This window comes from Bradyrhizobium glycinis (assembly GCF_016031655.1).
Taxonomy (GTDB): Bacteria; Pseudomonadota; Alphaproteobacteria; order Rhizobiales; family Xanthobacteraceae; genus Bradyrhizobium; species Bradyrhizobium glycinis.
Genome location: NZ_JACCHQ010000005.1, coordinates 56,779 through 169,951, shown reverse-complemented (window position 1 = coordinate 169,951; position 113,173 = coordinate 56,779). Strand labels below are relative to the sequence as shown.

Annotated in this window: 103 protein-coding genes and 2 pseudogenes (2 of these 105 running past the window's edge); 52 read left to right on the top strand and 53 right to left on the bottom strand. The window is 64.9% G+C overall.

What is annotated here, in order from left to right; genetic code table 11:
• Together HZZ16_RS10905 and HZZ16_RS10900 are read right to left on the bottom strand one after the other, a co-directional pair.
• Positions 1-852, bottom strand: partial view of an amidase family protein gene (locus HZZ16_RS10905; protein ID WP_197948457.1) — the 5' portion only. 549 nt of this gene lie to the left of the window's left edge; the window shows 852 of its 1,401 coding nt (coding positions 1-852); its start codon is at positions 850-852; its stop codon lies beyond the left edge, outside the window.
• 199 nt (positions 853-1,051) lie between these two features.
• Positions 1,052-1,309, bottom strand: coding sequence for a DUF6894 family protein (locus HZZ16_RS10900; protein ID WP_036007354.1), 258 nt, complete (start codon positions 1,307-1,309; stop codon positions 1,052-1,054).
• 264 nt (positions 1,310-1,573) lie between these two features.
• Between HZZ16_RS10900 and pqqA the strand changes: the two genes are divergently transcribed.
• The 7 genes from pqqA to HZZ16_RS10865 all read left to right on the top strand — a co-directional run bounded on the left by pqqA (position 1,574) and on the right by HZZ16_RS10865 (position 6,658).
• Positions 1,574-1,654, top strand: a complete 81-nt coding sequence (gene pqqA / locus HZZ16_RS10895; protein WP_007595659.1) for a pyrroloquinoline quinone precursor peptide PqqA — start codon at positions 1,574-1,576, stop codon at positions 1,652-1,654.
• A 130-nt stretch (positions 1,655-1,784) separates the two neighbouring features.
• The gene (gene pqqB, locus HZZ16_RS10890) at positions 1,785-2,714 is read left to right on the top strand and encodes a pyrroloquinoline quinone biosynthesis protein PqqB (protein ID WP_197948456.1); all 930 of its coding nucleotides are present in this window, start codon (positions 1,785-1,787) and stop codon (positions 2,712-2,714) included.
• 20 nt (positions 2,715-2,734) lie between these two features.
• The gene (gene pqqC / locus HZZ16_RS10885) at positions 2,735-3,490 is read left to right on the top strand and encodes a pyrroloquinoline-quinone synthase PqqC (protein WP_210342431.1); all 756 of its coding nucleotides are present in this window, start codon (positions 2,735-2,737) and stop codon (positions 3,488-3,490) included.
• 11 nt (positions 3,491-3,501) lie between these two features.
• Positions 3,502-3,813: a pyrroloquinoline quinone biosynthesis peptide chaperone PqqD gene (gene pqqD / locus HZZ16_RS10880; protein ID WP_197948454.1), complete on the top strand. Its 312-nt coding sequence runs from the start codon at positions 3,502-3,504 to the stop codon at positions 3,811-3,813.
• Entirely contained in the window at positions 3,810-4,991 is a 1,182-nt protein-coding gene (pqqE, locus tag HZZ16_RS10875; protein ID WP_197948453.1) for a pyrroloquinoline quinone biosynthesis protein PqqE, read from the top strand. Before pqqD ends, pqqE begins: the two co-directional genes overlap by 4 nt.
• Positions 4,981-5,967, top strand: a complete 987-nt coding sequence (gene pip / locus HZZ16_RS10870; RefSeq protein ID WP_197948452.1) for a prolyl aminopeptidase — start codon at positions 4,981-4,983, stop codon at positions 5,965-5,967. The genes pqqE and pip overlap by 11 nt, the downstream gene beginning before the upstream one ends.
• A gap of 13 nt (positions 5,968-5,980) precedes the next feature.
• The gene (locus tag HZZ16_RS10865; RefSeq protein WP_197948451.1) at positions 5,981-6,658 is read left to right on the top strand and encodes a DUF4286 family protein; all 678 of its coding nucleotides are present in this window, start codon (positions 5,981-5,983) and stop codon (positions 6,656-6,658) included.
• Positions 6,659-6,684: 26 nt separating this feature from the next.
• Here the strand turns inward: HZZ16_RS10865 and HZZ16_RS10860 are convergent, their stop codons facing one another.
• On the bottom strand, positions 6,685-7,083 hold the full coding sequence (locus tag HZZ16_RS10860; protein ID WP_197948450.1) for a hypothetical protein: 399 nt from the start codon (positions 7,081-7,083) through the stop codon (positions 6,685-6,687).
• Between the two features lie 377 nt (positions 7,084-7,460).
• On the opposite strand from HZZ16_RS10860, the gene HZZ16_RS10855 reads away from it, so the two are divergent.
• The 3 genes from HZZ16_RS10855 (at position 7,461) to HZZ16_RS10845 (ending at position 12,328) form a co-directional block, all read left to right on the top strand.
• The gene (locus HZZ16_RS10855; RefSeq protein ID WP_197948449.1) at positions 7,461-9,260 is read left to right on the top strand and encodes an FAD-dependent oxidoreductase; all 1,800 of its coding nucleotides are present in this window, start codon (positions 7,461-7,463) and stop codon (positions 9,258-9,260) included.
• Complete coding sequence (locus tag HZZ16_RS10850; protein ID WP_197948448.1) at positions 9,230-11,077, top strand: 2-oxoacid:acceptor oxidoreductase subunit alpha; 1,848 nt, start codon at positions 9,230-9,232, stop codon at positions 11,075-11,077. Before HZZ16_RS10855 ends, HZZ16_RS10850 begins: the two co-directional genes overlap by 31 nt.
• A gap of 195 nt (positions 11,078-11,272) precedes the next feature.
• Complete coding sequence (locus HZZ16_RS10845) at positions 11,273-12,328, top strand: 2-oxoacid:ferredoxin oxidoreductase subunit beta (RefSeq protein ID WP_197948447.1); 1,056 nt, start codon at positions 11,273-11,275, stop codon at positions 12,326-12,328.
• On the opposite strand, the gene HZZ16_RS10840 is transcribed toward HZZ16_RS10845, so the two are convergent.
• Positions 12,329-12,775 carry a DUF4399 domain-containing protein gene (locus HZZ16_RS10840; RefSeq protein WP_197948446.1) on the bottom strand — a complete coding sequence of 149 codons (447 nt, stop codon included), beginning with the start codon at positions 12,773-12,775 and terminating at the stop codon, positions 12,329-12,331.
• 17 nt (positions 12,776-12,792) lie between these two features.
• A complete protein-coding gene (locus HZZ16_RS10835) occupies positions 12,793-14,319 on the bottom strand; it encodes an SUMF1/EgtB/PvdO family nonheme iron enzyme (protein WP_197948445.1) in 1,527 nt (508 codons plus the stop codon).
• A 304-nt stretch (positions 14,320-14,623) separates the two neighbouring features.
• Between HZZ16_RS10835 and HZZ16_RS10830 the strand changes: the two genes are divergently transcribed.
• The 6 genes from HZZ16_RS10830 to HZZ16_RS10805 all read left to right on the top strand — a co-directional run bounded on the left by HZZ16_RS10830 (position 14,624) and on the right by HZZ16_RS10805 (position 17,409).
• Entirely contained in the window at positions 14,624-15,256 is a 633-nt protein-coding gene (locus HZZ16_RS10830; RefSeq protein WP_197948444.1) for a hypothetical protein, read from the top strand.
• Positions 15,257-15,297: 41 nt separating this feature from the next.
• On the top strand, positions 15,298-15,747 hold the full coding sequence (locus HZZ16_RS10825) for a DsrE family protein (RefSeq protein ID WP_197948443.1): 450 nt from the start codon (positions 15,298-15,300) through the stop codon (positions 15,745-15,747).
• 219 nt (positions 15,748-15,966) lie between these two features.
• The gene (locus tag HZZ16_RS10820) at positions 15,967-16,290 is read left to right on the top strand and encodes an ArsR/SmtB family transcription factor (protein WP_172786872.1); all 324 of its coding nucleotides are present in this window, start codon (positions 15,967-15,969) and stop codon (positions 16,288-16,290) included.
• Positions 16,287-16,760 carry an SRPBCC family protein gene (locus HZZ16_RS10815; protein WP_197948442.1) on the top strand — a complete coding sequence of 158 codons (474 nt, stop codon included), beginning with the start codon at positions 16,287-16,289 and terminating at the stop codon, positions 16,758-16,760. The genes HZZ16_RS10820 and HZZ16_RS10815 overlap by 4 nt, the downstream gene beginning before the upstream one ends.
• Complete coding sequence (locus tag HZZ16_RS10810) at positions 16,757-16,960, top strand: hypothetical protein (protein WP_197948441.1); 204 nt, start codon at positions 16,757-16,759, stop codon at positions 16,958-16,960. The genes HZZ16_RS10815 and HZZ16_RS10810 overlap by 4 nt, the downstream gene beginning before the upstream one ends.
• An 11-nt stretch (positions 16,961-16,971) precedes the next feature.
• Entirely contained in the window at positions 16,972-17,409 is a 438-nt protein-coding gene (locus HZZ16_RS10805; RefSeq protein ID WP_197948579.1) for a DUF1801 domain-containing protein, read from the top strand.
• A gap of 252 nt (positions 17,410-17,661) precedes the next feature.
• Here HZZ16_RS10805 and HZZ16_RS10800 read toward each other — a convergent pair whose 3' ends face one another.
• The 4 genes and pseudogenes from HZZ16_RS10800 to HZZ16_RS10785 form a co-directional block, all read right to left on the bottom strand.
• Positions 17,662-19,200 (bottom strand): SpoVR family protein, encoded by a 1,539-nt coding sequence (locus HZZ16_RS10800; RefSeq protein ID WP_197948440.1) that lies wholly within the window; start codon positions 19,198-19,200, stop codon positions 17,662-17,664.
• Complete coding sequence (locus HZZ16_RS10795; RefSeq protein ID WP_197948578.1) at positions 19,197-20,474, bottom strand: YeaH/YhbH family protein; 1,278 nt, start codon at positions 20,472-20,474, stop codon at positions 19,197-19,199. Before HZZ16_RS10795 ends, HZZ16_RS10800 begins: the two co-directional genes overlap by 4 nt.
• A gap of 30 nt (positions 20,475-20,504) precedes the next feature.
• Complete coding sequence (locus HZZ16_RS10790; protein ID WP_197948439.1) at positions 20,505-22,448, bottom strand: PrkA family serine protein kinase; 1,944 nt, start codon at positions 22,446-22,448, stop codon at positions 20,505-20,507.
• Between the two features lie 297 nt (positions 22,449-22,745).
• Positions 22,746-23,053: pseudogene (locus HZZ16_RS10785) on the bottom strand (hypothetical protein); the annotation flags it as partial.
• Between the two features lie 296 nt (positions 23,054-23,349).
• Between HZZ16_RS10785 and HZZ16_RS10780 the strand changes: the two are divergent.
• Genes HZZ16_RS10780 through HZZ16_RS37135 form a run of 8 tightly spaced genes read left to right on the top strand, consistent with a single transcriptional unit; the run spans position 23,350 to position 31,541 of the window.
• The gene (locus tag HZZ16_RS10780; protein ID WP_197948438.1) at positions 23,350-26,199 is read left to right on the top strand and encodes a bifunctional transaldolase/phosoglucose isomerase; all 2,850 of its coding nucleotides are present in this window, start codon (positions 23,350-23,352) and stop codon (positions 26,197-26,199) included.
• 13 nt (positions 26,200-26,212) lie between these two features.
• Positions 26,213-27,211: a phosphogluconate dehydrogenase (NAD(+)-dependent, decarboxylating) gene (gnd, locus tag HZZ16_RS10775; protein WP_197948437.1), complete on the top strand. Its 999-nt coding sequence runs from the start codon at positions 26,213-26,215 to the stop codon at positions 27,209-27,211.
• 29 nt (positions 27,212-27,240) lie between these two features.
• Positions 27,241-28,752, top strand: coding sequence for a glucose-6-phosphate dehydrogenase (gene zwf / locus HZZ16_RS10770; RefSeq protein WP_197948436.1), 1,512 nt, complete (start codon positions 27,241-27,243; stop codon positions 28,750-28,752).
• On the top strand, positions 28,752-29,501 hold the full coding sequence (gene pgl, locus HZZ16_RS10765; protein WP_197948577.1) for a 6-phosphogluconolactonase: 750 nt from the start codon (positions 28,752-28,754) through the stop codon (positions 29,499-29,501). Before zwf ends, pgl begins: the two co-directional genes overlap by 1 nt.
• Positions 29,488-30,030, top strand: a complete 543-nt coding sequence (locus tag HZZ16_RS10760) for a gluconokinase (protein WP_197948435.1) — start codon at positions 29,488-29,490, stop codon at positions 30,028-30,030. The genes pgl and HZZ16_RS10760 overlap by 14 nt, the downstream gene beginning before the upstream one ends.
• Positions 30,027-30,839 (top strand): HAD family hydrolase, encoded by an 813-nt coding sequence (locus tag HZZ16_RS10755; protein ID WP_197948434.1) that lies wholly within the window; start codon positions 30,027-30,029, stop codon positions 30,837-30,839. Before HZZ16_RS10760 ends, HZZ16_RS10755 begins: the two co-directional genes overlap by 4 nt.
• Positions 30,840-30,863: 24 nt before the next feature.
• Complete coding sequence (locus tag HZZ16_RS37140; protein WP_246510068.1) at positions 30,864-31,250, top strand: phytanoyl-CoA dioxygenase family protein; 387 nt, start codon at positions 30,864-30,866, stop codon at positions 31,248-31,250.
• A 6-nt stretch (positions 31,251-31,256) separates the two neighbouring features.
• Positions 31,257-31,541, top strand: a complete 285-nt coding sequence (locus HZZ16_RS37135; RefSeq protein WP_311974110.1) for a phytanoyl-CoA dioxygenase family protein — start codon at positions 31,257-31,259, stop codon at positions 31,539-31,541.
• A gap of 17 nt (positions 31,542-31,558) precedes the next feature.
• Here HZZ16_RS37135 and HZZ16_RS10745 read toward each other — a convergent pair whose 3' ends face one another.
• Together HZZ16_RS10745 and malQ are read right to left on the bottom strand one after the other, a co-directional pair.
• On the bottom strand, positions 31,559-33,358 hold the full coding sequence (locus HZZ16_RS10745) for a glycoside hydrolase family 15 protein (RefSeq protein ID WP_197948433.1): 1,800 nt from the start codon (positions 33,356-33,358) through the stop codon (positions 31,559-31,561).
• Between the two features lie 30 nt (positions 33,359-33,388).
• Positions 33,389-35,350 (bottom strand): 4-alpha-glucanotransferase, encoded by a 1,962-nt coding sequence (gene malQ / locus HZZ16_RS10740; protein WP_197948432.1) that lies wholly within the window; start codon positions 35,348-35,350, stop codon positions 33,389-33,391.
• A 204-nt stretch (positions 35,351-35,554) separates the two neighbouring features.
• On the opposite strand from malQ, the gene HZZ16_RS10735 reads away from it, so the two are divergent.
• From HZZ16_RS10735 to treY, 6 genes are read left to right on the top strand one after another with little or no spacing between them, the layout of a single operon-like run.
• A complete protein-coding gene (locus HZZ16_RS10735) occupies positions 35,555-37,501 on the top strand; it encodes a maltotransferase domain-containing protein (RefSeq protein ID WP_197948431.1) in 1,947 nt (648 codons plus the stop codon).
• 11 nt (positions 37,502-37,512) lie between these two features.
• A complete protein-coding gene (gene treS, locus HZZ16_RS10730) occupies positions 37,513-40,806 on the top strand; it encodes a maltose alpha-D-glucosyltransferase (protein ID WP_197948430.1) in 3,294 nt (1,097 codons plus the stop codon).
• Positions 40,799-42,937 (top strand): 1,4-alpha-glucan branching protein GlgB, encoded by a 2,139-nt coding sequence (glgB, locus tag HZZ16_RS10725; protein WP_197948429.1) that lies wholly within the window; start codon positions 40,799-40,801, stop codon positions 42,935-42,937. The genes treS and glgB overlap by 8 nt, the downstream gene beginning before the upstream one ends.
• Positions 42,938-42,940: 3 nt before the next feature.
• Positions 42,941-45,019: a glycogen debranching protein GlgX gene (gene glgX / locus HZZ16_RS10720; protein ID WP_197948428.1), complete on the top strand. Its 2,079-nt coding sequence runs from the start codon at positions 42,941-42,943 to the stop codon at positions 45,017-45,019.
• Entirely contained in the window at positions 45,016-46,767 is a 1,752-nt protein-coding gene (gene treZ / locus HZZ16_RS10715; RefSeq protein ID WP_197948427.1) for a malto-oligosyltrehalose trehalohydrolase, read from the top strand. The genes glgX and treZ overlap by 4 nt, the downstream gene beginning before the upstream one ends.
• Position 46,768: 1 nt before the next feature.
• A complete protein-coding gene (gene treY / locus HZZ16_RS10710) occupies positions 46,769-49,570 on the top strand; it encodes a malto-oligosyltrehalose synthase (protein WP_197948426.1) in 2,802 nt (933 codons plus the stop codon).
• 2 nt (positions 49,571-49,572) lie between these two features.
• On the opposite strand, the gene HZZ16_RS10705 is transcribed toward treY, so the two are convergent.
• Entirely contained in the window at positions 49,573-49,890 is a 318-nt protein-coding gene (locus HZZ16_RS10705; protein WP_197948425.1) for a polyhydroxyalkanoic acid system family protein, read from the bottom strand.
• A 180-nt stretch (positions 49,891-50,070) separates the two neighbouring features.
• Between HZZ16_RS10705 and HZZ16_RS10700 the strand changes: the two genes are divergently transcribed.
• Entirely contained in the window at positions 50,071-50,235 is a 165-nt protein-coding gene (locus HZZ16_RS10700; RefSeq protein WP_008560028.1) for a DUF3309 family protein, read from the top strand.
• Between the two features lie 126 nt (positions 50,236-50,361).
• Here HZZ16_RS10700 and ligD read toward each other — a convergent pair whose 3' ends face one another.
• Positions 50,362-53,037: a DNA ligase D gene (ligD, locus tag HZZ16_RS10695; protein WP_197948424.1), complete on the bottom strand. Its 2,676-nt coding sequence runs from the start codon at positions 53,035-53,037 to the stop codon at positions 50,362-50,364.
• A gap of 118 nt (positions 53,038-53,155) precedes the next feature.
• Here ligD and ku point away from each other — a divergent pair, with 118 nt between their 5' ends.
• A complete protein-coding gene (gene ku / locus HZZ16_RS10690; RefSeq protein ID WP_197948423.1) occupies positions 53,156-54,043 on the top strand; it encodes a non-homologous end joining protein Ku in 888 nt (295 codons plus the stop codon).
• Between the two features lie 132 nt (positions 54,044-54,175).
• Here ku and HZZ16_RS10685 read toward each other — a convergent pair whose 3' ends face one another.
• The 6 genes from HZZ16_RS10685 to HZZ16_RS10660 form a co-directional block, all read right to left on the bottom strand.
• Positions 54,176-54,865 carry a response regulator transcription factor gene (locus HZZ16_RS10685; protein WP_197948422.1) on the bottom strand — a complete coding sequence of 230 codons (690 nt, stop codon included), beginning with the start codon at positions 54,863-54,865 and terminating at the stop codon, positions 54,176-54,178.
• On the bottom strand, positions 54,862-57,585 hold the full coding sequence (locus tag HZZ16_RS10680) for a DUF4118 domain-containing protein (protein ID WP_197948421.1): 2,724 nt from the start codon (positions 57,583-57,585) through the stop codon (positions 54,862-54,864). The genes HZZ16_RS10685 and HZZ16_RS10680 overlap by 4 nt, the downstream gene beginning before the upstream one ends.
• A 40-nt stretch (positions 57,586-57,625) precedes the next feature.
• On the bottom strand, positions 57,626-58,231 hold the full coding sequence (locus HZZ16_RS10675; protein WP_197948420.1) for a K(+)-transporting ATPase subunit C: 606 nt from the start codon (positions 58,229-58,231) through the stop codon (positions 57,626-57,628).
• A gap of 112 nt (positions 58,232-58,343) precedes the next feature.
• Positions 58,344-60,461 carry a potassium-transporting ATPase subunit KdpB gene (kdpB, locus tag HZZ16_RS10670; protein WP_197948419.1) on the bottom strand — a complete coding sequence of 706 codons (2,118 nt, stop codon included), beginning with the start codon at positions 60,459-60,461 and terminating at the stop codon, positions 58,344-58,346.
• A gap of 24 nt (positions 60,462-60,485) precedes the next feature.
• On the bottom strand, positions 60,486-62,189 hold the full coding sequence (gene kdpA, locus HZZ16_RS10665; RefSeq protein ID WP_197948418.1) for a potassium-transporting ATPase subunit KdpA: 1,704 nt from the start codon (positions 62,187-62,189) through the stop codon (positions 60,486-60,488).
• Positions 62,190-62,301: 112 nt separating this feature from the next.
• Positions 62,302-62,391 (bottom strand): K(+)-transporting ATPase subunit F, encoded by a 90-nt coding sequence (locus HZZ16_RS10660; protein ID WP_035698142.1) that lies wholly within the window; start codon positions 62,389-62,391, stop codon positions 62,302-62,304.
• A gap of 502 nt (positions 62,392-62,893) precedes the next feature.
• Between HZZ16_RS10660 and HZZ16_RS10655 the strand changes: the two genes are divergently transcribed.
• Together HZZ16_RS10655 and HZZ16_RS10650 are read left to right on the top strand one after the other, a co-directional pair.
• Complete coding sequence (locus tag HZZ16_RS10655) at positions 62,894-63,355, top strand: hypothetical protein (RefSeq protein WP_197948417.1); 462 nt, start codon at positions 62,894-62,896, stop codon at positions 63,353-63,355.
• A 23-nt stretch (positions 63,356-63,378) separates the two neighbouring features.
• Positions 63,379-63,564 carry a hypothetical protein gene (locus HZZ16_RS10650; protein WP_197948416.1) on the top strand — a complete coding sequence of 62 codons (186 nt, stop codon included), beginning with the start codon at positions 63,379-63,381 and terminating at the stop codon, positions 63,562-63,564.
• 94 nt (positions 63,565-63,658) lie between these two features.
• Here the strand turns inward: HZZ16_RS10650 and HZZ16_RS10645 are convergent, their stop codons facing one another.
• Positions 63,659-64,240 carry a TetR/AcrR family transcriptional regulator gene (locus HZZ16_RS10645; protein WP_197948415.1) on the bottom strand — a complete coding sequence of 194 codons (582 nt, stop codon included), beginning with the start codon at positions 64,238-64,240 and terminating at the stop codon, positions 63,659-63,661.
• Positions 64,241-64,327: 87 nt separating this feature from the next.
• Here HZZ16_RS10645 and HZZ16_RS10640 point away from each other — a divergent pair, with 87 nt between their 5' ends.
• The 3 genes from HZZ16_RS10640 (at position 64,328) to HZZ16_RS10630 (ending at position 67,381) form a co-directional block, all read left to right on the top strand.
• Positions 64,328-65,068 (top strand): crotonase/enoyl-CoA hydratase family protein, encoded by a 741-nt coding sequence (locus tag HZZ16_RS10640; protein ID WP_197948414.1) that lies wholly within the window; start codon positions 64,328-64,330, stop codon positions 65,066-65,068.
• A gap of 69 nt (positions 65,069-65,137) precedes the next feature.
• On the top strand, positions 65,138-65,773 hold the full coding sequence (upp, locus tag HZZ16_RS10635; RefSeq protein WP_197948413.1) for a uracil phosphoribosyltransferase: 636 nt from the start codon (positions 65,138-65,140) through the stop codon (positions 65,771-65,773).
• Positions 65,774-65,806: 33 nt separating this feature from the next.
• The gene (locus HZZ16_RS10630) at positions 65,807-67,381 is read left to right on the top strand and encodes an AMP-binding protein (RefSeq protein ID WP_197948576.1); all 1,575 of its coding nucleotides are present in this window, start codon (positions 65,807-65,809) and stop codon (positions 67,379-67,381) included.
• A 20-nt stretch (positions 67,382-67,401) separates the two neighbouring features.
• On the opposite strand, the gene HZZ16_RS10625 is transcribed toward HZZ16_RS10630, so the two are convergent.
• The gene (locus HZZ16_RS10625; RefSeq protein ID WP_197948412.1) at positions 67,402-68,568 is read right to left on the bottom strand and encodes an acyl-CoA dehydrogenase family protein; all 1,167 of its coding nucleotides are present in this window, start codon (positions 68,566-68,568) and stop codon (positions 67,402-67,404) included.
• Positions 68,569-68,664: 96 nt separating this feature from the next.
• Between HZZ16_RS10625 and HZZ16_RS10620 the strand changes: the two genes are divergently transcribed.
• Both HZZ16_RS10620 and HZZ16_RS10615 read left to right on the top strand, forming a co-directional pair.
• Positions 68,665-69,168 (top strand): MaoC family dehydratase, encoded by a 504-nt coding sequence (locus HZZ16_RS10620; RefSeq protein ID WP_376707560.1) that lies wholly within the window; start codon positions 68,665-68,667, stop codon positions 69,166-69,168.
• Positions 69,168-70,019: an HpcH/HpaI aldolase/citrate lyase family protein gene (locus HZZ16_RS10615; RefSeq protein WP_197948410.1), complete on the top strand. Its 852-nt coding sequence runs from the start codon at positions 69,168-69,170 to the stop codon at positions 70,017-70,019. Before HZZ16_RS10620 ends, HZZ16_RS10615 begins: the two co-directional genes overlap by 1 nt.
• A gap of 36 nt (positions 70,020-70,055) precedes the next feature.
• On the opposite strand, the gene HZZ16_RS10610 is transcribed toward HZZ16_RS10615, so the two are convergent.
• Both HZZ16_RS10610 and HZZ16_RS10605 read right to left on the bottom strand, forming a co-directional pair.
• Positions 70,056-70,457, bottom strand: coding sequence for a hypothetical protein (locus HZZ16_RS10610; protein ID WP_197948409.1), 402 nt, complete (start codon positions 70,455-70,457; stop codon positions 70,056-70,058).
• A 141-nt stretch (positions 70,458-70,598) separates the two neighbouring features.
• A pseudogene (locus HZZ16_RS10605) lies at positions 70,599-71,397 on the bottom strand (fumarylacetoacetate hydrolase family protein).
• A 211-nt stretch (positions 71,398-71,608) separates the two neighbouring features.
• Here HZZ16_RS10605 and HZZ16_RS10600 point away from each other — a divergent pair.
• Positions 71,609-71,827: a hypothetical protein gene (locus tag HZZ16_RS10600; protein ID WP_197948408.1), complete on the top strand. Its 219-nt coding sequence runs from the start codon at positions 71,609-71,611 to the stop codon at positions 71,825-71,827.
• Positions 71,824-72,000, top strand: coding sequence for a hypothetical protein (locus HZZ16_RS10595; RefSeq protein ID WP_197948407.1), 177 nt, complete (start codon positions 71,824-71,826; stop codon positions 71,998-72,000). Before HZZ16_RS10600 ends, HZZ16_RS10595 begins: the two co-directional genes overlap by 4 nt.
• Positions 72,001-72,075: 75 nt before the next feature.
• On the opposite strand, the gene HZZ16_RS10590 is transcribed toward HZZ16_RS10595, so the two are convergent.
• The 4 genes from HZZ16_RS10590 to HZZ16_RS10575 all read right to left on the bottom strand — a co-directional run bounded on the left by HZZ16_RS10590 (position 72,076) and on the right by HZZ16_RS10575 (position 74,798).
• On the bottom strand, positions 72,076-73,182 hold the full coding sequence (locus HZZ16_RS10590; RefSeq protein WP_197948406.1) for a trypsin-like peptidase domain-containing protein: 1,107 nt from the start codon (positions 73,180-73,182) through the stop codon (positions 72,076-72,078).
• A gap of 163 nt (positions 73,183-73,345) precedes the next feature.
• Positions 73,346-73,681, bottom strand: a complete 336-nt coding sequence (locus tag HZZ16_RS10585) for a hypothetical protein (protein WP_197948405.1) — start codon at positions 73,679-73,681, stop codon at positions 73,346-73,348.
• Positions 73,682-73,768: 87 nt separating this feature from the next.
• Entirely contained in the window at positions 73,769-74,260 is a 492-nt protein-coding gene (locus tag HZZ16_RS10580; RefSeq protein ID WP_197948404.1) for an Hsp20/alpha crystallin family protein, read from the bottom strand.
• Between the two features lie 76 nt (positions 74,261-74,336).
• Complete coding sequence (locus HZZ16_RS10575; protein WP_197948403.1) at positions 74,337-74,798, bottom strand: Hsp20 family protein; 462 nt, start codon at positions 74,796-74,798, stop codon at positions 74,337-74,339.
• Between the two features lie 306 nt (positions 74,799-75,104).
• Between HZZ16_RS10575 and HZZ16_RS10570 the strand changes: the two genes are divergently transcribed.
• Positions 75,105-76,667: a glycosyl hydrolase family 79 N-terminal domain-containing protein gene (locus HZZ16_RS10570; RefSeq protein ID WP_197948402.1), complete on the top strand. Its 1,563-nt coding sequence runs from the start codon at positions 75,105-75,107 to the stop codon at positions 76,665-76,667.
• On the opposite strand, the gene HZZ16_RS10565 is transcribed toward HZZ16_RS10570, so the two are convergent.
• Positions 76,656-77,957 (bottom strand): MFS transporter, encoded by a 1,302-nt coding sequence (locus HZZ16_RS10565; protein ID WP_197948401.1) that lies wholly within the window; start codon positions 77,955-77,957, stop codon positions 76,656-76,658. The two genes, HZZ16_RS10570 and HZZ16_RS10565, sit on opposite strands and share 12 nt — an antisense overlap.
• Before the next feature lie 330 nt (positions 77,958-78,287).
• Between HZZ16_RS10565 and HZZ16_RS10560 the strand changes: the two genes are divergently transcribed.
• The 3 genes from HZZ16_RS10560 (at position 78,288) to HZZ16_RS10550 (ending at position 82,116) form a co-directional block, all read left to right on the top strand.
• Entirely contained in the window at positions 78,288-79,502 is a 1,215-nt protein-coding gene (locus HZZ16_RS10560; RefSeq protein WP_197948400.1) for an ABC transporter substrate-binding protein, read from the top strand.
• Between the two features lie 8 nt (positions 79,503-79,510).
• The gene (locus HZZ16_RS10555) at positions 79,511-81,244 is read left to right on the top strand and encodes an FAD-dependent oxidoreductase (RefSeq protein ID WP_197948399.1); all 1,734 of its coding nucleotides are present in this window, start codon (positions 79,511-79,513) and stop codon (positions 81,242-81,244) included.
• Between the two features lie 77 nt (positions 81,245-81,321).
• Positions 81,322-82,116 carry an IclR family transcriptional regulator gene (locus HZZ16_RS10550; RefSeq protein WP_197948398.1) on the top strand — a complete coding sequence of 265 codons (795 nt, stop codon included), beginning with the start codon at positions 81,322-81,324 and terminating at the stop codon, positions 82,114-82,116.
• Between the two features lie 9 nt (positions 82,117-82,125).
• Here the strand turns inward: HZZ16_RS10550 and HZZ16_RS10545 are convergent, their stop codons facing one another.
• From HZZ16_RS10545 to HZZ16_RS10530, 4 genes are all read right to left on the bottom strand, one after another.
• Entirely contained in the window at positions 82,126-82,902 is a 777-nt protein-coding gene (locus HZZ16_RS10545) for an SDR family NAD(P)-dependent oxidoreductase (RefSeq protein ID WP_197948397.1), read from the bottom strand.
• A gap of 140 nt (positions 82,903-83,042) precedes the next feature.
• Entirely contained in the window at positions 83,043-83,786 is a 744-nt protein-coding gene (locus HZZ16_RS10540) for an aspartate/glutamate racemase family protein (RefSeq protein WP_197948396.1), read from the bottom strand.
• Between the two features lie 9 nt (positions 83,787-83,795).
• Positions 83,796-85,061, bottom strand: a complete 1,266-nt coding sequence (locus HZZ16_RS10535; protein ID WP_197948395.1) for an NAD(P)/FAD-dependent oxidoreductase — start codon at positions 85,059-85,061, stop codon at positions 83,796-83,798.
• 4 nt (positions 85,062-85,065) lie between these two features.
• Positions 85,066-86,727 (bottom strand): thiamine pyrophosphate-binding protein, encoded by a 1,662-nt coding sequence (locus HZZ16_RS10530; protein ID WP_197948394.1) that lies wholly within the window; start codon positions 86,725-86,727, stop codon positions 85,066-85,068.
• 214 nt (positions 86,728-86,941) lie between these two features.
• Here HZZ16_RS10530 and HZZ16_RS10525 point away from each other — a divergent pair, with 214 nt between their 5' ends.
• Positions 86,942-87,631 carry an aspartate/glutamate racemase family protein gene (locus HZZ16_RS10525; protein ID WP_197948393.1) on the top strand — a complete coding sequence of 230 codons (690 nt, stop codon included), beginning with the start codon at positions 86,942-86,944 and terminating at the stop codon, positions 87,629-87,631.
• 161 nt (positions 87,632-87,792) lie between these two features.
• Here HZZ16_RS10525 and HZZ16_RS10520 read toward each other — a convergent pair whose 3' ends face one another.
• The 6 genes from HZZ16_RS10520 to HZZ16_RS10495 form a co-directional block, all read right to left on the bottom strand.
• A complete protein-coding gene (locus HZZ16_RS10520) occupies positions 87,793-88,578 on the bottom strand; it encodes an ABC transporter permease (protein WP_197948392.1) in 786 nt (261 codons plus the stop codon).
• The gene (locus tag HZZ16_RS10515) at positions 88,575-89,447 is read right to left on the bottom strand and encodes an ABC transporter permease (protein ID WP_246510066.1); all 873 of its coding nucleotides are present in this window, start codon (positions 89,445-89,447) and stop codon (positions 88,575-88,577) included. The genes HZZ16_RS10520 and HZZ16_RS10515 overlap by 4 nt, the downstream gene beginning before the upstream one ends.
• 194 nt (positions 89,448-89,641) lie before the next feature.
• Complete coding sequence (locus tag HZZ16_RS10510) at positions 89,642-90,688, bottom strand: ABC transporter substrate-binding protein (protein ID WP_197948391.1); 1,047 nt, start codon at positions 90,686-90,688, stop codon at positions 89,642-89,644.
• 22 nt (positions 90,689-90,710) lie between these two features.
• Positions 90,711-92,018, bottom strand: coding sequence for an NAD(P)/FAD-dependent oxidoreductase (locus tag HZZ16_RS10505; protein ID WP_246510065.1), 1,308 nt, complete (start codon positions 92,016-92,018; stop codon positions 90,711-90,713).
• Between the two features lie 15 nt (positions 92,019-92,033).
• The gene (locus tag HZZ16_RS10500; protein ID WP_197948389.1) at positions 92,034-92,750 is read right to left on the bottom strand and encodes an HAD family hydrolase; all 717 of its coding nucleotides are present in this window, start codon (positions 92,748-92,750) and stop codon (positions 92,034-92,036) included.
• Positions 92,751-92,786: 36 nt separating this feature from the next.
• Positions 92,787-93,869, bottom strand: coding sequence for an ABC transporter ATP-binding protein (locus HZZ16_RS10495; protein ID WP_197948388.1), 1,083 nt, complete (start codon positions 93,867-93,869; stop codon positions 92,787-92,789).
• Positions 93,870-94,079: 210 nt separating this feature from the next.
• Between HZZ16_RS10495 and HZZ16_RS10490 the strand changes: the two genes are divergently transcribed.
• On the top strand, positions 94,080-95,018 hold the full coding sequence (locus HZZ16_RS10490; RefSeq protein ID WP_197948387.1) for a LysR family transcriptional regulator: 939 nt from the start codon (positions 94,080-94,082) through the stop codon (positions 95,016-95,018).
• Between the two features lie 176 nt (positions 95,019-95,194).
• Here the strand turns inward: HZZ16_RS10490 and uxuA are convergent, their stop codons facing one another.
• The 6 genes from uxuA to HZZ16_RS10460 form a co-directional block, all read right to left on the bottom strand.
• Positions 95,195-96,385, bottom strand: coding sequence for a mannonate dehydratase (gene uxuA, locus HZZ16_RS10485; RefSeq protein ID WP_197948386.1), 1,191 nt, complete (start codon positions 96,383-96,385; stop codon positions 95,195-95,197).
• Between the two features lie 13 nt (positions 96,386-96,398).
• On the bottom strand, positions 96,399-97,448 hold the full coding sequence (locus HZZ16_RS10480; protein WP_197948385.1) for an L-idonate 5-dehydrogenase: 1,050 nt from the start codon (positions 97,446-97,448) through the stop codon (positions 96,399-96,401).
• On the bottom strand, positions 97,445-98,851 hold the full coding sequence (locus HZZ16_RS10475) for a TRAP transporter large permease (protein WP_197948384.1): 1,407 nt from the start codon (positions 98,849-98,851) through the stop codon (positions 97,445-97,447). Before HZZ16_RS10475 ends, HZZ16_RS10480 begins: the two co-directional genes overlap by 4 nt.
• A gap of 4 nt (positions 98,852-98,855) precedes the next feature.
• A complete protein-coding gene (locus HZZ16_RS10470; protein ID WP_197948383.1) occupies positions 98,856-99,434 on the bottom strand; it encodes a TRAP transporter small permease in 579 nt (192 codons plus the stop codon).
• 107 nt (positions 99,435-99,541) lie between these two features.
• Positions 99,542-100,507, bottom strand: a complete 966-nt coding sequence (locus HZZ16_RS10465) for a sialic acid TRAP transporter substrate-binding protein SiaP (protein WP_376707562.1) — start codon at positions 100,505-100,507, stop codon at positions 99,542-99,544.
• An 82-nt stretch (positions 100,508-100,589) separates the two neighbouring features.
• Complete coding sequence (locus HZZ16_RS10460; RefSeq protein ID WP_197948381.1) at positions 100,590-101,438, bottom strand: FadR/GntR family transcriptional regulator; 849 nt, start codon at positions 101,436-101,438, stop codon at positions 100,590-100,592.
• A gap of 159 nt (positions 101,439-101,597) precedes the next feature.
• Here HZZ16_RS10460 and HZZ16_RS10455 point away from each other — a divergent pair, with 159 nt between their 5' ends.
• Together HZZ16_RS10455 and HZZ16_RS10450 are read left to right on the top strand one after the other, a co-directional pair.
• Positions 101,598-103,082, top strand: a complete 1,485-nt coding sequence (locus tag HZZ16_RS10455) for a mannitol dehydrogenase family protein (RefSeq protein WP_197948574.1) — start codon at positions 101,598-101,600, stop codon at positions 103,080-103,082.
• 94 nt (positions 103,083-103,176) lie between these two features.
• A complete protein-coding gene (locus HZZ16_RS10450; RefSeq protein ID WP_197948380.1) occupies positions 103,177-103,584 on the top strand; it encodes a nuclear transport factor 2 family protein in 408 nt (135 codons plus the stop codon).
• Between the two features lie 46 nt (positions 103,585-103,630).
• On the opposite strand, the gene HZZ16_RS10445 is transcribed toward HZZ16_RS10450, so the two are convergent.
• Entirely contained in the window at positions 103,631-104,365 is a 735-nt protein-coding gene (locus tag HZZ16_RS10445) for an HAD family hydrolase (RefSeq protein ID WP_197948379.1), read from the bottom strand.
• Between the two features lie 153 nt (positions 104,366-104,518).
• Here HZZ16_RS10445 and HZZ16_RS10440 point away from each other — a divergent pair, with 153 nt between their 5' ends.
• Positions 104,519-105,367 carry an SDR family oxidoreductase gene (locus HZZ16_RS10440; RefSeq protein WP_197948378.1) on the top strand — a complete coding sequence of 283 codons (849 nt, stop codon included), beginning with the start codon at positions 104,519-104,521 and terminating at the stop codon, positions 105,365-105,367.
• Positions 105,368-105,482: 115 nt separating this feature from the next.
• On the opposite strand, the gene HZZ16_RS10435 is transcribed toward HZZ16_RS10440, so the two are convergent.
• Positions 105,483-106,370: a dienelactone hydrolase family protein gene (locus HZZ16_RS10435; RefSeq protein ID WP_197948377.1), complete on the bottom strand. Its 888-nt coding sequence runs from the start codon at positions 106,368-106,370 to the stop codon at positions 105,483-105,485.
• A 615-nt stretch (positions 106,371-106,985) separates the two neighbouring features.
• On the opposite strand from HZZ16_RS10435, the gene HZZ16_RS10430 reads away from it, so the two are divergent.
• Positions 106,986-107,564, top strand: coding sequence for a MarR family winged helix-turn-helix transcriptional regulator (locus HZZ16_RS10430; protein WP_197948376.1), 579 nt, complete (start codon positions 106,986-106,988; stop codon positions 107,562-107,564).
• 12 nt (positions 107,565-107,576) lie between these two features.
• Here HZZ16_RS10430 and HZZ16_RS10425 read toward each other — a convergent pair whose 3' ends face one another.
• Entirely contained in the window at positions 107,577-108,539 is a 963-nt protein-coding gene (locus HZZ16_RS10425; protein ID WP_197948375.1) for a hypothetical protein, read from the bottom strand.
• 819 nt (positions 108,540-109,358) lie between these two features.
• Here HZZ16_RS10425 and HZZ16_RS10420 point away from each other — a divergent pair.
• Positions 109,359-110,129, top strand: coding sequence for a response regulator transcription factor (locus tag HZZ16_RS10420; RefSeq protein ID WP_192893304.1), 771 nt, complete (start codon positions 109,359-109,361; stop codon positions 110,127-110,129).
• 234 nt (positions 110,130-110,363) lie between these two features.
• On the opposite strand, the gene HZZ16_RS10415 is transcribed toward HZZ16_RS10420, so the two are convergent.
• The 6 genes in view from HZZ16_RS10415 to flhA are tightly spaced (at most 39 nt apart) and all read right to left on the bottom strand, a layout consistent with a single transcriptional unit that may run on beyond the window.
• The gene (locus HZZ16_RS10415) at positions 110,364-110,822 is read right to left on the bottom strand and encodes a hypothetical protein (protein WP_036007081.1); all 459 of its coding nucleotides are present in this window, start codon (positions 110,820-110,822) and stop codon (positions 110,364-110,366) included.
• Positions 110,819-111,331: a flagellar biosynthesis protein FlgN gene (locus tag HZZ16_RS10410; RefSeq protein ID WP_197948374.1), complete on the bottom strand. Its 513-nt coding sequence runs from the start codon at positions 111,329-111,331 to the stop codon at positions 110,819-110,821. Before HZZ16_RS10410 ends, HZZ16_RS10415 begins: the two co-directional genes overlap by 4 nt.
• Positions 111,332-111,370: 39 nt before the next feature.
• Positions 111,371-111,850 carry a rod-binding protein gene (locus tag HZZ16_RS10405; RefSeq protein ID WP_197948373.1) on the bottom strand — a complete coding sequence of 160 codons (480 nt, stop codon included), beginning with the start codon at positions 111,848-111,850 and terminating at the stop codon, positions 111,371-111,373.
• A complete protein-coding gene (locus HZZ16_RS10400) occupies positions 111,847-112,266 on the bottom strand; it encodes a hypothetical protein (RefSeq protein ID WP_197948372.1) in 420 nt (139 codons plus the stop codon). Before HZZ16_RS10400 ends, HZZ16_RS10405 begins: the two co-directional genes overlap by 4 nt.
• Before the next feature lie 7 nt (positions 112,267-112,273).
• Entirely contained in the window at positions 112,274-113,026 is a 753-nt protein-coding gene (gene fliR, locus HZZ16_RS10395; RefSeq protein ID WP_197948371.1) for a flagellar biosynthesis protein FliR, read from the bottom strand.
• On the bottom strand, positions 113,023-113,173 hold the 3' portion of the coding sequence (gene flhA, locus HZZ16_RS10390) for a flagellar biosynthesis protein FlhA (RefSeq protein WP_197948370.1). 1,931 nt of this gene lie beyond the right edge of the window; 151 of the gene's 2,082 nt are visible here — the last part of the coding sequence; the start codon falls outside the window, past its right edge; it ends in the stop codon at positions 113,023-113,025. The genes fliR and flhA overlap by 4 nt, the downstream gene beginning before the upstream one ends.

Below are 113,173 nucleotides of genomic sequence, written 5' to 3'. Positions count from 1 at the left end.
CTTGCCGGCATCGCTCACCGCGGCCTTCACCTCCGGCGCGGTGGCAAGGCCGCCCGGATTGAGGCAGAGCGCGGCGCGCTTGTCCCGGGTCGGTCCCTGCAGCGGCACCGGCGCGAACCAAGGATCGCGGATGTCGCGGGCCGACATGGCCTCGAGCGAAATTCTGAGATCATTCACCGTGCGCGCCAGCGGGCCCGAGACCGCCATGATTTGCGGCCCGATCGGTCGCTCCGGCAGCGCCGGATTGAAGGCGGGAATGCGGCCGAGCGTCGGGCGCAGACCGTGCACGCCGCAAGCATAGGCGGGATAACGGATCGAGCCGGCGATGTCGGTGCCGTGGGCGATGTGGCCGATGCCTGCCGCGACCGCCGAGCCGGCGCCGCCGGAGGAGCCGCCCGGGGTCAGCGAAGCGTCGCGGGGGTTCTTGGTGTCGCCGTGGATGAGATTGGTGGTGAACCAGCGATAGGAGAAGGCCGGGCAATTGGTGCGGCCGAGCAGGATGGCGCCCGATTTACGGAAATTGGCGACGACCGGATTGTCCTCGCGGGCGATCAGGTCGCGCTGCAGCTTCAGGCCGTTGGTGGTGGCAAAGCCTTCCTGGTCGACATTGGCCTTGATGGTCACGGGCACGCCGGCGAGGACGCCGGGGTCCTCACCCCGGCTAATTGCGGCATCGACGGCATCGGCCTGCTTGAGCACGTCCTCCGGCCGGTGGTCGATCACCGCGTTGAGCTGGGGATTGACGGCGTCGAGCCGCGCGAGACCGGCCTTGGCGGCCTCGCTGGCGGACACCTTTTTGGACCTGACGAGGGTGGCGAGGTCGGCGGCCGACAGGCGCCAGAGATCTTGCATGGCTTGCTCCGTATGACCGGCGTCTTTTAGCGCCGGGAACGCGGCAAAGCCATGCGGATTTCGCGGGGGTACCTCCGTCATTGCGAGCGCAGCGAAGCAATCCAGACTGCCGCCGCGGAAAGATCCTGGATTGCTTCGTCGCAAGGGCTCCTCGCAATGACGTGGAGGGAGTTGCGCGCCCCCTCACCCGCCGCCGCGGCTAATGCCTTGTCGCGGACTGATCCGGCATGTCGAGCAGCGCCTCGGTGAAGGGAAACTCCAGCACGATCTCGCCGTCGGCATCGGTGACCTCGATGACGGCCTCCAGCAGCGCCGGCTGGGTTCCTTCCGACTTCACGACCTCGAGGATCATCTGCCGCGCGACCTCCCAGGCGCGATCGGGGTTGCGCAGGTCCTCGCCGTCAGGATCCACGATCAATTCGTCGCCGATGCGGGTGTTGAAGAAATATCTGGGCATGCCTGATCCAATGGGGTCGTCTGTCGCCGATGAGACGCCGATACATACTCACAACTGGTTTATCCCGACAGGGATCACGACCTATCGGCAATTTTGCGTATCTGATCCGCTCATCTTTGCGGCCGCAATACGCCATCTTTGCAGTGCAACAATTTCCTGCAGCCTACTACCTAGGTCGGGAAAATTTCACTGGCGAACTTTGCCGGCCGCACTAATTTGTCTGGCGGGCGGATGCGTCCGAATTCGCGAAAAATGGAGAGCCAAATGGCCTGGAAAGCCCCGAAGATCGTCGAAGTGCCCTGCGGCATGGAAATCAACATGTATGTGAGCGCCACCCGCAAGTAAGCGGCTGGTGAGATCGCGTTCTGCGCAGGTGGCTCTTTCGGTCACGACAGGTTTCCGGCAGACAGAAACCTCGTCCGAAACTGTCTCGGCCTGAGATCCACCTCGCCAATTCGCCTCCAGGAGACGGATCATGCTTCGCGTCGTCGTCCTGGGCGCCGGGGCCGGCGGCGGAGTTCCGCAGTGGAATTGCGGCTGCGAAGGCTGCCGCGCGGCTCGTGCGAATGGACATGAGCTTCATCGAACCCAAGCCTCGGTCGCTTTCAGCGGCGACGGCGAGCACTGGTTCCTGATCAACGCCTCGCCCGATCTTCGCCAGCAATTGAATGCCACGCCGCAGCTGCACCCCAAGGCGGGCGCGCTGCGCCACACGCCGATTGCGGGCGTGATCTTGACCAACAGCGAAGTCGATGCCATCGCCGGCCTGCTGTCGATGCGCGAAGGCTCGCCCTTCACGGTCTATGCGCACGAGAAGGTGCTGGCGATCCTTGCCAGCAACAGCATCTTCAACGTGCTGAACGAGAAGAACGTGCGACGCCAGCCGATCGCGATCCGCGAGCCGTTCGAGCCGCGGCTGCCGGATGGCACGCGCTCAGGGCTCGAGGTGCTGCCCTTTGCCGTGCCGGGCAAGTCGGCCTGGTATCTCGAAGGCAAGGTGCATCCGTGCGGCGAGAGCGGCGACGGCGACACGCTGGGCCTGAAGATCACCGACAAGGCCACCGGCAAGTTCTTCTATTTCATCGCCGCCTGCGCCGAAGTGACCGACGCGCTCAAGGCCGAGATCGACGGCGCTTCACTGGTGTTCTTCGACGGCACGGTCTGGCGCGACGACGAGATGATCAGGGCCGGCCTTGGCCACAAGACCGGCAAGAGCATGGGCCACGTGGCGATGTCCGGCGAGGACGGCGCCATCGCACGGCTGGCCGACCTCAATATCGATAGGAAGCTGTTTCTGCATATCAATAACTCGAATCCGACGCTGCTGCCCGGCTCGCCCGAACGCAAGATCACTGAGGAGGCGGGCTGGCAGATACCCGCGGATGGAACGGAGATCGTGCTGTGAACGCCGCATCACTGACTGGAATGACCGCACTCTCGATCGGCAGGGACATCCGGCTCAACTCGGCTGAGGAGCTGGAGGCGGCGCTGCGCCACATTGGCGCCACGCGCTATCACAGCCTGCATCCGTTCCATAAGTTGCTGCATGGCGGTAAGCTGAACAAGGGCCAAGTGCAGGCCTGGGCGCTCAACCGCTACTATTACCAGAGCACGATTCCGATCAAGGACGCGGTGGTGATCTCGCGCTTCCGCGACCGCGCCACGCGGCAGGAATGGCGCCATCGCATCGAAGACCATGACGGCGATGTCGGCAGCGAGGGCGGCATCGAGCGCTGGCTCAAGCTGACCGAAGGCCTCGGGCTCGAGACCGCTTACGTGGAATCCACCGAAGGCATCTTGCCGGCGACGCGCTTTGCGGTGGAGGCTTACGTGCACTATTGCCGCGAAAAAAGCCCGCTGGAGGCGATCGCCTCCTCGCTGACCGAGCTGTTCGCGCCCAACCTGCATGAAGAGCGCATCGCCGGCATGCTGGAGCACTACGACTTCGTCAACCCCGACATCATGAGCTACTTCAAGCGCCGCCTGACCCAGGCGCCGCGCGATGCCAATTTCGCGCTGGACTATGTCAAGAGGCACGCCACGACGCCGGAGCAGCGCGCGCAGGTCTGCAATGCGCTGATCTTCAAGACCAACGTGCTATGGGTGCAGCTGGATGCGCTGCAGCACGCCTATGTCGAGGGCCACATTCCGCCGGGCGCGTTCGTGCCCACCGCGAGTTAAGAGGAACAGCTATGGCCGGGCCGCGTCACATCAGCGTCAGCGAGGCGAGCCGCCCCGTGCTGCCGCGGCATGCCAAGCTGAGATATGACGAAACCCGCGAGGTCTGGGTGATCCTGGCGCCGGAGCGCGTGTTGGCGCCGGACGAGATCGCGGTGGAGGTCTTGCAACTCTGCAACGGCGAGCGCAATGTCGGCGATATCGCCGATCAACTGGCCGCGAAATACGCAGCCCCGCGCGAGGCGATCCTGGCCGATGTCATCGCCATGCTGCAGGATCTCGCCGACAAGGGCTTTCTCACCGAGATCAGGGAGAAGACGTCATGAGCGACGTGACCATCCCGCCCAGCGACAGCCTCGCGGTGCTGGAGAAGCAGCGCTCGACGGCCGAGACGTTCGGCATTCCGCTCGCGGTGCTGCTCGAGATCACCCATCGCTGCCCGCTGCAATGTCCCTATTGCTCCAACCCGGTCGAGCTCGACCGTTCGGGCAAGGAGCTGACGACGGACGAGTGGAAGAAAGTGCTGAGCGAGCTTGCCGAGATCGGCGTGCTCCAGGTGCATTTTTCCGGCGGGGAGCCGACCGCGCGGAAAGATCTCGTCGAGCTGGTCAAGCATGCCAGCGACGCCGGGCTCTATACCAATCTCATCACGTCGGCCGTACTGCTGACGCGCGAGAGGCTCAGCGATCTCGCAGACGCCGGGCTCTGCCATGTGCAGATATCCTTCCAGGGCATCGAGGAAGGCCTCGCCGATCGCGTTGCCGGCTACAAGGGCGGCCACCGCAAGAAGCTCGAGGTCGCGAAATGGACGCGCGAGCTCGACCTGCCGCTCACCGTGAACGCGGTGATGCACCGGCAGAACCTGCACCAGCTGCCCGACATCATCCAGATGGCGCTCGATCTCGATGCCGACCGGCTCGAGGTCGCCAATGTCCAGTACTACGGCTGGGCGCTGAAGAACCGCGCCGCCTTGATGCCGACCGTGGCGCAACTCGACGAATGCACGCGCCTTGTCGAGGAGGCGCGGGAGCGGCTGAAGGGGCGGCTGACGATCGACTATGTCGTCCCTGATTATTACGCGCTGCGGCCAAAGAAATGCATGGGCGGCTGGGGCCGGCAGTTCTTCAACATCTCGCCCGCCGGCAAGGTGCTGCCCTGCCATGCCGCCGAGAGCATCACCGGGCTCGATTTCGAGTCGGTGCGCTCCAACCATTCGATCGCCTGGATCTGGCAGAACTCGGACGCCTTCAACCGCTATCGCGGCACCGGCTGGATGAAGGAGCCGTGCAAGTCTTGCGAATTCCGCGAGATCGATTTCGGCGGCTGCCGCTGCCAGGCCTTCGCGCTGACCGGGGACGCCGCCAACACCGACCCGGCCTGCGCGCTGTCGCCGCTGCACGAGACCATCTTCAAGCAGGCGGAAGCCGAGGCCGAGGGCGAGACCAGCCGCTTCCTCTATCGCAACTTCGCCGGCGGCACCCTGGAATCCGAGAATGGGACCTGACGCCGACGCTGCCGCTTCCGTCAAACGCGCCGATCCCTTTGCGCCGCTGACCTCCGACATGCTCGATGTCGGCGACGGCCACGAGCTCTATGTCGAGAGCGTCGGCCGCGCCGACGGGATCCCTGCGGTCTATCTGCACGGCGGGCCCGGCAGCGGCTGCCAGCCCGACCATCGCCGGCTGTTCGATCCCGACCGCTTCTGCGCCGTGCTGTTCGACCAGCGCGGCTGCGGCCGCAGCAGGCCGAAGGGATCGCGCGAGCACAACACCATTGCGCACCTGATCGCGGACATGGAGACGATCCGCGAAAATTTCGGCTTCGAGCGTTGGATGGTGGTCGGCGGCTCCTGGGGCGCGACGCTGGCGCTGGCCTATGCCGAGGCGCATCCCGGGCGCGTGTCGGGGATTGCGCTGCGCGCGACGTTTCTCGGCACGCGGGCCGAGGTCGAGACGGCCTTCACCTCGCGCCTGTCGCAATTCCATCCGGCGCTGTACGAGGATTTCCTCAGCGTGCTTCCTCCCGAGGAGCGCGAGCGGCCGGTGGACGCCTATTGGCGCCGCATCCTCGATGCCGACCCCGCCGTGCATGGCCCGGCCGCGAAGGCCTGGCACGACACCGAGCGCGCCTTGTCCGAGCACAAGCCGGCCAGGACACGCCTCGACCTCGCCGCACTGAACGTCTGGCGCACATTGCCGGCGACGCCGTTCATGGAAGCGCATTATTTCATCAACGACAGCTTCATGGCCGCTGACCAGCTGCTGCAGAATGCGGGGAGACTCGCCGGCATTCCCGGCATTATCGTGCAGGGTCGCTATGATCTCCTGTGCCCTCCCGCGACGTCCCAGGCTCTTGCGAAAGTCTGGCCCGGTTCCGAGCTTCGCATCGTGGAAGAAGCCGGGCATTCGCTCTATGATGGCGGCGTGAGGGACGCGGTCATGAAGTCGATCGCGGACCTTGCGTCGAAGATCGGGCGATGAGAGGACAAGAACAATGCCGCTCGCCGGAAAGGGCATGCTGCTGACGTCGATGAACATCGACGCTTCGGACGAGGCCGATTTCAACCGCTGGTACGATCGCGAGCATCTGGAAGAGCGCGTCGCGATCGACGGATTTCTCGAAGCGCGGCGCTATGTCGCGCATGCCGCCAATCCCAAATATCTGTGCCTGTATTCGACCGCGACCTTGGACGTGCTCGACAGTCCCGCCTACAAGGCGCGGCTCGCGAACCCGACCGACTGGTCGCGGCAAACCATGGCGCGCTTCAAGGACATGCTCCGCGTCGTCGCACGCATCACCGTCAGCAACGGCACCGGACGCGGGGCTGCGCTCGGCATGGTGCGGCTGCGGCCGACGCCTGATAATGCCGCATCCTGGCGTGATGCACTGCAAGACAGACTGATGCCGGAGACGCCCGACAGCATCATCTCCATGCATCTGCTTGAGAGCGAGCCGGAACTGTCGGGTGCAACGGCAGGAATTCCGGCGACAGCTAACGAAGGCGCGCGCGACTGGTTCGTGCTGATAGACGGCACGCATATCGGCGCAGTCTCGGCCGTGATCGCCGAGCGCTTCACGGGACCTGCCGCGTCGCCCTTGCCGCCTCCCGTCTCCGTCGGCACCTACTGCCTGATGTGGGATCTCGCGAAGAGTGATATCGCGAGTAACTAACCTCGCGGAATCGTGCCTAAGTCCAACTAGTTTAGGCGTTTGGGATCGCCTCGCTCGATTTCATTCACGTACTTTCGAGCTAGCTGCCTAATCTTCTGGCTCGCCCATTTTGAATCTCTGACGTCTGAAAGCAGGTCTTTCAAGGTCGCTTTTTCTGCTGCCGCAAGGAACGGGATCCAAACCATCGCAAGATCAGTCCATTGGCGTGATTTGGCTCCTAGTGCAGACCCGATGAGTTTGGCGAACGGAAAAGGCGTCACTGCGCTTGCACTGCGAGCTATCTGGTCGAGCGCAGCCTTTACCTCGGAGAAGGGTCGCTCGAGCAACAGCCAAGCTCGATAAAAATCGTTGATTTCCTCGAGACGAAACTCTCTACCGTCGGCCCTTATTACCCAAGCGCCCGCTTCGGTCAGGGCGATGCTCATTCCAATATTAATCTCAAACTCAGCTGACACAGATCGATCCATCACGCGCCCTCGCGAGGAGAGACAATTGAGTACCTGGATTGCATCATCCGGCACCTTGGCTTCGCAGAGATACAGTAACGCGGCACTCATTCGCAGGCGCAACATATTGCACCGCACGCATCTCGTTCGCGGCGTTAATGCTGTGCGCGCGTAGCTCCCATGAAAGCCGTGCCGCGCGCAAATTTGCCGTTGTACTTCGGAACGGTTCTAATAAGCTAACCCAATGACGTCATTCAGAAACCAGATCGAAGCGCGTTAAGCGCTCGCCAAGCTAAACAAAACAAGCTCAACAAAAAAGGCCGCGGGGTCTTTGAGCCTGCGCGGACAGGGTAGGAATGAAACCGACCGATATCGCGGCCCCCGACTACTTTCACAAAGTGGTCGATTGCCAATGGGCCTGTCCTGCGCACACCCCGGTTCCCGAATACATCCGACTGATCGCCCAAGGCCGCTACAGCGACGCCTACATGATCAATTGGAAGTCGAACGTGTTTCCCGGAATTCTGGGACGCACCTGCGATCGTCCGTGCGAGCCGGCGTGCCGGCGCGGACGCGTCGAGGAAAACCCTGTTGCGATCTGCCGCCTCAAGCGCGTTGCCGCCGATTTCAAGGACGACATCAGGCAGCGCCTGCCGAAGCCCGGCCCGAAGAACGGCAAGCGCGTTGCGCTGGTCGGCGGCGGTCCCGCTTCGCTGACGGTGGCGCGCGATCTCGCGCCGCTCGGCTATCACTGCACCGTGTTCGATGCCGATCCGGAAGCCGGCGGCATGATGCGCACGCAGATCCCGAAATTCCGCCTACCCAATTCAGTGATCGACGAGGAGACCGGCTACATCCTGAACCTCGGCGTCGAGTTTAGGGGCGGTCACCGCATCGACAGCATGAAGGCGCTGCTCGCCGAGAAATACGACGCGATCTTCGTCGGCTCCGGCGCGCCGCGCGGCCGCGAGCTCGACATTCCCGGCCGGAAGGAGGCCGCCGCCAACATCCACATCGGCATCGAATGGCTGGCCAACGTGTCGTTCGGCCATACCGACAAAATCGGCAAGCGCGTGATCGTGCTCGGCGGCGGCAACACCGCGATGGATTGCTGCCGCACCGCACGCCGGCTCGGCGGCGAGAAAGTCACGGTGATCGTGCGTTCCGGCTTCGACGAGATGAAGGCCTCGCCCTGGGAGAAGGAGGACGCGATCCACGAGGATATTCCGATCCTCAACTACTTGGTCCCGGTGGCATTCAAGCACGTCGCCGGCAAGCTGATCGGCGTCACCTTCCAGCACGTCAAAGCCGAATACGACGCCAAGGGCCGCCGCAATCTGGTGCCTTCGGGCGATCCCGATCAGACCATTCCCTGCGACGACGTGCTGGTCGCGGTCGGCCAGGAGAATGCCTTCCCCTGGATCGAAGAGGATTGCGGCATCGAGTTCGACAAATGGCACATGCCCAAGGTCGATCCGAAGACCTTCGCCTCGACCAATCCAAAAGTGTTCTTCGGCGGCGATGCCGCGTTCGGCCCGAAGAACATCATCTGGGCGGTCGCGCACGGCCATGACGCCGCGTTGTCGATCCACAAGATGCTCTCGGGCGAGGCGATCGACGAACGGCCGCTGCCGGAGGTGCAAATCTCCTCGCAGAAGATGGGCATCCACGAATGGAGCTATGACAACGACATCTCGCCCGATAAGCGCTACAAGGTGCCGCATCGCGACAAGGTCGTTGCGCTGAAGGACATCCGCGCCGAGGTCGAGCTCGGCTATGACGTCAAGCTGGCGCTCGGCGAAGCGCACCGCTGCCTGAACTGCGACGTGCAGACCGTGTTCTCGACCTCGCTCTGCATCGAGTGCGACGCCTGCGCCGACATCTGCCCGATGGACTGCATCACCTTCACCAGTAACGGCGAGGAAAGCGATCTGCGCCAGCGCCTGAAGGCGCCCTCCGCTCATCCAGACCAGGACCTCTACGTCTCCTCGGATCTGAAGACCGGACGCGTGATGGTGAAGGACGAGGACGTCTGTCTGCATTGCGGGCTGTGCGCCGAGCGCTGCCCCACCGGCGCCTGGGACATGCAGAAATATTTCATCGAGATGACTCACGCAGGTTCGACATGTCCGACAAAAAGCCGATCAGCAGCGTAAACGACTTCGTCGTCCGCTTCGCCAACGTCAACGGCTCGGGCTCGGCCAGCGCCAACGAGATGTTCGCGCGCGCGATCCTGCGCCACGGCGTGCCGGTGTCGCCGCGCAATATCTTCCCCTCCAACATCCAGGGCCTGCCGACCTGGTACGAGGTGCGCGTGACGGAAGCCGGCCATCTCGGCGCCCGCGGCGGCGTCGACATGATGGTGGCGATGAACCCGCAGACCTGGGACAAGGACGTCGCCGGCATCGAGCCCGGCGGCTATCTGTTCTACGATTCCACCAAGCCGATGCCGTCGACCAAATTCCGCGACGACATCACCGTGATCGGCGTGCCGCTGACCGCGATCACCAACTCGACCTATACCGATCCGCGGCAGCGCCAGCTGTTCAAGAACATCATCTATCTCGGCGCGCTCTCGGCACTGCTCGACATGGACCCCAAGCTGATCGAGCAGCTGATCGGCGAGCAGTACAAGGGCAAGGAGAAGCTGCTCTCCTCCAACGTCCATGCGCTGCATCTCGGCCGCGACTGGGCGCTCTCGAACCTGAAATGCCCGATCGGACTTCGGGTGAAGAAATCCGACAAGGTCGGCGACCGCATCTTCATCGAGGGCAACAGTGCCGCCGCGCTCGGCGCGGTCTATGGCGGCGCCACCGTGTGCGCGTGGTATCCGATCACGCCATCATCCTCGGTGGCGGAGGCCTTCACCGCCCACTGCAAGAAGTACCGGCACGACCCTGAAACCGGCAAGGCGAAATACGCGATCGTGCAGGGCGAGGACGAGCTGGCCTCGATCGGCATCGTCATCGGCGCCTCCTGGAACGGCGCGCGCGCCTTCACCGCGACATCCGGACCAGGCATTTCGCTGATGACCGAGTTCATTGGCCTCTCGTACTTTGCCGAGATTCCGGCCGTGATCATGAACATCCAGCGCGCCGGCCCCTCCACGGGCATGCCGACCCGCACCCAGCAATGCGACATCATCGCCTGCGCCTATGCTTCGCACGGCGACACCAAGCACGTGCTGCTGTTCCCCGAGGACCCGGCCGAAGCGTTCGAGTTCGCGGCGGCCGCCTTCGATCTCGCCGAGCGGCTGCAGACCACGATCTTCCTGATGCTCGACCTCGACATCGGCATGAACCACCGGCTCTGCCGTCCGCTGAAGTGGGACGATGCAAGGCAATATGACCGCGGCAAGATCATGACCGCGGAGATGCTGGAAGAGGGCCGTGACTTCGGCCGCTATCTCGACGTCGACGGCGACGGCATTCCCTACCGCACCTATCCCGGCACGCATCCGACCAAGGGCTCCTACTTCACTCGCGGCACCTCGCGCGACCGCTATGCGCGCTATTCGGAGGAAGGCACGGTCTACGCCGACAACATGCAGCGCCTGGTGCGCAAGTTCGAGACCGCACAGGACCTAGTGCCGCGACCGCTGCAGGCCAATGCGGAACGGCCGACCAAATATGGCGTGATCTATTTCGGCTCGACATCGCCGGCCATGGACGAAGCGATCGGTCTATTGGAGGCGCGCGGGCATCAGCTCGACCGCCTGCGCATCCGCGCCTTCCCGTTCCACTCCAGCGTGGCCAGCTTCCTCGCCGAGCACGACTTCGTCTACGTGGTCGAGCAGAACCGCGACAGCCAGCTGCGCCAGCTCATCGTCAACGAGAACGGGATCGATCCCGTCCGGCTCGTGCCGATCGTGCATTACGACGGCACACCGATCACCGCCCGCTTCATCGCCAAGGCCATTGGCGACCACCAGGACCACCTCAAGGTGACCCCGCTCCGCAAGGCCGTGTCATGATGGCAGAGCGCATCCACATCGTCATTGCGAGCGCAGCGAAGCAATCCAGAGTCGTTCCGCGGAGGCAGTCTGGATTGCTTCGTCGCAAGGGCTCCTCGCAATGACGATGTGGATGCAGCGAGGGCCCATTTTATCGCTCTCGCCGGAGGGCGAGCCGTACGGCGTCGAGGGCAGAGGGAATAAAGAAAGTCTGTCATGACCTACATTGCAAAACCGAAATTCCATCATCCGGGGCTGAAGAAGAATGCGCTCGGCTACACGCATCGCGATTACGAGGGCAAGATCTCGACGCTGTGCGCGGGCTGCGGCCACGATTCGATCACGGCCTCGATCATCGAGGCCTGCTACGAGCTCTCGATCGAGCCGCATCGGGTAGCAAAAATCTCCGGCATCGGCTGCTCGTCGAAGACGCCGGACTATTTCCTCGGCAATTCGCACGGCTTCAATTCCGTGCACGGCCGCATGCCATCCGTGCTGACAGGCGCCAATCTCGCCAATCGCGACCTGATCTATCTCGGCGTCTCGGGCGATGGCGATTCCGCCTCGATCGGCTTCGGCCAGTTCGCGCATTCGATCCGGCGCGGCGTCAACATGACCTATATCGTCGAGAACAACGGCGTCTACGGCCTGACCAAGGGCCAGTTCTCGGCCACCGCCGACCGCGGATCCAAGAGCAAGAAGGGCGTCACCAACACCGACAATGCGATCGACCTCGTCGCCATCGCGCTGCAACTCGGCGCAACCTTCGTCGCGCGCTCGTTCTCCGGCGACAAGAGCCAGCTGGTGCCGCTGATCGCAGCCGCGATCGGCCACAAGGGCGCCTCCTTCATCGACGTCATCAGCCCCTGCATCGCCTTCAACAATCACGCCGGCTCGACCAAGAGTTTCGACTATGTGCGCGAGCACAACGACGCCGTGAACCGGCTCGACGTGCTGGTCGGCCGCGATCCCATTGCAGTGGACTATGCGCCCGGCACGGTGCAGGTGGTCGAGCAGCACGACGGCAGCAAGATCGCGCTGCGCAAGATCGAAGCGGACTACGATCCGCACGACCGGCTGGGCGCCCAGACCTTCCTCGCAAGGCACGCGGCCAAGGGCCAGATCGTCACCGGCCTGCTCTATGTCGATCCCGAGGCGGAAGATTTGCACGAGCACCTCAACACGGTCGAGACGCCGCTCAACGCGCTGGAAGCGGATGCGCTCTGCCCGGGCTCCGCGGTGCTGGACAAGATCAACGCCAGCCTGCGGTGATCATCTTCGCGCTGACGCCGCCGGCCTGACGCGTATCGTGATTTTCTCCGACACGACGGGTGGTTCGAACGGATAGTGCTTGGCGTCGCCAAGCACCAGTTGCAGCGTGTGTGTACCCGGCGGCAGCTCGAGGAACGTTTCGGTTTGCCCTGCCCCGAAATGCAGATGGGACTTGTCCTGCGGAATCGGCTCCTTGGCGTCGATGGGGTCTTTCACATCGACCAACAGATGATGGTGGCCGGCATTGTGGTAGTCGTCACCGGCATGCGTCACGCCCATGTTGCGCAGGCCGAAACGGACCCAAAACCCACCACGGATCTTCTGGCCGTCATATGGCGAGATGAAATAGAGCTTGGCGTCCTTTGGCGCAGTTTTGCCTTGTGGACAGGCCGCGCCCGGGAGCAATGCGATGGCGGCCGCCAGCGCGATGCAGGAAATGATCTTCATCAAATTGACTCCAGTACCTACGGACTGAGCGCGATCCGGAATCCATGCGTGGGGTAACGAACACCGGTGTCGTATCCACCGCGGTTTGACGGCCGCACATATCTCGAATCGTTCTTCCAGGAGCCTGAGCGCAGGACATGAGAGCTGCAGTCCGCGCTGGTCCATGCCGAGCCGTCGCTGGGCGCACCCTGATAATTCTTGTGCCAGCAATCCTCGACCCACTGATCGATGCCGCCGCCCATGTCGTAAAGCCCGAATGGATTGGGCTTGAAACTGCCGGCCTTGGCCGGCTGCTCGGCCGCAAGTTCACCGCAATCCTTGCAGCCCGCCATGCCCGGCTGGAGCTTGTCGCCCCACCAATATTTGGTCTGTGTCCCGCCGCGTGCCGCATACTCCCATTCCGCTTCGCTCGGAAGCCGGTAGGGCTTCTTCGTCGCTTGCGCGAGCCAGGCGACATATTGCTGCGCATCGGTCCAGCTCACATTGCTGACCGGGGCATCATCCTTGCCGGTGGCCGTGAATCCGCACGCCTTGGCGGCGGCGCATTCGTTCCACTCCTGCACCGTCACCGGATATTTTCCGATCGAGAACGGCTTGATCGTGACCTGGTGGACGGGTCGTTCGGTCGGATCGTCATTGCTTCCCATCGCGAAGGTGCCGCCGCGAATGGCGATCATCTCGGGCTCGCGAAGCGGCGTTGCCGATGGGCTGGGGGCCGGAGCCGGGGGCGAAGGCGACGAAGCCAATGACGGAGAGGGTTGCGGCGTGTGGGTCGCCGCCTCGCTCGGCACGGCTTGTGGAATCGGCGATGCAGCCGGAGCGGCGGGCGGCGCGGCAGCCTGCTCGCCCACCCTGCCGGGCTGCGCCAGCAAATACCAAAGCACGCCCGCTGCCATCATCAGCACTGTAATGGCCAGCAGAAAGATCAGCGCGTTCTCGCGCCGGCTTCTGGTCCGGCCGACGGCATCTGCATCCGGCAGCACGCGATAGACGCGCACGGGATCGGTGATGTTCTTGACCTTGCGGTCGCCGAGCGACTCATAACCGCACACGATCTTGTGCTTGATCTGCTCGTAGATCGCGCCGGATATGTAGACCTGCCCCGGCTCCGCGATGCCTTCGATACGTGTGGCGATGTTGACGCCGTCACCATAGATGTCGTCCGGCTCCACGATGACGTCACCGAGATTGACGCCAATCCGATATTCGAGCCGGGAATGCTTGGGAATCGAGGCGTTGCGGCCGACGAGATTCTGCTGGATGACGATGCTGCATCGAACGGCTTCCACGGGACTGTCGAAAATGGCGATGAAGCCGTCGCCGGTCGTCTTCACCAGACTTCCATGGTGCTCGATAATGCTGGGCTGGATGATGTCGCGCTCGATCCGCTTGACGCGGGCGTGCGTGCCTTCCTCGTCGGCCTGCATCAACCGGCTGTAGGAGGCGATGTCACCGACGATGATCGCGGCGAGACGACGAGGCATTCCACTGTGCGGCGGCGGCTCATCGTGATTTCCGGATCTGAAGTTGCGAATTTCGCCCATGCGGGGACTCCACAAACTTGCAAGTCGGCCCCAGCCTACGACAGCCAAAGGCGGTCGGTCTGTGAAGGCTACCACATTGACGAACCGAGACAATGTCGCAGCATCCACCGGCGCCGGGTTCCCAGGAATCAGGTCGTCGCATCCATTGAACCTTCTTGATCGCAGTGGTGACTAAGGCCCGGCGTGGCCTCTGCCCGACCTCGCGCGACGTGCGACGGTTGAACGCGCTCCACTTCGCCTGCGACCAATCGCCAGAACGGCCCGCGCATGGCGGGCCAATGCCCATCAGGCGCTCGGTGCGATCATGAAGCTTGCCCTTGTCCTTCCGCTTGCCCTTCCCCTTGCCCTGGCTGCATTGATCGGCACTGCCCGGGCCGAGGAAGGCGATGATATTCGCGAGGCCAGCAAGACCGAGGCCGAGACCTTCAATACGCGGATGTATGCGGGGCCTCCCGGCGACAAGGCCTATGCCTGCTTTGTCCGCCGCTACGATGCCGACCATCTGGCGCGGCATCCGAAGCAGAAGGTTGCCGCGATGAAGCTGCTGATCTCCGCGGAGTTCGATAAGGAGGACAAGGAGCTCCACAACTCCTTCCGCCTCGGCTTCAGATACCGTCACCGCAGCGGCGATTTCGACTCCAGCGGCTCGTGCAATCACGCCGTGTTCACCAAGAGCGGCAACGAGGTGCGCCTCGGCTGCGGCGTCGACTGCGAGGGCGGCGGCATCGGCGTTGCGCTCTCCAAGGACGCCAAATCGGCGATCGTCCGGCTCGAACGGGTGCGCGTCTGGCAGAACAACAAGCCGGACGACGATGCCGAGCATTCGCTGACGGCCGGCGCGGACGACAAGATCTTCCGCCTCGACCGCACCGACAATAGCGAGTGCGCTTCGCTGGTGACCGACCGCAAGGAACTCGCGGCGCTGCGCCACAAGTGATATGCCTTCGGCAAATTCGGGGCTTCGTCGAGGAGATCGCCATGAACCGCCGGAACATCTTGTGGAGCGCCGTCTCGGCACTCGGTGCAGCCTTCGGCGCCTCGCGTGCACAAGCCGCGACCGAAACCGCGCCGTCGAACAAGCTCAAGGTGGTCTATCACCTCAGCGATGCCGAGAAGGTCAACTTCGTGCTCGGCAATATCCAGAACCACATCGACGGCGTCGGCGGCCCCGAGCACGTGACGATCGCGCTGGTGATCCACGGCCCGGCGCTGAAGGCGTTTCACTCGGCGCAGGCCAACCCCGACGTCAGCAAGCGCGTCGGCGATTTCTCCAAGGACGGCGTCGAGCTGGCCGCCTGCGGCAACACGATGAAGGCGCAGAACGTGACGCTCAACGAGCTGCTGCCGGGCTTCGTCAACGCCGAGAAGGGCGGCGTGGTCCGGCTGGCCGAGCTGCAATCGCAGGGGTATCTGTATTTGCGGCCGTAGGTTGGCACGGCGGTGGCTGGCGTAGCTCTTTCCGCGTCATTGCGAGGAGCCCTTGCGACGAAGCAATCCAGACAGCCTCCGCGGAAAGATTCTGGATTGCTTCGCTGCGCTCGCAATGACGGGGGAGTGCGGCGGCGCCGCAGCCTCCCCGTCGCACTTGACTTATCCATAACTCCATAGTTATGAGTTGATCCATAACTTCGCAGTTATGGATCCTTGATGCCCTCCACCCCCGACCTCCTGTTCAGGACGCTCGCCGATCCCACCCGGCGGGCGATCTTCGAGCGGCTGTGCCGCGAGGGGGAGCAGACGGTCGGGGCGCTGACGGCGCGATCCGGCGTGTCCCAGCCGGCGGTGTCAAAGCATCTCGGCGCCCTGAAGCAGGCGGGCCTGGTGCGCGACCGGCACGAAGGACGGCAGACCCATTACAGCGCGCAACCCGGTGCGCTCAATCCGCTGATCGACTGGACCGGCCAGATGGCCGGGTTCTGGCAGAAAAGGCTCGACGCCCTCGACGATCTCCTGAAGAGGATGGACCAATGAACCAACCCGCCGAGACGCGCTCCGTCGTGATCGAGCGCGAGTTTGCCGCGCCCGTGGAGCGGCTCTGGCGCGCGCTGACGCAGCCGCATCTGATCGAGGAATGGCTGATGAAGAATGACTTCAAGCCGGTCGTCGGCCATCGATTCAACCTGCGGGGCGAATGGGGCGGCGTGCTGGATTGCGAGGTGCTCACCATCGAGCCGCAGAAGACGCTGGCCTATACCTGGAATTTCACGCACGAGGACGCCGCCTTCGATCTGAAGAGCATCGTCACCTTCACGCTGACGCCGACGAGCGCGGGCACGCATCTGCGCGTCGAGCAGGCGGGCTTCCGCCCGACGCAGAAACAGGCGTTCGGCGGCGCGCATGCCGGCTGGAAGCAGTTCCTGGCCAAGCTGGACGAATTGCTGGCGGGCCAGCTAGCTTCGCCGGCGTCCCATTTCGATCGATCCAACGGGAGATCCCAATGAGCACGCAGATGTGGATTCGGCAAATTCATCGCTGGCTGTCGATGGCTTTCACGCTCGCCGTCATTGCCAACATCGTGGCGATGACGATACAGGTCCAGGCGATGTGGATCGGCTTCCTGGCGCTCGTGCCGCTCATTCCGCTGCTCGCGACCGGGCTCTATCTGTTCGCGCTGCCTTATCTCGGCCGCAGCAAGGCGTGAAGGAAGCCATGATGAAGAAGCCGGTGATGGCGAAGACGAGCAGCGCGAAGGACGCAGGCACCGCTTCGCCATCGAAGCTGATCGATGGCCGGATCAAGGAGCTCGGCGACTGGCGCGGCGAGATGCTCGCGCGAATCCGCGGCCTGATCAGGGAAGCCGATCCTGACGTCGTCGAGGAATGGAAATGGCGCGGCGTTCCCGTGTGGGAGCACGACGGCGTCATCTGTACCGGTGAGACCTACAAGGAAGTCGTGAAGCTGACTTTCGCCAAGGGCGCGGCGCTGGCGGATCCCGCAGGTCTCTTCAACTCCAGCCTCGACGGCAATTTGCGCCGCGCGATCGATCTTCGTGAGGGCGAAAAGGTCAACGAAAAGGCGTTGAAGGCACTGTTCCGCGCGGCTGTGGAGCTGAATGCGAGGAAGAAGAAGCTAGGGAAGCGTTCAGCCTAGGGCGCGATCTGTCCACGTAATCTGATCTGTCCACGTAATCTCATGAGGCGCCGCGGACTCCACCTCTCCCGCTTGCGGGAGAGGTCGGCGCGTTCGCGGCGATGCGAAGCATCGTCCGCGCGCCGGGAGAGGGCTCTCTCCTCTGGGGGAGTCCCACCGCGGAGACACCCTCTCCCCAGCCCTCCCCCGCAAGCGGGGGAGGGAGCTCACCGTCTTCGGCGCGCGAGCTTCACTAAAGAAGAGGAGATAGCCTCACGCCACCGCGGCGGGAATCGGGCGCGGGCTGACCACGTATTCGCGCAGGACCTTGTCGTTGGCGTCGACCTCGATCAGCGCGACGTCGTAGGTCCAGAGATCGGCGAGATGCTGCAGCACGCGCTTGGCGTCGGTCTCGTTGAGCTGCGAGCCCTTGATGACGTGGTGATGCAGGATCAGGCGGCGGTCGCCGGAGAGGTCGACGTCGACCACCTCGATATTGGCGTCGATGAAGCCGACATCGTGCTGCCGCGCCAGCTCGCGGCGGACGCGGCGGAAGCCGCGCTCGTCGTGGATGGCATCGACGCGGATGCCGGCGCGCTCCTCGGGATCGTCGTGCAGGTGGAACATGCGGAAGTGCCGCATCAATCTGGGGCTCAGGAATTGGCCGATGAAGCTTTCGTCGCGGTAATTGGCCCAGACATCGCGCAGCACGCCCATGACGTCGCCCTTGCCGGCGATGTCGGGGAACCACTCGCGGTCCTCGTCTTCCGGATTGGCGACGATGCGCTCGATGTCCTGCATCACCGCGAAGCCGAGCGCGTAAGGGTTGAAGCCGGAGAAGCGCGGGTCGTCGAATTCGGGCTGGAACACCACGTTGGTGTGCGACCCCAGAAATTCAAGGAAGTTGCCGTCGCTGATGCGGCCCTGCTCGTGCAGCCTGGTCATGATGCGATAATGGACGTAGGTCGCCGTCCCCTCGTTCATGACCTTGGTCTGGCTTTGCGGATAGAAATATTGCGCGATGTGGCGGACGATACGGAGCAGCTCGCGCTGCCAGGGCGCCAGCCGCGGCGCGCTCTTCTCCAGGAAATAGAGCAAATTCTCCTGCGGCAGGCCGAGCAGCTTGCGGCGGCGCTCGATGCTGAGCGTGGAGCGGCTCTTGGCGGCGCCCTTCGGCACGGTGCGCCAGAGATCGTTGAAGACCTCCTCCTCGTGCTGGCGGCGGCGCCCTGCCCGCTTTTCCTCGGCGCGCAGATCAAGCTTCTTCTTGCCGGGATAACGGTCGATGCCGTGCGACATCAGCGCGTGCGCGGCATCGAGCGTGCGCTCGACCTCGATGCGGCCGTAGCGATCCTCGCACTGCATGACGTAGTTCTTGGCGAAGTCGAGATAATCCAGGATGCCGTCGGCATCGGTCCACTGCTTGAACAGATAATTGTTCTTGAAAAAATGATTGTGGCCGAAGGCGGCGTGCGCGATCACCAGCGTCTGCATCGTCGCCGTGTTCTCCTCCATCAGATAGGAGATGCAGGGCGAGGAGTTGATAACGATCTCGTAGGCGAGCCCCATCAAGCCCTTGCGGTAGGACGCCTCATGGAACGCGAAGTGCTTGCCGAACGACCAGTGCTTGTAGAACAAGGGCATGCCGACCGACGAATAGGCATCCAGCATCTGCTCGGCGGTGATGACCTCGATCTGGTTCGGATAGACGTCGAGGCCGAGATCCTTCAACGCCACCTCCTCGCAGGCATCGGTGATGCGCTGCAAGGTGTGGAAGTCCCAATCGGCGCCTTCGAACAAACGTTCCTTCATGGAGCGGCCTTCTCCTGGGCAGTGTCGCGGCGCTGGAACAGATCGTGGAATACCGGAAAGATCTCGCTGCGCTCCGACACTTTGCGCATCGAGAGCGGTGCGCCGCTGTTGCGCAGGCGTTCGTAGAGGCTCCAGAGCGAGGAGTCAGAGAGATCGAAGGCGCTGCCGCCGGCCTCGCCGACCTCGAGATAGGCGAAGAACTGGCAGACCGGCAGGATCTTCTCGGTCAAGAGGAGCCCCGTGAGCTCGCCGTCGGAATAGGAATTGTCGCCGTCGGAAGCCTGCGCGGCGTAGATGTTCCAGTCCGACGGGTTGAAGCGCTCGCGCACGATCTCGTGCATCGCCTGCAGCGCGCTGGAGACCAGCGTGCCGCCCGAGGCCGGACCGTAGAAGAAGGTCTGCTCGTCGACTTCCTCGGCGCGGTCGGTGTGGCGGATGAAGACGATCTCGACGTGCTTGTAGCGCCGCTTCAGGAAGACGTAGAGCAGCATGTAGAAGCGCTTCGCCAGGTCCTTCATGTGCTCGGACATCGAGCCGGAGACGTCCATCAGGCAGAACATCACGGCCTGCGCGACGGGCTTGGGCACCGTCTCGAAGCGCCGATAGCGGATGTCGAGCGGATCGATGAAGGGGATGCGCTTCGCCTTCGCCTTCAGAGCTTCGAGCCGGGCCACGAGAGCCGCACGCTCGTCCTCGTCCGTGCAGGCTTCGATCGCGGTTTCCAGCTCTTCGATCTCGTCCTTGCGCGGACGCTTGAGCGCGATGCGGCGGGCGAGCGCCAGCTTCACCGTCCGGCTCACCGAGATGTTGGCGGGCGAGCCGGTCATGGTGTAGCCGGCGCGCTGGATGCCTTCGCTCTCGGTCTGCGCGATCTTGCGCTTGGCGAGATCCGGAAGCTCGAGGTCGTCGAGGAAGAGATCGACAAACTCGTCGCGGCTCAGCACGAAGCGGAAGGCGTCCTCGCTGTCGCCTTCGCCGGGACCCGAATCCTTGGCGCTGCCCTGGCCGGAGCGCTGGAGATAGTCGCCTTCGATGAACTTCTTGTTGCCGGGCAGCACCATGTCGCGCGTCCCGCCTTCACGGCGGAAGCGCGGCTCGTGCATGCCGTCGAGCGGAATCGTGACCTCACCACCCTCCAGGACGTCCTTGATGTCGCGTTCCTGCGAGGTCTTCTTGACGGCGCCCTGCACCAGGGATTTGGCCCGACGCAAGAACCGCTGGCGGTTCTCAAGACTCTTGCCGCCTGGATTCAGGCGCCTGTCAATAATGTGAATGGGCACTTTACCATTCGCCTCCCATCCGCCTCAACCGGCCTGCTTCACGCGCATGTACCATTCGACGAGGCGGCGAACCTGACGTTCGGTATAGCCGCGCTCCACCATGCGTGCGACGAACTCGCCGTGCTTCTTCTCCGTCTCGCCGTCCTTCTTCGACCCGAAGGAGATGACCGGAAGCAGGTCCTCGACCTGGGAGAATATCCGCTTTTCGATCACATCGCGAATCTTCTCGTAGGAGGTCCAGGTCGGGTTTTTGCCGCCGTTCTGGGCCCGCGACCGTAACGAGAATTTGACGACCTCGTTGCGGAAATCCTTGGGGTTGGCGATGCCCGCCGGCTTCTCGATTTTCGTCAGCTCCTGGTTCAAAAGCTCGCGATCGAGCAGCTGGCCGGTGTCGGGATCCTTGAAGTCCTGGTCTTCGATCCAGGCGTCGGCATAGTCGACGTAGCGATCGAACAGGTTCTGCCCGTAATCCGAGTAGGATTCGAGATAAGCCTTCTGGATCTCGTTGCCGATGAACTCGGCGTAGCGCGGTGCCAGCTCCGCCTTGATGAATTCGAGATAGCGTTTCTCGGTTTCCTCCGGAAGCTGCTCGCGGCGGATCGCCTGTTCCAGCGCGTACATCAGGTGCACGGCGTCGGCGGCGACCTCCTGCGGATCGTGGTTGAAGGTCGCAGCCAGGACCTTGAAGGCGAAACGGGTGGAGGCACCGTCCATGCCCTCGTCGACGCCGGCGGCATCGCGATATTCCTGGACGCTGCGCGCCTTCGGATCGGATTCCTTCAGGCTCTCGCCGTCGTAGACCCGCATCTTGGCGAACAGGGTGGAGTTCTCGTGCTTGCGCAGGCGCGACATCACCGAGAACCGGGCCAGCGTCTCCAGCGTTGACGGCGCACAAGGAGCCGAGGCGAGTTCGGAGCCCTGGATCAGCTTCTCGTAGATCTTCTGCTCCTCGGTGACCCTGAGGCAGTAGGGCACCTTGATGACGCAGATACGGTCGATGAAGGCTTCGTTGTTCTTGTTGGCCTTGAAGCTCGCCCACTCGGCTTCGTTGGAGTGCGCCAGGATGATGCCGGTGAACGGGATCGCGCCGATGTTCTCGGTGCCGATATAGTTGCCTTCCTGGGTTGCGGTCAGCAACGGGTGCAGCATCTTGATCGGCGCCTTGAACATCTCGACGAACTCGAGCACGCCCTGATTGGCGCGGTTGAGGCCGCCGGAATAGCTGTAGGCGTCGGGATCGTTCTGGGCGTAGGTCTCGAGCTTGCGGATGTCGACCTTGCCGACCAGCGAGGAGATGTCCTGGTTGTTCTCGTCACCGGGCTCGGTCTTGGCGATCGCGATCTGGCGCAGCCGCGACGGCTGGATCTTGGCGACCCGGAACTGGGAAATGTCGCCGCCGAAGGCTTCGAGCCGCTTGTAGCACCACGGGCTCATCAGGCCGGTGAGGCGACGGCGCGGAATGCCGTACTTCTCCTCCAGCATCGGACCGAGCTGATCGGGATCGAACAGGCTGAGCGGGCTCTCGAACACGGGCGAGAGCTCGTCGCCGGCCTTGAGCACGTAGATCGGCTGCACTTCCATCAGCGACTTGAGCCGCTCGGCGAGCGAGGACTTGCCGCCCCCGACCGGGCCGAGCAGGTAGAGGATCTGCTTGCGCTCTTCGAGACCTTGCGCCGCATGGCGGAAGAAACCGACGATGCGCTCGATGGTTTCTTCCATGCCGTAGAAGCCGGCGAAGGCCGGATAGGTGCGGATGGTGCGGTTCAAAAAAATACGGCCAAGGCGAGGGTCCTTGGCCGTGTCAATCGTCTGAGGCTCACCGATCGCCGCTAGCAGTCGTTCGGCCGCGTTCGCGTATTTCATGGGATCGCTTCGACACGATTCCAGATATTCCGCCATCGACATGTCGTGCTGGCTTCTCGCCTCGAACGACCGAGCGAAAGCGTTGAATAGAGAATCGTTGTACATGATCCCTCTCCGCGTGAGTTCCGCTACAAGCTGAAACGAAAGCAGTTACCGGACCGTTCCTCAGGCCGTTTCGAATCAGCGTGAGCACATGACGATCATTGGACACCCGGGTGCCGACTCGACGCAACGCACAACGTAGGCACTCTGTGAGTTACGAACAGGCACCTGCCTGTAATTTGTGCGAATCTTTGTCTATTCTGGCTCATTTCCAGAAAATGTCACTCGGTCGCCACATCCGGGCGTTCCCGGGGATGGCCTCATCCGGCGATGCAGCATAGCGGTCCGGGAGCGGCGATCTTATGACGCTTGTGCGGCGAAGCCTTGCGGCCCCCGTTCATCTTCCTGCTGCAATGCGGTGCGCGCCCTGTGCCAGCGTGGAAGCCGCGACGAGCCCGCAGTAAGGGCGTGAGCACGATCGCCTTGCGGCCGCGGCTTTCTTCAGCCGAAATCTCCGGGATCGACTCCCAGAGAAAAAATTCATTACCGATGCGAAGAGCGCGGATGCCGCAGGGCGCGACGAGCACCACCGCTCCGCGTTGGGCGGGAAGCATCCAGATCAGCCAGGCGGTCACCAAGCCAAACACAACGACGCCGGCACAACCGACGATACTGACCGGTACAACGGATGGCTGGCTGTCGGCGACGCTGACGAGGCGCAACGGCTGACATTACGCAAGGAGACTTCGGCCAGGTCCTCCGGGCAACGCGTTTTATCCCATCGTCCCTTTAGCGCAACACAGCCCTGCCCGCCTGGATCGCCATGATCGCGACGGAGTTACACTGGAGGGTAGGACTCCCACACCCTTGATTGGTTCCCTCCCGGGTGCATGTAAGCTAGAGGATAGCGCGTCAGGACCTTCGCGAAAACCCTCGTCCGCAGGCTTGGAGATAAATAGGCATCATGAATCCCGTCAAAGAACTGGAAAAGCACGGACAGGCGGTCTGGCTCGACTTCCTGGCCCGCGGCTTCATCGCCAAGGGCGACCTGAAGCGGCTGATCGACACCGACGGCGTCAAGGGCGTCACCTCCAATCCGTCGATTTTCGAGAAGGCGATCGGCAGCTCGGACGAATACGACGCCTCGATCGGCAAGGCGCTGAAGCGCGGCGACCGCACCGTGGCCGATCTGTTCGAGGCCGTCGCGATCGAGGACATCCAGAACGCCGCCGACGTGCTGCGCCCGGTCTATGACCGCCTCAAGGGCGGCGACGGCTATGTCAGCCTGGAGGTCTCGCCCTATCTCGCCATGGACACATCAGGCACGATCGCGGAGGCGCGGCGGCTCTGGAAGGACGTCGGTCGCAAGAACCTGATGGTGAAGGTGCCGGCGACGCCGGAGGGCCTGCCGGCGATCGAGCAGCTGATCAGCGAGGGCATCAGCATCAACATCACGCTGCTGTTCTCCAAGGCCGTCTATCTCGAAGTGGCCGAGGCCTACATCGCCGGTCTCGAAACATACGTCGCCGGCGGCGGCGATCCGTCGCACGTGGCCAGCGTCGCCAGCTTCTTCGTCAGCCGGATCGATTCGATGGTCGACAAGCAGCTGGACGAGAAGATCGCCCGTGCCAACGATCCGTCCGAGAAGGAACGTCTCGCCGCGCTCAAGGGCAAGGTCGCGATCGCCAATGCCAAGCTCGCCTACCAGGACTACAAGCGCCTGTTCGCCGGCCCCCGCTGGGAGAAGCTCGCCGCGAAGGGCGCTAAGGCGCAGCGCATGCTGTGGGCCTCCACCGGCACCAAGAACAAGGACTACAGCGACGTCCTCTATGTCGAGGAGCTGATCGGCCCCGACACCATCAACACCGTGCCGCCGGCAACGCTGGATGCGTTCCGAGACCACGGCAAGCCGCGTGACAGCCTGGAGGAGAATGTCGACGACGCAAGGCGCGTGCTGGAGGAACTGGAGCGCTCCGGCATCTCGCTCGATGCGATCACCGAGGAGCTGGTCAAGGACGGCGTCAAGCTGTTTGCGGATGCTGCCGACAAGCTCTACGGCGCCGTCGCCCACAAGCGCGCGGTCGTGCTCGGGCCCGCACTCGACCGCCAGCAGCTCTCGCTGGGCGACGGGCTCGGCAACGCGCTGGCCAAGACCACGGAGGAGTGGCGGGCGTCGGCCAAGATCCGCAGGTTGTGGCAGCGCGACAAGTCGGTCTGGACCGGTGCGGACGAGGACAAATGGCTGGGCTGGCTCGACAGCCCGCACCAGGCCGACATCGCCGATTACGAGGACTATGCGGGCCGCGTGAAAGGCCAGAAATTCTCCGACGCCGTGGTGCTCGGCATGGGCGGCTCCAGCCTCGGCCCCGAGGTGCTGGCGGAGACCTTCGGCAAGAAGCCCGGCTTCCCCAAGCTGCACGTGCTCGACTCCACCGATCCGGCGCAGGTGCGGGCGATGGAGGCGAAGATCGACATCGCCAACACCGTCTTCATCGTCTCCAGCAAGTCCGGCGGCACCACCGAGCCGAACGCGATGAAGGACTATTTCCACGAGCAGGTTGCCAGGGCGGTGGGGGCAAAGGTGAAGACCGGCCATCGCTTCATCGCGGTGACCGATCCCGGCTCGTCGCTGGAGAAGGCGGCGAAGAGCCTTCATTACGCCCGCATCTTCCATGGCGCGCCCTCGATCGGCGGACGCTATTCGGTGCTCTCGCCGTTCGGGCTGGTGCCGGCGGCGACCGCGGGCATCGACGTCAAGAGCTTCGTCAAGCATGCGCTGGCGATGGCCCGCTCCTGCGGCCCCGATGTGCCGCCGTCCGAAAACCCGGGCGTGCAGCTCGGCCTTGCCATGGGTCTCGCGGGGCTCGAGGGCCGCGACAAGGTGACGATCCTGGCGTCGAAGAAGATCGCCGATTTCGGCGCCTGGGCCGAGCAGCTGATCGCTGAATCGACCGGCAAGGAGGGCAAGGGCCTGATCCCGATCGAGGGCGAGCCGCTGGGCGATCCCTCCGTCTACGGGAACGACCGCTTCTTCATCGACATCCGTGTCGAAGGCGAAGCGGACGCCGCCCACGATTCCCAGCTTGCCGCGATCGAGGCGGCGGGTCATCCCGTGGTGCGCATCGTCATGAAATCGATCGAGCATCTCGGCCAGGAATTCTTCCGCTTCGAGATGGCAACCGCCGTGGCCGGCAGCATCCTCGGCATCAACCCGTTCGACCAGCCGGACGTCGAAGCGGCCAAGATCAAGACCCGCGAGCTCACCGCCGCGTTCGAGAAGACCGGCAAGCTGCCGGCGGAAGATCCGGTGGTCAGCACCAAGGAAGCCGATCTCTACACCGATGAGGCCAATGCCACGGCACTGCGCGCCGCCGGCGCCAATGGCGATCTTAGCTCCTGGCTGAAGGCGCATCTGTCCCGCTCGAACCATGGCGACTATGTCGCCCTGCTCGGCTACGTCGCGCGCGACAAGGCCACGATCGACGCGCTCCAGGCCATGCGGCTCGAGGTGCGCGAGAAGCGGCACGTTGCGACTTGCGCCCAGTTCGGCCCGCGCTTTTTGCATTCGACAGGACAGGCCTACAAGGGCGGGCCCGACAGCGGCGTGTTCCTCCAGATCACCGCCGACGATGCCAAGGATCTGCCTGTGCCGGGCCAGAAGGCGAGCTTCGGCGTGATCAAGGCGGCGCAGGCCCGCGGCGATTTCGACGTGCTGACGGAACGCGGCCGGCGTGCGCTGCGGGTGCACCTGAAGGGCGGGCTCAAGAAAGGCCTCGCCGCGCTCAATGCAGCGCTCAACGACGCGCTGAACTGAAGGAATAAGGCAGATGCAACTCGGCATGATCGGCCTCGGCCGAATGGGCGGCAACATCGTTCGCCGCCTGATGCGCCACGGGCATTCGACGGTGGTCTACGACAAGGACGCCAAGGTCGTCGCCGGCCTTGCCGCCGACGGCGCGGTCGGCTCGGCGACGCTGGAAGAGTTCGTCGCCAAGCTGGAGCGGCCACGCACGGCCTGGGTGATGCTGCCGGCGGGACGCATCACCGAGACCACGATCGAGACGATCGCCGGCGTGATGCAGGAAGGCGACGTCATCATCGACGGCGGCAACACCTTCTGGCAGGACGACGTCCGCCGCGGCAAGGCGTTGAAGGCGCGCGGCATCCACTACGTCGATGTCGGCACCTCCGGGGGCGTCTGGGGGCTCGACCGCGGCTATTGCATGATGATCGGCGGCGAGAAGCAGGTCGTCGACCGGCTCGATCCGATCTTTGCTGCGCTTGCGCCGGGCGCCGGCGACATTCCGCGCACGCCGGGGCGCGAGGGCCGCGATCCCCGCATCGAGCAAGGCTACATTCACGCCGGCCCGGTCGGCGCCGGCCATTTCGTCAAGATGATCCACAACGGCATCGAATACGGCCTGATGCAGGCCTACGCCGAAGGTTTTGACATTCTCAAGAATGCGAATATCGAGGCCTTACCGGCGGATCATCGCTACGATTTCGATCTCGCCGACGTCGCCGAAGTGTGGCGGCGCGGCAGCGTGATTCCATCCTGGCTGCTCGACCTCACCTCGACCGCGCTCGCGGACAGTCCGCAGCTGTCGGAATATTCCGGCTTCGTGGAGGATTCCGGCGAAGGCCGCTGGACCGTGAATGCGGCGATCGACGAGGCCGTGCCGGCCGAGGTCCTGACCGCGGCGCTCTACACACGTTTCCGGTCCCGCAAGGAACACACCTTCGCCGAAAAAATTCTCTCGGCGATGCGTGCAGGGTTCGGCGGGCACAAGGAGCCGACGCAGCCGGGCGCGACGAAGCCGAAGTAACGAGTAAACCAAGCGAAGGCCGACCATTCGTGACAAAAGATCCGCAGCCAAAGCGCAAGCCGGAAAATTGCGCCTTCGTCATCTTCGGCGTCACCGGCGATCTCACCCATCGCCTGGTGATGCCCTCGCTCTACAACCTGGCCGCGGAGCACCTGTTGCCGGAAAAATTCTGCGTCGTCGGCGTCGCCCGCAGGGGCCAGTCGGATGAGGAGCTGCGCGACAGCCTGCTGAAGGGCTTGCGGCAATTCGCGACGCGCCCAGTGGACGACGACATCGCGACGAGGCTTTTGGAATGCGTGACCTTCGTCGAGGCCGACGCAAAGGATCCGCCCTCCTTCGACCGCCTGCGCGAGCATCTGGATTCCCTGGAATGCGCGCAGGGCACCGGCGGCAACCGGCTGTTCTATCTGGCAACGCCGCCGGCCGCGTTCGCGCCGACCGCGCGGGAGCTCGGCCGCACCGGCATGATGGAGGAGAACGGCGCCTGGCGGCGGCTCGTGATCGAAAAGCCGTTCGGCACCGACCTCGCCTCGGCCCGCGCGCTGAATGCCGAACTCTTGAAAATCATGGACGAGCACCAGATCTACCGGATCGATCATTATCTCGGCAAGGAAACGGTGCAGAACATCCTGGTGCTGCGCTTTGCCAACGGCATGTTCGAGCCGATCTGGAATCGCAACCACATCGACCACATCCAGATCACCGTGGAAGAGAAGCTCGGGGTCGGCCACCGCGGCGGCTTCTACGATGCCACGGGCGCGCTGCGCGACATGGTGCCGAACCACCTGTTCCAGCTGATGTCGCTAGTGGCGATGGAGCCGCCGGCGCGCTTCGACGCACATTCCGTACGCTCCGAGAAGGCGGACGTGCTCACATCGATCCAGCAGCCTAGCCGGGAAGAGGCGCTGAAGAATTCGGTGCGCGCGCAATATCTCGCGGGCCGCATCGGCGACGAGGAGATCGCGGACTATCGCAAGACCGCGGACGTCAAGCCTGATAGCACCACCGAGACCTACGTCGCGCTGAAGCTGATGATCGACAATTGGCGCTGGGCCGGCGTGCCGTTCTACTTGCGCACTGGCAAGGCGCTCAAGCACAAGCGCACGGAGGTCGCGATCAAGTTCAAGCAGGCGCCGCTATCGATGTTTTCGGGCACGGACGTCGACCGCCTGTCGCAGAACTTCCTCACCATCGGTATCGCGCCGACCGAGACCATCGAGCTCCAGTTCAACGCCAAGATCCCCGGGCCGAGCGTCACCATCGATGGTGTCGAGATGAAGTTCCGCTACGGCGACTACTTCCGCGCCGATCCCTCGACCGGCTACGAGACGCTGATCTACGACTGCATGATCGGCGACAACATCCTGTTCCAGCGCGCCGACGGCATCGAGGCCGGCTGGCAGGCGGTGCAACCGTTCCTGGACGCCTGGAAGAGCGCAGGCACCGACGGCATCGAGACCTATGAAGCCGGCAGCGACGGCCCTGCCTGCGCCGACGAACTGCTCCGGCGTGACGGGCGAAGCTGGCGGAAGTACTCGTGATGGCTCTGGCCGAGCAGCCGAAGCTGATCGTCAAGGCCGACGCCGAAGCTCTCGCCCTTGCCGCGGCCGAACGCGTGATGGCGCGGATCGCGGCCAATCCCGGCCAGATCGCGATCTGCCTCACCGGCGGCTCCAGCCCGAGGAAGCTGTATCAGTTGCTCGGCAGCGCGGCCTGGCGCAGCAGGATTCCGTGGGACCGCGTACACTGGTTCATCGGCGACGAGCGCTTCGTGCCTGAAAGCGACCCCCTCAACAACATGGCGGTCGCGCGCGCGACGTTTCTCGACCGTCATGCGTCCGCCGGCCAGATCCACCCGATCCCGACCACAGCCGAAAATCCCGATGCCGCTGCGGAGGCCTATGCGCGTGAGCTGCAGGCCTTCTATGGCGGAGAGCTGATCGATCCGGCGCGCCCGCTGTTCGATCTCGTCCTGATGGGCGCGGGGCCGGACGGCCACACCGCCTCGCTGTTTCCCGGTTACCCCGAGATCGAGGAGACCCGACGCTGGGTCGTCGGCGTGCCCAAGGCGAACGTTGCGCCATTCGTGCCGCGGGTCTCGCTCACCCTCCCCGTCTTGGCCTCCTGCCGCGAAATGCTGTTCGAGATTGCCGGGCACGACAAGCGGCCGATCTTGACGCGCCTCTGCAATGGCGAGAATCTGCCGGCCTTACGCGCGCGCTCGAACGGCGAGACCGTCTGGCTGGTCGACAAGGCCGCGTTTCCGGAGGACATTCGTGGGCCGCGCTGAAGCACCTTGTGCATTGATCGTGATGGGCGTGTCGGGCTCGGGCAAGAGCACGGTTGCGAAGGCGCTCGGCGAGCGCCTCGGCTGGCGCTTCGAGGACGGCGACAGCTTCCATCCCGCCAGCAATGTCGAGAAGATGCGGGCCGGACATCCCCTCACCGACGAAGACCGCTGGCCGTGGCTGAATGCCATCGCCGACGAGATCGCACGGGTCTGCGGACGCGGCGAGCACGTCATCATCGCCTGCTCGGCCCTGAAGCACGCCTATCGCGACGTGCTATTGCGAGGACGCGACGACGTCCGCTTCGTCTTCCTGAAAGGCACGAAAGAGCTGATCGCCGAGCGGCTCGCGCAGCGCAAGGGACATTTCATGCCGCCTGGACTGTTGACCAGCCAGTTCGAGACGCTGGAGCCGCCGGAGCCGGGCGAGCACGTCATCACCGTCTCGATCGACGAGACCGTCGAGGCGATCGTGGACGGCATCGTGAGGCAGCTGAAACTGGGCGGCGCAATACCCAAGGTCCTGCCATGACGCAAATCTCACTCGTGGTTTCCGACGTCGACGGCACGCTGCTGACCAAGGACAAGACGCTGACCGAGCGCGCGAAGTCCGCGGTGCAGCGGCTGCACCAGGCCGGCATCGGCTTCACCATCACCTCCAGTCGCCCGGCGATCGGCATGCGCTTTTTGATCGAGCCGCTGGCGTTGTGGCTGCCGGTCGGCCCGTTCAACGGCTCCTCGATCGTCGATCCCGAGATGCGGGCGGTCGAGCAGCACCTGATTCCCGCGCGCGCGGCCGAGCGCTCCCTGCAGATCCTCCGCGACTACCGCGCCGACATCTGGCTGTTCACCACGGACAAATGGCTGATCGACAATCCAAGCGGCAGCTACGTCGCGCACGAGCAGCACACGATCCGCGCCGACCCGACCATCGTGACGGATTTCTCGCCGTATCTTGCGAGCGCCTGCAAGATCGTCGCAGCCAGCGCCGATGCGGCCGGGCTTGCCGCCTGCGAGAAGGCGATGCAGGAGGCGCTCGGCAGCGAGGCCACCGCGGTGCGCTCGCAGACCTATTATCTCGACATCACCCCGCCGGGCTTCAACAAGGGCACGTTCGTGCAGGCCATGGCCGAGCGCTTGGGCATCTCGACCGATGCGGTCGCCACCATCGGCGACATGCAGAACGACCTCGCCATGTTCCGCGTCAGCGGTACCTCGATCGCCATGGGCAACGCCGCCGACAACGTCAAGGACGAGGCGACGCATGTCACTGCGACCAATGAGCAGGACGGTTTTGCCGAGGCGATGGAGATGATCTTGACGCGGAATGGGGTTGGCTGAGCGATCGGCCAATAGTGCGTAACCTTGGGAATTGAGCGGCTCACCTTCCAGCACGACGGCGCGCAGTTGTTCCGCCGGGCGCTGACATCCGATCGACTACACAAGCTCAGGGCAGCCCTGCGCCATTTGCCGTCCGATCACCCCGGACTGAGGTTAAGAGGCATCGACGGTCTCGCGCCCTTCCTCGCCACCAGAGGAGATGTCGGAAGCTGTGCTGCGTCGGTGCTTGGGAAGGCATGCCGCCCGGTCAGGGCGATCCTATTCGACAAGACGGCCGCGACGAACTGGGCCCTCGGCTGGCATCAGGACCGCACCATCGCGGTGAAGGAGCGCATTCCAGTCGATGGCTTCGAGATCTGGAGCGTCAAGAGCGGGATGCAGCATGTCGAGCCTCCCTTTGCGTTGCTATGAGGCGTGGTGACGCTGCGGGTTCATATCGATCCGGTCCCGGCCAGCAATGCGCCGCTGCTGATCGCGCCCGGGTCGCACAAGCTTGGCCGCATTCCGGAAGATGAGATGCGGGACGTCGTTCAACGTTGCGGCACGGTTGCGTGTCTGGCTGATGCCGGGGACATCTGGCTGTACGCGACGCCGATTCTTCACGCTTCTGACGCCGCCATCGCCCCAATGCATCGCCGCGTCCTGCAAGTTGATTTTGCCGTCGGCGAGCTTCCGGGCGGCCTGGAGTGGCTTGGGGTCTAGGACTCAGGCGGCCATCACTACTGCGACCGCTGCATCGCCGGCTTCTCGCTCTTCTGCCGTGCCGCCGACAGATTGTGTGCGGTGTTGATCAGCGCGATATGGGTCAGCGCCTGCGGGAAATTGCCGGTCTGGCGCTTGGCAACTGAATCATATTCCTCGGCGAGCAGCCCGACGTCATTGGCGACGCCGATCACGCGATCGAGCAATTGCTGAGCCTTGTCGAGATTGCCGGACAGCACATAGGCGTCGGCGAGCCAGAGGCTGCAGGCCAGGAACGCGCCTTCGAGCGGCGGCTGTCCCGGAGGCAATTCGCGCGGGTCGTGCCGCAGCACGAAGCCGTCCTGCATCAGACATCTCTCGACAGCGGCGATGGTGCCGCAGATGCGCGGGTCCGACGCCGGCAGGAAACCGACGGCCGGCAGCAGCAGCACGCTGGCATCGAGCAGTTTCGAGCCGTAGGATTCGACGAAGGCACCCACCTCCGCGTCAAAGCCCCTGTTGCAGACGTCGCGATGGATTGCATCGCGCAAAGTGCGCCAGTGCAGGAGCGGCGCCTTGAAGCCGAAGGTCTCGGCGCTCTTGACGCCGCGGTCGAACGCGACCCAGGTCATGACCTTGGAGAACACATAGTGCTTCGGCTGGCCCCGCCGCTCCCAGATGCCGTGATCGGGCTGGTCCCAGACTTCGGCCAGATGATTGAGCACGGCACATTCCAGCGCCCAGCTCTCTTCGTCCAGCTTGAGCTTGGCCACGCGCGACTGGTGGAACGCGTCGATCAACTCGCCATAGACGTCGAGCTGGAGCTGCGCGTGCGCGGCGTTGCCGACCCGCACCGGCTGCGCACCCTCGTAGCCGCCGAGCCAGCCCGCCTCCCATTCCAAGAGCCGCCGCTGGCCCCAGATGCCGTACATGATCTGCATGTTCGCCGGTGAGCCGGCGGCCGCGCGCAGCAGCCAATTGTGCCAGGCCAAGGCTTCCTCGGTATAGCCCGAGTTCATCAGCGCCAACAGCGTGAAGGTGGCATCGCGCAGCCAGCAGAAGCGGTAGTCCCAGTTTCTGCTGCCACCGAGCTTTTCCGGCAAGGACGTGGTGGGCGCCGCGACGATGCCGCCGGTCGGAGCGAAGGTCAGCGCCTTCAGCGTGATCAGCGAGCGCAGGATGAGGTCCTGGTAGTCGCCATTGCGGGTGCAGTGGCCGCACCAGTCGCGCCAGAATGTTTCGGTCTCCTGGAGCGCGAGCTCGGGATCGATCGGCGCGGGCGGCTCGATATGCGAGGGGCCGTAGGTCAGCACGAAGGGCACCGTCTCGCCGGCCTTCACCTCGAAGTCGGAGACCGTGGTCAGATCCTCGCCGCGGGTCTCGGCCGGCGTGCGCAGCACCGTCATGTCCTGGCCGGCGATGGCCATCAGGGAGTGATCGATCCGCCGCACCCAGGGAACGTCGGCGCCGAAGCCGAAGCGGATGACGAGCTCCATCCGCATCTTCACGGTGCCCTCGATGCCGCGCACCAGCCGCACGATGTCGGACGCCTTGCCGCGCGGCGGCATGAAGTCGATCAGCGCAACTGTGCCGCTCTTGGTTTCAAAGCGCGTCTCGAGGATAAGGGTATTGCCGAGATAGCGCCGCGAGATCCGGGTCGCGTTCTCGCTCGGCGCGATCAGCCAGCGCCCGTTCTTGTGGGTGCCGAGAATGGCGGCAAAGCAGGCGTCGGAATCGAAGGCGGGCCAGCACAGCCAGTCGATCGAGCCGTTGCGCCCGACCAGCGCCGCGGTCTCGCAATCGCCGATCAGCGCGTAGTCTTCGATCCTCTGAGACAATGTCGTGCGAGCCTAGTAATGCCCCGCTGTTCAATTCCCGCCGGGCAGTGAACGTTCCCGTGTCGCAGCCTTCAAGGCTGCGAGATCGATCTTCGAGACGATCTTGTCGAGCGCAACCGGAAGGCGCTGGCGCCAGTTCGGATGCTCGTCGATCGTGCCGGGGATATTGGGCTGGTCGACCACGCCGAGCAAATCCTCCAGCGACACTGCAAGCAGCCGCGAGGGCGTGCGCGACAGGAAGGCGAGCACGGAATAGACGTCGTTGGCGTTGATGCCGTTCTGGCGCAGGATCTCGTCGAGCCTGCCGAGCGCATCCCATCGCGCCTGGTCGTTCTCGCCGGGATCGAGCCCGAGCGAGCGCTTCATCTTGAGATCGCCGAAGGAGCGCCAGCCGGCATAGGTCGACAGGTCATGGGTGTTCAGCGTCACCAGCGCATTGGGCCGGTAATGGTCGACATTGCGGAAATGGCCGGCATCGTCGCGCTCGAACATCATGACGAGATAGGACCAGATGCCGAAATCCTGCATCATCTCGCGGAAACCTTCCGGCACGGTGCCGAGGTCCTCGCCGATCACGATGCATTTATGGGCCGTGCTCTCGCGCGCCACGGCGGCGAGCAGCGCCTCGAACGGCATCTGCACATAGGCGCCGTTGTCGGGCTTGAAGCCGCGCGGCACGAGATAGAGCCGTTTCAGGCCGAGTACGTGATCGAGCCTGATCGCGCCGGCATGGCGCATCGACGCCGCGAGCATGTCGGCGAACGGGACAAAGGATTGCGCTTCCAGCCCACCGGCGTTGAAGCCGGCAAGGCCCCAATCCTGGCCGATCGTGTTGAGCACGTCGGGCGGCGCGCCGACCGCGAGATGACGCGAGATCGCCGTCTGCTCGTTCCAGGCATCGAAGCCGTTGGACTGCACGCCGACGGCGACGTCGAGATAGAGCCCTACCCGCATGCCGAGCTGGCCGGCGAGCGCCTTGGCCGCATGCAGCTGGCTGTCGGCCGTCCATTGCACGAATTCGACGAACTCGACCTCGCGCCTGTCCGGGCCGTTGCGCAGCTCGGCGCATTTCGCCTCATCCGGCTGCTGCCATTCCGCCGGCCATTCCCACCAGGGTCCTGCGAAGCGATGCCGCAGCACCTCGAAACAGGCAAAGCGGGACAACAGCGGCGCGCGGGCGGCCCGGAAGGCGTCAAACGCCTTGCGACGCGCCCCGCTCGCGCTTGTCACGAAGCTGTTAAAGGCGGCGCGCAGGCCCAGCCATTTCAGCGCCGCCATGTCGGCATAAGGCACGCGATCGCCCTCGCGCAGACGGGCGGCCGTCGCGGCCGCGTCGGGCACGAGGTCGGCCGAGAATTCAGGAATCGCCTCGACGTCGATATAGAGCGGGTTGAGGAAAAGCCGGCTGTTGGGAGAATAAGGGCTGCAATCGGCCGGGTGATCGTCGAACAGGACATGCAGCGGATTGAGCCCGACGCCGTCGGCCCCGAGCTGCTTGGCGAGCCGGATGAGGCCAGCGAGATCGGTGAAATCGCCAATGCCCCAATTGCGGTCGGAGCGGACGCTGTAGAGCTGCACGGCGAGCAGCCAGCCGCGGTCGAAATCGCCGCCGAAGCAGCGCTCGGGCGCCACGATCATCGGCACGTCTTCGCTCGCACATCCGGCATCGGTCAGCGTCAGGCGGTGGTACCCGAGCGCCAGGCCCGCGGGCCAGGCGATCACGGGCTCGCGGGTCTCGCCTGCCGCGATCACATTGCCGTTGCCGACGATTTTCCATCGCAGCGGCGGTGCGCCGATCGAGGCCAATTCCGTGCGCGGGTGTCCGAGCGCACGCACCACGACCGGCCCGTTGACGAAGCGATAGACCCGCTTCTCCGGCAGGGCGTCGAGGATGGACTTGAGGGCCTCGGGCGCGGTGACCCGCAGCTTGCCGAGGGCATCGATGAATTCGGATTGAACGCCCTTGATCCGGGCTTGAGCTAAAAGATCCATTCGGCACGCAGCTTGCAGGCCATTGTTTGGCCAAGGGCATCGATATTAACGAGATCGCGGAAGAGGTTAGTCAGGGGTAACTCGCAAACTGCGCTTGCCGTTCCCAAGGGAACCAATGACACACAAGCGGCTTTCTATCATGGTACCACGCGTGGGTTCCCGACAAGGGAAACGGGCTCCTGCTTTCTTGTCAATGGCATCACCGTGAACAAGACAATTCAAACTGTCGAAAGTGCCGCCGCCGGCAGCGCTTTCCTGATCGAGGACGTCTATCCCGCGATCGACGGAGGCCGTTTCGCCGTGAAGCGGATCGCGGGCGAGCCGGTCGAGGTTTGGGCCGATATCTACCGCGATGGCGAGGCCGTGATATCAGCCGCGCTGGTCTGGCGAGGAGAGCAGGAGCGCGAATGGCGGAGCGAGCCGATGACCCATCACGGCAATGACCGCTGGTCCGGCGCGTTCACGCCCCCCGAGCCCGGCCAATATGTCTACGCGATCGAAGCCTGGACCGACGAGTTTGCCACTTGGTCGCACGCCGTCTCGCGAAAACGGCGCACCGGGGCCGATGTCAGCCTCGATGCGATCGAGGGCGCCGGCCTTTTGACCAAGGCGCATGGCGCGCGGCAGGACGCCGCAGCGATCATCATCAGGCAGTGCGAGGACTATTTGAGGAACGGCGACATCACCTCGCTGCTCGCAACCGAGCTCGGCGAAGCCATGGCCGACAGCCAGTCGCGTCCGGACCTGACGCGCTCGCCATTCTTCCCGCTGATCGTTGACCGCGACAAGGCCCGCTTCAGCTCCTGGTATCAGATGATGCCGCGCAGCCAGAGCGCATTGCCGGGCCGGCATGGCACGCTGCGCGACTGCATCGCGCGCGTACCCGACATCGCCGCGATGGGCTTTGACGTGCTCTACTTCACGCCGATCCACCCGATCGGAAAGACCATCCGCAAGGGCCGCAACGACGCGCCGGTGGCCCGTGAAGGGGATCCCGGCTCGCCCTATGCGATCGGCTCGGCCGAGGGCGGCCACGATGCGCTGCATCCGGAGCTCGGTACGATCGAGGACTTCCGCGCGCTGGTTGCCACCTGTCTCGAATACGGGCTCGAGCTTGCGCTGGACTTCGCGGTGCAGTGCTCGCCGGATCATCCCTGGCTGACGCAGCATCCGGAATGGTTCAAATGGCGGCCCGACCGCTCGGTGCGGACGGCGGACGGCCCCTATTCCGACATCGTCATCCCCGACTTCAATTCGGTCGATCGCCTCGGGCTGTGGAATGCGTTTCGCGACGCCATGCTGTTCTGGATCGACAAGGGCGTGACCATCTTCGCGATCGACAATCACGACAGCGCGCCGCTCGCGTTCTGGGAGTGGCTTATCCGCGACATAAGCCGCCGTCATCCCGACGTGATCCTGTTCTCCAAGACCTATGCACGGCCAAAGCTGATGAAGGGCCTCGCCAAGCTCGGCTTTTCGCAGTCCTTCACGTACTTTCCCTGGCGCACGGAAAAGTGGGAGCTGGAGCAATATCTCGGCGAGCTGACGCGCTATCCCGAACGCGACTTCTACCGCCCGAACATGTTCGTCAACACGGCTGACCTGTTGCCCTATCACCTGCAGAGCGGAGAGGCCTGGGCCTTCAAGTCGCGGATCGCACTGGCGGCGACGCTGTCGGGCAATTACGGCATCTACAGCGGATTCGAGCTGCTGGAGCATGACGCCATTCCCGGCCGCGAAGAATATCTGGATTCCGAGAAGTACCAGATCAGGCAGCGCGACTGGGACAGACCGGGCAACATCAAACCCTACATTGCCACGCTCAACCGCATCCGCAACGAGAACGCGGCGCTCCGGCAGACGGCGAATTTGCGCTTTCTCGCCATCGAGGACGGCGAGACGATCGCCTTCGCCAAGGAGGCGGCGGATCCGGCCAACACAGTCGTCGTCGTGATCGCGCTGTCGCGCCAGGTGCGTGAATGCTGGCTGGCGCTCGGCGATCTCACAGTTGACGCCGGCGGACGGCGTCACCATGTGACGACACTCGAAAACCTCCTCACCGGAGAACAATCCCGCATCGAATGGGGCGGCATTAAGTTGCGTATCGATCCCGACCGCGATCCGGCACTTCTGTTCCGCTGCCTGGCGTAGGGGCTCACGCCATGAATGTTCTGTCTTCCGTCGATACCAAGAAGGCTGAGGCTGCCGAGGTCGTGGATGAGCTCTGGTACAAGGACGCCATCATCTACCAGCTCCACGTCAAAGCCTTCGCCGACAGCAACAATGACGGCATCGGTGACTTCGCCGGGCTGACCGAGCGGCTGCCCTATCTGCAGGAGCTCGGTGTCACCGCGCTGTGGCTGCTGCCGTTCTACCCTTCGCCCGGCCGTGACGACGGCTACGACATCGCCGACTACGGCTCGGTCAACCCCGATTTCGGGACGATGAAGGACTTCAAGCGCTTCATCCAGGAAGCGCAGAAGCGGGGCCTGCGCGTCATCACCGAGCTCGTCGTCAACCACACCTCGGACCAGCACAAATGGTTCAAGCGCGCGCGGCGCAGCCATCCCGGCTCGAGCGCGCGCAACTGGTATGTCTGGAGCGACACCGACCAGAAATACCAGGGCACGCGCATCATCTTCACCGACACCGAGAAGTCGAACTGGACCTGGGATCCGGAGGCCGGCGCGTTCTACTGGCACCGCTTCTTCTCGCACCAGCCGGATCTCAATTTCGACAATCCGCGTGTGGTCAGCGCCATCATCCAGGTGATGAAGCGCTGGCTCGACGCCGGTGTCGACGGCTTCCGGCTCGACGCTATTCCCTATCTGTGCGAGCGCGAGGGCACCTCGAACGAGAACCTGCCCGAGACCCATGCGATCATCAAGCGGCTGCGCCAGGAGCTGGATGCGTATTCCAAGGGCAAGCTGCTGCTGGCCGAGGCCAATCAATGGCCGGAGGACGTGCAGGAATATTTCGGCCGTGGCGACGAGTGCCACATGGCCTATCACTTCCCGCTGATGCCGCGCATCTACATGGCGATCGCCCAGGAGGACCGCTTCCCGATCACCGACATCCTGCGCCAGACCCCGGACATCCCGGCGAGCTGCCAATGGGCGCTGTTCCTGCGCAATCACGACGAGCTGACGCTGGAGATGGTCACCGACGTCGAGCGCGACTATCTCTGGACCACCTACGCCAACGATCCCCGCGCGCGCATCAATGTCGGCATCCGCCGGCGCCTTGCGCCGCTGATGGACAACGATCGCCGCAAGATCGAGCTGATGAACTCGCTGCTGCTGTCCTTCCCGGGCACGCCGATCATCTATTACGGCGACGAGATCGGGATGGGCGACAACATCTATCTCGGCGACCGCAACGGCGTCCGCACGCCGATGCAATGGAGCCCGGACCGCAACGGCGGCTTCTCGCGCTGCGACCCGGCACGCCTCTACGCGCCGCTGATCATGGATCCCGTCTACGGCTATGAATCCGTCAACGTCGAGGCGCAGTCGCGCAGCCTGTCCTCGCTGCTCAGCGCCACCAAGCGGCTGATCTCGGTGCGCAAATCGACGCTCGCCTTCGGCCGCGGCAGCATGACCTTCATCCGCCCGGCCAACCGCGCCGTGCTCGCCTATGTCCGCCAATACCGCGACGAGGTGATCCTCTGCGTCGCCAATCTGTCGCGCGCCGCGCAGGCCACCGAGCTCGATCTCTCGCCGTGGAAGGACCGCATCCCGCAAGAGATGCTCGGCCGCACGCGCTTTCCCGCGATCGGCGAATTGCCCTACATGATCACGCTGGGGCCCTACGGCTTCTACTGGTTCCAGCTTCTGGAGCGCGACAAGTCCGAGCCGGTGGTGCCGCGCGCGGTGCCGGAGTTCGAGACGCTGGTCGTGCCGGTGAACTCGAACTGGGTCTCGCTCGCCCGCGAGCGCGGCGTGTTCGAGCGCGACGTGCTGCCGGGCTTCCTGTCGCGGACGCGCTGGTATCCCGAGCACAATCCCAAGCAGATCAAGACCGTGCTGACCTCGGCGGTGCCGTTCTGCGACATCGGCGACAACAGGCCCTGGATCGCATTCTTCGAGACCAGGCAAGGCGACGCGACGACCCGCTACGTGATGCCGCTGCAGATCGAATGGGTGCGGTTCGACCGCGAGCGCTTCAACCCGAAGGCGCTGGCTGCCGTGCGCCAGGGCGCGCGCGAAGGCACATTGCTGGACGTTGCGACCGACCAGATCTTCATCGGCCTGTTCCTGCGCAACCTGTCGCAGAACCTTGTGGTGGAAGAGAACAATCTGCGGCTGGAGTTCAAGGCGACCAGCCGGTTCGCCGACTACACCATCAAGGAGCCCGAACGCATCCGCGCCATCGAACAGTCGAACAGCACCGCACTGGTCGACAATCAGTACGTCGCCAAGATCTACCGCCGGCTCGAAAGCGGCATCAGTCCCGAGATCGAGATCGGCCACTATCTCACGGAGGTCGCGCGCTTCGCCAACACGCCGGCGCTGCTCGGCAGCGTCGAGGTCGTCGACGGTAACCAGCGCAGCGCGCTCGGCGTGCTCCACGCCTATGTCGAGAACCAGGGCGACGGCTGGACCGTGACGACGGGGTACCTCGATCGCTACGTCGACGAGCAGCGCCTGGCGCCGGCCGACGAGATGCCACGCGAAACCCAGGAGCAGGCGCCGTATCTGCATTTCATCGCGCAGATCGGCCGGCGGCTCGCCGAGCTGCACGTCGCGCTCGCCGCGGCAAAGCCGGACGACCTCGCCCCCGTGCCGATCGACGCCGCCCAGATCAGGACTTGGCTCTCCGACTTCAAGACGCGCGCCGAGCGGGTTCTCGAGCGGCTGGCCGACAGCCGCGACGGGCTGCGCGAGGCGGACCGGCCCCTGATCGACCGGCTGGTCGCGGCACGCGGCAGCCTGTTCGGCGGCCTGAATGCGCTCTTGCCATCCGACATCGGCGGGTTGAACATCCGTCATCATGGCGACTTCCGGCTCGGGCAAACTCTGATCGTGAAGGACGATATCTTCATCATCGACTTCGACGGCGATCCGCGTGTGCCGCTGGCCAACAAGCGCCGCAAGGCGCCGGCCGCCCGCGACGTCGCCGGCCTGATCCATTCCATCGACCTTTCGGTGAACGCGGCGCTGGGCCGCGCGCTCACGGGCGCTTCCGACGAGCAGGACCGGCTCGCGGCCGCCCTCGCCGAATGGCGCGAACGCGCCACCGCGACCTTCCTGTCCGCCTACCGCGAAGCCATGACCGACCGGAGGCTGTGGCCGGACGATCGGTCCTGCGCGGAAGGCCTGTTGAGATTTTTCCTGCTGGATCGAGCGTTCCACGACGTAGAGTACGAGCTGTCCCACCGGCCTGAGGGGCTGCATGCGCCGCTGACCGGACTGCTTCGCATTCTGTCAAGTGCCGAGAGCGAAGCCCATGCCTAAACTGCCTGCCGAAGCCTACGCGATCATCGAAGGCCGCCACTCCGACCCCTTCCACTATCTCGGGCTGCATCCCGAGGGCGGCAAAAGCGTCGTGCGGGCATTTCTGCCCGAGGCCACCAATGTCGAGGCGGTCGGCGACCATGGCGAGGTCGCGCCGCTCGATCGCGTCCACGATTCCGGCCTGTTCATTGGCGCCCTGCCCAACGGCTCGAAGCACTACCAGCTGCGCGCGAAGTTCGGCAACAACGTCGTCGAGTTCGAGGACGCCTATCGTTTTCCGCCGATCCTGACCGATTTCGACCTCTATTTGCTCGGCGAAGGCACCCACCAGCGTCTCTACGACAAGCTCGGCGCGCATCCGATGCGGCTGGAGGGCGTCGACGGCATCGGCTTCGTGGTGCTGGCGCCGAATGCGCGGCGCGTCTCCGTGGTCGGCGACTTCAACTTCTGGGACGGCCGGCGCCATCCGATGCGGGTGCGCGGCAACGGCTATTGGGAATTGTTCATCCCGCATGCGAAGGCCGGCGATCACTACAAGTTCGAAATCGTCGGGCCGCACGGTCATCTGCTGCCGCTGAAATCCGATCCGATGGCATTTGCCAGCGAGCTGCGGCCGAAGACGGCCTCGATCGTGTTCGACGAGGCGCGTCTGCCGCGGCCGCGCCCGGCGCCCGAGGGCATCAACGCATTGTCGGCGCCGATGTCGATCTACGAGGTCCATCTCGGCTCGTGGCGGCGCAAGGGCAACAATGAATGGCTGACATATCGCGAGCTGGCCGAGCAGCTGCCGGCCTATGCCCGCGACATGGGCTTCACCCATCTCGAATTCCTGCCCGTGAGCGAGCATCCGTTCGACGGCTCCTGGGGCTATCAGCCGACCGGCCTCTATGCGCCGACCAGCCGTTTCGGCACACCCGATGACTTTGCGGCGCTGATCGATGCCTGCCACCGCGAAGGCATGGGCGTGCTGCTCGACTGGGTACCGGGTCACTTCCCCGACGATCCGCATGGGCTCGGCCATTTCGACGGCACCGCGCTCTACGAGCACGCCAACCCGCTCCAGGGCCGCCACCTCGACTGGGGCACGCTGATCTACAATTACGGCCGCACCGAAGTGACGAACTTCCTGGTGTCGAATGCGCTGTTCTGGATGGAGCGTTATGCCATCGACGGCCTGCGCGTCGATGCGGTCGCGTCCATGCTCTATCTCGACTACAGCCGGCCACCCGGCGCGTGGATCCCGAACCAGTATGGCGGGCGAGAGAACATCGAGGCAATCAACTTTCTGCGCCGCTTCAACACGGAAGTGTTCGCCCGCTTCCCGCAAGGAACCACCGCCGCCGAGGAGTCCACCGCCTGGCCCCAGGTCTCACGCCCGGTCGAATTCGGCGGGCTCGGCTTCGGCTACAAATGGAACATGGGCTGGATGCACGATACGCTGAACTACATCAGCAAGGATCCGATCCACCGCAAGCATCATCACGGCGAGATCCTGTTCGGCCTGCACTATGCATTCTCGGAGAACTTCATCCTGCCGCTGTCGCATGACGAGGTCGTGCACGGCAAGCGCTCCATCCTCGGCCGCATGCCCGGCGACGAGTGGCAGCGCTTCGCGAATTTGCGCGCCTATTACAGCTTCATGTTCGGCCATCCCGGCAAGAAGCTCTTGTTCATGGGCGCCGAGATCGCGCAGAGCCGCGAATGGAATCACGACCAGTCGCTCGACTGGCACCTGCTCGAATACAAGGTCCATTCCGGGGTTCAGGCCTTGATCCGCGATCTCAACCGGCTCTATCGCGCGGTGCCGGCGCTGCACCAGATGGATTGCGAGCAGGCCGGCTTCGAATGGCTGGTCACGGATGACGCCAATCGCAACGTCTTCGCCTGGCTGCGCAAGGGATTCGACGAGAACGCGCGGTGTGTCGTCATCGTCAACTTCTCGCCCAACGTCTACCAGAACTATCGCGTTCGCGTGCCCTTCGGCGGCAAGTGGAAGGAAGTGCTCAACTCCGATTCCGCCCATTATGGCGGCAGCAATGTCGGCAATATCGGCGAAGTCCATGCCGAGGGCGGCGAGCTGCGCCTCACCATTCCGCCACTCGCTGCGATCTTCCTCGTTCCGGAAAGCTGATCGATGCGCCTGACCGCCGGATCGCCCGCACGGCTCGGCGCAAGCTGGGACGGACGCGGCACCAATTTCGCGTTGTTCTCCGCCAACGCGCAGAAGGTCGAGCTCTGCCTGTTCGACGCGCAAGGCCGCCGCGAGCTCGAGCGTATCGAGCTGCCCGAGAAGACCGAGGACGTCTGGCACGGCTATCTCAACGACGTCTCGCCGGGCCAGCTCTACGGCTTTCGCGTGCACGGCCCCTACGAGCCCGAGCACGGCCATCGCTTCAATGCCAACAAGCTGCTGCTCGACCCCTATGCCAAGCGGCTTGCCGGGCGCCTGGTCTGGAGCGATGCGCATTTCGCCTACCGCACCGGAAGCCCGCGCGAGGACCTGTCGTTCGACCGGCGCGACAATGCGCGCGGCATGCCCAAAGCCGTGGTGGTCGACGAGACCTTCAACTGGGGCCGCCGCGAGATCCGGCCGAACATCCCCTGGGAAGACACAATCATCTACGAGGCACACGTCAAGGGTCTGACCCAGAAGCGCGAGGACGTGCCGCCCAATCTGCGCGGCACCTATGGCGGCCTGTCCTCGCCCGCCATGATCGATCACCTCAAGAAGCTCGGCGTCACCACGGTCGAACTGCTGCCGGTCCACAGCTTCGTCGACGACCGCATCCTCGTGGAGAAGAAGCTCGCCAATTACTGGGGCTACAACACGCTGTCCTTCTTCGCGCCGGAGCCGCGCTACGCCCAGGACAATGCGCTCGATTCCTTCCGCACCACGGTGGCGCGGCTGCACGATGCCGGCATCGAGGTGATGCTCGACGTCGTCTACAACCACACCGCCGAGGGAAATCATCTCGGTCCGACGCTGTGCTATCGCGGCATCGACAACGCCTCCTATTATTGGCTGAACCGCGAGAACCCGCGCTATTACGACGACTTCACCGGCTGCGGCTCGTCGGTGAATCTCACCCATCCGCGCGTGCTGCAGATGGTGATGGATTCCCTGCGCTACTGGGTCGAGGTCTGCCACGTCGATGGCTTCCGCTTCGACCTTGCCACCACGCTGGCGCGCGGGCCGAACGGTTTCGATCGCGGCAGCTCGTTCCTGACCGCGGTGCGGCAGGACCCGGTGCTGGCGACGGTCAAGCTCGTCGCCGAGCCGTGGGACCTCGGCCTCGGCGGCTATCAGGTCGGCGCCTTTCCCTCGCAATGGTCGGAATGGAACGACCGCTATCGCAGTGCCATGCGGCGCTATTGGAGCGGTGAAGGCAGCCTGATCGGCGATATCTCCAGCCGCATGACCGCATCATCCGACCTGTTCAACCACGACGGACGGCGGCCGCGCGCCAGCATCAACCACATCACCGTCCATGACGGCTTCACTCTCGCCGACCTCTTCAGCTACAACGAGAAGCACAACGAGGCTAACGGCGAGGACAACCGCGACGGCTCCAACGACAATCACAGCAACAATTGCGGCGTCGAGGGGCCGACCGACGATCCGAACATCATCAGCCTGCGCCGTCAGCTGCGCAAGAACGTGCTGGCCTGCCTGATGCTGGCGCAGGGCGTTCCGCTGATCCTCGCCGGCGACGAGGTCGGCAACTCGCAATCCGGCAACAACAACGCCTATTGCCAGGACAATGAAGTCGGCTGGGTCGGCTGGGACAATCTCGGCAAGGACGGCGACGACATGATCGACTTCGTCGCCCATCTCGCCGATATCCGCCGCCGTTTCTCACAGCTGCGCAGCCATCGCTGGCTCGACGGCAGGCCCAAGGACGGCGTCTCCTACGGTGCGTTGTGGCTGACCCCTGCCGGCGCCGAGATGACGGAGAGCGATTGGACATTCCCGGATGGGCGGTTTCTCTCCTATGTGATGGGCCCGATGGAACCGGGCGGGGCTGCGATCTTTATCGTACTGAACGCCGCTCCCGAAGAGATCGCATTCAAATTGCCCAAAATGCCCGAATACAAGAGCTGGCAGCAGCTGCTGAACACGACCGATGCCAAGCTGAATACGATCGACTTCCTGCCAGGGAGCGACAGCAAGGCGCCGCCGCGCTCCGTGCTCGCTTTCGCAGGCGCGCTATGAGGCCATCCTTCGGGGCGAGGCCGACCAAGGACGGCGTGTCGTTTCGGCTGTGGGCGCCGGCCGCGCGACGCGTCGATCTCCTGCTCGACCGTAGGCACGCGATGCAGCGCCGGCAGGATGGCTGGTTCGTCGCCGAGATTGACGGCTTGCCTTCGGGCAGCAAGTACAAGTTCAGGATCGACGACGACATCGACGTGCCGGATCCCGCCTCGGCTTTCCAGCCCGACGACGTGTTCGGCCCGAGCGAGGTGATCGATCACGATGCCTTCGTCTGGCGCGCGCGCGATTGGCGCGGCCGTCCCTGGGAAGAGACGGTGCTGATCGAGACACATGTCGGCACCTTCACTTCCGAAGGCACTTATCGCGCCATGATCGACAAGCTCGATCATCTCGCCGCGACCGGCATCAATGCGCTGGAATTGATGCCGCTCGCCGATTTCGCAGGACGCAGCGGTTGGGGCTATGACGGCGTGCTGTGGTATGCGCCGGATAGCGCCTATGGCCGGCCCGAAGACCTGAAGACGCTGATCGACGAGGCGCATCTGCGCGGGCTGATGGTGTTCCTCGACGTCGTCTACAATCATTTCGGTCCGGAAGGAAACTACCTCGGCCGTTACGCGCCGACCTTCTTCACCGATGCGCACACGCCGTGGGGCAGCGCGATCGATTATCGCGTGCCGCAGGTGCGGGCCTTCGCCGTGGAGAACGCGCTGTCCTGGCTCGGCGACTACCGCTTCGACGGCCTCAGGCTGGACGCCGCCAATCACATCATGGCTGTCCCGGGCGAACAGTCCATGCTGCAGGACCTCAGCGTCGCCGCCGGCGAGCTCGCCAAGGCCACGGGACGCCACATCCATCTCGTGCTGGAGAACGGCGACAACCGTGCCAGCCTGCTCGACGCCGCGCAGGACCCGCCGAACGGCAAATATCGCGGGCAGTGGAACGACGATTATCATCACGTCTGGCACGTGATGCTGACCGGCGAGCATGCCGGCTACTACGGCGACTATCAGACCCCGCGCATGGATCTGGCACGCGCGCTCGCCTCCGGCTTCGTCTATCAGGGCGAGATCTCGGAATTCTGGGGCAAGAAGCCGCGCGGCGAGCCGAGCGGCCACCTGCCGCCGGCGACCTTCGTCAATTTCCTGCAGAACCACGACCAAATCGGCAATCGCCCGCTGGGCGAGCGGCTGGAAAGCCTGGCATCGCCAAAGCAGATCGAGGCCGCGCTCGCGGTCACCCTGCTCGCGCCGATGGTGCCGATGCTGTTTCAGGGCGAGGAATGGGGCTCGACGGTCCCCTTTCCGTTCTTCTGCGATTTCCAGGGCGGACTCGCCGATGCCGTGCGCAAGGGGCGCAAGCGCGAATATGCCTGGGCTTACGAGAAATACGGGGACGAGGTGCCCGACCCGCTCGCTGCGGCAACGCTGCAATCGGCCGTGCTCGACTGGACCGGCCGCACGCCGCAACAGGATGCGCGGCTCGCGCTGGTGCGAGAGCTGCTCGGCGTCCGTCGCAAGGAGATCGTGCCGCGGCTGAAGGGCGCAAGCTTCGGTGATGCCGAGGCAGCCGACACCGGCCTCGTCACCGCACATTGGCGCATGGGCGACGGCACGACGTTGCGTCTTGTCGCCAATCTGTCCGATCACGAGATCACCTCCATCGTCAGCGCGGGCACGCCGATCTGGGGCGGCGGAGCCGGCGAGCGGCTCACGCCCTGGTCGGTGGTCTGGCGCCTCGGAGGATAGAATGCCTCCCGCCATTCCGCTCGCGACCTACCGGCTCCAGCTCACCGCGGATTTCGACTTCGACAAGGCCGCCGCGGTCGTTCCCTATCTCAAGGCGCTGGGCATCACGCATCTTTACGCCTCGCCGGTGATGAAGGCCCGCAAAGGCTCGACGCATGGCTACGACACGGTCGATCACGGCCAGTTCAATCCCGAGCTCGGCGGCGAGGCCGGCTTTACGCGGCTGAGCCAGGCGCTTCAGCAGCACGATCTCGGGCTCATCATCGATTTCGTTCCCAACCATGTCGGCGTGCATTTTGCCGACAATCCCTGGTGGCTTGACGTGCTGGAATGGGGCCAGGCCTCGCCGCACGCCGCGTCCTTCGACATCGACTGGGATCAACTGGCCTACCGCGCCCGCGGCGGCGTGCTGCTGCCGATCCTCGGCTCGTCCTACGGCGAGGCGCTGGAGCGCGGCAACATCGAGCTGCGCTACGACCCGGACGAAGGAAGCTTCGCGGCGTGGTATTTCGAGCACCGCTTACCCATCGCGCCGGAGCGCTATGGCGAGATGCTGCGGATCGTCGTCAAGGAGGCGGACGCGGCAGAAACGGAGCCCGGCAAGCGCCTGCTATCGCTCGCGACCCGCTACACGGGGCTGCGGCGCCCCAATCGCAAGGAAGCTCCCGGCTTCAAGGCCGAGCTCAAGGAGATCGCGGGCGCCGCCGACATCATCAACCGCGGCCTTGCTGCCTATCGCGCCGGCAAGGACCGCCCGGCACAGACGCTGACGCTGCATCATCTCCTGGAGCGCCAGCACTACAAGCTCGGGCACTGGCGGCTTGCTTCCAGTGACATCAATTACCGCCGCTTCTTCGACGTCAACGGCCTCGCCGGCCTGCGCGTCGAGGACGCGAGCACTTTTGCCGCCACGCACCGGCTGGTGAAGCAGCTCATCGTCGACGGCAAATTGCAGGGAATCCGGCTCGATCACATCGACGGCCTGCGCGACCCCGCCCAATATTGCCAGCGGCTGCGCCGGCTGGTGCGCGACGCCCAAAGCAACACCGCCCAAGGCAACACCAGGCCGTTCTATACGGTGATCGAAAAAATTCTGTGCGAGCACGAGCGCCTGCCGCATTTCGCCGGCGTCCAGGGCACCACGGGCTACGAGTGGATGAACGTCATCACCCACGTGCTGATCGATCCCAAGGGGCTGGAGGCGCTGGACGAGACCTGGCGGCAGATCAGCAACCGGCCGCCGCGGCTTGCTCCTTACGTCAAGGACGCCAAGCGGCGCGTGCTGGAGACGTTGCTCACCAGCGAGTTCACCGTGCTGACGCGCCTGCTCGCGCGCATCGCCAGCGGCCATTATTCGACGCGCGACTTCTCGGCCGACAGCCTACGGCAGGCGCTCGAGCTCTATGTGCTGCATTTCCCGGTCTATCGCACCTACCTGACACACAGCGGCCCGACTGCATCGGACCGCAAGCTGATCGACGACACCATTGCGCGCGCCCGCCGCGACTGGTTCGCCGCCGACGAAGGCATCTTCGACTTCCTGCGCGATGCCCTGACCATGGACCTGCTCAAGCCCGGCCGTCCGCCGCACAGCGCCCCCCGCGTGCGCCGCTTCGCGCTGAAGGTGCAGCAATTCACCGGCCCGATGATGGCAAAGTCGCTGGAGGACACCGCGTTCTATCAATTCCACCGGCTGCTGGCGCTGAACGAGGTCGGCGGCGACCCCGCCAGCACCGGCCTCAGCATTCCCGCCTTCCACCAGGCCATGCAGGCCCGCGCCAGGGAATGGCCGCAAGGCATGACGGCAACCGCCACCCACGACACCAAGCGTGGTGAGGATGCGCGCACGCGCATCGCATCGCTCAGCGAGATTCCCGGTGAATGGACCAGCGCGGTGGCGCGCTGGAAGGTGCTGAACGCGCCGCATCTCACGCTCCACGGCAATTTCCGCGCGCCGTCGGCAACGTTCGAATACATGCTCTACCAGACCCTGCTCGGCGTCTGGCCGCTTCAAGCGTCGGCCGATGCCGCCTTCGTCGAGCGCATCCAGGCCTATGCCCTCAAGGCCGCGCGCGAGGGCAAGGAGGAGACGAGCTGGCTCAACCCGCATGAAGCGTATGAGAACGGCATCCGCGACTTCATCGCGAAGATGCTCGACCCTGATCGGTCCGCGGAATTCCTTCAGGCTTTGCAGATGCTGGCGCGCCGCGTCGCCCTGCTCGGCACGTTGAACTCGCTGAGCCAGCTCACGCTCAAGGCGACGCTGCCGGGCGTGCCGGACTTCTATCAAGGCACCGAATTCTGGGACCTGTCTCTGGTCGATCCCGACAACCGCCGCCCGGTCGACTTCGCCGCGCGCCACGCGGCGCTGACATCATTGGAAGCGCCCGACTGGCGCGGCTTGGTCCAGAGCTGGCCGGACGGCAAGCTCAAGCTGGCCTGGACGCGGCATCTGCTCAAGCTGCGCAACGAGCTTGCCGACGTCTTCGCGCAGGGCGACTACCAGCCGCTGGAGGTACGGGGCGCCCATGCCGACCATGTCATCGCCTTTGCCCGTCGTCATGGCCGCGCAGCCGCGATCGTCGTGGCCGGGCGTCATTTCGCGCCGTTCACCCAAGCGGGCCGGGAATGGCCGGCACCGGAAGGTATTGACGCCACCATCGATATCACGGGCTATACAGTGCCGGGCCTCGCGGGCAACGACTTGCCGCTCGCGCAGGCCTTCCGTGACTGTCCGGCCTTGGTCGTCGCGGCCCGAACGACGAATGCCGTCAGGGCGCCACGGCAACGCGTGCGTGCCTGAAGTTACTTGCCCCCGTCCTTGGTCAGCAGCAATTGGCCGCGCTTCCTGATCGTGGCCTGCGCCATCTCAGCAAAGCGCTGCAACAGCCAGGGCAGCACCACCTCGACCCGGACCTGATCGTCGCCAACCTCGACCTGCCCGGTCGCGACCTGGCCGAGCGCGCGGATGCGGAAGGCCATAGTGTCGCCAGTCCAGCGTTCCTCCTCGACCTGCATCACGGGAATGCTCGCCGCGGCGCGGCCGAGCCCCGTCTTGAGCCGGCGCACCGCCTCCTCACGGCCGAGACGATGCGGAATCGAGACGACGAGCGGTGCTGACATGGTCCTGCCTCTTCTGACTGACGTCACATAATCATGTCGGGTCGACCAACAAAGGTTCCATGTAAGTTGATCCCCCAGCCGTGTTTCAAAGCCGGAACTTTACAACCTGCGGCAAGTTGCCCCCGCACAACGGGGACAGGTTGCAATGACCCTTCTTACGAAGGGCTGGAGGAGATTCGCATGTCAATCGGCACGATCATTCTGATCATCTTGATCATCGCCCTGCTCGGCGGCTTCAGCGGCATCGGCGGCGGGCCGTTCTACGGCACCGGCTATTACGGCGGCGGCGGCCTCGGGCTCGTCATCGTCATTCTGCTGATCCTGCTGCTGATGGGCCGGATCTAGTCAGGCGGTCATTCCGGAGCGAGCGCGAGCTTCGTAGGGTGGGCAAAGGCGCAACGCGCCGTGCCCACCGCTTCGCTCGAAAGCAAGAAGGTGGTGGGCACGCTTCGCTTTGCCCACCCTACTTCACTACTTCACCTTCCCCGCCAGCTTCTTCATCGCCGCCTTGATCGATGCGGCGGCATCGTCGTAACCCTCCCACGCCTTCGATCGCGCCAGCAGGGCCGGCACGGTGCGCAGCGTATAGCGCTTGGGATCGAGATCGCTCTTCACCTGCGCCCAGGTCAGCGGCATCGACACCGTGGCCCCGGCGCGCGCCCGCGGCGATAGCGGGGCCACCGCCGTCGACATGCGGTCGTTGCGCAGATAATCCAGGAAGATCTTTCCCTTGCGCAGCTTCTTCGACATGTTGAGCAGATAGCGTTCGGGATCGTCGTCGGCCATCCACTGGCAGACGCCTTGCGCAAATGCCTTGGCCTCCTTCCAGTTCACCTTGTCGCGCGCGCCATGGAGCAGTGGCACCACGACATGAAGGCCCTTGCCGCCGGTGGTCTTGCAGAAGCTGTCCATGCCGATGTCAGCGAGCCGCTGCCGCATCTCCTTGGCCGCCTCGACGACGTCGGGAAAGTCCACATCAGGGGCGGGATCGAGATCGAACACCAGGCGGCCCGGGGTGTCATAGGCATAGGGCGCGCAGTTCCACGGATGCAGCTCGACGCCGCCGATCTGCGCCACCGCGGCGAGCCCTTCGATCCGGTCGATCTGAAGATACGGCTTGCGGTCGCCGGAGACCCGCGCGAGCTCCAGAAGGTTCGACGTTCCCTGCATCGCATGGCGCTGGAAGAAGCATTCGCCCTTGATGCCGTCGGGCGCGCGGATCAGCGAGCACGGCCGGCCCTTGAGGTGCACGATCATCCATTCGCCGACGGCTTCGAGATAGCGGGCAAGGTCCAGCTTGGTGACCACGCCACCATCGCCGTCATCGGGCCAGAGCTCCTTGTCCGGCTTGGAGATGACGACACCCATGACCTCGGCATTTTGGGCGGCTTGCTTCGGTTGCCGGCCCGCCTTCGTGCGCGCCGGCTTCTTGGCCTGGGGCTCGGCGAGTTCGGTATCGACGGGCGTCTCGGCCTCGACCTCCTCGGCCGACTTGTCCTGCCGCAAGCCCTTGAACGCCGCCTGGCGGATGTTGCCGTCAGCCGTGAAGCCCGCGAACTCGATCTCGGCGACGAGCTCCGGCTTCAGCCAGTGCACGTCCCGCGTCTTCTTCGGCGCGTTCTTGCCGCCGAACGGGCTTTGCTTGCTCTCAATCGCCTTCAGCGCCGGCATGATGCGCTTGACCTTGTCCGCGCCAAAGCCGGTGCCGACCATGCCGACGAAGGCGAGATGATCGCCGCGCTGCACGCCTGCCATCAGCGAGCGGAATTTGCCGTTGGTGGTCTTGTAGCCACCGATCACCACCTCGTGGCCGGCGCGGCATTTCGACTTGACCCAGCTCTCGGTGCGCCCCGAACGATACGGCGCGTTCAGCTTCTTCGACACCACGCCTTCGAGCTCGAGCTTGCAGGCCGATTGCAGCACCGCATCGCCGCCGCTCTCGAAATGCTCGACATAGCGGATCTGGCTCGATTTCCGCTTGCGCTGGTCCAGCAGCTCCTTCAGCCGGGCCTTGCGTTCGCTGAGCGGCAGGCGGCGGTAATCCTCGCTCTCTGCGAAAAGCAGATCGAAGGCGAAGAAGATCAGGTCGTCGGTCTTGCCATCGGATAGCGCCGCTTGCAGCGAGGAGAAGTTCGGCGCACCGTTATGGTCGAGCGCGACGATCTCGCCGTCGATCATCACGTCCGGCAGCGCGGTGGCTTCCTCGGCGATGGAGGCGAACTTGCTCGTCCAGTCGAGACCCTTGCGCGTCTTCAGCGCCGCCTCGCCGTCCTCGACCCGGAGCTGGACGCGATAGCCGTCGAACTTGATCTCGTGGCACCAGCCCTCGTCTCCGGGCGGCCGCTCGACCAGGGTGCAGAGCTGCGGCGCGACGAAATCCGGCATGTTCGACACCGTCTTGGCCTTCGTCGCAGTCGTCGCGGCCTTTTTCACCGCTTTGCCGGCTTTCAACGCGGTGCGCGGCGCCGGCTTCACCGTGCGCCCTTTCGTCTCCTCGGCACGATTGGACTGCCAGACTGCGTCGGCCTTGCCCTTGGTGCCCTTGGCCAGCATGAACGGCTTCGGTGCGCGGCCCTTGCCCGCGGCGATCTGCTCCATGGTGCGGCCGGAGGCGACGGACTTGTCCTGCTCGAGAATGTCGTTGTCCGCGCCTTCGCGGACATGTTCGTCGCGATGCTTGATCAGGAGCCAGTTGGTCCGCTTCTCGCCGCCGCGGTTGCGCATCCGCACCAGGACCCAGCTTCCCTGCAGCTTGTCGCCGTGCAGCGTGAACTTCAGATCACCCTTCTTGAAGCCGGCTTCCGGATTGTCCGATTCCCAGGTGCCGCGGTCCCACAGCATCACGGTGCCGCCGCCGTACTGCCCTTCGGGGATCGTGCCTTCGAAATCGCCATAGTCGAGCGGATGGTCCTCGACTTCGACCGCAAGCCGCTTGTCATGGGGATCGAGCGAAGGCCCCTTCGTCACCGCCCAGGACTTGAACACGCCGTCGAATTCGAGCCGGAGGTCGTAGTGCAGCCGGCTCGCATCATGCTTCTGGATCACGAAGCGCCGCTGTTTCGATGGCGCCACGGCCGTCTTGCCCGATGGCTCCGGCGTCTTCTCGAAGTCCCGCTTCTGTCGGTAGGTGGAGAGTTTCTGCAGCACGTCCCGTCCCGCTTCTCGTTGGGCACTTGAAGCCTATCACGGCGAAAGTCTCGCCCGGAACCAAAACCCCATGGGACGGTTGGGGTTCCAAAACGCCTTGAGAACGCTGGAGAATGGAATGGCCCCGCGCGCCTATTGGAAGGGAACGTTGAAGCTGTCGCTGGTCAGTTGCCCCGTCGTGCTTTATCCGGCCACCACCGCAGCCGAGAAGACGCGATTTCACCTGATCAACCGCGAGACCGGGAACCGGCTCAAGCAGCAGATGATCGATTCCGAGACCGGTGACGTCGTCGAGAGCGATCAGAAGGGCCGCGGCTACGAGCTGCGCAAGGGCAAGTATGTCGAGATCGAGCCGGAGGAGCTCGAGGCGGTCCAGATCGAGAGCAACCATACCATCGACATCGAAAGCTTCGTGCCGCGCGATGAGATCGATCAGCGCTATCTCAACCATCCCTATTACATCGCCCCCGACGGCAAGGCCGCAGTCGATGCATTCGCGGTGATCCGCGACGCCATGAAGGACGAGGAGCGCGTCGCGCTCGCCAAGATCGTTCTGACCAACCGTGAGCACGTGATGGCGATCGAGCCGCTCGGCAAGGGCCTGCTCGGCACCACGCTGCGCTTCCCTTACGAGCTGCGCGAGGAGGACCAGTTCTTCGACGATATCAAGAGCCCGAAGATTACCAAGGACATGGTCGAGCTCGCCGGCCACATCCTGCGAACCAAGGCGGCGCATTTCGACCCCAGCAAGTTCAAGGACGAATACGAGGACGCGTTGAAGGCCCTGGTGAAGCGCAAGGCGAGCGGCAAGAAGATCGAGCTGCCGGAGCCCGAGGAGCGACCGAGCAACGTCATCAGCCTGATGGACGCACTGAAGCAGAGCCTGAAGGGACGCGGCGGGAAGAAGACGGCGGCGAAGTCCCATGCGCGCCGGGCGACAGGACGGCAGAGAGGAGCCGCGAAGAAGGCGCATCGGTCAACGGCACGGCACAGGAAGGCGGGGTAGTTTTACACCGGCGTCATTGCGAGGAGCCCTTGCGACGAAGCAATCCAGACCGCCTCCGCGGAGGGGCTCTGGATTGCTTCGCTGCGCTCGCAATGACGATGTGGATACAGAATCGCGCCCCAACAGAAAACGTCAATCCCCCGCCTTCAGCCGATACCCGATCCCGGTTTCCGTCAGCACGTATTGCGGCCGCTCCGGATCGGCTTCGATCTTCTGGCGGAGCTGGCGGACATAGACGCGCAGATATTGCGCGTCGGTCAATTCGTCCCACAGCTCCTTCAGCAGGAAGCGGTGGGTGAGCACTTTGCCGGCGTGCTGGACCAGTACCCGCAACAGGTCGTATTCCTTCGGCGAGAGCTTCACCTCGCGCTCCCCGACCTTGACGATGCGGCGGACGAGATCGACCGAAAGATCGCCGCTGCGGAATACCGGGCGCTCGCCCTTGACCTGAAGCTGGTGGCGCAGCGCGGCGCGCAGGCGCGCCAGGAGCTCTTCCATGCCGAATGGCTTGGTCAGATAATCGTCGGCGCCGAGATCCAGCGCCTGGACCTTGCCGGCTTCGTCGCCGCGGCTCGACAGCACCACGATCGGCACGCCGTCGTTGCGGGCGCGGATGGTGCGGAGCAGCTCATGGCCCTGAACGTCGGGCAATCCGAGATCGAGGATGATCAGCGCCGGCTCCTCGCCGAGCTTCTCCAGCGCGGTCTTGCCGTTCGACGCCTCAAGTATCTCGTACCCTTGTGTCGTCAGCCCCATCCGCAACAATTTGCGGATCGGCGGCTCGTCGTCGATGACCAGGACCTTGATCGGAGCAGCGCTCATGCGGCGGTATCCAATGCGTGGCTCTCTGCCGGAATGGGCAAGCGTATGGTGAGGACCGCGCCGCTCCGCTCGCTGCGATTGGCAGCGGAGATCGTGCCGCGCATCGCCTCGACGAAGCCGCGGGAGATGGCAAGCCCGAGCCCGGTGCCGGGGCGGACGTGATCGCCTTTCTGCACGCGATAGAACTTGTCGAACACGCTTTCGAGCTCGTCCGCTGGTATGCCCGCGCCCTCGTCGGCGACCTCGAGCACGACTTGAGTGCCATCGCGCCGTCCGCGGATCGAGATCGTGGTCTCGGGCGGCGAGTATTTCGCGGCGTTGTCGAGCAGGTTGAACAGAACCTGCTCGAACAGCACGGCATCGAGCTGGAGCATCGGCAGATCGGCCGCCAGCACCAGCTCGACCTTGTGGCGGCTGAGGATCTTGCCGGCGCGCCGCAGCGCGCTGCCGACGATTTCGCCGAGATCGTGCAACGCCGTGTTGGGCACGATGGCGCCGGATTCGAGCTTGGTCATGTCGAGCAGATTGGCGATGAAGCGGTTGAGCCGCTCGGATTCGTCGATGACGGTTGCGAGCAGGTCGCGCTTCTCGGTGTCCGAGAGCGCACCGGCGAGATCGCGCATGGTCGAGGCTGCCCCTAACACCGAGGCGAGCGGCGTCTTCAGGTCGTGCGAGATCGAGGTCAATAGCGCCGAGCGCAGCCGCTCGCTTTCGACGGTGCGCTTGACGCGGTCCATGTCCTCGACCAGCAGCACGCGCTCGATCGCGAGTGCGCCCTGGTCGACCAGCGCATCGAGCAGCCGCCGCTGGTCCGGCGTCAGCAGTGGACCGGTACGATCGTTGTCGATGCCGATCACGCCGATCGGCCCTCGGCCGGTGCGCATCGGCAGGAACAGCCGTTTTGCGCCCGGCACGGTGTCCGAGCCGCGGCCGGCGGGGCGGTCGTTGCTCCAGGCCCAGTTGGCGGCGGCAAGGTCGGCCTGGTCGAGCTCGTCCTCGGGCGGATAGCCTGATTTGACCGTCAGCAGGCCTTCATCGGGCAACAGCAACACCACGCGCACCTTGAGCATCAATGCAATCTGGTAGGCGCTCGCCCACAACACGTCGTCGAGCGTGGCGGTGCCGGCGAGCTTGCGGCTGAAGGCATAGAGCTGCTCGGTCATCCTGATCCGGCCGATCGCGGTGTCGGCCTGGATGCGCACGCGCGCCGCGACATTGGAGACGATCATCGCCACCACCATGAACAGCACGAACGCGGCGACGTTGGTCGGATCCGTGATCGTGAAGGTGTAGATCGGCGGGATGAAGAAGAAATTGTAGCAGAGCGAAGCCGCCACCGTGGCCAGCAGCGAGGGCCACAGGCCGTAGCGCACGGCCACCGCGACGACCGAGGTCAGCAGCACGAGATCTACGTTCTCGATGCCGAAATATGGCTGGATCAGCTCGGCGGCGCCAAGTCCGATCAACACGATGCCGAGCGCCTTCAGGTACGGCAGCGGATTGAACGGCTCCGAGCGCGCAGCGGTCTGCACCGCCGTCTTGGGCGCGGCCTCGCCGGGCAGCTCGTCGCCGGCGATGACATGGACGGTGATGTTGCCGGCGCGGCGCACCAGATCGTGCACGACGGAGCCGCGCGTCATCTCGAACCAGCGCGAGCGCGTCGACTTGCCGATCACGATCTGGGTGACGTTGTTGCCTTGCGCGAAATTGACGACGTCGTCGGCAATGCGGCGGCCGACGGCGGGAATGGTCAGCGCTTCGCCGCCGAGCGCTTCCGCCAGCCGCAGCGTATCGGCCAGCCGATCCCGCTCCTCGTCGGACAATTGCAGCGACCGCCGCGTCTCGATCGAGATCGCGGTGAAGGGCGCATGCAGCCGGTCGGCCAATCGCTTGGTGTAGCGCACGAGGCCGGCCGCGCGCGGATCCTCGCTGACGCAGACCAGGATGCGCTCGCCCGCGGCCCAGGGGCCGGGAATCGCATTCGCCTGCATGTGGGTGAGCAGTTGCTCGTCGACACGCTCGGCGGTGCGGCGCAGCGCCAGCTCGCGCAGCGCGGTGAGATTGCCCTGCGAGAAATAATGCTCGAGCGCCCGCTCGGCCTGCTTGGGCACATAGACCTTGCCCTCCTTCAACCGCTGGATCAGGTCGTCGGGCGTGAGATCGATCAGCTCGATCGCGTCGGCGCGGTCGAACACCGAATCCGGCACGGTCTCGCGCACCCTGACGTGGGTGATCTGGGCGACGACGTCGTTCAGGCTCTCGATGTGCTGGATGTTGACGGCGGTGTAGACGTCGATGCCGTGGGAGAGCAGCTCCTCGACATCGAGATAGCGCTTGGGATGCCGGCTTCCGGATGCATTGGTGTGGGCGAGCTCGTCGACCAGCGCGATCTGCGGCCGCCGCGCGATCACCGCGTCGAGATCCATCTCCTCGACGATCTGGCCGCGGTACTCCAGCCTCCTGCGCGGGACTACTTCGAGACCGCGCATCAGCGCCTCGGTCTCGGCGCGGCCGTGGGTCTCGACGAAGCCGACCACGATATCGACGCCGGCCTTGCGCTTGGCATGGGCGCTTTGCAGCATCTCGTAGGTCTTGCCGACCCCGGGAGCGGCGCCGACGAAGATCTTCAGCCTGCCGCTCGCGCTCTCCTCCCGGCGCGCCGCTTCCAGCAGGGCCTCCGGTGACGGACGTTGTTCGGGATCGCGGCGCTCTCGGACCATCTTGGCAGTATAATCATCCGTCCACTGCGAGCCTAGACGGCTACTTCGCGGCCATGCGATCGAGCGCGAGATTCAGCGCCAGAACGTTAACCCTGGGCTCGCCGAGCAGTCCGAGCAGGCGGCCCTCGGTGCTGGCGGTCACAAGCTGCTTGACCTGATCCTCGGGCAGATTGCGCGCCTTCGCCACGCGCGGTACCTGGAATTGCGCCGCCTCGGGCGAGATGTTCGGGTCGAGGCCGCTGGCCGAGGTCGTCACCAAGTCGACCGGCACCGAGGCGTTCGGATTCTCGCGCCTGAGCTTGTCCACATCTTCCTTCACCCGGTCGGCCAGCGCTTTGCTGGTCGGACCGAGATTGGAGCCGCCCGAATTGGCGGCATTGTAGGGCGCGGGCACCGTCTTGGTCGAATCGTTCGGGTCCGGCGCCAGCGTCGCCGAGGGGCGGCCGTGGAAGTACTTGTCGTCCTTGAACTCCTGACCGATCAGGGCGGAGCCGATCACCTTGCCGTCTTTCTCGATCAGGCTGCCTTGCGCCTGCACGGGAAACAGCGCGCCGGCAATGCCGGTCATGGCGAGCGGATAGGCAAGGCCCGTGATGGCGGTGAGCGCCAGCAACAGGACGATGGCGGGGCGGATTTCTCTGAGCATGTGCTTTCTCCAAATTTCTTCCGTCATTGCGAGGAGCGAAGCGACGAAGCAATCCAGGCTATCAACCGCGGAGATATTTCTGGATTGCTTCGCTTCGCTCGCAATGACGAATTCAAGCCAAGTGCAACGCGGTCACGACGAGGTCGATCGCCTTGATGCCGACGAAGGGAATGACGATGCCCCCGAGCCCGTAGATCAGGAGGTTGCGGCGGAGCAGCGCGCCGGCACCGACGGCGCGATAGGAGACGCCCTTCAGCGCCAGCGGGATCAGCGCGATGATGACGAGCGCGTTGAAGATGATCGCCGACAGGATGGCGCTCTGCGGGCTAGACAGGTTCATGACGTTGATCACGCCAAGCTGCGGGTAGAACGCCAGGAACATCGCCGGAATGATCGCAAAATACTTGGCGACGTCGTTGGCGATCGAGAACGTCGTCAGCGCACCGCGCGTCATCAAGAGCTGCTTGCCGATCTCGACCACCTCGATCAGCTTGGTCGGGTTGGAGTCGAGGTCGACCATGTTGCCGGCCTCGCGGGCGGCCTGAGTGCCGGTGTTCATGGCGACGCCGACGTCGGCCTGGGCGAGCGCGGGCGCGTCGTTGGTGCCGTCGCCGCACATCGCCACCAGCTTGCCCTTGGCCTGCTCGTCGCGGATCAGCTTGAGCTTGTCCTCGGGCGTTGCCTGCGCCAGGAAATCGTCGACGCCGGCCTCGGCCGCGATGGCAGCGGCCGTCATCGGATTGTCGCCGGTGATCATGATGGTGCGGATGCCCATGCGGCGGAGTTCGGCAAAGCGTTCGCGGATGCCGCCTTTGACGATGTCCTTGAGCTGGACGATGCCGAGCAGCTTGCCGTCCTTCGCGACAGCCAGCGGCGTGCCGCCCGATTTGGAGACCTCGTCAGCAATGGCGCTGATCTCGCGGCCCGCCTCGGACAGTGCCGCGGGCTGCATCGCCCGTGCCGCATTCCCGGAGGAGATCGCGGTCGGCGCGCCGCCGCCGATATAATTGAGGATGGCATCGACCGCGCCCTTGCGCACGGATGAGCCGCCGGCGTCGACGCCGCTCATGCGGGTCTGCGCGGTGAACGGAACGAAGGTCGCGCCCAGTTCGGCCATGTCGCGACTGCGGATGCCGTACTTCTCCTTCGCCAGCACGACGATGGAGCGGCCTTCCGGCGTCTCGTCCGCCAGCGAGGCGAGCTGGGCGGCATCCGCCAGCTCCTGCTCGGTGACGCCGCGCACGGGACGGAAGGCGGTCGCCTGCCGGTTGCCGAGCGTGATGGTGCCGGTCTTGTCGAGCAGCAGCGTGTCGACGTCGCCGGCGGCTTCGACCGCGCGGCCCGACATCGCCAGCACGTTGAAGCGCACCAGGCGGTCCATGCCGGCGATGCCGATGGCCGACAAGAGCGCGCCGATCGTGGACGGGATCAGCGTCACGAAGAGAGCCACCAGCACAATCACCGAGATCGAGCCGCCGGCATAGGCCGCATAGCTCGGGATCGTCACCGTGGCGAACACGAAGATGATGGTGAGGCCGGCGAGCAGGATGTTGAGCGCGATCTCGTTCGGCGTCTTCTGCCGCTCCGCGCCCTCGACCAGCTTGATCATGCGGTCGATGAAGGTCGAGCCCTGGGCTGCCGTGATGCGGACGCGGATCCAGTCCGACAGCACCTGCGTGCCGCCCGTCACCGCCGAACGGTCGCCGCCGGACTCGCGGATCACGGGCGCGGACTCGCCGGTGATGGCGGCCTCGTTGACCGAGGCCACGCCTTCAATCACCTCGCCGTCGGACGGAATGGTATCGCCCGCCTCGACCAGCACGAGGTCGCCGACCTTCAGGCTCGTGCCCGAGACGAGCTTGTAGTCGCGGCCCGCGCCGCTGAGGAGCTTGGCCTGGCTCTCGGTGCGGGTCTTGCGCAGCGTCTCGGCCTGCGCCTTGCCCCTTCCCTCGGCCACGGCTTCGGCGAAATTGGCGAACAGCACGGTGAACCACAGCCAGAGGATGATCTGGAAGGTGAAGGCGAGATTCTCCCCGCCGGTGACGAGATCGCGCAGGAAGATCACGGTGGTGAGCGCGGCCACGATCTCGACCACGAACATCACGGGGTTCTTGATCATGGCGCGCGGATCGAGCTTGGTGAAGGCCGCGCCGATCGCGGGCACCACGATCTTGGGGTCCAGCATCGCCGAGACCGGCATGCGCTTGTTGGGTTTAGAAACTGGTTCCATGGAGGTCACTCCGAAAGAGCTCGATCAGAAGACGTTGCCGGCGTTCATCGCGAGGTGCTCGACGATGGGGCCGAGGGCAAGCGCCGGGAAGAAGGTGAGGCCGCCCATGATCAGGATGATGCCGACGACGAGGCCGACGAACAGGCCGCCAGTGGTCGGGAACGTGCCCATCGACGGCGGAATCGACTTCTTGGCCGCGAGCGAGCCCGCGATCGCCATGGCCGGAACGATCATGAAGAAGCGACCGACGAACATCGCGCTGGCGAGCGTGAGATTGTAGAAGAAGGTGTTGCCGGTGAGCCCCGCGAAGGCCGAGCCGTTGTTGGCCGTCGCCGAGGTGAAGGCGTACAGCACTTCGGTGAAGCCGTGCGGTCCGGCATTCGCCATCGAGGCGACTGCCGCAGGGTAGACCACGGCCACGGCGGCCCAGCCGAGAATCATCAGCGGCAGGACGAGAATGGCGAGCATCGCCATCTTGACCTCGCGCGCCTCGATCTTCTTGCCGACATATTCCGGCGTGCGGCCAACCATCAGGCCTGCAACGAAGATGGCAAGGATGACGAACAGCAGCATGCCGTACATGCCTGCGCCGACGCCGCCGACGATGATCTCCCCGAGCTCCATGTTGATCAGCGGGATCATGCCGCCGAGCGCGGTGAAGCTGTCATGCATGGCGTTCACCGCACCGCATGACGCGGCGGTAGTGATCACGGCGAACAGCGAGGACGCAACGATGCCGAAGCGGACTTCCTTGCCCTCCATGTTGCCGCCGGTCAGGCCGAGCGCATGCATGGTCGTGCTGCCGCTGGCTTCAGCCCAATAGCAAACGGCGACGCCTGCGACGAACAGCACGCCCATCACGGCGAGAATCGCCCAGCCCTGGCGCTGGTTGCCGACCATGCGGCCGAACACGTTGGCGAGCGCCGCGCCGAGCGCGAAGATCGACAGCATCTGCACGAAGTTCGACAGCGCGGTCGGGTTCTCGAAGGGATGCGCGGCATTGGCATTGAAGAAGCCGCCGCCATTGGTCCCCAGCATCTTGATCGCGACCTGCGAGGCGACCGGGCCGACCGCGATGGTCTGCTTGGCGCCCTCGAGCGTGGTCGCTTCGACATAGTCTCCGAGCGTTTGCGGCATGCCCTGCCAGACCAGGAACAGCGTGAACACGACGCTGATCGGCAGCAGGATGTAGAGCGTGCAGCGGGTGACATCGACCCAGAAGTTGCCGATCGTGCGCATGGACGCGCGGGCAAAGCCGCGGATCAGGGCAACGGCCAGTACGATGCCGGTCGCCGCCGATAGGAAATTCTGGTGCGTCAGGCCGACCATCTGGGTCAGATAGGACAGCGTGCCCTCGCCGCCGTAGTTCTGCCAGTTGGTGTTGGTGATGAAGGAGATCGCGGTGTTGAAGGACAGATCCTCGGCAACCGCGGATTGCCCGGCCGGATTGAACGGCAGCACGGCCTGCAGCCGCATCACGCCGTAGATGATGAGGAAGCCGCCGACATGGAACAGCAGCATGGCGACCGTGTAGGTCAGCCAATGCTGCTCGCGCTTCTCGTCGACGCCGGAGATCCAATAGATACCGGCCTCGATCGGGCGCAGGACAGGCGAGAGGAAGGTGCGCTCGCCGTTGAATACGCGTGTCATGTACCAGCCGAGCGGCTTGGTCAGCGCGACCACGATCGCGCAATAAAGAATGATCTGGAACCAACCGATCACAGTCATGGCATTAACCCTTCAGGCTTTTGGTCCGGCGCAAGAGCGGCAGGAGCAGCGCGAGCAGGCCGGCGACGAGCGTAGCGTCGGCCAGCAGCAATTCGAGAAGCAGCAGCACGGGTCAGAACCTCTCGGGCCGCAGCAGCGCATAGGTGAGATAGATCAGGAGGCCGAACGAGACGGCGCCGGCGAGCGCATAATCGAAGATCATGGTCCGCTCCATCACAGCCGTTCGCAGGCATAGGTGTAGCCGATCGCGAGGGCAAAGAAGAAGAAACCCAGCGCCAGCATCAGAAGATCCATCATGGCGATACTCCTTAGGAGAGACGATGTCCGGCATAGCCCGTCTCTGGATCACGGCCGGCCGCTTGCTGCGATCGAGCGCCGCGCGGCCGGGAACTTCACCGCGCTGAGGTGCCACCGCGCCCATAGGTTTTCGAGATGAGACCTATGGCGACGTTATAGGAATCTTATAAAGGCCGGTCATGCCATGAGACGACGCGCGCAAGGCGCCCTCGCGGTCGTCCTGACAAGCGCGCCCTTAGGCGCGCGCCGAGCCGGGATGACGGTTGCGAAGTAGGCAGCACATCGCGCCTCCAGTACTTATGGAATCCCTATATCTCTCGCTCGATCCCTCTCTCGTTTTCAAATGCTCTTCCCGCCATCTTGGCGAGGCCGGCCGACTGACCGACGCCAATTCCAGGAGGCCTGACATGATCGCCGCTCTCTCGCTCGATCTCCCCTCGCTTGCCGAGCGGCTGCGCAAGGCGCATGCGATGACGCGGCCGCTGATGCTCGACATCATCGGACGCGCCTGCCGGCGCATCCCCTCACTCGGAGACAAGCGCACCGCGCGCCTCACGCACCTGGTCGATGTCGAGGCATGGGCCGATGCCGCGCTGGTCCTGATGGAGCTGGAGCTGCCGATGTGGCAGGTCCGGCGCATCGCCTACGATGACGGCGAGTGGCATTGCGCGCTGTCGCGCGAGCGCGAGCTGCCGGACTGGCTGGATGCCGCGGTCGAGGCGCGCCATGCCGACCTCGCACTCGCCCTGCTGTCGGCGTTCCTCGAGGTGCGGGCACTGACGGCCGACGTATCGCGGCCGAGCGTTCCTTCCGTCCGCCCGATGCTGGATCCGCTTTACGAGCCGGTCGCTTGCCACAATCCCCGCTAGACGCATCTGAAGGGACACGAGAAATGCTGGCGCCGATTCTCGGCTTTGAACGACCCCGTCTGACGGCTGAACAGCAGTCGCGCATATCGAAGCTGCGCAAAGCTCGGCTCGGGCGCATCGCCCTGCATGGGCTGGCCATGCTGTCGATGGGCAGCGTGCTCACCGCGCTGATCGCGCTGAGGACAGCAATCCTGTGCCTTGCGAGATAACGGCATGGTCGGACTCAAGATCGTCATCCTGACCGCGCGGATCGGCGCATTGCTGCTCGGCACGCGCGTGTGATTGCGAACCCGGCCTCGGGGTCTAGCGCCTCACCTCCGCCTCGATCAGTCGCGCCAGCTCCGACGCGGTGACCTCGATCGGCCGGCCGCTGCGTTCGATGCGGGCCTGGATCAGCGCGCCCTGGAGCGCCGACGTGCAGAGCACGGCCAGCGCCTCCGCCCGCGGCCTGGCAAACCCGTCGGCAACCAGCTTGTCGCGCAGGATCGATAGCCGCGCCGCATAGGCCTTGCGACCGGCCTCCGACACGGCCCGCTCGCGCGGCGCGAGCTCGAGCAGCACGGTCGTGATCGGGCAGCCATTGCGGAAGCCGGAGCCCTGCATCCACCCTGCCAGCAGCCTTGCGTGCGCGCGCAGGAGCTCGCCGGTCGAGCCGCACTCTGCCGCGAGCTCGGCGACCGTCGCCGCGACGCGGCGGCCCGCCTCCTCCACCGCCGCCACCGCGATCGAGGATTTGCCATCCGGAAAGTAGTGATAGAGCGACCCCTTCGGCGCGCCGCTGACGTCGACGATGTCGTTGAGGCCGGTGCGGGCAAATCCCTGGCGGCGGAATAGCGTCACCGCGGCATTGATGATGGGCTGACGGTGCTTCGGCACGGCCGGCATGGCACTCTCCTTTGGGTCAGAAATTATATTGATTGGTCTACATCAGCCTCCGACAGTCAAGACATGACGATTAACGGGGAGAGGCAGATGCCAGAGAGAGTGACCTATGAGCTGAACGACGGCGTGGCGCGGATCGGGCTCGACGACGGCAAGGTCAACGTGATGTCGGCCGCGATGCTGGACGAGATCGGCGCCGCCTTCGACCGCGCCGAGACGGAGGCAGAGATCGTGGTGCTGCGCTCGGCGCGGCCGGGCATCTTTTCCGCCGGCTTCGACCTGAAAGTGTTCGCCTCGGGCGATGCCGCCAAGAGCCTCGAGATGGTCCGGGCCGGCGCCGAGCTAGCGCTGCGGCTGATGTCGTTTCCGCACCCGACCATCGGCGTGATGGAGGGCCATGCTTATCCGATGGGGACGTTCCTGCTGCTCGCCTGCGACGTCAGGCTGGGCGCGCGCGGACCGCATCGCATGGGGCTGAACGAGGTGGCGATCGGCATCGCGCCGCCCAGCTTTGCCATCGAGCTCGCGCGCAGCCGGCTGCATCCGGCCTGGCTCAGCCGTACCGCCACGCTGGGCGAGATGTACGAGCCCGAGGAGGCGCAGGCAGCCGGCTTTCTCGATCGCGTGGTTGCACCGGAGATGGTCGACACCACGATCGAGACGATCATCACCGGCCTGCGCGCCATCCACAAGCCGTCGCATGCCACCGCAAAGCGGCGCCTGCGCCAGGGTGCCATGGACGCCATGCGAGCAGCGATCGATCGCGAGCTGACCATGGCTGCCTTTGAAGCAAGCAACCGAGCGCGCAGCGCGGTTGCGCTACCCGGTTGAGGCCGGCTGTCCCGCGGAAAAGGCCGGCCCGATCTGGCGCAGTTTCACGGAACCGTGTAGAGCGGTTTCATGAGCACCAGCAACGTCAACGTCGTCGCCCACCCCCTGGTCCAGCACAAGCTCTCCCTGATGCGGGAGAAGGACCGCTCGACCAAGAGCTTTCGCGAGATCCTGAACGAGATCGGGATGCTGCTCTGCTACGAGGTGACGCGCGACCTGCCGCTGGAGCTGGTCGAGATCGAGACGCCGATCGCGCCGATGCGGGCGCCCAAGATCGCTGGCAAGAAGCTCACGCTGGCGCCGATCCTGCGCGCCGGCGTCGGCTTCCTCGACGGCATGCTGGCACTGATGCCCTCGGCACGCATTGCCCATATCGGGCTCTACCGCGACCCCGAGACGCTGCAGGCCGTGGAATATTACTTCAAGGCGCCGCAGGACCTGTCCGACCGCACCGTGATCCTGATGGATCCGATGCTGGCGACCGGCAACTCGGCCTGCGCCGGTGCGTCCCTGCTCAAGGCGCGTGGCGCCCGCGACATCCGCTTCGTCTGTCTGCTGGCCGCCCCTGAGGGCATCGCCCAGTTCCAGAGCGAGCATCCCGACGTGCCGATCTGGACCGCTGCGATCGACGAGCGGCTCAACGACCACGGCTATATCGTGCCTGGACTGGGCGACGCCGGCGACCGGATGTTCGGCACCAAGTAGACAGGCTTGCGCGACCGGGTTAGTCCGATGGCCATGAGCGCCAACGACGTTTCGCTGCAATCGCTGCTCCGGATCAAGGCCGCCGCCGATCCTGCCTTGGTATTCGGCGGCAAGGCCGTCTCTCGCGCGGAATTCTCGGTAAAGGTCGAGCAGACAGCCGCCTGGCTCGCGGCGCAAGGCATCGGCAAGGGCGACGTCGTTGCGGTCTGGCTGGTCAACCGGATCGAATGGCTCGCACTGCTGTTCGCCGCCGCACAGCTTGGCGCGGTCGTCGCCGCCGTCAATACCCGCTACCGCAGCGCGGAAGTCGCGCACCTGCTCAAGCTGTCAGGCGCGAAGCTCGTGGTGGTCGAAGCGGCATTCCGCGCGATCGACTTCGCCGCCATCCTCGCCGATGTCACCGAGGCCGAGGTGCCCGCGCTGCAACGGCTTGCCGTGGTCGGCGCGGATGCGATCCCGGCACGCTGGCCCTGCGTGCGGTTCGATGCGTTCGAGACGCCCTACCCGCCGGCTCCGCCGTCCCAGGATGAGGTCGACCTGCCTGTGCTGCTCTACACCACATCGGGCACGACCAAGGGGCCGAAGCTGGTCGCGCATTCGCAAGCGACGCTGGCGACGCATGCCGCATCCATCGCCCGCGCGCTCCAGCTCGATCACCACCGTCATTCGCTGCTGGCCATGCTGCCGTTCTGCGGCACCTTTGGCATGACGAGCCTGCTCGGTTTCCTCGCAGCCGGCGCGACCATCCATGTGCTCGATGCCTTCGAGGCAGCGCCGGCCCTGAAGACCCTCAGCACGCAACGGATTACGCATTGCTTCGGTTCGGACGAGATGTTCCGGCGCATCCTCGGCCTCACCGATGCGCCACACCCATTTCCACATCTCGAAGTCTGCGGCTTCGCCGCGTTCCAGCCCGGCTGGCGCGAGCTGGCCGCGGAGGCCGAGGCGCGCGGCGTGAAGCTGTTCGGCCTCTACGGTTCGAGCGAGGTGCAGGCGCTGTTCTCGATGGGCCGCCCCAGTGATGCCTTTGCCGATCGGATCGAGGGCGGCGGCTCGCCGATGTCGCCGGAGGCGAAAGTCCGCGTGCGCGATGTCGAGACGGGCGCGCTCGCCGCCAGCGGCATCTCCGGCGAGATCGAGATCAGCGCACCCTCGCGCTTCCTCGGCTATTTCAACAACCCGGAGGCGACGCGCGAGGCGATCACCGCCGACGGCTTCTTCCGCACCGGCGACATCGGCCGGCTGCGCGGCGACGGATCCTTCGTCTACGAGACCCGCGCCGGCGATGCGATGCGCCTCGGCGGCTTCCTGGTCGCGCCCGGGGAGATCGAGGACGAGCTCAAATCCTGCACCGGGGTCGCCGACGCTCAGGTCGTTGCAGTCGATCTCAAGGGGCAGGCGCGCTGCGTCGCCTTCGTGATCCCGACAACGGAGCCGCCAATGCAGGAGACGCTGATCGCACATCTCCGAGAGCGGCTCGCCGGCTACAAGCTGCCGGCGCGGATCTATCTCGTGGACGCCTTTCCCGTCACCGACAGTGCCAACGGCGTGAAGATCCAGCGCGCCAGGCTTCGCGCCATGGCGATGGAGCGGATCGCCGCTGAATAGACTCGCTCAGTACGACTTCTTCAATACGATTTGGCGAGCCCCAGCACCTTCTCCGCGATGAAGCTGAGCGCGAGCTGCGGGCTGACCGGCGCGATGCGCGGGATCAATACCTCGCGCAAATAGCGCTCGACGTGGAATTCCTTGGCGTAGCCGAAGCCGCCATGGGTCATCACCGCCTGCTCGCAGGCCGAGAAGCCCGCTTCGCCCGCCAGATATTTTGCGGCATTGGCCGCGGCGCCGCAGGGCATGCCCTTGTCGTATTGCCAGGCCGCCGACATCACCATCAGCCAGGCCGCCTCGAGCTCGACCCAGTTCACCGCGAGCGGATGCTGGATGCCTTGGTTCTTGCCGATGGGGCGGTTGAACACGACGCGCGTCTTGGCGTATTCGGTCGCGCGCGCCAGCGCGAGCTTGCCGAGACCGACCGCCTCGGCGGCGATGAGAATGCGCTCCGGATTCATGCCTTCGAGGATATATTCGAAGCCTTTGCCCTCCTCGCCGATCCGATCTTCCATCGGGATTTCGAAGTCCTCGAAGAACAGCTCGTTGGAATCGACGATCTTGCGGCCCATCTTCTCGATCTCGTGGACCTTGATCCTGTTGCGGTCGAAATCGGTGTAGAACAGGCTGAGGCCGTGGGTGGGCGAGCGCACCTCTTCCAGCGGCGTGGTGCGCGCCAGCAGCAAGATCTTGTGCGCGACCTGCGCGGTCGAGATCCACACCTTCTGACCATTGACAATGTAGCGGTCGTTCTTGGCGACCGCGCGGGTCTTGAGCTGGGTGGTGTTGAGGCCGGTGTTCGGCTCGGTGACCGCGAAGCACGCCTTCTCGCGGCCCTCGACCATCGGCGGCAGCATGCGCCTGCGCTGCTCCTCGGTGCCGAACACGACGACGGGGTTGAGCCCGAACACGTTGATGTGCACCGCCGAGGCACCGGACATGCCGGCACCCGACTCGGCGATGGTGCGCATCATGATCGCAGCTTCCGTGATGCCGAGCCCGGAGCCGCCATATTCCTCCGGCACGCAGATCCCGAGCCAGCCGGCATCCGCTAAGGCCTTGTGGAAGTCGTGAGGGAAGCCGCCGTCGTGGTCCTTCTTCAGCCAATAGGCGTCGGGAAAGCCTTCGCAGATCTTGGCGATGGCGTCGCGAATGGCTTCCTGCTGATCGGTGAGCGCGAAATCCATGGTCTTGACCTCCCTTGGCCAAGCGTTCTTTAGCTCGAAAAACTGCAGGCAGATACGTGAATTTGCCCGCGAAGTGTGTCTACCATGCATGGGGTCATGCGGCGCGACGTGACGCGCGCGCCGTTATTTCGCAGGGAGGAAACCGCGATGGCCGGACTTTATTTCGAGGACTTTTCCGTGGGCCAGGAGTTCAGGCATCCGCTGACCCGGACCGTCACGGAGATGGACAACACCATGTTCAGCCTGCTGACGCTCAACCCGCAGCCGCTGCACATCGACGCGCATTTCGCCGAGAAGACCGAGTTCGGCCAGCGCATTTTCAACAGCCTTTACACCCTCGGCATCATGATCGGCATGACAGTCTATGATACGACCCTGGGCACCACCGTCGCCAATCTCGGCATGACCGACGTCAGCTTTCCAAAGCCGGTCTTCCATGGCGACACGTTGCGGGCGACGACAAAGGTGCTCTCGGTGCGGGAATCCAGATCGCGACCCAGGGCCGGCATCGTCGAGTTCGAGCATCATGCTCTGAACCAGAACGACGAGATCGTCGGCAAATGCCGCCGCATGGCGATGATGCACAAGAGGCCGGTCTGATGCGTTCAATGCTGTTCGTGCCGGGCGATTCCCCGCGCAAATTCGAGAAGGCGAGCGAAGGCAAGGCCGACGCGCTGATCATCGATCTCGAGGATTCCGTCGTCACCGAGAAGAAGCCGGAAGCGCGTGAGCTCACGCTTTCAATGCTGAAGAGCCGCCCCGATCCGCATCAGCTCTACGTTCGCGTCAACGCGCTCGACACCGGCCTGACGCTGGCCGATCTCGCTGCGGTGATGCCGGGCAGGCCTGACGGCATCGTGCTGCCGAAATCGCAAGGCGGCGAGGACGTGCGTCAGGTCGCGACGTGGCTCGAAGCTTTGGAAGCGGCGTCCGGCATCGCGATCGGCGCGACCCGCATCGTCTGCGTCGCGACAGAGACCGCCGGCTCGATCTTCGGGCTCGGCAGCTACAAGGGCTGCTCGCCTCGCCTCGCCGGCCTGATGTGGGGCGCGGAAGATCTCTCCGCCTCGCTCGGCGCCACCGAGAAAGCGAGCGGCGGCGTGTTCCACAGCCCCTATCTCCTGGCGCGCGATCTCTGCCTGATGGCGGCGGCCGCAGCCGAGGTCGCGCCGATCGACACGGTTTACACCGACATCGACAATCTCGCCGGCCTCGAAGCCGAAACGCGCGCGGCGCGGCGCGACGGTTTTTCGGCCAAGGCGCTGATCCACCCCAAGCATGTCGACATCGTCAACGCGGCGTTCGCGCCGACGGAGGCCGAGCGCGCCTGGGCGGAGAAGGTGATCGCGGCGTTCGCGAGCAATCCCGATTCCGGCACGCTGCGGCTCGACGGCCAGATGATCGACAAGCCGCACCTCCGCGCGGCGAAGAAGATTCTCGGCCAGTCCTAGAGCCGGACGCAAGCCGCGTCGGGCCGGCTGCTGGCCTCAGTCGAATCCCTGAACAGGCGGTGCCGAGGAATGCGCCGGCGCGGCAGGCGCGGCTTGAACCGGCGGAGCCTGGACCGGCGGGGCCGGATTGCCGGCAGCTCTCATCTGACCGTTGGCGGCCATCGCCTCGCGCGTGCGCGACGGACTGCCGGTCGCGGCGGCGCGACGCGGCGGCGGCTGCCGGTGCCTTGCCGACTGCGAGCCTCTCAGGCCCCAGGAACGGGCGATCGAGGGTCCGGCCGTGTAGCCGATCAAGGCTCCGGCGACCGCGCCGACCGGGCCCAGCACGACCGCACCCGAGACCGCGCCGAGCGCGGCATCGCCCGCGCGCTCCTGCGCGAGCGCGCTCGCGGGCACGCAGGCCAGCATTGTGACAGCAGTGATCAGTGCCTTGTTCATCGGAGCGCCTCCCTCGCGAAGGATCACTCCTGCTCAAATATGGCCACACGAGGTTCGCTTGCCGGCCAACAAAAGGCAATCGCGCCCGGAACCCGGCCAGGCAAGGCTCCGCCGCCACTGACGGTTGCGGCGGCGTAGCCGCTACACGATCTTGATCGACATGTCGGGCAGGCCCTCGAGCTTGCAGAGCAGCACGTCGCCCTTCACCACGGGGCCGACATTCTCCGGCGTGCCGGAATAGATGATGTCGCCGGCTTTCAGTTCGAACGCTTCCGACAGCTTGGCGATCTGCTCGGCCACGCTCCAGATCATCTTGCTGAGATCGGAGTTTTGCCGCACGGTGCCGTTGACGGCGAGCGAGATCGCGCCCTTCTCGAAATGACCGGTCTTGCTCGCCGGGTGAATCGGGCCGAGCACCGCGGCGTGGTCAAAACTCTTACCGATTTCCCACGGCTTCTTCTCGGCGGCCATGCCGTTCTGGAGATCGCGCCGGGTCATGTCGAGGCCGAGGGCGTAACCATAGACGTGGTCGAGCGCCTTATCGACTGGGATATTGGTGCCGCCGGACTTCAGCGCGGCGACCAACTCGACCTCGTGATGATAGTTCTTGGTTAGCGACGGATAGGGATGATCGGCAACCTCGCCGATCGCGACGTTCTGGATCGCGTCGGTCGGCTTCTGGAAGAAGAACGGCGGCTCGCGGTTCGGATCCGAGCCGCGCTCGATCGCATGTGCCGCATAGTTCCGCCCAATGCAGTAGATGCGGCGGACCTGAAAGACCTGAGTCTCGCCGACGATCGGGATCGTGACCATCGGCACCGGGGAAGATCGGCTTCGGTCCGGCCTGCGCTGCGGCCGGTATGACCTCGGCCACTGACATTGCAGTGGCCGCCGCCGCAGTTGCAATCAGGTCCCGCCGCGTCGGTGACATCTTTGTCATTTCAGGTGCTCCCTTCCTTTGTCCTTGGGCAGCGCGAAGCGCTCCGATCTGGCTGATAGTCGATCTTCGGCACGCCAGCAACAAGGGCGGGCGCGGCCTGGGCTTCGAACATCTTGACACCGTTCACCCCTTGCCTATTTTTTCGCCGAGAAGAGACCTTCTCGTCCTCGCACAACCAAAGGATCTAACGCGACCGTCTGGAGAGACGACGATGCTCGATGAGAATCTGGCCCGCATCCGTGCGCACCGCAACAACATCCACCGCTATCGGCGCCTGCTGAAGACCAGGTTATCGCAGCTGGAGCGCCAATTCATCGAGAGACGACTGGCGGAGGAGCGATCGGCGCTCGATGACCTGGCCGCCACGACCTTTCCCGTCGGTTTCCGCGCCGCCGAAACACCGGCTGGCGCAATGGGGATGGCGCAATGAACAGCCAGCGCGACCTGCTCATCCGAGGCAGCGAGAAGGTCATCGGCCATTACGAGCTGCTTCTTGCCAGCGCCAAGAGCGAGCATGAGCGCGAGCTCTATCGCCAGCGCATCGAACGCGAGCGGCGGCTGATCCGCGACCTGCAGGGCGGATGGGATCACCGCGCGGCCTGAGCTGGGAGATCACGCGCACCGACCCAGGCCGTCGCAAGAGACGAACCGCTTCCGCGGTTCGTCTCCGCATTCGTTTCAGCGGACGAGGCGATTGGGACCTGCGAGCGCGCTGCTCGGCGCGGCTGCGGGCGCCACTCTCACTGTGGCGGTGAACGGCGCACCGTTGCGCAGCAGCGTGAGCTTCACGTCCTCGCCGATCCGCGCCAGGCCGATCGTGTTGCGGAGCTGGGCGGCGGTGCGGATCGGGCGGTCGTCGGCGCCGGTCACGATGTCGCCCTTGCGCAAGCCCGCCTTCTCTGCGGGCGAATCCGCCGCGATCTCGGCGATGACGGCGCCCTGATTCAATCCCTTGTTGATCGTGGGATGCAGGTCCTTCAGCGAAATGCCGATGCGGCCGCGCTCGACGCGGCCGCTCACGATGATCTGCTCCATCACCTTGCGCGCCATGTTGACCGGAATGGCAAAGCCGATGCCGACGTTGCCGCCCGCCGGCGAGATGATCGCCGAGTTGATGCCGACGAGCTCGCCGCGCAGGCTGACCAGCGCGCCGCCGGAATTGCCGGGATTGATCGCCGCGTCGGTCTGGATGAAGTCCTCATAGCCCTGCTTGCCGAGGCCGGTGCGACCCAGCGCGCTGACGAGCCCTGAGGTCACGGTCTGGCCGAGGCCGAAGGGATTGCCGATCGCGAGCACGAAGTCGCCGACATCGAGCCCGTCGCTGTCGCCGAAGGGAAGCGCCTTGAGCCCGACCGGGTTCTGGACCTGGAGCACCGCGACGTCCGTTGGCGGATCGCGGCCGATGACCTTGGCCGAAAACTGCCGGCCGTCCTTGGTCGTGATCTGAACGGCGGAGGTGCCCTCGACCACGTGATTGTTGGTCAGCACATAGCCGCGCTGTCCGTCGACGATCACCCCGGAGCCGGTCGCATTGACCTCCTTCTCGATCTGCCGGGGAACGTCGAAGAATTCGCGAAACAGCGGATCGCGATAGAGCGGGTTGTCCTCGCGCACGCGGCCGTGCACGGAGATGTTGACGACGGCCGGCGTCACCTGGCGCACCAGCGGCGCCAGGGTCGGCACCGGGCCGCCGGTCTTCAAATCCGGAATCTGGCCGGCGGCAGGCTGCGATGCCGTGAGCGTCAGCATCAGCAAGGCCAGGAACAGCAGACGCACAGCATTCATCATCGTCACCCTGCCGCGTTGTTGTGGGGGATAGTCGGAATCTTGGTGCTTCAGCCTTCGTCGCCTGGCACGACGATCCAGCCCTGCAGGGCCAGAAGCGGGACGGTCCAGGCTGCCGCGGCCTGGCCGAGCAGCACGAGCCCGAGGACGGCGGGCGTGAACATCATGCCGCCTGCCCTTCTGCGGCGGCCCATGGCCGCCGCAACCGCATCGGCACGCCGCCGCCCCGGGGCGGGTCGTCATTGTCGTTGTCGGCGTCGAGCTTGCGCAAGGCGGCGAGAATGTCGGCGAGCCGGACGGTGTGGCTCATGCCGGGAATCTCGCGCAAGGCGGGACAGGATTCGACCGCGTACATGTCCGATGCCCAGGACGACAGGATGACGCGCTTCTCGGGCGACGAGAGCTCCTCGGCATTCAGGACGTCGGCCGGCGAGTCGTAGTGGGCGGCAGGATGAAACAGCGGATTGAGAGTGCCGGAACTAGTATTCACGTTGGTCATCGGTGGGTCTCCCACATGCTCCTTTCCAGGGGGACGGCTCGTTGATGATGAGACGGCGGCGCCACATCGCCGCCGTCCCGCTTGATGTTAATGCGTATTGATCGCGATGCGCTTGACGCCTTCGCGCGCCTTCTCCGATTTCGGCAGCGACACGGTCAGGACGCCGTTCGTGAACGACGCCTCGGCCTTGTCCTCCTCGACACCCTCCAGCGGGATCTGCCGCTCGAAGGCGCCGTAATAGCGCTCGGTGAAGAACCTGCCTTCGCCGTTGCGCTCAGCCTTCTTCTCGCCGCGCACGGTCAGGATGCCATTGGCGATCTCGACCTGGACGTCCTTCTCCGTCAGGCCGGGAAGTTCGGCCGAGACGGTCAGCGTCTTGTCGGTCTCGCTGAGCTCGACCTTCGGCCAGCCGAAACGACCTTCCATCAGCGGCGACAGGCCAGTCCCGCCGAAGCCGCGGAAGACATCGTCGAACAGACGGTTCATCTCGCGGTGAAGCGTCAGGAACGGATCGAAATTGTCGCGCGCCGGCGCAAGCTCCTGGTTTCTCGACCAGGGAATGAGATCACGAAAAGCCATGGGACTCTCCTTCATGCATCGGGAACGCGGCCCGCGCCTGCGCGCGCCGCGTTCCGCCACCAGCTCGATCGAGCGCTCAGGCTGCTTTCTTCTGCTCGATCTGCGATGCCGCAGGAGCGCCGCCCGTGATCGCAATGCGGCGCGGCTTCATGGCTTCCGGAACCTCGCGGACGAGGTCGATGATCAGGAGCCCGTCCTGGAACGAGGCCTGCTTCACCTGGACATAGTCGGCGAGGTTGAACACGCGCCGGAACGGACGCGCGGCGATGCCCTGGTACAGATATTCGCGCGCGGCAGTCTCGGGCTTCTTGCCCTCGATGGTGAGCGCATTCTGCTCGGCCGTCACGGTGATGTCGTTGACGCCGAAGCCTGCCACCGCAAGGCTGATCCGGTAGTGGTCTTCGCCGGAGCGCTCGATGTTGTAGGGGGGATAATTGTCCTCGGTCGCCTGGCGCAGCGTGCTGTCGACGAGGTCGGCCAGGTGATCGAAGCCGATGGTGGAGCGCCACAGGGGCGCGAAGTCAAAACTGGTCCTCATAACCAAGTCCTCCAAAGAGCAAGATGGATACGAAGGAGCGCAAGGCGGGAATTCAGACGGGTCCGAAAACGACCTGCCCGGCGCCCGTGCCGGACCCGGTTGGCATCCGGCACACCGCTCTCGCGGCGAAAAACGACTTAGAAAACCGGAAACCGGTTTCAAGAGGGCCAACGGATTTTTTTTACCCCTCGATGGTCTCTCCGGGCCCCGACGTTCTCGGCGGCAAGGCAAGGTAAAATAAGGGTAAAATCGGCGGGTCGAAGCAAGGCCAGAATGCCTTCATGCGTCTGGCCCCGGGCAACGCGCATGACGAAGCAGGCGGCAGCACACCGTAGACCAGGGTCCCGACCGCCTCCAGCCGGTCTCGCGGCCGGCGCGATTGCCCTCCTCGCCGCCGCAACGGCGGGTGCGGCGCAGGCCGACGGCATCGCCATCTCGCCTGCCGGACTAAAGCCGATCGGAACGATCGATGCGCGCTTTCAGTCCTACAATATCGAAATGGTGGAGGTGACCGGCGGGCGGTTCTGGAAACCTTATCCGCGACCGGCACGCGCCTTCGACGAACGGGATCGTTACAGCGCGCGCCCGCCGATCGATCTTGCCAATGCGCGACTGCGCCGGCTCGCGGCGGCGTTGTCGCCGGCCTATCTGCGCGTGAGCGGCACCTGGGCCAATGCGACGTTCTTTGCCGAGGCGCCGGGAAAGCCGCCGCGGGGATTCAATTCGGTGCTCAGCCGAGCGCAATGGCGCGGCGTGGTGGAGTTCGCACGTGCGGTCGATGCGGAGATCGTCACCTCCTTTGCGATCAGTCCCGGCAGCCGCGACGCCCACGGCATCTGGAAGCCGGATCAGGCGCAGCTGCTGGTCGAGGCGACGCGCGCGCTGGGTGGCCGCATCGCCGCCGCCGAATTCATGAACGAGCCGACGCTCGCGGCGACGAACGGCGCACCGGCGGGCTATGACGCGACCGCCTATGGCCGCGACTTCAAGGTCTTCCGCGATTGGATGCGGCGCGCCGCACCGGAGACGCTGATCCTCGGTCCCGGCTCGGCCGGCGATGCACCATCGCCGTCGGGCGCTGGGCTCACCACGCGGGACCTGCTTGCCGCATCGGGTCCCGGCGTCGATCGGTTCTCCTATCACCATTACAACACGATCTCGCCGCGCTGCGGCGGAGACGACGATCCGGCGCAGGCCCTCTCGGAGCACTGGCTGACCCGCACGGATACGACACTCGGGACCTACCAGACCCTGCGCGACGCATACGAGCCGGGCAAGCCGATCTGGCTGACCGAGACGGCTGATGCCGCCTGCGGCGGCGGCTTATGGGACCGGACCTTTCTGGACACGTTCCGTTATCTCGACCAACTCGGACGCCTGGCGAAGGCCGGGGTCCAGGTGGTGATGCACAACACGCTGGCCGCCAGCGATTACGGCCTGCTCGAGGAAACAACGTTCCGTCCGCGGCCGAGCTACTGGGCCGCGCTGCTCTGGCGCCGGCTGATGGGAACGATCGTGCTCGACATGGGCAAGGCTGCTCCGCGCGATCTCCATCTCTATGCGCATTGCCATCCGGCCAAACCAGGTGCGGTGTCGCTGCTCGCGATCAACACCTCGCGCACCACATCGCGCACGCTATCGCTGCCGGAGTCCGCCGAGCGGTACACACTGCACGCGGCGCGGCTGCAGGGCACGAATGTGCAGTTGAACGGCAAGACGCTCGCGCTGACCGACGATGGCGGGCTGCCGCAGCTGCAGGCACGCGCTGCACCACCGGGCGCGATCCGGCTCGCGCCGACGACGATCACCTTCCTGGTGCTTCCGAACGCTGCAAATCCGGCTTGCCTGTCCCGGCGCTCAGGATCTTAGCGAGTCCCGCGCCGTCTCCGGCGCCATCAGCGTCGCGATGATCGTGACGATCGACAGCGCGACGATGTAGACAGACACCGCCCAATAGGAGCCGGCCCAGGCGAGCAGCGCGGCCGCAATCAGCGGCGAGAAGCCGCCGCTGAGCGCCGCCGCGACGTTGGCGCCGAGCGAAGCTCCGCTGTAGCGCACCTGGGTGCGAAACAGCTCGGGCATGAACGCGGCCTTCGGCCCGAACAGCAGCGCATGGGTGAGCGTCATCGTGACGACGAGCGCGAGCGTGATCAGCGCCGGCTCCCTGGTGTCGAGGAACCAGAACAGCGGAAACGCCAGCGCCACCGAGAACACGCCACCCGCCAGATACAGCGCCTTGCGTCCGAACATGTCGGACAGCCAGCCGGCCAGCGGCAGCGTCGCGAACTCGACGATCGCGGCATAGACCACCGCATCCAGGATCACCTGCCGCGGCAGGCCGAGCTTGGTCGTCGCGTAAATCACCGTGAACACGGTGAGGAGATAAGCGAGCCCGACCTCCGACACCGTGATGCCGATCGCGAGCAGAAAGCTGCGCCAGTCGCGGCGGAGCACCTCGAGGGCCGGTTGCGCCAGCACCTCCTTGCGTTCGACGATCTCCTTGAAGTGAGGCGTCTCGGCGAGCTTGAGCCGCACGATGAAGCCGACGCCGACCAGCAGAATGCTGATCAGGAATGGCACGCGCCAGCCCCAGCTGAGGAAGTCCGCCTCGGGCAGCTTCGTCATCAGGGCGAAGATGCCGGTGGAGGCGGCGACGCCGACGGGAAAGCCGACCTGGACCAGGCTGCCGTAGAAGCCGCGGCGATGGCCGGCGTGCTCGATCACCATCACGACCGCGCCGCTCCACTCGCCCCCGAGCCCGATGCCCTGAACGAAACGAAGGATCACGAGCAGGATCGGCGCCCAGACGCCGATCTGATCGTAGGTCGGCAGGCACCCGATCAGGAAGGTGCCGAGCCCCATCGCGATCATGGTCGCAACCAGCATGGTCTTGCGGCCGAGCCGGTCGCCGTAATGCCCGATGATCGCGCCGCCGATCGGCCGCGCGACGAAGCCGACCGCATAGGTCGAGAACGCCGCGAGCGTGCCGACGAAGGGATCGAAGCTCGGGAAGAACAGCTTGTTGAAGACGAGCGCCGCCGCTGTGCCGTAGATCAGGAAATCGTACCACTCAATCGCGGTGCCGAGCGCACTCGCCCACACCACATGCGCCGTCGTCGATCTCTCCGCCGCCGCGGAGACCCCCATTGCTGTCGTCATGCCCTGCCTCAACGAATTCCGGACAGCATCATGGCCAAACGTTGTGACGGTTGCAACTTGTGGGAGTTCTGTTGGCTCTCGTGCCCCGGACGCTGCGCAGCACGAAGTGATGCGCTGCAGAGCCGGGGCCCACACGTCGTCCAACGCTCATTGCAGTATGGGTCCCGGCTCTGCGCTGCAACGCTAAGAGGCGTCGCAGCGCGTCCGGGACACGAGAGTGGCGAGGCTCGCCGGTGGAACATTCGCCATTGACAAACTAATTTGTCATTATCTAATTTACCTCCACAACGACCCCGCCGCGCCAAGCGGCCAAGAAGAGAGGAAACGACAATGAGAGGGCTCCTGGCCTGCACCATGCTCGCGGCCATGACTTCGGCTGCCATGATCACCGCGGCGACCGCGCAAGTCTCCGATGACGTGGTGCGGATCGGCGTGCTGACGGACCTGTCGAGCTGGGGCCGCGACAACTCTGGGCCGGGCTCGGTCGAGGCCGCAAAGATGGCGGTCGAGGAATTCGGGCCGACCGTGCTCGGCAAGCCGATCGAGATCATCAGCGCCGACCATCAGATGAAAACCGACGTCGGCGTGCAGATCGTGCGCGGCTGGTTCGACAACAACAAGGTCGATGCCGTCGTCGACATCCCCAACTCCGGCATCGCCATCGCCGTGCACAACATGGTGCGCGAGCGCGGCAAAGTTGCCCTGCTCTCCGGCCCCGGCGCAAGCTCGCTGACCGACGAGCTGTGCAGCCCCAACACCGTGCACTTCACCTACGACACCTATGCGCTGTCGAAGGTGACGGCCTCCGCCGTGATCAAGGAAGGCGGCAAGTCCTGGTACTTCATCACGGCCGATTATGCTTTCGGCCAGCAGCTCGAGAAGGACGCAACCCGCTTCATCAACGAGATGGGCGGCAAGGTGCTCGGCGGCGTCAGGCATCCGACCAACACCGCGGACTTCTCCTCCTTCGCGCTGCAGGCGCAGAGCTCGAAATCCGACGTGGTCGCCTTCGCCAATGCCGGCCAGGACACCGACAATGCCATCAAGCAATCCGGCGAATTCGGCCTGGTCCAGGGCGGCCAGAAGCTGGTCGGCCTTTTGATGTTCGACACCGACGTGCACGCCATCGGCCTGAAGGCCGCCCAGGGCACCTATATGACCACGGCGTCCTACTGGGCCATGGACGAGGCCACGCGCGCCTGGTCGAAAAAGTTCTACGAGCGCACCAAGGTGATGCCGACCATGATCCAGACCGGCGTCTACGGCTCGGTGCTGCACTATCTCAAGGCGATCAAGGCGGCCGGCACCGACGATTCCGCCACGGTGATGGCCAAGATGCGCGAGCTGCCGATCGAGGATATCTTCGTCCACGGCGGCAAGTTGCGCGAGGACGGCCGTGTCATCCGCGACATGTATCTCGCCAAGGTGAAGTCGCCCGCGCAATCCAAGGAGCCGTGGGATTACCTGGACATCGTCAAGACCGTGAAGGGCGATGACGCCTTCCGTCCGGTCTCCGAATCCAAGTGTCCGCTCCTGAAGAAGTGAGGCTTGAAATGGCTGGCAACGAGCATGGCGCCACGGAGACCTACGAGTGCGACGTGCTCGTGGCCGGATCGGGTTGCTCCGGCATGTCGGCCGCGATCACCGCGCGCTATCGCGGGCTCGACGTGCTGATCGTCGAGAAGGAGCCGCGCTTCGGCGGCACCACAGCCCGCTCCGGCGGCTGGCTCTGGATTCCCGGCACATCGCTGGCGAAGGCCTACGGCATCGAAGAGACACCGGAACAGGCCCGCACGTATTTGCGGCACGAGGCCGGCAACAATTACGACGCGGCACGTGTCGATGCCTTCCTGAGCGCCGGCCCTGAAGCGGTCGATTTCTTCATCACCAAGACGGCGCTGCGCTTCGACATGCCGCTGGTCTTTCCCGATTACCACGCTGAAGCGCCCGGCGGCGCCCAGGGCGGCCGCTCCATGGTGACGCGTCCGTTCGACGGCCGCGAGCTCGGCGATCTCATCAAATCGCTCGGCATGCCGCTGCCCGAGCTCACCGTGTTCGGCATGATGCTGGGAAGCGGCAAGGAGATCATCCACTTCATGCGGGTGACGAAGTCGCTGACCTCGGCGGTCTATGTCGCCAAGCGCCTGACGCGGCATCTCATGGACGTGCTGCGCTATGGCCGCGGCATGACGCTCACCAACGGCAATGCGCTCGCGGGACGCCTGGCAAAGTCCGCGCTCGACCTCAAGATTCCGATGTGGCTGTCCTCGCCCGTACGCGAGCTGACGGTCGAGAACGGCGCGGTCACCGGCGCCATCGTGTCGCGGCAGGGACGCGCCGTGCGTGTCCGCGCCCGTCGGGGCGTTGTGCTGGCCTGCGGCGGCTTTCCCCACGACGTCGAGCGGCGCAAGAAGATGTTCCCGCACGCGCCGACCGGCGTTGAGCATTATTCGCCCGGGCCTGCGGGCAACACCGGCGACGGCCTGCGCCTTGCCGAGGGCGCCGGCGGCCGCATCGAGGACCGCCTGCCGAACGCGGCGGCCTGGGTGCCGGTGTCGCTGACCACGCGCAAGGACGGCTCCAAGGGCGTGATGCCGCACTTCATCGACCGCGCCAAGCCCGGCGTGATCGCGGTGATGCGCGACGGCAAGCGTTTCGCCAATGAGGGCAATTCCTATCACGACTTCGTCCAGGCCCTGATCAAGGCGGCCAAGCCCGGCGAGGAGATCGCCGCTTTCCTGATCTGCGATCACAAGACGCTGCGGAAATACGGCCTCGGCTGCGTACCGCCCTTCCCGATGCCGCTGGGTCATCATTTGAAGACGGGCTATCTCATGCGCGGCGATACGCTGGAAGCGCTGGCGGCGAAAGCCGGGATCGACGCCAAGGCGTTCGCCGAGACGGTCAAGCAGTTCAATGTGACGGCGCCGCAAGGCCAGGATGCCGCCTTTGGCAAGGGCTCGAAGGCCTACAACCGCTACCAGGGCGATGCGCTGCATGGCCCCAATCCCTGCGTGGCGCCGATCGAGAACGGGCCGTTCTACGCCATCAAGATGGTGATCGGCGATCTCGGCACCTATGCCGGCATCGTCACCGACGCGAACGCGCGGGCGCTCGACGCCGAGGGCCGGGTGATTCCCGGCCTCTATGCGGCCGGCAACGACATGGCGAGCATCATGGGCGGCAATTATCCGGGTGCCGGCATCACGCTTGGGCCGGCGCTGACCTTCGGCTACATTGCCGGCAGACATCTTGCCGACAGCGCCGCCAAGCGTGACGCGGCGTAGAGCATGATCAGGAAAAGTGTGCAGCGGTTTTCCGAAGAGATCATGCTCAAACAAGGACTCGAGCGCATCGGAGGCGCATGAAGAGAGAGAGCCGCGGCATCCAGTCGATCGAGGTCGGCGGCGAATTGCTTCGCGCGCTCGCACGCAGCGGCGAACCGATGATGCTGCGCGATCTCGCGCGCGAGGCCGGCATGACGCCGGCCAAGGCGCATCCCTATCTCGCCAGCTTCTCCCGCATCGGCCTGATCGAGCAGGACGAGACCACCGGCCGTTACGAGATCGGCGCGCTGGCGCTCGAGCTCGGCCTGATCAGCCTGCGCCGCCTCTCCGGCGTGCGCATCGCGCGTCCCAAGATCGCGGGCCTCGCGAGCCAGATCGGCCACGCCGTCTCGCTCGCGGTCTGGGGCACGCACGGCCCGACCGTGGTGCAGCTCGAAGAGCCGGCTCAGCCGGTGCACATCGTGATGCGCGTCGGCTCGGTGATGGCGCTGCTGGAGACCGCCACGGGCCGCGCCTTCGCGGCGTTCCTGCCGGAGAAGACGATCAGCGCCGCGCTCGACAGCGGCCTCGACCGCCATGGTGTCGGCTACAACCCGAAGCGCGCCGTGAAGGGTGCCAAGATCGCCGACATGCTGGCTGAGGTCCGCAAGCATGGCCTCGCCCGTGCGCTCGGCGACCCCCTGCCCGGCGTCAACGCGTTCTCCGCGCCGGTGTTCGATCATTCCGGCCACGTCGCGCTGGTCATCACCGCGATGGGCCCGGAAGGCACTTTTGATGCCCGCTGGGACAGCCCGATCGCGCACGCGCTGCGCGACTGCGCGGGGGGCATTTCGAAGCGGCTGGGTTACGGGCTGACGGTTGCGGCGGAGTAGCTGCGGATCCTACTTCTCCTTCACCGGCACCGTGTAGTTCAGGACCAGCCGGCCGCCATCCGGATAGATCGTCTGCCCGGTGATATAGGACGCATCGTCGCTGGCAAGGAATGCCACGACGGCGGCTACCTCGCTTGGCTCGCCGCCACGGCCCGCGGGCGTGCGCGACAGCACGGTCTTGCGGGCGTCTTCCGAGGTGTAGATCGACGAGGCCACCATGTCGGTCAGGATCGTGCCCGGCCCGACCGCGACGACGCGGATGTTGTGCGGGGCGAGCGCGACGGCGGCGACGGAGGTCAGCTGCTTCATGCCGCCCTTCGACATCGCGTAGGTCGCAAGCGAAGGGATCGCCAGCAGCGCGTTCACCGAGGACATGTTGATGACGACCCCGCCGCCTTGCGCGATCATCTGCCTCGCCGCCGCCTGCACGCCGAAGAACGCGCCTTTCAGGTTGATGCCGATGATCTCGTCGAATTCCTCTTCGGTGATGTCGAGGATGTCGCGGTTGCGGGCGATGCCGGCATTGTTGACCATGATATCGAGCCGGCCGAACTCCTTCACCGCGGTCACGACCAGCTGATCCACGTCCGCGCGCTTGGCGACATTGCCGACGATTGTGCGCAGCGCATCCGGCCGCCCGAGCTCGGCGGCCGCTGCAGCTAAGCCTTCGGCATCGACGTCGGAGATGACGACCTTGACGCCGTCGTCCAAAAATCTCTTCGCGCAGGCCTTGCCGATGCCGCGCGCCGCGCCGGTGATGGCCGCAACCTTGCCGGATAGTTTCATGGGGTTCACTCCTGGACTAAAGCGCGATGAGATGAGGACGAATCATCATCGCGCTTTGGGTTATTGTTTGAGCATGATCTTTTCGGAAAACCGCTGCGCACTTTTCCGGATCATGCTTAGTGACGATCTCACGGACGCATTCACGCAAAGACGCGCGGGCGCAGCCCGGCATGAAACCAGGTGATCATGGAATAGATGTCGTAGACCGGCAGCCCCACCTCGGCCTGAAGTGCTGCGGCATAAGGCGGCATGTTGGTGCATTCGAGCACGATGGCGCCGACATCCGGATGCTTGGCAACCAGCTCCTTGCCGGCCTCGACCACGTCGCGCTCGGCTTGCGCGATGTCCATGTCGTCCTTCTCGGCCTTGATCAGGACACGGAAGAATTCCTTGCCGTTCTCGGTGCCGACCAGCGGCGTGTCGAGCGGCACGCCGGCGCCTGCGAGATGGGCGGGCGAGAGCGTCGAGCCCGACACCGTGACGAGGCCGACGCGCTTGCCGGGCGGCAGGGTCGCCTGCACCCACGGCACCTGCATCAGCGAGGAGGTCGCGACGGGAACGCCGACCGCCGCCGCGATCTCCTTCTGGAACAGCGAGAGGAAGCCGCAATTGGTGGTGATGGCCTCCGCCCCCAGCCGCACCAGCTCCTTGGCCGCATCGATGAAGTCGGGCAAGAGGCCGGCCGCGCCCTTCAGCACCACCTTTTCCGGCGAGGCGCCGCTCACCACGCGATAGAGCACCGGGAATGGCCAGGTCGTGCCGTTGCCCATGTCGCCGGGAATGCGGGGAAAGCGCGCTTCCAGCATCAGGATGCCGAGCGGAGCGCCGTAGATGGCCTTGCCGCCACGGGCGATGCGGGGGGACGAGCTGGCTGAGGTGGTCATGGTGCGCTCTCAGAGGAAACGATCGGGCGCGAACGGCGCGAGCGGAATCTCCGGCGCCTTGCCGCTCACGAGCTGGGCGACCAGCCGGCCGGTGCGGGCCGAGCCGACCAGGCCGACATGGCCGTGGCCGAAAGCATAGACGATGTCGCGCGAGGCGCGCGCATAGCCGATGCAGGGCCGTCCGTCCGGCATGCTCGGGCGATGGCCGAACCAGGTCTTGATGCGCGCGGCCGGAATGTCCTTCGGCAGTTTCGGGAACATGCTGACGAGGTGATTGCGCAGAATCTCGGCGCGCTTCCAGTTCGGCGCGGCCTCGAGGCCGGCGATCTCGACGGTGCCGGAGGCACGCAGGCCACTGTTGGTCCAGTTCACCACCATCTTGGCGTCGGAGGCCATCATCGAGCTGCGCGGGCCTGCTTCCGGATTCTCGATCACAACATGATAGCCGCGCTCGGTCTCGAGCGGGAGGGGATCGCCGACCGAGGCGGTGAGCTGCTTCGAGCGGGCACCCGCCGCGACCACAGCGGCATCGCATGCGATCTCGCCGGTCTCGGTGACAACAGCGACGAGCTTGCCGCCGGAGAGCTTCAGGCCGGTCGCCTTGGCGCGCACGTGTTTCGCGCCGCTGGCGATCGCATGATTGGCGAGCGCAGCAACGTAAGCGCCGGGATCGCGGCAGCGCCCGGCCTCCTCCACCACGACGCCAAAGGTGTAGCGCGGATGCAGGTCCGGCTCGCGCTGGCGCATCTCGTCGGCATTGAGCTCCAGCCATTCGACGCCGACCTTCTTGCGCAGGCGCCAACCGAGATCGCTGTCGAAATTGCCGCGCGAGGTGAACACGTGCATCACGCCGTTGCGCTCGATCAGTTCGGGGACGCCGGCTTCTTCCGCGAGCTTCCTGTGCAGCAGCGGCGCGTCCTTCAGAAGGTCGCGCAGCGCGAACGCCGTGGTCTCGACCCGCGCCGCGGTCCAGCCCGACAGCAGATACTTGACCAGCCAGGGCAGCGCCTTCGGCAAGTAAGACCAGCGGATCGCGAGCGGCCCGAGCGGGTCCATCAGATAACCCGGCACCTTCTTCCAGACGCCGGGCTCGGCCGGCGGAATCACCGAATGCGACGACAGCCAGCCGGCATTGCCGTAGCTCGCCGCCTGTTCGCCGCCGGGCTCGCCGGGATCGATCAGCGTGACCCGATGGCCCTCGCGCAGCGCCTCGATGGCGCTGATCACGCCGATCGCGCCGGCCCCGATGATGGCGACGTGGCGGCCGTCAGGCATCGCTCTAAGCTTTCACCGCGGGCACAAAATCCTTGCCGACCGAGATCGCTCGGGGATCGATGATGCAGTGGAGGATCGACGGCTTGCCCGAGGCCAGCGCGCGCTCGAAGGCGGGTGCGAACTCTTCGGTACGCTCGACGCGCTCGCCATGGCCGCCGAACGCCTTCGCGTACATCGCAAAGTCCGGGTTCTTGAGCTGGGTGCCGACGACGCGGCCGGGATAGTCGCGCTCCTGGTGCATGCGGATGGTGCCGTATTGCGAATTGTCGATGATGATGACGATCAGCGGCGCGTCATACTGCACGGCGGTCGCGAACTCCTGGCCATTCATCAGGAAGCAGCCGTCGCCCGCAAACGCCACGACGACGCGATCCGGGTATTGCCGCTTGGCCAGCACGCCCGCCGGCACGCCGTAGCCCATCGACCCCGAGGTCGGCGCGAGCTGGGCGGCAAAGCTGTGGAAGCGGTGATGGCGATGGATCCAGCCGGCGTAATTGCCGGCGCCGTTACAGACGATCGCATCCTTCGGCAGGCGGTCGCGCAGCCAGGTCATCACCTCGCCGTACTGGAACCTGCCCGGCAGCTCGCGCGCCTTCTCGGTCCAGCCGAGATAATCGGCATGCGCCTTGGCGGCCTCGCCCTTCCAGGCCACCGCGCCTGAGGGCTTCAGCGTCTCGACGGCTGCGGCGAAGGCGGCCGGCGTCGCCTGGATCGCCAGATCAGGCTGATAGATCCGGCCGAGCTCTTCGGAGCCCGGATGCACATGGACCAGCTTCTGCTTCGGATTGGGAATGTCGAGCAGCGTATAGGACGAGGACGGCATCTCCGACATGCGACCGCCGATCAGCAGGAGAACGTCGGCATTGTCGATGCGCGCCTTGAGGCCGGGGCTCGGCCCGATGCCGAGGTCGCCGGCATAGTGCGAATGGTCCGCATCGATCAGCGAGGCCCGGCGGAACGAGGTCGCGACCGGCAGGTCGAATCGCTCGGCGAAGCGCGCAATGCTCTTGGTCGCCTCGTCGGTCCAGCGCGAGCCGCCGAGAATGACGAGCGGCGCCCTGGCGCCGGCCAGAATAGTGCCGAGCCTTTCGATATCGGCAGGCGCCGGCCAGCTCACGGCGGGCTCGATGCGCATGGCGTCGGCAACCGCCGCGGTCTCTGTCAGCATGTTTTCCGGCAGCGCGATCACCACGGGACCGGGGCGGCCCTGCATGGCGACGCGGAAGGCGCGCGCCACCAGCTCCGGAATGCGGTCGGGGCGATCGATCTCAACCGCCCACTTCGCCATCGAGCCGAACACCGCCTTGTAGTCGAGCTCCTGGAACGCCTCGCGCTCGCGCATGCCGGTGTCGACCTGGCCGACGAACAGGATCATCGGGGTCGAATCCTGCATCGCGATGTGGACGCCGTGGCTGGCATTGGTCGCACCCGGGCCGCGGGTGACGAAGCAGACACCGGGCCGGCCCGTGAGCTTGCCATAGGCCTCCGCCATCATCGCCGCGCCGCCTTCGGCGCGGCAGATCACGACGTCGATCGGGCTGTCATGCAGTGCATCGAGCGCCGCCAGATAGCTCTCGCCCGGCACGCAGGTGACGCGCTCGACGCCCTGGGCGACGAGCTGATCGATCAGGATCTGGCCCCCGGTGCGGGTGTTGCGAATGGTCATGTCGGCTCCCTCGAGACTTCGGCGATGCGCACGTGTTCGGGAACTGGCCTAGGACAGGCCGAGAGCGTGCGCAAGGTCGAAAGGCTTCTCGCAGCCTGCGCAGGCGTCATGCCCGTCCCTGCCGTTTGCACTCCAGGTCCTGCCGCGGCCATGATGGCGAGCTTCGAGTTCTTCGTCTACGATTCGGCCGAACCAAATCGTCTGGAGCATCGGAATGCGAACCATTGGCCTGATCGGAGGCATGAGCTGGGAGAGCACCGCGCTTTACTACAAGCTCATCAACGAGCGGGTCCGCGACCGCATGGGCAAGCTGCATTCGGCACCGCTCTTGATGTACTCCTACGATTTCGAGGAGATCAAGCAGATGCAGTATGCCGGCCGCTGGCAGGAGGCGGCGGCGAGCCTGGCGAAGGTCGCGAGGCTGCTCGAAAGTGCCGGCGCGCGGGCGATCGTGTTGTGCACGAACACGATGCATAAATTGGTGCCCGAGATCATCTCGAGCGTCACCGTTCCGTTCATCCACATCGGCGATGCGACGGCCGAGCGGATTCGGGCCAAAGGATACCGGCGGGTCGGGTTGCTCGGCACCAAGTTCACGATGGAGGAAGACTTTTACATCGACCGGCTGCGTGCGCACGATCTCGACGTCCTGATTCCTTCCGCGGCAGAGCGCGCCGATGTCAACCGCATCATTTACGACGAGCTGTGCCTCGGCAACGTCGCCGCGCCCTCGCGCCGCCGGTACCAGGAGGTGATGGCGGCCCTCGTCGCCGGCGGCGCCGAGTGCATCATCCTCGGCTGCACCGAGATCACCATGCTGGTCGGCCCGGACGACGTTTCGGTCGAGACGTTCGACACCACCGCCATTCACGCAGAGACGGCCGCCGATTTCGCGATCGGGTGAATTGATCTCCTCAGTTTCAGCCCATGCCGGGATCGAGGTCCCTCGAGCATGATCCGGAAAAGTGCGTAGCGGTTTTCCGAAAAGATCATGCTCAAACGAAAACCTAAAACGCGATGACGATTCATCCTAATCGCATCGCGCTTTAGGGACGTGGGCTATCCTCACCCGCTCCGCTTCTGCCGCGCGCTCGCCAGCAGCACCAGCATGAATGAGGCCGCCGTCATCAAGGTCGAGATCGCGGCGATGGTCGGGTCGATCTCATCGCGCAGCGCGGTGAACATGCGTTTGGTCAGCGGCTGATACTGGCCGCCGGAGATGAACAGCGCGACGATGGTCTCGTCCATCGCCGAGATGAAGGCAAAGATGCCCCCGGCGACCACGCTGGACTTGATCTGCGGCAGCGTCACGGCGAAGAAGCTGCGCAGGCGGTTCATGCCGAGGCTGCGCGCCACCATCTCCTGCGCGGGATCGAAGCTCTGCAGACCCGCAAGCACCGAAATCACGACATAAGGCAATCCCAGCATCACGTTGGCAAGCACAAGACCGGGCATGGTCGCGACCAGGCCGATCCTGGCATAGACGAAGAAGATGCCGACCGCGGTGATGATGATCGGCACCACCAGCGGCAAAAGCAGCGCCATGTGGATCAACCGCATGATGCGCAGCTTCGACTGGCTGATGGCATAGGCAGCGGCCACTCCGAACGGGGTCGCGATCACGACGGTGAGGAGGGCGACCGTCAGCGTCACCTGCGTCGCCTGCATCCAGGCGGGATTTGAGAAATATTGCTGGTACCAGCGCAGCGAAAACGACGGCGGCGGAAAGGTCAGAAAGCGCGCGCTGGAGAACGAGATCGGCGCGATGATCAGAACAGGGAGGATCAGATAGATCAGCACCAGCGCGCTGATCACGTAGAGGGCGATCCGTGCGGGCGAGGCGCGCATCATTTCTGCCCCAACACACGATCGAGCGAAATGAAGCGGCTGACGACGAAGAAGATTGCGAGCACGCTCAGGAGCAGCACCACCGCGACCGCGCTCGCCGCCCCGAATTGGTTGTAGAGCTCGACATTGCGGCTCACCAGCATCGACACCATCACGGTGCGGCCGCCGCCGAGCAGCTCCGGCGTGATGTAGAAGCCGAGGCAGAGCACGAACACCATGGTGCAGCCCGCTAGCACGCCCGGCAGTGATAGCGGCAGGAACACGCGGAAGAAGGTCAGCGACGGGCTCGCGCCTAGACTGGCGCCGGCCTGCATGAGATCGTTCGGAATCTTCTGCATGGTGGCGTAGAGCGGCAGCACCATGAACGGCAGCAGGATGTGCACGGTGGCAACCACCGTGCCGAATGTGTTGTGGACCAGCGCGAGCGGCTCGGAGATCACATCGAGGTAGCGCAGGAACTGGTTGATCACGCCGCTGCGCTGAAGCAGCACCAGCCAGGCATAGGCGCGCACCAGCACGCTGGTCCAGAACGGCAGCACGACCAGCGACAGGATGAGGATGCTCCAGCCCTTCGGCACCGAATTGGCGAGGTAGGCCACGGGATAGCCGAGCAGCAACGCGATCACCGTGACCGCGAGGCTGATCTCGAAGGTCAACGCAAAGCTGCGCCAGTAGACGTCCTCGGTGAAGACACGGCGATAGTTCTCCACCGTGAAGCCATCATGATAGATTGACTGCCAGGCGAGCCAGCCGACCGGCAGCACGATCAGAGCCAGGATCACCAGCAGCGCCGGCGACACCAATGCCAGCATCAGGCCGTGCTCGCGGCGCTGATGTTTTTGGGAGGGATCTGGCATGGATGTCGTCGGCATTCGCTCGCTCATCTCGGGTGCTGCACCTCTCCCGCTTGCGGGAGAGGTCGGATCGCGAAGGCGATCCGGGTGAGGGCTTTCTCATCTTGGGGAGCGTTCATTGCGGAGACACCCTCTCCCCGACCCTCCCCCGCAAGCGGGGGAGGGAGCGCAGCGTCTCTGCCGATGCTTCTCCGCCCATCCCTCCTCTCGTCCTACTTCTGCATGAACGATGCCCAGCGCTTCTCGGCGGCTTCGCCCGCGGGCGAGGACCACCAGGCGTAGGACATCAGCGCCTGCTTGGCGGCGTTGGCCGGCTCGCTCGGCAATTGCGCGGCGCGCTCGGGCTTGATCACGCCCGTCTCGAAGGCCTTGGGGTTGCCCGGGCCATAATCGATGTGCAGCGGCAGATTGGCCTGGTGCACGGGATCCACGGCCTCGTTGAGGAATCTCACCGCCGTGGCGAGGTTCGGCGCGCCCTTGAGGATGCAGAGCGAGGTGCTCTGCAGGATGCCTTGGTTGTAGGTAAAGGCAATCTTGGCGCCCTCCTTGGCGACGGCACTGACGCGGCCGTTCCAGGCCATCTCCATGTCGACCTCGCCGTCATTGAGCAGCTGCGCCGACTGCGCGCCCGAGGTCCACCACACCGTGATGTGCGGCTTAATCTCCTCCAGCTTCTTGAAGGCGCGATCGACGTCGAGCGGATAGAGCTTGTCGGGCGCGACGCCGTCGGCCATCAACGCGGCTTCGAGCGTCGCGAACGGGTGATTGCGCAGCGCGCGGCGGCCGGGGAATTTCTTCACGTCCCAAAAATCGGCCCAGCTGTTCGGCGCGTCCTTCGGGAAGGTCTTCAGGCTGTAGGACAGCACGCTGGAATAGAACTCGTAGGACACCGAATAGGGACTGCGATAGGCCTCCGGCATCGCCGCGCCGTTGGGAATCTTCGAAAAGTCGAGCTTCTCGATCAGTCCCTGCTCGCCGCCGCGCAGACAATTGCCGGTCGGGGTGTCGACGACATCCCAGATCGGCTTGCCGCTGCCGACCTGGGTCTTGATCGCGGGCCAGGCGTCGGGAATGGAGTCCTGGTTGATGGTAATACCAAGCTTCTTGGCTGAGGGATCGAGGATCGCCACCGTCTGCGCCTGCTGATAGGCGCCGCCCTGCGAGACGAAGGTGATCTGCTCGGCGGCATCGGCCGCACTGATCAGTCCGATTGCGCCCAGCATCGCGCAGCCCAATCCAATAGTCCGCTTCATCGTCATCCTCGCCTCCTCCAAATAGATCTCACTGACCGATCGCATCGAGAAACTGGTACCAGCCCGCCACCATGCGCACGGCGGGCTCACGCAGCGGATAGAATGGGATCGCCTTCATGCGTCGCGCGTCGAGCAGGCCGACGTCGGGCGTCTCGCCGCGCACGAAGGCAGCAAGATAGCGGCCCATCAGGCTCGACATCGCAACCCCGGCGCCGTTGTAGCCGATCGAAAACAGCGTGCGGTCGTCGAGCCGTCCGATATGCGGCACCGAGTCCAGCGTCATCGCAACCAGCCCCGACCATTTGTATGCGAGCGAGACATCGGCGAGATCGGGGAAGATGCCGACCATCGCCTTGCGCAAGGCGTCGAACGCGGCCTGCGAATCCTGCTTGCCGAAGGCGCCACGGCCACCGAAGATGACGCGATTGTCGACCATGCGGAACCAGCGCATCATGCGCTTGGTCTCGGTGTAGGTGCGCCCCGTCGGCATCAATTTTCCTGCGAGATTGCCGGGGAGCCGCTCGGTTGCGACCATGGCGCTGCGGAACGGGATCAGCGTGCGCTGCAGATGCGCCGTCGCGCCGGTTAGATCCGAATAGCTGTTGGTGGCGATGATCGCCTGTTTCGCGCGCACCGCGCCATGCGGCGTCTCGGCGACGATGCCGTCCTTCTCGCGCCGAAGCTTTGTCACCGGCGATTCCTGGAAAATGGGAACGCCGCGGCTCGCAACGCCATTTGCGAGGCCGCGCAAATAGTTCAGCGGATGGATCCCGCCCGAGCCGGGATTGAGCACGCCGCCGACAAAGATGTCGGAGCCGGTCTCCTCGTGCACGCCGTTCTTGTCGAGGATGCGAACCGCGCCGGAGCCCATTTCGCGCGTCATCCAGTTGGCCTCGTCGATCGCGGCCTTAAGCGTCGTCTCATTGTGCGCGGCCTTGACCTGGCCGGTGCGCGTCAAATTCGCGCTGGTGATGCCGAATTCGGAGACGAGCTCCTCGACCATGTCGGTCGATTCATGCGCGATCTCGTACATGCGCCGTGCCATGTCGCGCCCGTGCACGGCATCGATCTCGCGAAACGACAGGCGGAACTTTGCCGTGATCACCCCGCCATTGCGCCCGCTCGCGCCCCAGCCGGGGCGGTTGGCTTCGAGCACGACGGGGCTGAGCCCGCTTTTCACGATGTGGTGCGCGGCCGAGAGGCCGGTGTAGCCGGCGCCGATGATCACCACATCCGCCTGTTGCTCACCCGAGAGCACGGGAAACGCGCGCGCCGGCTCCGCCGTGGCTTCCCACAGTGAATTGACCGATGGCAGCGCGCGCCAGTCCCGTGTCATGCCACAGCTCATCCGTTATGCCGCCGGCCCGATCGCGGCGTCGGCAAGCGCCTTCAGGGTTGGATAATGAAAGTCCGGCTTGGTCAGCGTCTCCACCGCCGGCGTGCCGCCGAAACCGGCAATGCCCTGGCGGCGCTCGATCCAGCACACCTTGTAGCCGAGCTTCCGCGCGATCCCGATGTCGTGATACTGGCTCTGCGCGACGTGCAGGATGTCGGACTGCTTGTAGCCGAAGGCCGACTGGCGGCCCTTGTTGTAGGCGAAGAATTCCGGGTTCGGTTTTGCAACGCCCGTGTCGTCGGCACACACGGTGTCGTCGAAGGGATTGCCCAGCGCGTGCGCGTAGCAGGACAGCGCGACGCGGTCCGCGTTGGTCATCGCGACTAAGCGGAATTTGGTGCGCAGACGCCTGAGCGCTTCGACCGAATCCGGGAACGGTCCCCAGCGCAGCACCGAGAGCTGGAACATGTCGCAGGAGGCATCGTCCGCTGGCAGGCCGAGTTCGGTGGCGAGATGGCGATAGACATGGAACATCACCTCGCTCGAGCGCTCGTAATGCTTGTCGCGGCCACGCTTGTAGGGCTCGAAGATTTGGTCGTCGCTGAGCTCGGCCGCCTTCTTGCCTCCGATCTTGCGCACCGCTTCGAGCACGCCGGTCTCGAAATCGATCAGGGTGCCGACGACGTCGAAGGTGAGGACCTTGAAATTGCTGAACGCGGCTTGGGTGGACATGTCAGTTTCTTCTCTCAGGTTGGATGAGGCTTGAGTTCAGTCCCTCACACTGGGCACGACGATGGTGTCCTCGGGATGGAGGGTGACGGTGAGGCTGCCGCCGACCGGCGGAATGCGGTGATAGGCCTGGTGGTAGCTCGGCTGGCGCAGGCTGAGCGCGACGCCATCGGCGAGCGCGAGGAAAATGCGCAGGCTCTCGCCCTGATAGACAATGTCGGTGACGGTCCCGGTCAGCCGGTTACAGGCGGCATCCTGCGCGCCGTCATCGATCAGCAGCTTCTCGCTGTGCACCGCCAGCATCAGGGCATCGCCATCGGGAATGGCGCGGGCGCTGCGCAGCAAGGCGTTGCCGAGCGCAACGCTGGAGCCATCGACACGGCGGACCGGCAGCATCGTGGCTTCGCCGATGAAGCTGGCGACGAAGGAATCGACGGGATAGTCGTGCAGCCGCGCCGGCTGGTCGATCTGGACCAGCCGGCCGTCCTTCATGACGGCGACCCGGTCGCTCATGGTCAGCGCCTCGCGCTGATCATGGGTGACGTAGATGATGGTTGCGCCGATGCGCTTGTGCAATGCGCGCAGCTCGATCTGCATGGATTCGCGGAGCTGCTTGTCGAGCGCCGAGAGCGGCTCGTCCATCAGGATCAGGCGCGGCTCGAAGATCATGGCGCGCGCCAGCGCCACGCGCTGGCGTTGACCGCCGGAGAGCTGCGCGATGCCGCGCTCTTCATAGCTGGCAAGCCCGACCATGCTGAGCGCTGCGCGCACCTTGTCCGGCCAGGAGGACTTCGGCAGGCGCCGCGCGCGCAGCGGAAAGGCGACGTTCTCGCCGACGCTCATGTGCGGAAACAGCGCATAGTTCTGGAAGACGACGCCGATATCGCGCTTGTGCGGCGGCATGTAGGTGACGTCGCGGCCGCCGAACAGAATCGTGCCTGAGGTCGGCAGGATGAAGCCGCCCAGAATGCCGAGCAGCGTGGTCTTGCCGGAGCCGGAGGGGCCGAGCAGTGAGACGAATTCGCCGGCGCCGACAGTGAGCGAAACGTCGTCGAGGGCGCGAACGGCGCCATAGGCCTTGCTGGCGGACCTGATTTCGACGCTTTCCGCTCGCTTGTCCAACGATCGACCTCGCCATGTCCCTAGCTGGCGTGCCTCGCTGCGCGCCATAAGCCTGCTTTATAGACAGGGATTCCGTGCGGCCACGGCCGAACCGTGCGCTGCAGCAAATCTTCCTTCAGCGCCCCTGTCTTTGGGCTGTCATATCGATGACACCAGACTTGCGAAAACTCGGCAATTGCCAAATTCTCACCGCGCCCATAACATGACGTTATGCCAGAGCTGCGCCGCATGCTGCCTTCCAGCAACGCCCTGTTCGTCTTCGACGCAGCGGCGCGCAACGGCAGCTTCACGGCGGCGGCCGCCGAACTAAACGTGACGCAGCCAGCGGTGAGCCGGATGCTCGGCCAGTTCGAGGAGCATCTCGGCGTTCGCCTGTTCGATCGCACAGCGGGGCGCGCGGTGCTCACCGAGGAAGGCGAGCTCTTGTATCGCCGCGTGCTCGAAGGCTTTCGCAGCATCGAGAGCGGGCTCGTCGAGATCGAGCGGCGCCGCAAGGGCACCGAGACGGTGACGCTGTCGGTCTCCTCCGCCTTCACCACACACTGGCTGATGCCGCGCATCGACAAGCTGCAGAAACAGTTTCCGCAGGTCGATCTGCGCTTCCAGCTGATCTCCGGCGCGCTCCGCGGGCCGGTGGAAAATGTCGATCTCGGCATGCGCTTCCGCGACCGCGACGAGCCGTCATCCGGCGGCACACTGGTGATGAAGGAAGTGATGCTGCCGATGTGCAGCCCCGGCTATCTCGGCGAGACTGATCCCACCGAGGGCAACACCATCATCCGCCTCGCCGAGACGCCAGGCGACTGGGCCGCGGATTACGCTTCGCTCCTCACCGGCCGCCGCGGCGCGGCCAAGGTGCTGAGCTTCACCGACTATGCCGTCGTGGTGCAGGCGGCCCTGCTCGGGCAGGGTATCGCGCTCGGCTGGCTGACGGTCGCCTCGCACTGGCTGCTCACCGGCGCGCTGGTGCCGGCCTCCGACACGCTGACCACCACGCGCCGCATCTGCGAATTCCTGCCGCCGCGCAACCGGATCATGCGTCCAATCGCCGCCGAGATCCGCGACTGGATCATCGCGCAGATGAAAAGCGAGATCGCCGCGATCGACCGGCTCTATCCGAAGCTCGGCGCGATGGACGCGTGCTACTAGGCCGCCCGTGTTGGGATGAAGCAGACCTCCCTCCCTCCACGTCATTGCGAGCTCCGCGCAGCAATCCAGAGTCTTTCCGCGGAGGGATTCCGGATTGCTTCGCGGACCCTGTCATCGGGCCCGCGCTTCGCGCGGACCCGGTGGCTCGCAATGACGATGCCGATCGAGCTTTGGCTCTATCGATGCTCGATCGCCCTGATCGCGCCGCGGAGCTCGGCGAGGCCGCGCAGGCGGCCGATCGCGGTGTAGCCGGGATTGGTGCGCTTGGTGGCGGCGAGGTCGTCGAGCATGCGGTGGCCGTGGTCCGGGCGGAACACGATCCTCTTGTCCGGTGCGCGCCGCGCGTTCTCCTTCAAAAGCGCCTTCAGCACCGCGATCATGTCGACGTCGCCGTCGAGATGATCCGACTCGTAGAACGACAGCCCGTCGGCCTCGCGCTTGATCGCGCGCAGATGGGCGAACGCAATGCGCGGGCCGAAGCGCTCCGCCATTTCGGGCAGATTGTTCTCCGCGCGCACGCCGAGCGAGCCCGTGCAGAAGCAGATGCCGTTCGCCTTGGACGGCACGGCATCGAACAGCGCCTGATAATGGTCGGCGCTGGAAGCAATGCGCGGCAGGCCGAACAGCGGCCGCGGCGGGTCGTCCGGGTGCAGCGTCAAGGAGACACCGAGCTGCTCGGCCACCGGCGTCACGCGCGCGAGGAATTCCGCGAGATGCTGCCGCAGGATCTCAGGCGTGATGTCGCGATACGTCTCGAGACGATCACGGAATTGCGGAATCGTCATCGGCTCTGTGGTCGAGCCCGGCAGCGCACTGGCAATGACCATGACGAGATAATCGACATCCGCCTGGCTCATCTGCTCGAACAGCTTTTTCGCGCGCGCCTGCGCTTCCGGCGAATATTCCTGCACGGCGGCCGGCCGTTTCAGGATATGCAGCTCGAACGCGGCAAAGCGGTCCTGGTCGAAGCGCATGGCGCGGGCGCCGTTCGGCAGCTCCCATTCGAGGTCGGTGCGGCACCAGTCCACCACGGGCATGAAGTTGTAGCAGATGATCTTGATGCCGCTGGCGGCCACCGCCTCGAGGCTCGCGATCCACGCCTCGATCGATTTCGTCGCCCTTCCGCCGAGCCGCTTGACGTCGTCAGGAATCGGTATCGATTCCACCACCGACCAGGTCAGCTGCGAGCGGCCGGGCTGGCCGTTCTCGATGAAGTTCTTGCGCTCCTCGACCGCCTTCCGCGTCCAGGCTTCGCCGATCGGCACCTGATGCAGGGCCGAGACGATCTGGCTCGCCCCGGCCTGCCTGACATCATCGAGCGAGACCGGATCATCCGGCCCGTACCAGCGCCAGCCCTCCAGCATCATACGCTGCCTCCCATCAGTTCGCGGTCAGCACGACCTTGACGCTCTGCGAGCGGTCGAGCGCCAGCCGCAACGCGTCGGGGGCGGTCGAAAGCGGCCGCTCGGCGGTGACCAGCGACAGCACATCGACGCTGCCGTTGCCGATCAGTTCCACCGCATTCATGAACTCGAAGCCGAACCGGAACGAGCCGCGCAGGTCGATCTCCTTGGCCATCACCGCGTTCGACGGCGTCGGGATCTGGCCGCCGGGCAGATTGCCGATCTGGACCACGACACCGCCGCGCCTGACGATGCCGATCGCGCTGGCAAGGCCAGCCGCCGTGCCCGAGACCTCGAAGGCAACGTCGTAAGGACGCGCGGCGGCCTGCGCCTTCAGGCCCTCTTCACCGCCCGACACGTTCTCGACGTGGGAAGCGCCGAGCTTGGTCGCAAAGGCCAGCGGCGCCGGAGCGATGTCGGCCACCGTAATGTCAGCCATGCCGGCGCGGCGCGCCGCAAGCATGGTCAAAAGCCCGATCGGGCCGGCGCCAAAGATGATGCCGCGCTTGCCCTCGATCTTGCCGGCGCGCGCCACCGCGTGCAGGCAGACCGCGAGCGGCTCGGCCAGCGCCGCGGCCTGGTAGGAGACGTGGTCCGGGATCTTCACGCACTGCGCGGGGATTGCGTCGAAGAAGTTAGCAAAGCCGCCCTGCATGTGCGGCGTCTTCGAGGCCGAGCCCATGAAATAGATGTTCTCGCACAGGTTCGGCCGGCCCTCGCGGCAGGCGACGCAATGGCCGCACCAGCGCGACGGATTGACGGCGACGCGGTCTCCCACTTTCAGATTGGCAACGGCGCCGGAGATCTCCACGACCTCGCCCGAGATCTCGTGTCCCAGCACCAGCGGCGACTTCACCACGAAGTCCCCGGTGCGGGCATGGCGGAAATAGTGCATGTCTGAGCCGCAGATGCCGCCGGCGCCGAAGCGGATGCGGACCATACCGTGGGCGAGCTTGTCGAGCGGATGCTCGATCATGCGCAGGTCTTCGGGGCCGAACAGGGTCGCGGCGAGAGCGGTCGAGGTCATTTGGAGAGTCCCATGTATTTTGGCAGCCAGAGGGTCAGGTCGGGAATGTAGGTGATCGCGATCAGCGCAAGCAGCAGCGGCACCAGCCAGGGCAGGATGGCGACCGTCGTGCGCTCGACCGAGAGCTTTGCCACGCGGGCGAGCACGAACAGCACCATGCCGAGCGGCGGATGCAACAGGCCGATCATCAGGTTCAGCGTCATGATCAGGCCGAAATGGATCGGGTCGATGCCGAGCTTGAGCACGATCGGCAACAGGATTGGCACCAGGATCGTGATCGCCGCCGTGGTGTCGATGAAGCATCCCACGAACAGGATCAGCACGTTGGCGAGCGCCAGGAACACCCATTTGTTGTGGGTGATGCTGAGCATCCAGTCCGAGAGCATCTGCGCCGCCTGCGACACCGTCAGCAGCCAGGCGAAGATCGAGGCGGCGGTGACGATGAACAGCACCGAAGCCGTGGTCTCGATAGTGTCGAAGGTCGCCTTGGCGACGGTCTGGAACGTCATGGTGCGGTAGCGCACGAGGCCGAGGAATAGCGACCAGATCACCGCGGCGACCGCAGCTTCCGTGGGCGTGAACCAGCCCAGCGTCATGCCGCCGATCAGGATCACCGGGGCCATCAGCGCCATCACAGCCGAGAAGTCGAAATACCAGTCGATCAGGAGCAGCGTACCGAGGCCGATCACGACCGCCATGTTGACCGAGAGGCCGGCGAGCACCATCAGCCAGATCGCCATCGGGAATGACAGCACGATCAGGATCTCGAGGCCGGCCGAGCCGAGCTGCGGCCAGGAGAACGGCGTATCGCTGCCCCATTTGTTCTTGTGCGCGAAATAGGTGACGGTCACCATCATGAACAGCGTCAGCACGACGCCGGGAATGACGCCACCGAGGAACAGCGCGCCGATCGAGACGTTCGCCATCATGCCGTAGATCACGAAGGGCAGCGACGGCGGAATGATCGGCCCGAGCGTCGCCGAGGCCGCGGTGACGCCGACCGAGAACTCGGTGGAGTAGCCGTGGTCCTTCATCGCCTTGATCTCGATGGTGCCGAGGCCGGCGGCATCCGCGATCGCGGTGCCCGACATTCCGGAAAAGATCACCGAGCCGATGATGTTGACGTGGCCGAGGCCGCCGCGCATCCACCCTACCAGCGCGACGGCGAATTTGTAGATGCGCCCGGTCACGCCGGCGATGTTCATGAGATTGCCGGCCAGGATGAAGAACGGCACGGCGAGCAGCGGAAAGCTCTCGACGCCGGCGATCATGCGCTGCGCCAACGTAACGTCAGGCGTCACGCCGCTGACCAGGATGTAGAGCAGCGACGACACGGCCATGGCGATCGCCACGGGAACGCCGAGCAGCATCAGGACGAGAAAGCCTCCGAGCAACAGCAGCATGGTCTTATCCTTCCGATCCGTCGTAGGCACCGGGACGTTCGAGGACCGAGTAACCCTGCCGCCAGTTCTGGATTGCCACCTGCACGGCGCGTGCGAACATCAGCACGAACCCGAGCAGCACGGCGTAATAGACGTAGTCCTTGGGAAGATTGATCGTGGTCATCTGCTCGTCGCCGATGATCCGGATGTAGACCCAGACCAGCTTGATGGCGTAGCCGAAGAAGGCGATCCGGATCAGATCGATCGCCGTCGACAGCACGCGCCCTACGGCATGCGGCAGATAGCGATAGACGAGGTCGACCTGGATATGCCGCGACAGCCGTACGCACATTGATGAACCGATGAAGACCACGCCGATCAGGCAATAGGTCGCGATCTCCTCGGTCCAGGCGTAGCTGTCGTTCAGCACGTAGCGGGTGAAGAACTGCAGGAAGACGACGAGCGCCATCACCCAGAAGATCGCGAGCGCCAGCCAGTCCTCGAACGCGTAGACGCCGAGATCGACCTTCGGCGTCGCCTCTTCCTCGAAGGTGTGGGCGATTTCGTCCGCGGTGATCTGCCGGTGGATTTCGGCGGTGGACATGGGGGACTCCTCTTGACGTCATTCCGGGGCGACGCGCGAGCGTCGAACCCGGAATCTCGAGATTCCGGGTCTGGTCCTTCGGACCATCCCGGAATGACGACTCACTACTACTTGACCGCCTGGATCTTCTCCCAATCCGCCTTGCGGTACCCAAACGTCTCGAACGCGACGTTCTTCAGCACGGTATCGCGGAACTCGTTCTTGTCGACCTCGGTCACGGTCAGGCCCTTGTCCTTGAAGAAGGCGACCAGCTTGGCCTCATTCTGCTTGATCTCTCCCGTGGCCTTTGCAGCAGCCTCCTGCGCCACGTCGGCGAAGATCTTCTTGTCCTCGTCGGTGAGCTTCTTCCATAGCGCCCCGGCGATCACGGTGTTGAGGTGGTCGACGATGTGGCCGGTCAGGACGATGTGCTTCTGCACCTCGTAGAACTTCTTGGCCTCGATCGTGGTCAGCGGATTTTCCTGCGCCTCGACGGTGCCGTTCTGGAGCGCGAGATAGACTTCGGCGAACGCGATCGGCGCGGTGTTCGCGCCGCAGGCGCGCGGCATCGCGAGATAGGCCGGAACGTCCGGCACACGCATCTTCAGGCCCTTCATGTCGGCGCAGGTCTTGATCGGCTTGTTCGACGAGGTCTGGCGCACGCCGTAATAGGTCACCGCGACGATGTGGTGGCCGCTCTTGTCCTCATAGCCCTTGGCGAGCTCCTTGAAGATGTCGCTCTTGGTGTAGGCGAGCAGATGATCGGCGTCGCGGAAGGTGTAGGGATAATAGGTCACGCCAATCGGCGCGAAGCTCTTGGCGGCGAAGCTCGAGCCGGAGATGATGATGTCGACCGAGCCGAGCGAGAGACCCTGGTTGATGTCGGCTTCCTTGCCGAGCTGGGAGGCCGGATAGACCTCGATCTGGTAGCGCCCGTTGGTGCGCTTGGCGATCTCCTGTGCAGCCCAGACCGATGCCGTGTGGAACGGCTCCGAGGTCTCGTAGACATGGGCCCATTTGAGCTTGGTCTGCGCCATGCTCGCGCTCGTCGCCGCCAACAGCGTGGCGGCGGAAATCGCCACGGCAACCGTCATCTTCTTCAACATCGACTTTTCCTCCATCGTTCAAGTCTGCTTCTTGTTCACCCGCCCCGGCATGGATGCGAGCCGCCCAATCTCATCGCCGCCACGAGCTGCCGGTCTTGGTCCGTTCCTTGGCCCGTTCTTTGGCGCGTTCTTTGGCCTGCTTCTTCGAAGGTCGCTTTGGTGCCGCCGGCTTCGCCGCGGAGCGCGCGGTCCGGCTTCGCCCCGAGGACGCTGCTGCGGCGCTCTCGGCGCCAAAGTTCTGCGCAAAGCGCTCCTGGGACCGCGCCAGATGAACGCGCATGGCTTCGCGCGCAGCGTCGGGATCACGCGCTGCGATCGCGTCGCGCACGGCGCGATGCTCGTCGAGCGCCGTGCGCCACGTGCCCGGGTTCTCGAAATAATGCGCAAGCTGCGCGAAATAGGGATTGAGGCGCTGGTCGAACAGCTCGCCGACTACGCGCACCAGCACGGCATTGCCGAGGCTTCCGGCGATGGCGACGTGGAATGCGCGGTCGTGCACCATCGAGGCTTCGCCGGGATGCTCGACGCTCTCCATCGCGACCAGGGAGGCGTCGATGCGGGCGACGTCATCCTTCGTCGCCACGCGCGCGGCCTGCTCGGCGATAGCGCTCTCCAGGAATTCGCGGGCGCGCAAGAGCTCGAACGGGCCTTCGATGACGGCAGCTTGTGTGGGCGCGGCCACGGCGGCGGGCTCGATCACATAGATGCCGGATCCGACGCGGATGCGCAGGCGGCCTTCGACCTCAAGCGCAATCAAGGCTTCGCGCACCGTCGGCCGGGACACCCTAAGCTGTTCGGCGAGCTCGCGTTCGGTCGGCAAGCGGCTGCCGACCGCGTACTCGCCGCTGTCGATCAGGCTTCGCAATTGATCGGCGACCTGGCGATAGAGCCGTCTCGCCTCCACAGCTTCCAGCGGCACGCTGGTCCTCCCGAAAGGGTCCCGCCAGGTCGTCCTGACCCGCGGCCTGCCAATTTTGGAAAATTGGTCTTACCAATTGGCCAGAGCATTGACCTGATACTGAATGCCATGTCAAGCAGCGGGCAAAGCAAAGGGGAGACGTCCATGCGCCAGAGCCCGATGCGCCTTGATTCCAGTTTCCTTGGTCGCGCCAATCTCGACCGGCTGGCACCTGCCATCCGCCGTCCGGCCTATGACCGATCACGCGTCACGCCCGGCATCGTGCATCTCGGCCTCGGCGCTTTTCATCGTGCGCATCAAGCCGTGGTCATCGACGACTGTCTTGCCAGCGGCAGCATGTCCTGGGGCATCGTGGGCGCGAGCCTGCGCAGCCCGGATACGCGCGACGCCCTCGCCCCGCAGGACCACCTCTACACAATGGCCGTCCGCGCCGCCGAAGGGACCGAGCATCGCGTGATCGGCGCCCTGCTCGACAGCGTCGTCGCGCGCGAGAAGCCGGCAGCCCTGGTCGAGCGGATGGCCGATCCCGCCATCCGCATCGTCTCGCTCACGGTCACCGAGAAGGGCTATTGCCACACGCCGCAGACCGGCGATCTCGACGAGCGGCATCCTGATGTCGTGCACGACCTCAATAATTTCGACGCACCGCGCTCGGCGCCGGGCTTCATCGTCGCCGCGCTGGCACGGCGGCGGGCGCAAGGTCTGTCACCCTTCACCGTGCTGTGCTGCGACAATCTCGCCGCCAACGGCCACACCGTACAGCGGATCGTGACACAGTTCGCCGCGCTGCGCTCGAAGGATCTCGGTAAGTGGATCGCCGACACGGTCGCCTTCCCCTCGACCATGGTCGACCGCATCGTGCCTGAGACGACAGATGCCGACCGCGATGCGGTCGCATCTGCGCTCGGCATGCGCGACGCCTGGCCGGTAATGACCGAGCCGTTCACGCAATGGGTGGTCGAGGACCGCTTCACCGCGGGCCGACCGGACCTTGCTGCAGCGGGTGTCGAGCTCGTCGGCGACGTCAAGCCGTTCGAGCTGATGAAGCTGCGGCTGCTCAACGCCAGCCATTCCGCGCTGGCCTATCTCGGCTATCTCTCCGGCTATGAGACCATCGCCGACACCATGCAGGATCCGCATTTTGCGCGCCTTGCCGCGCAGGTCATGGAAGAGGCCGCGGTGACGCTGACGATGCCATCGGGCACGGATCTCGCCGCCTACCGCTCCTCCCTGCTCAAGCGCTTCGCCAATCCGGCGCTGCATCACCGCACCTGGCAGATCGCCATGGACGGCTCGCAAAAGCTGCCGCAGCGGCTGCTCGGCGCGATGCAGGATCGCCTCGCGAAGGGCCTGCCGATCGCAACGCATGCGCTCGCGGTGGCCGGCTGGATGCGCTACGTCAGCGGCATTGACGAGCAGGGACGGCCGATCGACGTGCGCGATCCACTCGCCGGCGAGTTCGCCGCGCTGGCGCGCGAGGCGGGGCCCATTGCCGAGCGCCTCGCGCCGGCACTGCTCGGGGTGGCGAAGGTGTTCGGACCGCTCGCCGCCGAGCCGCGTCTGCGCGAGGCCGTCACCGCAGCGCTCGGCCGCCTCTATGCCGACGGCGCACGGCGAGCCGTGGCAACGCACGTTTCGGCGTGACCACGACGCAGGCAGCATCATGAATGCTGCACTGCGGCCAAAATCGACGGAAGTCGCGCTTGATTTTTGCCTGTCCTTGCCCCACCCGAGAGTGATGGGAAACGACACCAAGGTCATCGCCGCCAACGCGGCCTTTTACGCCGCGTTCTCGACCGGCGACTTCGCCGGCATGGAACGGATGTGGGCGGACGACGACGGCATCTCCTGCATCCATCCCGGCTGGCCGGCCATCATCGGCCGCGCCACCGTGATTGGAAGCTGGCGCGACATCCTGCAAAACCCGCAGCGGCCGCAGATCGTCTGCGCAGAGCCGCAGGCCATCGTCGACGGCGACAGCGCGCGCGTGCTCTGCATCGAGATCGTCGACGGCACCGCGCTGGCTGCCGCCAACCATTTTCGCCGCGTCGGCGACGAATGGCGCCTGGTGCACCATCAGTCCAGCCCGATCGCGCAGATTGTCGAGCAGGCCGAGGACGATAGAGCCAGTCACCGCGTCCACTGAGCACGGCGATCACGGCGGCGTGATCTACTGTGCATGGGGTTGTTTTTCAGCTTTTTGTTTGGCGGTCCAGAAGTTCCGACAGATCGTCGAGCACGACCTGCGCCCCGGTGAAGTCGTCGTCCCCGAAGAACATGCTGCGGGTGATCAAAACCGGGATGCCGGCACGCGAGGCCGCAATCAGGCCGTTGGCGGAATCCTCGATCGCAACGCAGTCGGACGCCTCGAGCTTCAGCCGCACCAGGATCTCGAGATAGACGTCCGGCGCCGGCTTCTTGTGCCTGACGTCATCGCCGGCGACGATCGCATCGAAATCCGAAGCCCAGCATTTGCCCAGCGCCTGCGACAGCAGCGCATCGATATTGCCGTGCGATGTGGTGGTCGCAATCGCAAGCCGCTGGCCCCTCGCCTTCGCGGCCCTGAGCAAATCCGTCACGCCCGGCCGCAAGGGGCAGCGGCCGGTCTCGACCAATTCGGCATAATGCGCGGTCTTGATGCGGTGGAGCTCTGCGATGTCCGTGTCCGACAAGGGCGGAGCGGTCACGAGCCTGTTGTGGTAGGCGCGCATGCGCTCCTTGCCGCCCGTCACCCGCAGCAGGTCCTTGTAGACGGCGCGGTCCCACTGCCAGTCGAGGCCGTGCCGGGCGAAGGCAAGGTTGAAGGCCTGCCGATGCAGCTCCTCGGTTTCGGCCAGGGTGCCGTCGACGTCGAAGATCAGCGCGGCAGCATGCCGGATCAGTTCGGCGGCATCCCCTGACGGCTGAACCAATGCTTCGGCCTGCATGCGATGCCTCCCTTCCGACGCCGCGTGAAGCGAGCATCGACCGAGCCGGAGGGCGAGACAAATCGCAATATCTTTTGCCGGACCCAAAAATCTCTTATGAGCGAACTGCGCGCGACGGCGCGAACGGGAACTTTCGATCCTCACGGGAGACGCATGCGGCTCTTCATCCTCGGCCTCGGCTACAGCGCGCGGCATTTCGTCCGCAAGCACGGCGGCAGCTTCTCGCATGTCGCCGGCACCATGCGCGATCCTGCGCAGCGGAACGATCCCGCCGGCCTCGAGGTGTATCCGTTTTCAGGCAGCCCTCCGTCGCGCGAGACGGTTGAACGTGTTCGCGACGCCGACGTCCTCCTGGTGTCGATCCCGCCCGGCAGCACCGGCGATCCGGCGATTGCGGCGTTCGGCGGCGTGTTGCAGGGATGCCGCTGCAAGGTGGTCTATCTCTCCACCATCGGGGTGTACGGTGATCACGGCGGAGCGTGGGTCGACGAGAGCACGCCGCCGCAGGCCATCCTCGACCGCACGCGCATGCGGATCGCGGCGGAGCAGGCCTGGACGGATGCAACTGGCGGCGATGCCGCGATCCTGCGGCTTGCGGGCATCTACGGCCCCGGCCGCAACGCGCTGGCGACGCTGCGCGCGGGAACGGCGAGGCGCATTATCAAGCCGGGGCAGGTCTTCAACCGCATCCATGTCGACGACATCGCGAGCGCGATCATGGCCGCGATCCAGCACGGGCGCGGCGGCACCTGGAACGTCTGCGACGACGAGCCGGCGCTGCCACAGGACGTGATCGCCTATGCCGCGCAGCTGATGGGCGTGGCGCCGCCGCCCGAAGAAGCGTTCGCCACCGCCGAGATGTCGGCGATGGCGCGCAGCTTCTATGCCAGCAGCGCCCGCGTCTCAAATGAGAAATTGAAGCGCGAGCTCGGCGTCACGCTGGCCTGCCCCACTTATCGGCACGGCCTCGACGCTCTCTGGCGCGCAGGCGAAGGACGTTAGGGTTCCTGCACTCCGATGCCTCTCAGACATGCCTCGCCCGTGCTTGACTTCATCCCTGTGCCGCCCCCGCCAGAATCAAAAGGGCGGCCGCTCGGGCCGCCCTCTTGATTGAGCGTCAGCTCAACACGCCGTATTTCCTAAACCAGGTCTCTGCCTGCTTCCAGGCATCTTCCGCGGCGTCCTTGCGATAGCTGCCGCGATAGTCGGCATGGAAGCCGTGCGGCGCTTCGGGGTAGATCTTGAACTCGGCCGCCTTCTTGCTCTGCTCGAGTGCGGCCTTCATCTGCTCGACCTGTGCGACGGGAATGCCGGTATCGGCGCCGCCGTAGAGGCCGAGCACCGGCGCCTTCATCTCGGGCGCGAGCTGCAGCGGGCTCTTCGGCCACAACGGGTTGGCAGGATCGACCGAGGTCCCGTAGAAGGCAACGCCCGCCTTGAGCGCACCGCCATGGGCGGCATATTCCCAGACCGTGCGGCCGCCCCGGCAGAAGCCGATGATGCCGAGCCTCGTTGTGTCACCGCCCTGCGATCCTGCCCAGGCGACCGTCGAGTCCAGATCCGACAACAGCTCCGCGTCCGGCTTCGCATTCACCACCGGCAGCAGCTCCTTGATATCCGTGACCTTGGTCAGGTCGATGCCCTTGCGGAAATAATAATCGGGCGCCACCGCGAACGCGCCGAGCTTGGCGAGGCGCCGCGTCACGTCCCTGATGTATTCGTGCAGCCCGAAGATCTCCATCGCCACGATGATCACCGGCGCCTTGGTGTTGCCGGCCGGGCGGGCGAAATAAGCCGGCATTTCCTCGGAGCCGACCTTGATCCTGGCATCGCCGGCTTGCAGGCCATTGGTATCCGTCGTGATGATCTCGGCTCGGACCGGACCGGCCGCGAGCGTGTAGCCAGCGGCGACGGCCGCGGTGGCGCTCATGAATCCGCGGCGCGACAGCGGGGCGACTTTCGTCAGTCCAGCGACGTCGGATGTCATGGTGGTTGCAAAGCTCATCGATCTTCCCATTCCTGATTCCCATGCTGATGCCCTCGGGCGCCGCATTCGCGAGTAATTGCCGGATAAACGCAAGTCACCAGCCTGCGAGGACGCGGCTCACCACTTTCATCCCTTCGTTAGCGAGCGCCGGTGTCCGCCCCCCTGGGAGCGTGGGTCGTGTGCCGGACTTAACCGTCTGGCTGCACCTGCGTCGCAACATCCATTAACCGAAAAGAATGGTTCTTTTCCTGCCGGACAGGCCGCTTGGCGCTGCACAGAATGCTCCTGAGCGCACACCCGACAGGCTCTGCCGCAACAAATAGCAATCGCAGTGACGATCGTGACACATCATGTTGCTTGCGCATCGCTCGTCATCGCCAATTCACGTGCGAACCGCCGTCATTTGATTGAAATTTTCGGAGGATCTCGGCCGCGCGATTTACCCGGTCTTTCTTTGTAACACCCTAGTTCCACAGCCGGAAGTTCCATCTTCGGAAACGCAGAGGCTTCTTCCCGCGACGCGCGATGCTCGCCTGCAACGGACGGCGGAGTGCGAGCGGGTCTCATTCCCGTCCGCCCCGATTGCGCTACCCAAGGCCCAATTGAATAAAAGTGATCCGACCTGGAACTGAAATGAATTTGGCTCGCGAATCGATTGAACTGCTGGAGCAGGCCGCACGCATCCTGTGGTTCGAAGGCACCAAGCACGGTTTGCGCGACCGCGAATGGATGGCGCTGCGCTTCCTCTCCCGCGCCAACCGATTTTCCCGAACCCCCTCGGCGCTGGCGAGCTACGTCGGCACCACGCGCGGCACCGCCTCGTTCATTATCGGCGAGCTCGAGCGGCTCGGTTACCTCGAGCGGAAGCGCTCGGCCACGGACAAGCGGTCGGTGACGTTGAGCGTGACCCAGCAGGGCAAGAAGTTCCTGGTGCGCGATCCCGTCAACGTCCTCGTCGAGGCGATTGCCGTTCTCGACGACGAGGTCAAGATCCGCTTCCGCGACACGTTCCGGCACGTCCTGGACCACTCCGATGCCGCCGAGCAGCGGCACCACACCGACGTCTGCAAGCGGTGCATCTTCCTGCGGGAGGATCGCGCCAGTGCCGACAGCAAGACGACGGTCGAGTTCAGCTGCCGCCTGTTTCGCGCGCCAATCGCGGAGGCGGAGGTCGATCTGCTGTGCACCAGCTTCGAGCATCACCGCCAATAGAAGGCGGCTCGATCAGGGCGTCGCCTTGCGCGACGAATAGATGACCCCGCTACTGGATTCCACCACCAGGCGCCCGTTCTCGTTCCTGATATCTTCGATACGGCCAAGACCGGGCACCGGTTGCCCCAGCACGGCTTCGATGACGCCGTTCGGCCCTTGAAGGATCGCGATCCCCTCATACGCCTGACGGACCGACCAGCCCTTGATCGCCTTGCGCGGCGCCGACGCACGCTCGGGTGCAGGCACCGATCCCGTGAATTCGGGCGCGGCAACCGCCGCCATCATCGGCCCTTGCGCTGACACCGGCTGCGTCTGCACCGTCGCCGGCGCGGGAGCCTGGGCCTGGGCCTGGGCCTGCACCTGAGCGAGCTTGTCGAGCTTCACGGTGGAGGACGAGCTCACCCGCTCGATCCGGTCGAGATTCTCGGCAAACCTGCCGAAGCGATCGTTCGTGACCTTGCTGGATTGATCGACGGCGGTGCGCAAGCCGTCGAGGTTTTCAGACACGCCCGACACCTGCTTGCGCAGTTGCGCGACGGTCTCGCGCAGAATTCTGATCTCCGCATTGGCCGCAGCGTTGTTCTGAGCGGGCTGGGTGGTGAGATAGGCGATCACACCAGTGCAGGCGCAGACCACCAGCATGGCAGCGACCGCCAGAGTTGCGAGCGGCGCGACCCATGTCGGGCGGGGTGGCGGCGGCTTCGCCACGATCACGGCCGGCTTGATCACGGCCGGCGCAGGTTTCGGGATCGCCATCTTGTCGAGGCGCGCCTTGGCACGGATGCGCTTCAAGCCCTCGAGAGCCTCCTTTGCGAGAGCCTCGTCGCTCGCCGCGGCCGATACACGCTTTCCGCTCGCGGCAGGCTTGGTCGTCCGCGCCGCGTTGTCCATTGTATCGCTCGCCACCGGCGCCGGCTTCGCCGCCGCGGAAGCATCCGCGGTCGCGTTGGGACGAGCTTGTCCATCGGACAACATATGAAAATGCTCCGTTCGTTTCGGTCTGTCGAACGACGACCTTATTTGCCGAAGCTTGCCTGAAACGTGCGCGTCGAAAGCCCTTCATCGCGCCTCATGCGACGTCGCATGAGTCGATCACGTCATACACGTGGCGATAGTGCGACTCGAAAGACACACACTCGCCAAGATTTCATCAAGCTCGAGTCGCGGCGCAGACGTGAGTCGAACTGCCGCATGTGAAAAGACGAGCTCCAGAGTCAATCCGGGGTTGAAAACCCATCAATGTGCGCACTCCGGAGCACCACCCGAAATGACTGTAATTGTACGGGGATGCGGAACTATACAGCCAGCACGGTGCAAAACTAGTTCGGCATCAAAATCAACTGATACGATTGGATACACCAAGAAACAACCCGAAACGAATCAACAGCATCAAGCGCGTGTAGCAATCGCTTTCTTCCGCACGCTTGATCGGAAATCGGCAATCGCTACGGTTCTACTCAAGTGATTCTCGCCAGTTGGCGAGGAGATCGACACGGTTCAGCAGTGTTCGGACGCGATGAGCAACTTGACGCAACTGTTCTAGGTCGTTTCTCAATCTGCTCCGCGAGGTGATCAGTAAGACACCCGCCGAGCCTCACGCAGTAAGCGTTTCAGTATCGAGTTGAAGTAACAGGCCTGCGAGACGCAGGCACTGAACGCGTAGGGCTGCCCGCGAATATCGAAACCACAACAGCGGTTCGCGGGATGGAATGTCGTCAAACAGCATCGTTGCCGAGCCGGGGCATCACAACAACCAACCGGCCGCAACAAGTGCGAAACAGGGGCGAAAGACTGATGTATATTATCGTTGATGATCGCGAGAGCGTCGCGAACAGCTATGTCGGAGGGCTCGTTCGCGAAGGCGTATCGTCGATCGGCTTCTCCTCCGGAGAATTCTGGGACTGGCTGCAATCTGCGAGCGAATCCGATCTGGCGGCGGTGGACGCCTTTCTCCTCGGAGATTGCGATGCCCGCGGAAGCCTGCCGCGGGCGATGCGCAAGCGTTCCTCGGCACCCATCATCGCCATGAGCGGCCAGAAGATGCTCAAGAACACGCTGGAGCTGTTCGAATCGGGCGTGGACGACGTCGTCCACGTGCCGATCCACCTGCGCGAGATCCTCGCCCGAACGGCCGCGATCGCGCGCCGCCGGGTGGGCGAGCTGCCGAGGCCCTGCGAGAGCAGGATCCAGGTCTTCTTCAACGGCCGTGATCCCGAAATCGCGGGCCACGCCCTCACCCTGCCCCGCCGCGAACTGCGCATTCTCGAATATATGGTGGCCAACCACGGCAAGTGGATCACCAAGACGCAGATCTTCAACGCCGTCTACGGCATCTTCGAGTCCACCTTCGACGAGAGCGTGATCGAGAGCCACGTCAGTAAGCTGCGCAAGAAGCTGCGCGACCGCCTCGGCTTCGACGCGATCGTGGCCCGGCGTTACGTCGGATACCGCCTCAACATCCCGGCAGGCGAAACTCTCGACGAGCCGGTGCAGGAGCTCGAGGACGTCGGCATCCTCCTGAACAGGGCGCAGGCGGCCCCGGCGGCATATCCGGCCGGCAACTGACGCGGCAGGACATCGCCACGAAACCGGCAACGGCCTCTGCGAAGCACCTTCGCGGAGGCCGTTGCACTTAAGGTGGCGAGCTGAACGCACGCCTCGTCCTTCGAGACGGCGCTGACGCGCCTCCTCAGGATGAGGCTAATCGGCGCCGGTGCGCGCTGAAACCGGCGCCGCGCATTCCGTCCTCATCCTGAGGAGCCGCGTAGCGGCGTCTCGAAGGATGGCCGCAGAAAAGCGCTACGGCTTCTGCTGGAATTCTTCCTTGGAGACGTAGTTGAAGTCCTCGACCAGGACGTCCTGGACGATGTCACCCTGCATCCGTTCGTTGACGCGCTGCTTGATGGCCGTCGTCAGGATGGCGAGGTCGTAGCGGGCGAGCTTCCTGAAGTCGAGACGATCGTCGGCGTAGATCCTGCGGAAGGCCTCGTCGACGACGAACGGCTCCGGCGGGACGTTCAGCTGGTGCATGGTCCGCGCCTCCATGGTGTAGACGAAGCGCGCGACGATGTAGCCCTGGACATTGCCGTTCTCGACCATCGGTACGCTCAGCGCCCGCGTCTTGTGATATTGCAGCCCTTCGAGATACTCGTCCTTCGCCGGCAGCAAGCTGCCCTTCTCCTTCCAATAGGCGACGGCATAGCTCGTGCCCGCCGTGAGGATGCATACCCAGAGGCCGGCCAGCACCAGTCTGATCATTTTCCGTCCTGCGCTGTGCGACCGGTATAGGTGCCGTCGGACTCGGCGTCCTTGACCGCCTTGACGATGATGCTCGCGACCTCACGGACCGCGTCGTAGTGCATTTCGAGAATGGATCGATTCCGCTCGAGCTTCTCGCGCAGCCGCTGAATCTCCTCGGTGATCTCGACCTCGCCGCCGAGGTGCATCCGCGCCCGCATCAGGCGGACGAACTCGAGCATGCTCCGGCTCTTCCGCGCGCTGAAGTCGTCGAAATCGATCTTCTGGCCGGTCGCGAGTGCTGTCGTCTCCTCCTCGACGATAGTCGCGAGCCGGCGGATTGCGGCCAGCAGGCCACGCATCTCGTCCGATCTCGCCGCGTCCGTGGCGTCGCCCCTCGCCTCGCCAGCCCCGATCGGCAGCAGCACGGGCAGCAGCGCATCGCTCGCTGCGGCTTCCGTCGTCATCATTTCGGTGTCCGCGACCGCCTGGTCCATCACCACGGCCGCCGCGCCTTCTTGTGCCTGCATTGGAAATTCACCTCTCAACTTCTGTCACCCGTTCGCGGATCATGATCCGGCCTTCGCCGCAGCGTCCCGTCCGGCGGGATGTGCGGCGGCGAGCTGCCGGGCGATGCCGACACCGTTGCCCTTTGCCAGCTGGTTACCGAGCTGCTCTGCAAGCATCGACTTCCAGACGCCGCCGGCCGTGCCCTTGCCGAAGACCTCCTCCGACTCCTTCGGCAACATCGTCTCGACGAAGGTCTGGAGGATGAAGGCTTCGAACTTCCGGTAAACCTCGCCGGACGCCGGGGCCTTGATCACCTGCACCGGCGCCCCGTTCACGGCACCCGACTGCGCTTCCGCGACTTTCGCCGCGGCCTGGTCGGCAGCCGCCGCTTTGGCCTTGCCGACTTCCGCCATCGTGACGGCGAAATTGGCGTCCGACGATTTCAGCGCGTCGAGCTTCGCGGTCGCGGCGCGTTGCGCCGCGGGGTCGGCGGCTTCGAGGACGTCGAGGACGAGGTCGGGCGTTGCTGTCACGATCATGTCTTGTTCCGGTTGGCTGGCTGTGGCGTCCAGGCGTGCACGGTATGGCTCGTTCCCGTCATGTCCTCGAGCGAGCGCTTCTCGGCATCGCGGAGCTTGTCTGCGAGTGCGGCCTTGGCGACCTCCTCGAGCTGTTTCACGCGGCGGGTCTCGCGGCGAACCTGGTCGAGCTGCTGCGCGGCCTCTGCCTGCACCGCGCGGGCGCCGACGCTCGTCCTGTTGAGACGCCGCGCGATCGATTCGTTCGACGATCCCGCCGGCGGCTTTCCATGGTTCAGGGCTCCGACCAGCCATTCCTGCTCGTCCTGCAGGCTGCGCTCCTGCTGCCGCAATTGCGCGAGCTGCCATTCGGAGAGCCGGAGCTGCAGCTTCACCAGCGAGACCATCCGGCCGAGCTTGTCCGCGCGCGACGTCATGACCCGGTCACTCCGCCAGCCACGACGAGACGCCCAGCATGAACTGCGTCAGCAGCTCGTCGCTGGTGAGGTAGAGCAGCAGGAAGCCGCCGAACAGCACGAAGGGCACCGAGATGAAATAGACCGGAATGGCCGGCGTCAGCTTGTTGATCAGGCCGACCGCCAGGTTGACGATGACCGAATAGACGATGAAGGGGCTCGAGATCCGCAGCGTCAGCACGAACGCTTCCGAAAGGCGGCCGACGAGCAGGTCGAGCGCGACGCTGCCGCCCAGCCTGCTGCCGGGCTTCCAGATGTCATAGGAGTTCATCAGCCCGCGCAGCACCTGCCAGTGCTGGTCGGTCATGAAGAACAGCGTGGTGACAGCCGCCATGATCAGCGGCACCAGGGCCGGCGCCGGATCGGTGTCGGCGACCGGCGTGCCCGGGATGTTGCTCAACCCGATCGCGCTCGCCATCATGGTCGCCATGGTCTGGAGGGCGAGAAAGAACACGCGCCCGCCGAGCCCGACGACGCTGCCGACCACGAGCTCGGAGCAGATCAGGAGCGCGAGCGTCAACGGAGCCGCGTTGTCGGTGAGCGGCTTCAGGACGGCGATCAGGATCGGCGTCAGTGCAAACGTCGTGACCAGCGCGACGAACAGGCGCACCTGGGGCGGAACGTTGACGCTGGAATAGCCGGGCACCAGCATCAGGCAGGCGCCGATGCGGCAAAACACGATGAACGTCACCAGCACGCTGTCGGCGAGCCCTGAGATCACGAGATGGCTCCGAGCGCCCTGATCTCGGCGCTGCGCGCGACTTCGACATGCGACAGGATCGGCAATGTCGGAAACACCCGCTCCAGGATCATCCGGACATAGGGGCGCGCTTCCGGCGTCGCTGCCAGCACCACGCTGGTGCCGCTC

Excerpts from the sequence above, each read along its gene's own strand:
- HZZ16_RS10900 (WP_036007354.1), bottom strand. The coding sequence starts at position 1,309 with ATGCCCAGATATTTCTTCAACACCCGCATCGGCGACGAATTGATCGTG.
- pqqA (WP_007595659.1), top strand. The coding sequence starts at position 1,574 with ATGGCCTGGAAAGCCCCGAAGATCGTCGAAGTGCCCTGCGGCATGGAA.
- pqqB (WP_197948456.1), top strand. The coding sequence starts at position 1,785 with ATGCTTCGCGTCGTCGTCCTGGGCGCCGGGGCCGGCGGCGGAGTTCCG.
- pqqC (WP_210342431.1), top strand. The coding sequence starts at position 2,735 with ATGACCGCACTCTCGATCGGCAGGGACATCCGGCTCAACTCGGCTGAG.
- pqqD (WP_197948454.1), top strand. The coding sequence starts at position 3,502 with ATGGCCGGGCCGCGTCACATCAGCGTCAGCGAGGCGAGCCGCCCCGTG.
- pqqE (WP_197948453.1), top strand. The coding sequence starts at position 3,810 with ATGAGCGACGTGACCATCCCGCCCAGCGACAGCCTCGCGGTGCTGGAG.
- pip (WP_197948452.1), top strand. The coding sequence starts at position 4,981 with ATGGGACCTGACGCCGACGCTGCCGCTTCCGTCAAACGCGCCGATCCC.
- HZZ16_RS10865 (WP_197948451.1), top strand. The coding sequence starts at position 5,981 with ATGCCGCTCGCCGGAAAGGGCATGCTGCTGACGTCGATGAACATCGAC.
- HZZ16_RS10860 (WP_197948450.1), bottom strand. The coding sequence starts at position 7,083 with ATGAGCATCGCCCTGACCGAAGCGGGCGCTTGGGTAATAAGGGCCGAC.
- HZZ16_RS10855 (WP_197948449.1), top strand. The coding sequence starts at position 7,461 with ATGAAACCGACCGATATCGCGGCCCCCGACTACTTTCACAAAGTGGTC.
- HZZ16_RS10850 (WP_197948448.1), top strand. The coding sequence starts at position 9,230 with ATGTCCGACAAAAAGCCGATCAGCAGCGTAAACGACTTCGTCGTCCGC.
- HZZ16_RS10845 (WP_197948447.1), top strand. The coding sequence starts at position 11,273 with ATGACCTACATTGCAAAACCGAAATTCCATCATCCGGGGCTGAAGAAG.
- HZZ16_RS10840 (WP_197948446.1), bottom strand. The coding sequence starts at position 12,775 with ATGAAGATCATTTCCTGCATCGCGCTGGCGGCCGCCATCGCATTGCTC.
- HZZ16_RS10835 (WP_197948445.1), bottom strand. The coding sequence starts at position 14,319 with ATGGGCGAAATTCGCAACTTCAGATCCGGAAATCACGATGAGCCGCCG.
- HZZ16_RS10830 (WP_197948444.1), top strand. The coding sequence starts at position 14,624 with ATGAAGCTTGCCCTTGTCCTTCCGCTTGCCCTTCCCCTTGCCCTGGCT.
- HZZ16_RS10825 (WP_197948443.1), top strand. The coding sequence starts at position 15,298 with ATGAACCGCCGGAACATCTTGTGGAGCGCCGTCTCGGCACTCGGTGCA.
- HZZ16_RS10820 (WP_172786872.1), top strand. The coding sequence starts at position 15,967 with ATGCCCTCCACCCCCGACCTCCTGTTCAGGACGCTCGCCGATCCCACC.
- HZZ16_RS10815 (WP_197948442.1), top strand. The coding sequence starts at position 16,287 with ATGAACCAACCCGCCGAGACGCGCTCCGTCGTGATCGAGCGCGAGTTT.
- HZZ16_RS10810 (WP_197948441.1), top strand. The coding sequence starts at position 16,757 with ATGAGCACGCAGATGTGGATTCGGCAAATTCATCGCTGGCTGTCGATG.
- HZZ16_RS10805 (WP_197948579.1), top strand. The coding sequence starts at position 16,972 with ATGAAGAAGCCGGTGATGGCGAAGACGAGCAGCGCGAAGGACGCAGGC.
- HZZ16_RS10800 (WP_197948440.1), bottom strand. The coding sequence starts at position 19,200 with ATGAAGGAACGTTTGTTCGAAGGCGCCGATTGGGACTTCCACACCTTG.
- HZZ16_RS10790 (WP_197948439.1), bottom strand. The coding sequence starts at position 22,448 with ATGTACAACGATTCTCTATTCAACGCTTTCGCTCGGTCGTTCGAGGCG.
- HZZ16_RS10780 (WP_197948438.1), top strand. The coding sequence starts at position 23,350 with ATGAATCCCGTCAAAGAACTGGAAAAGCACGGACAGGCGGTCTGGCTC.
- gnd (WP_197948437.1), top strand. The coding sequence starts at position 26,213 with ATGCAACTCGGCATGATCGGCCTCGGCCGAATGGGCGGCAACATCGTT.
- pgl (WP_197948577.1), top strand. The coding sequence starts at position 28,752 with ATGGCTCTGGCCGAGCAGCCGAAGCTGATCGTCAAGGCCGACGCCGAA.
- HZZ16_RS10755 (WP_197948434.1), top strand. The coding sequence starts at position 30,027 with ATGACGCAAATCTCACTCGTGGTTTCCGACGTCGACGGCACGCTGCTG.
- malQ (WP_197948432.1), bottom strand. The coding sequence starts at position 35,350 with ATGGATCTTTTAGCTCAAGCCCGGATCAAGGGCGTTCAATCCGAATTC.
- treS (WP_197948430.1), top strand. The coding sequence starts at position 37,513 with ATGAATGTTCTGTCTTCCGTCGATACCAAGAAGGCTGAGGCTGCCGAG.
- glgB (WP_197948429.1), top strand. The coding sequence starts at position 40,799 with ATGCCTAAACTGCCTGCCGAAGCCTACGCGATCATCGAAGGCCGCCAC.
- glgX (WP_197948428.1), top strand. The coding sequence starts at position 42,941 with ATGCGCCTGACCGCCGGATCGCCCGCACGGCTCGGCGCAAGCTGGGAC.
- treZ (WP_197948427.1), top strand. The coding sequence starts at position 45,016 with ATGAGGCCATCCTTCGGGGCGAGGCCGACCAAGGACGGCGTGTCGTTT.
- treY (WP_197948426.1), top strand. The coding sequence starts at position 46,769 with ATGCCTCCCGCCATTCCGCTCGCGACCTACCGGCTCCAGCTCACCGCG.
- HZZ16_RS10705 (WP_197948425.1), bottom strand. The coding sequence starts at position 49,890 with ATGTCAGCACCGCTCGTCGTCTCGATTCCGCATCGTCTCGGCCGTGAG.
- HZZ16_RS10700 (WP_008560028.1), top strand. The coding sequence starts at position 50,071 with ATGTCAATCGGCACGATCATTCTGATCATCTTGATCATCGCCCTGCTC.
- ku (WP_197948423.1), top strand. The coding sequence starts at position 53,156 with ATGGCCCCGCGCGCCTATTGGAAGGGAACGTTGAAGCTGTCGCTGGTC.
- HZZ16_RS10685 (WP_197948422.1), bottom strand. The coding sequence starts at position 54,865 with ATGAGCGCTGCTCCGATCAAGGTCCTGGTCATCGACGACGAGCCGCCG.
- HZZ16_RS10680 (WP_197948421.1), bottom strand. The coding sequence starts at position 57,585 with ATGGTCCGAGAGCGCCGCGATCCCGAACAACGTCCGTCACCGGAGGCC.
- HZZ16_RS10675 (WP_197948420.1), bottom strand. The coding sequence starts at position 58,231 with ATGCTCAGAGAAATCCGCCCCGCCATCGTCCTGTTGCTGGCGCTCACC.
- kdpB (WP_197948419.1), bottom strand. The coding sequence starts at position 60,461 with ATGGAACCAGTTTCTAAACCCAACAAGCGCATGCCGGTCTCGGCGATG.
- kdpA (WP_197948418.1), bottom strand. The coding sequence starts at position 62,189 with ATGACTGTGATCGGTTGGTTCCAGATCATTCTTTATTGCGCGATCGTG.
- HZZ16_RS10660 (WP_035698142.1), bottom strand. The coding sequence starts at position 62,391 with ATGATCTTCGATTATGCGCTCGCCGGCGCCGTCTCGTTCGGCCTCCTG.
- HZZ16_RS10655 (WP_197948417.1), top strand. The coding sequence starts at position 62,894 with ATGATCGCCGCTCTCTCGCTCGATCTCCCCTCGCTTGCCGAGCGGCTG.
- HZZ16_RS10650 (WP_197948416.1), top strand. The coding sequence starts at position 63,379 with ATGCTGGCGCCGATTCTCGGCTTTGAACGACCCCGTCTGACGGCTGAA.
- HZZ16_RS10645 (WP_197948415.1), bottom strand. The coding sequence starts at position 64,240 with ATGCCGGCCGTGCCGAAGCACCGTCAGCCCATCATCAATGCCGCGGTG.
- HZZ16_RS10640 (WP_197948414.1), top strand. The coding sequence starts at position 64,328 with ATGCCAGAGAGAGTGACCTATGAGCTGAACGACGGCGTGGCGCGGATC.
- upp (WP_197948413.1), top strand. The coding sequence starts at position 65,138 with ATGAGCACCAGCAACGTCAACGTCGTCGCCCACCCCCTGGTCCAGCAC.
- HZZ16_RS10630 (WP_197948576.1), top strand. The coding sequence starts at position 65,807 with ATGAGCGCCAACGACGTTTCGCTGCAATCGCTGCTCCGGATCAAGGCC.
- HZZ16_RS10625 (WP_197948412.1), bottom strand. The coding sequence starts at position 68,568 with ATGGATTTCGCGCTCACCGATCAGCAGGAAGCCATTCGCGACGCCATC.
- HZZ16_RS10620 (WP_376707560.1), top strand. The coding sequence starts at position 68,665 with ATGCGGCGCGACGTGACGCGCGCGCCGTTATTTCGCAGGGAGGAAACC.
- HZZ16_RS10615 (WP_197948410.1), top strand. The coding sequence starts at position 69,168 with ATGCGTTCAATGCTGTTCGTGCCGGGCGATTCCCCGCGCAAATTCGAG.
- HZZ16_RS10610 (WP_197948409.1), bottom strand. The coding sequence starts at position 70,457 with ATGAACAAGGCACTGATCACTGCTGTCACAATGCTGGCCTGCGTGCCC.
- HZZ16_RS10600 (WP_197948408.1), top strand. The coding sequence starts at position 71,609 with ATGCTCGATGAGAATCTGGCCCGCATCCGTGCGCACCGCAACAACATC.
- HZZ16_RS10595 (WP_197948407.1), top strand. The coding sequence starts at position 71,824 with ATGAACAGCCAGCGCGACCTGCTCATCCGAGGCAGCGAGAAGGTCATC.
- HZZ16_RS10590 (WP_197948406.1), bottom strand. The coding sequence starts at position 73,182 with ATGAATGCTGTGCGTCTGCTGTTCCTGGCCTTGCTGATGCTGACGCTC.
- HZZ16_RS10585 (WP_197948405.1), bottom strand. The coding sequence starts at position 73,681 with ATGACCAACGTGAATACTAGTTCCGGCACTCTCAATCCGCTGTTTCAT.
- HZZ16_RS10580 (WP_197948404.1), bottom strand. The coding sequence starts at position 74,260 with ATGGCTTTTCGTGATCTCATTCCCTGGTCGAGAAACCAGGAGCTTGCG.
- HZZ16_RS10575 (WP_197948403.1), bottom strand. The coding sequence starts at position 74,798 with ATGAGGACCAGTTTTGACTTCGCGCCCCTGTGGCGCTCCACCATCGGC.
- HZZ16_RS10570 (WP_197948402.1), top strand. The coding sequence starts at position 75,105 with ATGACGAAGCAGGCGGCAGCACACCGTAGACCAGGGTCCCGACCGCCT.
- HZZ16_RS10565 (WP_197948401.1), bottom strand. The coding sequence starts at position 77,957 with ATGACGACAGCAATGGGGGTCTCCGCGGCGGCGGAGAGATCGACGACG.
- HZZ16_RS10560 (WP_197948400.1), top strand. The coding sequence starts at position 78,288 with ATGAGAGGGCTCCTGGCCTGCACCATGCTCGCGGCCATGACTTCGGCT.
- HZZ16_RS10555 (WP_197948399.1), top strand. The coding sequence starts at position 79,511 with ATGGCTGGCAACGAGCATGGCGCCACGGAGACCTACGAGTGCGACGTG.
- HZZ16_RS10550 (WP_197948398.1), top strand. The coding sequence starts at position 81,322 with ATGAAGAGAGAGAGCCGCGGCATCCAGTCGATCGAGGTCGGCGGCGAA.
- HZZ16_RS10545 (WP_197948397.1), bottom strand. The coding sequence starts at position 82,902 with ATGAAACTATCCGGCAAGGTTGCGGCCATCACCGGCGCGGCGCGCGGC.
- HZZ16_RS10540 (WP_197948396.1), bottom strand. The coding sequence starts at position 83,786 with ATGACCACCTCAGCCAGCTCGTCCCCCCGCATCGCCCGTGGCGGCAAG.
- HZZ16_RS10535 (WP_197948395.1), bottom strand. The coding sequence starts at position 85,061 with ATGCCTGACGGCCGCCACGTCGCCATCATCGGGGCCGGCGCGATCGGC.
- HZZ16_RS10530 (WP_197948394.1), bottom strand. The coding sequence starts at position 86,727 with ATGACCATTCGCAACACCCGCACCGGGGGCCAGATCCTGATCGATCAG.
- HZZ16_RS10525 (WP_197948393.1), top strand. The coding sequence starts at position 86,942 with ATGCGAACCATTGGCCTGATCGGAGGCATGAGCTGGGAGAGCACCGCG.
- HZZ16_RS10520 (WP_197948392.1), bottom strand. The coding sequence starts at position 88,578 with ATGATGCGCGCCTCGCCCGCACGGATCGCCCTCTACGTGATCAGCGCG.
- HZZ16_RS10515 (WP_246510066.1), bottom strand. The coding sequence starts at position 89,447 with ATGCCGACGACATCCATGCCAGATCCCTCCCAAAAACATCAGCGCCGC.
- HZZ16_RS10510 (WP_197948391.1), bottom strand. The coding sequence starts at position 90,688 with ATGACGATGAAGCGGACTATTGGATTGGGCTGCGCGATGCTGGGCGCA.
- HZZ16_RS10505 (WP_246510065.1), bottom strand. The coding sequence starts at position 92,018 with ATGACACGGGACTGGCGCGCGCTGCCATCGGTCAATTCACTGTGGGAA.
- HZZ16_RS10500 (WP_197948389.1), bottom strand. The coding sequence starts at position 92,750 with ATGTCCACCCAAGCCGCGTTCAGCAATTTCAAGGTCCTCACCTTCGAC.
- HZZ16_RS10490 (WP_197948387.1), top strand. The coding sequence starts at position 94,080 with ATGCCAGAGCTGCGCCGCATGCTGCCTTCCAGCAACGCCCTGTTCGTC.
- uxuA (WP_197948386.1), bottom strand. The coding sequence starts at position 96,385 with ATGATGCTGGAGGGCTGGCGCTGGTACGGGCCGGATGATCCGGTCTCG.
- HZZ16_RS10480 (WP_197948385.1), bottom strand. The coding sequence starts at position 97,448 with ATGACCTCGACCGCTCTCGCCGCGACCCTGTTCGGCCCCGAAGACCTG.
- HZZ16_RS10475 (WP_197948384.1), bottom strand. The coding sequence starts at position 98,851 with ATGCTGCTGTTGCTCGGAGGCTTTCTCGTCCTGATGCTGCTCGGCGTT.
- HZZ16_RS10470 (WP_197948383.1), bottom strand. The coding sequence starts at position 99,434 with ATGTCCACCGCCGAAATCCACCGGCAGATCACCGCGGACGAAATCGCC.
- HZZ16_RS10465 (WP_376707562.1), bottom strand. The coding sequence starts at position 100,507 with ATGACGGTTGCCGTGGCGATTTCCGCCGCCACGCTGTTGGCGGCGACG.
- HZZ16_RS10455 (WP_197948574.1), top strand. The coding sequence starts at position 101,598 with ATGCGCCTTGATTCCAGTTTCCTTGGTCGCGCCAATCTCGACCGGCTG.
- HZZ16_RS10450 (WP_197948380.1), top strand. The coding sequence starts at position 103,177 with ATGGGAAACGACACCAAGGTCATCGCCGCCAACGCGGCCTTTTACGCC.
- HZZ16_RS10445 (WP_197948379.1), bottom strand. The coding sequence starts at position 104,365 with ATGCAGGCCGAAGCATTGGTTCAGCCGTCAGGGGATGCCGCCGAACTG.
- HZZ16_RS10440 (WP_197948378.1), top strand. The coding sequence starts at position 104,519 with ATGCGGCTCTTCATCCTCGGCCTCGGCTACAGCGCGCGGCATTTCGTC.
- HZZ16_RS10435 (WP_197948377.1), bottom strand. The coding sequence starts at position 106,370 with ATGAGCTTTGCAACCACCATGACATCCGACGTCGCTGGACTGACGAAA.
- HZZ16_RS10430 (WP_197948376.1), top strand. The coding sequence starts at position 106,986 with ATGAATTTGGCTCGCGAATCGATTGAACTGCTGGAGCAGGCCGCACGC.
- HZZ16_RS10425 (WP_197948375.1), bottom strand. The coding sequence starts at position 108,539 with ATGTTGTCCGATGGACAAGCTCGTCCCAACGCGACCGCGGATGCTTCC.
- HZZ16_RS10420 (WP_192893304.1), top strand. The coding sequence starts at position 109,359 with ATGTATATTATCGTTGATGATCGCGAGAGCGTCGCGAACAGCTATGTC.
- HZZ16_RS10415 (WP_036007081.1), bottom strand. The coding sequence starts at position 110,822 with ATGATCAGACTGGTGCTGGCCGGCCTCTGGGTATGCATCCTCACGGCG.
- HZZ16_RS10410 (WP_197948374.1), bottom strand. The coding sequence starts at position 111,331 with ATGCAGGCACAAGAAGGCGCGGCGGCCGTGGTGATGGACCAGGCGGTC.
- HZZ16_RS10405 (WP_197948373.1), bottom strand. The coding sequence starts at position 111,850 with ATGATCGTGACAGCAACGCCCGACCTCGTCCTCGACGTCCTCGAAGCC.
- HZZ16_RS10400 (WP_197948372.1), bottom strand. The coding sequence starts at position 112,266 with ATGACGTCGCGCGCGGACAAGCTCGGCCGGATGGTCTCGCTGGTGAAG.